Origin of the sequence: Candidatus Pelagibacter sp. RS39, assembly GCF_002101315.1 — a bacterium.
Taxonomy (GTDB): domain Bacteria; phylum Pseudomonadota; class Alphaproteobacteria; order Pelagibacterales; family Pelagibacteraceae; genus Pelagibacter.
The window spans coordinates 514,512-629,854 of record NZ_CP020777.1 but is presented as its reverse complement, the minus strand read 5'-3'; the positions used below and the strand labels follow the sequence as shown (position 1 = coordinate 629,854).

Sequence of the window (115,343 nt, the reverse complement as noted above, 5' to 3'; positions counted from 1 at the left end):
ATTAAATTGTGGTATTTTATTAATTTCTCATGACTTACATACGGTAATGAGTGCTACAGATCATGTTGTTTGTTTGAATGGTCATGTATGTTGTTCAGGATCACCAATGGATGTAGCGAAAAATAATGAATACAAAGCTTTGTTTGGTGAACAGGCTTCACAAATTTTATCAAGATATGAACATAGACATGATCATGTTCATACAAGTGAAGGTGAAATAAAGAAAAATTAAATGCTAGATGATTTTTTTATAAGAGCTTTAATAGCAGGTATTGGAGTTGCCATAGTTACTGGACCTCTTGGATGTTTTGTTGTTTGGAGAAGATTATCCTATTTTGGAGATACTTTAGCTCACTCTGCATTACTTGGAGTAACACTGGCTTACTCAATGGAATTCAATATAGCATTTTCAGTATTTATTATTTCGTCCTTAATAGCTTTAACTTTAATACAACTTCAAAAAAGAACTAATCTTCCTGGTGATGCTTTGCTTGGTCTTTTAGCTCACTCATCACTCGCAATAGGTCTTGTGGTCATTGGTTTTTTATCTTTTATTAGATTTGATATTATGGGATTATTATTTGGAGATATATTAGCTGTTACAGTTAATGATCTATTAATAATATGGATTGGAGGAGCATTAATCCTCTTAGTTCTAAAATTAGTTTGGAAACCTTTGTTTGCATCAACGGTTAATTATGAATTGGCTGAAGCAGAAGGTTTAAATCCTGATCGTGCAAAAGCTATTTTTACTATTCTGATGGCAGCGATTATTGCTATTTCAATAAAGATGGTTGGTTTATTATTAATTACAGGAATGTTGATCATACCAGCTGCAATGGCTAGAAATATCTCTTCAAGCCCTCAGAAAATGGTAATGTATTCAATTATAGGTGGTTTGTTATCTGTGATTTTGGGATTATTTTCTTCACTAGAATTTAATACTGCATCTGGACCCTCAATTATAGCAGCATCTTTATTGCTATTTATTTTATCATTATTAAACATCAAACAATCGATTAAATTGAAAAATTAATGAGGAATCGGTAAACTAAACAATATGCACACTCTTTCAAAAAATCAGCGAATTATTTTCGATATAATTGATAAATCACCTGAACCAATGAAAGCCTATTCAATTCTTTTTAATGTTCAAAAAAAAGGAATTAAAGCTCCTTTACAAGTTTATAGAGCATTAGATAAGTTAGTTGAAATTGGAAAAATTCATAAAATTGAAAGTAGAAACGCGTTTATCGCATGTCAAAATTCGAGTTGTCAGGTGTCAAAAGCTACTGCTTTTTCTATATGTGAAAGTTGTGAAAAAGTAACAGAGATTAATAATTCTAGTCTCTCAAAATATCTATCAAATTTTAAAGATAAAGCTGGTATGAAATATAGTAAATATAATCTTGAATTTTTTGGTTTATGCAAAAAATGTATAGCCAAATAAATTTGAATTATTAATGATATTTTTTACTTTAAAGATCATACTTGCAGCGATAATAATAGCATTTGCCAGTTGGCTTTCAGGGCTAAGTCCAAAGCTTGCAGGTTTTATTATCGCCTTACCTCTTGTATCACTCATAGCTATAGCTTTTTCCTACTATGAGCATAATGATATAGAAAAAACAATTCTTTTTACTAAGAGCATACTGGTGGCGGTTCCTGTGAGTTATTTATTTTTTTTACCCTTCTTTTTTGCGAAATCATTTAATATGAATTTCTTCCTAATTTATGGCACAGGCCTAGGATTTTTAATTGTTGGTTTCTTTATTCATAAATATATAACAAATTTTCTCTAATACTGTTACATCTTAATAAATTTGTTACATTAATTTAATAATTAATAAGAAGGAGAAAATATGTTTATAAAAAAATATCTAAAGTGGATTAGTACATTCTTAGTTTTAGTAGGTATACTTCTTACAAATTTAAATATATATCCATTAAATATATATTTTCATGGATTAGGAGTTGTTGGATGGACTATAGCTGGATTTATTAGCAAAGATAAAGCAATACTAACTAATTTTGGATTACAAATACCATTGTTCTTAGTAGGGATTTATAAAATAATTATTTAAATTAAAGAATAACCTGAGGCTCTAACTGTTCGAATTAACTCTTTTTTACCCTCAATATTGATTGATTGTCTTAGTCTTCTTATATGAACGTCAATGGTTCTACTTTCTACATTTACATTATTAGGCCAAACAGTTTCTAAAATTTGATCTCGTGAATAAACTCTTTTGGGATTTGTTAAGAAAAATTCTAATAATCTAAATTCTGTAGGGCCAAGTTGAATTTCTTTATCTGATCTAAAAACTCTTTTTTCTATTCTATCTAATTTTAAATCTTCAAATATTAATACATTTGCAACAACTTTAGGATCAGATCTTCTTAGAACAGCTTTTATTCGAGCAGAAAGCTCATTAAAACTGAATGGTTTTGTAACATAATCATCTACACCACTTTCAAGGCCTTTTACCTTGTCTTCTTCCTCACCTTTGGCTGTAAGCATAATGATAGGAAGGCTCTTAAAACTACTGTCTCTTCTAATATTTTTACAGATATCTATCCCTGATAAATCTGGTAGCATCCAATCTAATAAGAGAAGATTAGGTTCAAATTTTTTTAACTCTTTTAAACCTTCATTTCCATTTAATGATGAAGAGACAACAAAACCTTCTTTTTCTAGATTATGTTGGACTAATTGAACTATTGAAGCTTCATCTTCAATAATAAAAATTTTTCCTTTCATCAAATTATTCTTGGATTACTTTACCCTTTGGTCTACTACCTTTTAAATATTCACCCTTTACTAAATAACATACTGTTTCAGCGATATTCGTTATATGATCGCCTGCTCTTTCCAAGTTTTTTGTAGCAAAAATTAAATGCGTTGAAAAATCTAAGTTTTTTTTATCTTTAGATAAAAAATCTATTACACTTTCCATTGCGATATAAGTTAAGTCATCAACTTGTTCATCTTTTTCCCAAACTTCTTTAGCTTTATCAAAGTTTTTGTTCACATAACTATCAAGAACATCAGTTAATTGTTTCATAACAAGCTCTCCAAGTCTTTTCAAATTTCCTAATAACTCATCAGGTAAATCTAGTGGTAAAGGTTTAACTTTTTTCGCATTACTCTTTGAAAGATCTCCTATTCTTTCTAAATCTTGAGAGATTTTTAATGAACTTATGGTTTCTCTTAAATCAATTGCCATAGGTGCTCTTTTAACTAGTAAATTCATTATTTGAGTATCTATTTTAGATCTAAATTTGTTAATTTCTTCATCACTTTTAATAATTTTATCAATTGAGTCCTTATCAACTTTAATCACCGCATCCATTGCATCACTTAATTGTGACTCGGTTAAGCTACCCATTTTAATTAACGAGTCTTTAAGGAATTGAAGTTCTTCTTCGTAAGACTTTACTGTATGTTCATTGCTCATAATTTATCCAAATCTACCTGTAATATAGTCTTGTGTCATTTTATTGTCAGGATTTTTAAAAATTTTCTCAGTTTTTCCAACTTCAATTAACTTTCCTAGGTGAAAAAACCCTGTTTTTTGTGAAACACGTACAGCCTGAGCCATTGAGTGTGTTACTATAACAATCGTATAAGTTTTTTTTAATTCATCAATTAATTCCTCAATTTTTGCAGTAGCAATTGGGTCTAATGCTGAACATGGTTCATCCATTAAGATCACTTCAGGATTAACAGATATAGCTCTCGCTATACAAAGTCTTTGTTGCTGCCCTCCAGATAAACTTGTGCCTGGTTCATCAAGTCTATCTTTAACTTCTTCCCATAATGCAGATTTTTTTAAACTATTTTCAACAATTTGATCTAATTCGCTTTTGGTTTCACCTTTTCCATGAATTTTAGGACCATACGAAATATTATCATATATACTTTTTGGAAAAGGATTTGGCTTTTGAAAAACCATTCCAACTCTTTCTCTCAATGAAACAACGTCTAAATCTTTATCATTAATATTCATACCATCCATTTCGATATTTCCAGTAACTTTACAAATATCAATAACATCATTCATTCTATTAATGCATCTTATGAAAGTTGATTTACCACATCCTGATGGACCAATTAATGCAGTTACCTCTTTTTCATTCAAATCTAAATTCACATCAAATAATGCTTGTTTATCACCATAATAAACATTCAAGTTTTTTGATTTTATTTTAATGTTGCTCATTTAGTTCCATCGTTTTTCAAATTTTTGTCTCAAGTAAACTGCAATAAAATTCATTACAATTAAAAAGCTTAAAAGCATCATAATAGTTGCTGAGGTTTTTTCAACAAAACCTCTTTCTGCAGACTCAGACCATAAATACACTTGAACAGGCAAAGAAGATGATGGATCAACTGGACTTGACGGTATATCAACAACAAATGCTACCATTCCAATTAATATAAGTGGTGCTGTTTCACCTAATGCTTGAGCTAATCCGATTATAGTTCCTGACAAAGTGCCAGGTAGTGCTAACGGTACTACATGATGAAAAACAGATTGAAATTTAGATGCACCAACTGCTAGAGCGCCCTCTCTTATTGAAGGTGGAACAGCTTTTAATGAAGCTCTACATGGAATAATAATTCTTGGTAAAGTCATTAGCGCTAAAGTTATTCCAGCAACTAATGGTGTTGATCTCGGTAATTGGATAGTTGCAAGCAAAATTTGTAAAGCAAGCAAACCGTAAACAATAGATGGCACTGCTGCTAAATTATTTATATTAATTTCAATAAAATCTGTAATTTTATTTTTTGGAGCGAACTCTTCCAAGTAAATCGACGCTAGAACAGCCACTGGAAAAGCTAGTAATAAACAAATTAAAATACTATAAAATGATCCAACTAAAGCTCCACCTATACCTGCTAATTCTGGATCTCTAGAGTCACCATTGTTAAAAAAATAATTGTTAAAATTTTTACTTATCTTTTTATTTTCAACAAAATAATCATAAATAACTAATTGAAAGTCAGAAATTCTTCTTCTTTCTTCGGGTAAATCTCTTGGATAATTACCTTTATGTAATTGGTCAATGTCATCAGAAGCTGTTAAATCTAATGTGATTGTTTTACCTATTAAGTTATTATCATTTAAAAAAGCTTTTTTAATCTCAATTTCAGCGTCACCACTAAATAATTTTAATAATTCATCTTCCTCATCTCTATCTTTTGCTGGATAAGCCTTTATCAAATTTTCGATCATTATATCGTAAAAATCAGCTTCAATTATTTCTTCTTGGGATGCACCGTTTTGAATTTCTAGTAATTCTTGATCAAAGAAAACTTCAGTGGTAATTACTGTTTTTTTAAAGGCTGAACTTCCTTTTGAGAAAATATTTTGAACTAGAATAACAACAAACAACAAGGCAACAAAGATAGATGTTAATCCGTAAAATCTAAATCTTTTTTCTGCTCGATGTCTTTTTTTTAATCTTTCTTCTTTAGTCATACTTCTCTCTATATTTTTTGACTGCTCTTTGAGCGATATAATTCAATATTAATGTTGCTATAAATAATGTAAGTCCTAAAGCAAAAGCAGATTGAGTTTTCGGACTATCAAATTCTTGGTCACCAACAAGTATCATTACAATTTGAGTTGTGATTGTTGTAGTAGACTCTAAAGGATTAATTGTAAGATTTGCAGCAAGGCCAGCTGCCATGACAACTATCATTGTTTCACCTATCGCTCTTGATACTGCCAATAGAACTGATCCTATTATCCCTGGAAGAGCCGCAGGTATCACGACTTGTTTAATTGTTTCTGATTTAGTGGCTCCTACAGCATATGAACCGTCTCTTAATGATTGTGGTACAGAATTAATTACGTCATCAGATAAAGATGAAACATAAGGAATAATCATTATTCCCATAATTAATCCTGCAGCTAAAGCACTTTCAGATGAAACAGTTAATCCTAAATTTTCACCAACTTGTCTAAAAAAAGGTCCAACAGTTAATGCAGCAAAGAAACCATAAACTACAGTTGGTATTCCTGCTAAAATTTCAATAATTGGTTTTGAAATTCTTCTTACTTTAATTGAAGCATATTCAGCCATGTAAATTCCTGAAAATAGACCAATAGGAACAGCTACTAACATTGCAATAAAAGCTATGAAAGATGTTCCTGCAATTAATGGAATAAAGCCAAAAGCATCTTTTAATTCTTCAAATTCAGCTGCAGTTATTGAGGAGGCATCTCTAACAAAGGCTCTTTGAGGACTCCAATTTGTACCAAATAAATAATCGAAAACATTAATGACTGAAAAAAACTTTATACTTTCAAAAAGTAGTGAAAATATTATTCCGAGAGTAGTTAAAATTGCTATTAAGGAAGATACAAACAATAAACCTTTTAATATAATTTCCACATCGTCTCTAGCTTTATTGTTATTCTTTATTTTTTTTAAAGAGTAAATAACAGAAGCTATAATTATACCAAAAATTAAAACTACTTTTGAATTTGTAAAAAGATTTATAAATTTTGCATACGCAAGAGCGCTTTCTCTCAATATACTGTCTATATCTCCAAAATATGTACCTAAATGAATAGCTTTAATTTTTTCATATATTAAATTTGCTTCATTTTTATCGCTAAAAATTGCACCTTGATTTGCAGCTGTTTCAATAATTATAGATTTAATAATTACAGGTTCAAATAATGACCAGACTAATAAAAATACTAATGCTGGTATTGAACACCATAAAACAAGATAGTAACCATAAAATTTTGGTAGAGCATTTAATTTGATATTATCTTTTATAGAAATGGTTTTAGTTTTTGATTTTCCATAGAAAAACAAAGAGACAGAAAATATAGTGATTAAAAATATTAGAACGATGTTCATTCGCCTTGAGTGATATATTTTTAATGTTACAGAAATATTACAAATTAAATCTAAGATTGAATCAAAAAAAAAGGCCAGTTATTACTGGCCTTTTTTTGGGGATAAATGAAACTTATTTTAACTTGATTGTATTCAGATCTACTGCAGCAGTTCTAGTAACTTTGTATTTATCTGAAGCTAAAGGAACAAGTCCTATTTCAGCTAAATAACCTCTGTTACTCATTGCTTTTTTTGAGGTAAATTCTTTGAGAAACTCTTTAATGCCTGGAATTACTCCAATGTGAGCTTTTTTTACATAAAAGAACAATGGTCTTGCAATTGGATAAGAATAGTCCTGGATACCTTCTAATGATGGCTGAACACCATTAATAGATGATGCTTTGATTTTATCCTTGTTGGCAACTAAGTAACTATAACCAAAAAAGCCAAATGCATCAGGATTAGATGATAGTTTTTGTACAATTAAAGTATCATTTTCGCCAGCCTCAACAGCGTATCCATCTTCTCTAATTTTAGCACATTCTTTTTTAGCTTTTTTACCTCCAGCATCATAAAGAGATTTGGCTGTTTTAGTGCATCCTTTAACCATAACTAATGAATTCCATGCATCTCTAGTACCTGATGTTGGGGGTGCAACTAATATTTCAATCTTTTTATTTGGAAGACTGGAGTCTATATCACTCCAATTTTTATATGGATTTTCAACAAGTTTTCCATCAATGTCTACTTTAGATGCTAAAGCTCTCCATAATTGTTCTTTTGTAAAATCTGCATCTGGAGCATTCACTGAGTGTGCAAATGAAATACCGTCATTGCCTATTACTATTTCAATAATTTCAGCAACTCCGTTTTTCTCACATAAAGCTTTTTCTTTAGTTTTAATTGCTCTTGATGCATTTGTTATATCAGGATGATTTGCTCCTACACCTGCGCAGAACAATTTCATTCCTCCACCAGTACCTGTACTTTCGATTACTGGTGTCTTGAATTTTCCACCTTTACCAAACTTTTCAGCTACAACTGTAGCATATGGGTAAACAGTAGAAGAACCTACAATTTTTATTTGATCTCTTGCGTGACTAGTTGTTGTAAAACTAAGTACTAAAAGAAACCCTAATAAAATTTTTACTAATCTATTCATTTTTCTCCTTTTTTAGATTCGTTATGCATCATCAATTAAATCTAAATCTTAAATATTTTATTAAAGGAAAGTTAAAGTTTTGTTACAAAGGCTAACTTTTTAGTTGAATTAAATTGAATTAAATTTCAAATCTATAGTAGTTCCTTGATTTTCCTCACTATTAATAATCATTTCGCCTCTATGTTGAGAAACAAGATGTTTAACAATGGCTAGTCCTAAGCCTGTTCCTCCAACACTTCGACTTTTGCTGGGATCAACAGTAAAAAATCTTTCGGTGATTCTATGAATAAATTCCTTAGGAATTCCTATGCCTTGATCTGATATAGAGACAATATTTAGATCACCCTCTTTTTTAGTGGCAATTTTAATTTCTTTGCCCTTCTCACTATATTTAATTGAATTATCAATAAGGTTAGTAAAAATTTCTATTAATTTATCCCGATCACCAATAATTTTAAAATTCTCAGTTTTTTGCAGATTTAAATTAATGTCATTTTTTTTAACAATGTTTTCATAAGTCTTAATCACATAGCTAAGGACATCAATTAAATCTATTTCGTGTGTAGGCCTTATATGTTCTTGAAGCTCAATCTTAGAAAGAGATAGCAAATCTCTTATTAAATTTTCCATTCTTTCAGATTGAGAGCTCATTACTGGTAATAAATTAGTAACTTCAGAATTCTTTTTTAAATCTGCATTATTTTCAAATGTCTCAAGTCCCATCTTAATAGATTGCAATGGTGTTCTAAGTTCGTGGGAAACATTTGCAACAAAGTCTGATTTTAATTGTTGAAATTTGTGAAATTCTGTTAAATCTCTCATAAAAAGCAAGCAAGATGGCTCATCAAAGAATAAATTATTATTATCTTGGTAAATTGTTACATTCATTCTAAGAACTGAAGGGTTTCGTAGTTCTATTTCAAGATCATTAGAATTTTCTCCATTGAAAGCTTTCTCAATTGAACTTAACAAGTCCGGATTTCTTAAAAATCCACTTATATTTTCATTCAACTTTGTTTGGAACCTTTTACTGGCTGAACTATTACTAAATATTATTTCCTTGGATTTGTTTAGAATTATGATTCCTTCTGGAATGTAATTTAGAAGATTATAAATAGTTTCTCTATATTTCTTACTTTCATCTTCATCTAACTTTTTATCTTCAATTTTAACTTCAGTATTAATATCCAAGACTCTTTCTTTTTTTAAAAGAAAAAATAATAAAATAGCTATTATGATTAACAAAACGAATGTTAAAAGTTCCATAAACTACTTTACTCTTCCGTATACATCCTGAAATCTTACAATATCTGTTTCTTTTAAAATTGAGCCTACTTGTGCTTCAATTATTTTGACTGGTTTTTTATATGGGTTTTCTATTCTATGGATTGCACCTAGTGGAATAAAAATTGTTTCATCAGGTTTCATAGTAAAATATTTTTTATTTAAAGTAATTTTTGGTTTACCATGAGTAACTACCCAGTGCTCAGCTCTATGATGATGTTTTTGAAGACTTAAAATACCTTTTGGTTTTACATATAGTTCTTTAATCAAAAATTCCTTACCATTAAATAGATTTACATAACTACCCCAAGGTCTATGAAATACATTCTTCTTTTTATAATAATGTCTTTTATTTCGTCCATACATCTTACAGATTTCTTTCCAAGAACCTAAATCAGACCATGGAATATCTAATTTGATCGCATTTATATCTTTAGTTTTTTCTAATATTGCATAGTCAAAAGACTTAGCTGTTGCTTTGGTGAATGCTTGTTTGTTTAAATAATACACATTACTTTTATATTTTGCTTTTGTTACAGCTTTGTTACAATTTCGGTAAATATTTGGTTGGTATTTCTTAAAGTTATCGATTATTGAATCTTTTCTCAAATAAAACATTCCAGAATTCCAATAACCTTTTTTACTAATTATTTGTTTAGCTTTAGCCGCTTTTGGTTTTTCTATAAATCTAGTTACTTTAGTATTTTTTGTTAAAAAATAGCCAAACTCACTTGAAGGGATTGTAGGCTTAATTCCAAAGATAAAGATATTATTATGAGTAAGTTTCTTTTGGTTTTTTTTTATAGCTTTATTAAATAAAGCAACCTTCTCTATCAAATGATCAGCAGCCAAGAACATTAAAGGTTGTTCGTTAGGTATATCCTTTATTAATGCCGTACTTAATATAGCTGGTGCGGTATTTCTTTTAGCTGGTTCTAAAACTATCTTGAATTTTCTTATTTTGTGTTTCTTTAGGTGTTGTTTTACTTGTTTTAAATATTTTGCATTAGTACTTATAATTGGAGCATCATATATAGATGCTTTAACTCTCTCTAAAGTTTTACCTAATAAAGTCCAGTTACCAAAGTCTATAAATTGTTTCGCTTGATGTTTTTTAGCTTTAGGCCAAAGTCTTGTGCCAGCTCCACCACATAAAATGACTGGGCGAATTTTCATTAAATTTTCGAGTAATCCTTAACTTCGTTTTTCTTACCTGGATGTGTTGGTGCTCCTAAATATGCAGGTCCTACAGTTTGTGCGTATTTCCAAAGAGTTCCTGATCCAAAATCAGATTTTCTAGCTTTCCATTTTCTTCTTCTTGAAGCTAATTGTGCTCTAGTTAATCGAACATTAATTGTTCCCTTCTTAGCATCAATATCAATAATATCTCCGTTACGTAATAGAGCGATCGGTCCACCTAATGCAGCCTCGGGTCCTACATGGCCTACACAAAATCCCCGAGTTGCTCCAGAGAATCTTCCATCAGTTATTAAAGCAACTTTTTCTCCTTTACCTTGACCATAAATTGCACCTGTTGTTGAAAGCATTTCTCTCATACCTGGTCCACCAACTGGTCCTTCATATCTAATAATAATTACATCACCATCTTTATATTTTCTGCTCTGAACTGCTTTCATTGCACTTTCTTCATTATCAAAACATCTTGCTCTTCCAGTAAATTGTAATTTTTTAAGTCCAGCAATTTTAACAATTCCTCCTTCAGGAGCTAAATTACCTTTTAAACCAACAACACCACCTGTCGGAGATAATGGATTTTTAAATGATCTCATTACTTTTTGTTTAGGATTAAATTTAATTCCCTTTAAATTTTCTTTCATTGTTTTACCTGTAACAGTCATACAATCTCCATGAATATAACCACCTTCATAAAGAGTTTTTAAAAGCATTGGTACTCCACCTGCTAACCACATATCTTTAGCAACATATTTTCCACCTGGTTTTAAGTCGGCAAGATAAGGAGTTCTTTTAAATATCTTTGCAACATCCATTAAATCAAATTTTATACCAGCTTCATTTGCTATTGCTGGTAAATGTAAACCTGCATTAGTTGATCCACCTGTTGCAGCAACAATTGTTGCAGCATTTTCTAAAGCCTTTCTTGTAACTATATCTCTTGGTTTAATTTTTTTAGCCAATAATTCCATAACCATTCGCCCACTTGCTTTTGCATACTTATCTCGTTCTTCGTACGGAGCTGGTGTTCCAGCTGAATAAGGTAGTGCTAGACCAATCGCTTCAGATACGCAGGCCATAGTGTTAGCAGTAAATTGTCCCCCACAAGCTCCTGCTGTTGGACATGCAACTAATTCTAATTTTCTTAATTCTTTTGCAGACATTTGTCCTGATGAATGTTTTCCAACCGCTTCAAAAACATCTACAACAGTCACATCTTTACCTTTGTATTTACCTGGTAGTATTGAACCACCATATATAAATACACTCGGAACGTTTAATCTAACCATCGACATCATCAAACCAGGTAAAGATTTATCACAACCTGCAATACCTACTAAAGCATCATAACAATGACCTCTTACAGTCAATTCAGCACTGTCAGCAATAACCTCTCTTGATATTAATGAGGATTTCATTCCCTCATGCCCCATAGCAATACCGTCAGTAACTGTAATTGTACAAAACTCTCTTGGTGTTCCACCTGATGCTCTTACACCCTTTTTAACAGACTGGGCTTGTCTCATTAAGGCTATATTACAAGGTGCCGCCTCATTCCATGTTGATACAACTCCTATAAAAGGTTTGGCAACATCTTTTTCTGTTTCTCCCATTGCATAATAAAAAGACCTATGAGGAGCTCTGTCGGGTCCTAAAGATGTATGTCTACTTGGTAATTTTTTCTTATTAAATTTCCGCATTATAAACTTTCAATTGTTAAAGATATTTTTTTGATATCATTTTTTAAGTTACTATAGTTAGTTTTTTCTTGTTCAACAATATTTTTTGGTGCCCTATCGACAAATCCTTTATTTGATAATCGTTGTGAAATCTTATTTAATTCATCTTGATATTTTGTTTGTCTTTTTAGTAAATTTTCTTTGATTAAACTTAAGTCAACATTTTCATCAAAATAAATCTTAAAAATGTCACCTGAAATTACAAGAGTTGCAGAGGGCCTATCTTGATCCTTTTCAAAAAAATTATTGATACGACCAAGTTTTTTTAAGATTATTTCGTTATTATCCATTAAAGATCGATTTTTTTTAGCTATCTTATTCATAGAAAGATCTACAAATGAACCTGGACTGACATTTAACTCATTTTTAAAAGATCTTATTTCTGAGATAATATTGATGATTTTCTCTACATCCTTTTGAGATTTATCTTTTTTAACTTTTCCTGATGGCCAATTTTTATACATAAGGAAATTCTTATTCGATTTATCAAGCTTATTTTTTAACCATATTTCCTCAGTGACAAATGGGATAAATGGATGAAGCATAATAAGTATTTGTTTAAATACATAAGCTGATACCTCTTTTACCTCTTTTTTTGATTTTTCATCATCTGAATATAGGATTGTCTTTGAAAGTTCGATATACCAGTCACAATATGAATGCCAAGCAAATTGATAAGCATTTTTGGCTGCCTCATCAAATCGATAGTCTTTAATATTTTTTTGAATTTTATCTTTTATTTCAATCAATTCAGAATAAATCCATTTATTGATATTTAAGCTAGTTTTAGGAACTTTATCAGTCTTATTAAAATCACAATTATTTGTGATTAAAAAATTATTTGCATTCCACAATTTATTTAAAAAGTTCCTATACCCTTTAACTCTATCTTCAGAAAGTTTTACATCAGTTCCAGGTGAAGCCATTGAAAGCAGAGTAAATCGTAATGCATCTGCACTATATTTTTCGATTAAGTCTAATGGATCAATTACATTGCCTTTAGATTTAGACATTTTTTGTCCTTTTTCATCTCTTACTAAAGCGTGAACATATATATCTTTGAAAGGTTCTTTATTAAGAAATTCCATTCCAAACATAATCATTCTTGCAACCCAGAAAAAAATTATATCAAAACCAGTTACTAAAACTGTGGTTGGATAAAACTTTTTTACGAAATCTTTTTTATCTGGCCATCCTAAAGTTGCAAACGGCCATAAACCAGAAGAAAACCAAGTATCTAATACGTCAGGATCCCTAACTAATTTTACATCTTTTTTGTAATGTTTCTTAGCTTGCTCGCTTGCTTCTTTTTCATTTAAAGCAACAAATATTTTATTGTCAGGTCCATACCATGCTGGGATTTGATGACCCCACCACAACTGTCTAGAGACACACCAAGGCTCAATATTATTCATCCATTGAAAATAAGTTTTAGACCAATTATTTGGAAAAAAATTTGTTTTTTTGGTTTTAACAATTTTTTTTGCTTTGATAGCTAATTTTTTTGCATCAACAAACCATTGCTCAGTTAAAAAAGGTTCGATAACAGAATTAGATCTATCTCCATAAGGAACTTTATTTTTTATATTTTCCTCTTTAACAAAATAATCTTTTTCTTTAAGTTCATTTAATATTTTTTTTCGGGCATCAAATCTATCCAAGCCTACATAATCCTTAGGTGCATTTTTATTTATTTTACCATCTTCAGTAAAAACATTTATTATTTCGAGTTTATTTCTCTGACCTACATCATAATCATTAAAATCATGTGCTGGGGTAATTTTTAGTGCTCCTGTACCTTGTTCTGGGTCCGCATAATTGTCTTTAATTATTTTAATTTTTCTACCTACAATAGGTATAGTGACTGTTTTGCCAACAAAACTTTTATATCTTTTATCTTTTGGATTTACTGCAATCGCTGTGTCCCCAAGCATAGTCTCAGGCCTAGTTGTAGCTATAGTAATAAATTCTGATGATTTATTTATTGGATACCTAATATAGTAAATCTTAGAGTTCATTTCTCTTTGATCTACTTCTAAATCTGAAATTGCAGTTTTTAATACTGTATCCCAATTTACTAATTTTTCTGCTTTGTAGATTAGTTTCTTTTTATGTAATTCAACAAATACCTTAATTACAGATTTAGATAAATTTTCATCCATAGTAAAAGCATTTCTGGACCAATCACATGAACAACCTAGTTTTTTTAATTGATTGATAATTATATCACCATACTGATTTTTCCAATCCCAAACCTTTTCAATAAATTTTTCTCTTCCTAATGTATTTTTATTTTGATTTTCTTTTTCAAGTTTTCTTTCAACAAGTGCCTGAGTTGCAATACCAGCATGATCTGTACCTGGTTGCCATAAAGTTTCATAATTATTCATTCTGTAATATCGAACTAGCATGTCTTGAATTGAATTATTTAAAGCATGTCCCATATGTAAACTTCCTGTTACATTTGGTGGCGGAATTACGACTGAAAATTTTTTAGAGTTTTTTTGAGGTTTAAATAGTTTATTTTTTTCCCAATACGAATAGATCTTATCTTCTACATTGGAATGTATATATTTATCGCTCATCTTGGATATAGTTAGTTTATAATTTATTAATCTAAATTAACAATAATCAAATTAAAACGTTATTTGATAGACTAATCTTAAAAATTTAATATAAAACTGATGTAGCTATCATCTAAAACATAAGGCAACGTGGCGGAATGGTTACGCAGAGGATTGCAAATCCTTGTATCCCGGTTCGATTCCGGGCGTTGCCTCCAAAAAAGATGTTGTTTTAGTTAAAAAAAAAAGTAAGTTTGCTTTTTTATATTCCTCGGTAGCTCAGTTGGTAGAGCAGTTGACTGTTAATCAATTGGTCGCAGGTTCGAGTCCTGCCCGAGGAGCCAAATTTTATCCAACTTTTGAAATATTGTTTGAAACCTGTAACGATTTATTAAATTTCAATTTTTGATCAGCATTAAGTTCAGAATATAATTTAACTAAGAAATTATAATTCACATTCATATGACCCTCTTGAGATTTTTCTAAATTAACTAAGTATTCTGAAAAATCTTCAAAGAAATAGTTTATTGGAACTTTAAGATAATTTGATAATTGTAATAATCTTATCGAACTAACTCCGTTAGTTCCTTTTTCATATTTTTGTATTTGTTGAAATGTGACGTTGATTGCTTTTGCTACTTTTGTTTGTGTTAAACCTAAAGCTAACCTTCTAAGCTTAAGCTTATTGCCTAAATGCTTATTAAAATTATCCTCCATTAAGACCCCTCTTAATTTTTATTAAAAACAGATTGAACAAGTTTTTAATCTTTCCTGCAACAATATTATTTTTTTATTTTTTTGGAAATGCCTGCTATTCCAAAAATATGTCAAGCAATTCTTAGGGTATAATTTAAGAAAAATTCCTTGAAATTACTGGTATCTATAGTATCTGGCTGAGGAAAAGTTTAGTCCTATCACTCTTAGGATTAGCAAAAAATTCCTTAGTATCCGCTTTTTCTACTATCATTCCTTCATCCATGAATATCATTTGATCAGCAACTTCTTTAGCAAAACCCATTTCATGTGTTACAACAATCATAGTCATACCTTGTTTTGCAAGATTAACCATTACATCAAGCACTTCTTTAATCATCTCAGGGTCTAAAGCTGATGTAGGTTCATCAAAAAGCATTATTTTTGGCTCCATACATAAAGCTCTTGCTATTGCAGCTCTTTGTTGTTGTCCTCCAGATAATTGGCCTGGATATTTTTGTGCTTGATCAAGAATTTGTACTCTTTCTAAATGTTTTAATGCTAGTTCTTCCGCCTCTTTCTTTGGCATTTTTTTTACCCAAATAGGAGCTAATGTACAATTATCTAATATTGACAAATGCGGAAACAAATTAAATTGTTGGAACACCATACCAACTTCAGCTCTTATTTGCTCAATATTTTTTGTATCTTCTGTTAATTCAGTTCCATCAACAATAATATTTCCCTCTTGATGTTCCTCTAGTCTATTGATGCATCTAATTAAAGTTGATTTTCCAGATCCTGATGGACCACATACCACAATTTTTTCTTTTGGTTTAACTTCTAAATTAATCTTTTTTAGAACTTGAAAGTCACCAAACCATTTGTTCATATTATTAATTTGGATAATACTATCTGACATATTTCTATCTATCTGTTTTATATTTTTGTTCTAAATTATAGCTATATTTACTCATTGCGTAACAAATAATCCAGAAAATTATTGCAGCAAAAACATAACCTTCCATAGCAAAACCTAACCATTCTGGATTAGTTTTGGCTAAATTTAACATTCCAACTATTTCTAGTAAACCTACAACAAATATTAATGGTGTATCTTTAACTAAAGCAAGGAATGTATTGGCAATTCCAGGAATTACTAGTTTAAGTGCTTGTGGAAGTATAACAAATATGTGCATTTTCCAATAACCCATGCCTAATGATTTTGCAGCTTCATATTGGCCTCTCGGTAAAGCTTGTAAACCACCACGTATAACTTCTGCCACATAAGCAGCTTCAAATAATGAAATTGCAATAATTGCTCTTACTAACTTATCAATGAAGAAATCCTCTGGTAGAAACATCGGAAACATTACTGCTGACATAAATAGTACTGTTATCAAAGGTACGCCTCGCCAAAATTCAATAAAGCCAACTGAAATATATCTAATTAGAGGAAAATTTGATCTTCTACCTAAAGCAAAAGCCATTCCTATTGGAAAACAGAAAATTAAGCAGAAAAAAGATATTATAAATGTTAAAGATAATCCTCCCCAGGCACCTGTCTCTACCCAATTTAGACCATCTAATTTACCTAACTCAATATATTCCTCAAAAAATATAAAATACTTTAAAGTTATATACAGAGCTAAGGGTACAATTAAAAAATAATAAAACTTATATTTAGCAGGTATAAAAAAACCAATAATAATAGATAAAATAGCAGCAATAATCCCATATGAAAAATCAAAAAATACGGGGCCACCAGATATAAAGAAAAAGATAAACAAAAATGCAATCAGAGGATAAATAACTACATAGTATAGTGTTAAGTATTTCTTAAATCTATCAGTAGCAAAATAACCAACTGATCCCATTAATACTAAGGCTATAAATGATAAATTTATTCTCCATTGCTCAGCATTAGGGTACATGCCATACATGAATCTTCTCATCCAAACTTTAATATACGTCCAGCATGCTCCTGAGCCAGTACAAACATCTTTAGTGTCACCAGCAAAACTAGCATCTACTACAAACCAACTAAGAATTGGTGGAATGGATTTAATAATTACAAATATTATAAGTAATGATAAAAGTGCATTAAAGTTATTAGTATTAATATGCTTATTTAAAAGATCTAATTGTTTTATCCCACTAAATTCTATCCTTATGAAATAAAGTCCAATAAAACCTAATATTAATGGTAATAAAAAACTTAAAAAACCTGGTAAGAAACTAGTTAAATTTAAACTAAAAAATGCATTAAAAAAAACATCCAATACACTAATAAAAAATAAAAAAGAGCCTAAGTATAAGAAAGTATTTAGTTTATCTTTATCAGGTTTTAAAAAATTTATTTTTGACATCATTTTTCCTGTATTGCAATTTTTTTGTTGTACCAATTCATTAAAAGTGAGATTGAAATACTTAAGGTTAAATAAGTAAACATAGTTATAGAAACTATTTCAATAGCTTTACCAGTTTGCATTAATGCAGTTCCTGCAAAAACCAAAACTAAATCTGGATAAGCAATCGCTGCTGCTAATGAAGAGTTTTTTGTTAAATTTAGATATTGATTTGTTGTTGGTGGAATTATTATTCTTAAAGCTTGAGGCATAATTACAAGTTTAAGTACCTGATTTGGAGTTAATCCTATTGATGCTGCCGCCTCTTTTTGTCCTTTACCAACACCTTGAATTCCTGCTCTTACACATTCTGCTATAAAAGTAGCTGTGTAAAGAGATAAAGATAAAGTAAGGGCTATCAATTCTGGAGGTAAACTTACTCCTCCCTCATAAATAAAAGATGTTGTTGCCAACTGTTTTAAAACAGGAACCTCAAATGAAAGACTTACTCCACCAATTAAAAAACTTAAAAGAGGTAAAATGAATATTAATCCTATTGATATCAAAAATACTGGTATTTGTTTTCCTTGGTTTGCTTGAACTCTTTTAGCATGAATACGAATAACAATTATTGCAATTATTGCTGCAACTATTGAATAAAAGAAAACACTAAAATTTTGCCAGATGAATGCTGGAACATATAATCCTTTAATAGTTAAGAAAAAAACACCAAACATTGCCTCTGCATCTTGTGGAAGTGGTAAAGCTCTTAATGCTGCAAAGTACCAAAAGAATATTTGAAGTAGCAACGGAATATTTCTGAAGAATTCAACATAAAAAGCTGCAAATTTATTTATAAGATAATTAGGTGATAATCTTGCTACACCAACTATTACACCTAAAATAGTTGCAATTATAATACCAATAACTGAAACAAGAATTGTATTTAATAATCCAACTAAATACGCTCTAAAATATGAATGTGAACCATCGTACTCTATTAAAGAAAATTGAACATCGAACGATGACTCTTGAGATAAAAATCCATAACCAAAATCAATACCTCTGTTTTCCATATTGATTTGTGCGTTATAAGTAAAAAAACCAAAGACTAAAACAACAGCAGTAACTGTAATTAATTGTGGAAGAATATCTTTAAGTTTAAAATTCACAATGGTGATAATATATGAGTTTATAAAAAAAAGGGCTAGAAAAATCTAGCCCTTTTTAAATGTTTTAAACTACAATTATCTTGCAGGTGGAACGTAAAGTATTCCGCCCTTAGTCCATAATTGGTTTGGACCTCTATCTGGCAAAATTCCAGTGTCAGCTATATTTCTCTTATAACTTTCACCGTAGTTACCAACTTGCTTGATAATTCTCAAGCTCCAGTCATTATCTAGACCAAAAGCAGCACCTAATTCACCCTCAGCTCCAACTAATCTTTTAATAGCTGGGTTATCAGAAGTTTTCATCATGTCTGCATTTGCTGAAGTAATACCATACTCTTCAGCTTCGATCATAGTGTTCAAAGACCATCTTACGATATCTTCCCAAACTGCATCACCTTGTCTAACAACTGGTCCTAAAGGTTCTTTAGAAATAGTTTCTGGTAGAACAATGTGTTCATCAGGATTCTTCATTTTTGTTCTTTGAGCAGCTAAACCAGATTTATCAGTAGTGTAAGTATCACATCTACCTGCATCGTAAGCAGCTACAACTTCATCAGCTTTTTCGAAAGCAACTGGCTCATATTTGATTCCTTTTGAATTAAAGAAATCTCTCATATTCAACTCAGTTGTTGTACCAATGTTAGTACAAGCTGAGATACCATCTTTGAATTGGCTTGTTGAAGTAATACCTGAACTTTTTCTTACCATGAAACCTTGTCCATCGTAAAAGTTCACACCTACGAAAGTAAGTCCGATATCAGCATCTCTAGAAAGAGTCCAAGTTGTGTTTCTTGATAAGATATCAATCTCACCAGAAGTTAAAGCCGTAAATCTTTCTTTAGCACTTAGTGGTGTAAACTTAACTTTGTTTGCATCACCTAATACTGCAGCAGCTACCGCTCTACATACATCAACGTCAACACCAGTCCAATTTCCTGCAGCATCAGCATTAGAAAATCCTGGAAGACCTTGAGATACTCCACATCTTACAAAACCCTTTTTTTGAGTGTTTTTAAGTGTTTTAGATTTTTTAGCAGCCATAGACTCTGTTGTAAAAGTGAACAACACAGCTACCATAGCAACTAAAGAAGTTAATTGTTTTAAGTATTTAAACATATTTCTTCCTATTGTTTATTTATTTGTTAACAAATAATTCAAAATTGCTTTTGAATATTCACAATTTAAGCATGTTCAAAAATACTCTTCAAGAGAAATTTATAAGATATTTTGACCTAATGAGATTTAAGTCAAGATAATAATTATATAAAAATATTAGCGAAAAAATGATATCTGGCGCGCCCTGAAGGATTCGAACCTACGACCCTCGGTTTAGAAAACCGATGCTCTATCCAGCTGAGCTAAGGGCGCATCAAAAATTTATCTTACATATACAATAATAAGTTAATTTTTAAAAAGGAATTTTTTTATCAAAAGTAAAATTGTTAATAACTCTACCCTACCTACAATCATAAAGAAAATAAGACAATATTTACTTAATAATTGAAGATTATAAAAATCAAATTCCTTTAAACCATAGATTGAGGAGTTGACAGTATTCATTAAAGTTAAAATTGCTAACTTGAAAGAGTTAACAAATGTTATTCCACTTAAGGTTAATAATGAAGTTAATATAAAGAAAGATAAAATAAATATTACTATTGTTAGAAAATATTTATTTATTTCATCAAGATTAAAATTAATTTTTGTGAAAATTAACTTGTTCATAAAAACATTTTTAGGTCTACTAAAAGATAAAATTTGATTTATAGAAAACTTAAATAGTGAATAGATTTTTATAAATCTTAAACCAGAACTTGTTGAAAAAAAAGATCCACCTATAATTACCAAGATCAGATATATAAAGTTTAAATTTTCTTGGCCAGAACTTAATGAAAAACCAATATTAGACATGCTACTAATTATTGCAAAAAGATTTATAAAAAAATCATAATTGAAACTAAAAAAAAGAAAAAAAATAGTAGTAACAATTATTAAATAAACAAATAAGTGTAGATCTTCATAAAAAAAATTAACATTTTTTTTTCTTAAAAAAATTAAATTGTATGAAAAGAAAAGACTAAAAAAAGAAAAAAGCATCAACAATGAAAATATGATTATTTGAGCATTTTCTTTAATTATTGTTGACAATTCATTGACAGGTAAAAAACCACCTGATGAAATTATTGTTAAAGACAAATTTAATGAGTCAAATGTTCTTATTGAAAAAATATTTAAAATTATAAATATTAATACTGTCAATGATGAATATAAAATAAAAATTTTAGTCACTTGTTTTAAAATTTCTGAACTATTAAAAGATATAAAATTTGTTAATGTTTTTTTAAAGCTGTCATCGTAAATATCGATTAGATAAATTATAGAGAACAAAAAATAAAGACCACCTATCCATTGAGTAGTTGATCTCCAGATAATTAGACTTTGATCAATAAGTTTTATATTTTCAAAAATTGTAAAACCGGTAGATGTAAATCCTGATATTGCTTCAAAATAGGAATTTGAAAAAGTTAGATTATAAATACTGAAATAAAATGGAATTGATAAAACTAAAGGTATTAATAGATAACCTAAAATAATGGTTAATATTCTTTGAAAAATATTAGATTTAATATCATATTTTCCGAATTTAAAAAAAGTTATAAATAAAGTAGATGATGCTAGTAAAGTAAAATAATAAGTATCTAAATTTAAATATAAATTAAAATAGTAAGAATAAAGAATATTAAAAAAAGAAAGTATTGAAACAATACCAAAAAAAAAACTTAAATATTTAATCTGTAATTTAAACATTCAATTAAACAGAGCTAAGTCTAAAAAGATTTTCTACGACCCCTATTGCATCTTTTTTCACAATTAAAACAATTTGATCATCCTTTTTAAAAACAAAATTAGATTTTGGGATAATTACCTTCTTGTTTCTTAAAACAGCTCCGATTCTTATTTCATCTGGTAAGTTTGAATTTTTTAATTCTTTATTAATCAATTCTGAAGACTCAATTATTTCTGCCTCAATTACTTCATATTCACCATTTGAAATTGTATAAGCATTTTCAATTGTACCTTTATGAATATGTTTTAAAATACTTGAAACTGTATTCATTCTTGGATCAATTAAATCATCAATTTTTAATGAAGACTGTAAAAGAGAATAGTTTGGTTTATTAATGAGAGCCATTGTTCTTTTATCTTCAATATCTTTTTGATCTTTAGCGAATTTTTCAACAAGAACACTCACCATCAAATTATCTTCATCATCGTTTGTAAGTGCTAGAACAGTTTCTGCCTCATCAAGATTCGCCTCTGATAAAACTTCTTCATCTAATCCATTACCATTAATGACAATTGTATTATTGAGTTCATTAGCAAGGTATTCTGATCGTAATTTATCTTTTTCTACAATTTTTACTCTCACACCCTCTAGTGTATCCTCAATGTTTTTAGCAAGATTATAACCAATATTACCTCCACCAATTATCAAAATCTTTTTAGATATTTTTTCAGTATGACCAAAGGCCTCTAAAGTTTCAGCCATTTGGGATGAATTTATTATCACATAAATCTTATCATTTTCTTTTATTTGATCAGTTTTTTTCGGAATAAAAGATTTATCCTCCCTAATAATTGCAATTATGTTTGCATCCAAATTTGGAAATTTATTTGTTAATTCATTTAACTTTAAACCTATTAATTTACAATTATCTTTAATAAGTATCTCTAAAAGTCTAATTTGTTTTTCTGCAAATGGGACGCTATCTAGAGCCCCTGGTGCTTCTAATTTCCTTTGTATTGATCTTGCAATTTCAATTTCTGGCGAAATTATTACGTCTATTGGTAAATTTTCTTTATTATAAACTCTAGTAAATTTTGGATTTAGATAATCTTGGGATCTAATTCTGGAAATTTTTTTTGGAATATTAAAAATAGAGTATGCTATTTGACAAATTAACATGTTAATTTCGTCATTTCTAGTAACTGCTATTATCATATCAGTTTCAGCTGCATTAGCTTTTTCAAGTATTGAAGGATAGGTTGCTTTACCAACTATTGCTTTAACATCAAGTGAGTCATTAATTTTTTGTATATCTTCACTTGATTGATCAATTACAGTAATAGAATGACCCTGTTCACTAAGTAATTTAGCAATAGTGAAACCTACTCTTCCAGCACCACAAATTATAATATTCATTTTAATTAAATTCTTTTATTCCAAGACCCTTAAGTTTTCTATGTAGGGCACTTCTTTCCATGCCAACAAAAGTAGCTGTTTTAGATATATTTCCATTAAACTTTTTAAGTTGAAGACTTAAATACTCTTTTTCAAACTTTTCTCTAGCCTCTTTTAAAGGCACGGATAAACTATTTTCATTAAATCTACTGATATTTGCCCCAGATTTTAGAGACTCCTTAATAATATTAGATATTTTTTCTTGAGTATTTGGTTGTAATATTGCAATTCTCTCAATTAAATTTCTTAATTCTCTTACATTTCCATGCCACTCATGATTCAAAATGTAACTATTGTTTTCATCAATTTCTAAATTTTTAATATTATAACTTTCAGAAATTTTATTTGAAAAATACTTTATAAGTAATGGTATATCTGAAATTCTCTCACTTAATGGTTTAATATTAATTTCAAATACATTTAATCTGTGGAATAAATCTTCTCTAAAATTACCTAATTCTATCTCTTGTTTAAGATCTTTACTAGATGAACAAATTAGTCTTACATCAACATTAATATCATTATTGCCATTTACTCTTTTAAATTTTTGATCTGTTAAAACTCTCAAAATTTTTGATTGTATTGCTAGTGGTATTTCTGAAACCTGATCTACCAAAAGTGTTCCTTTATTTGCTTTCTCTAATGCACCGTAAGATATAGATCCATCATTTTTTTCTTCTCCAAATAACTCTAAATCATATTTGTCATTATCTAATAAAGCACCATTAATTATCACAAAAGGTTTATTCTTTCTTTTTGAGTTTTTATGTATTTTTCGTGCAATCAGTTCCTTTCCAGAACCTGAGGGACCATTAATAAAAATTCTACTTTCGGTAATGGAAATTTTTTCAATTTGGTCTTTTATATTAATAATATTTTTACTATCACCAATTAATTCGTATGAAGAGAAAAGTTTATTCTCATATTCTTTGTTTTGTGTCTTTAAACTTAAATTTTCAACAGCTCTACTTATAAAATTTAATAACCTTGTTTTATCAAAAGGTTTTTCGACAAATTCAAATGCCCCATGTTTTAATGAGTTAACAGCCATCTCTATATTTGCATGTCCTGAAATCATAATTACAGGCACATCATTATTTTTTGATTTTATATGTGTTAGAAGTTGTATACCATCATTGTCACCTTTATCTAACTTAACATCAAGTATTGCTACATCTGGCATTTTTTTGTCAATTTCATTTAACGCTTGATTATAGTTTGCAGCTAATCGTGTTTTATAGCCTGCATCTTCAATAAGATCATTCAAGATATTTCTTATGTCTGAATTATCGTCAACAATTAATATTTCTATGCTCATTTAATTAAATATAATTTCTATTTTTGCTCCATTTGGGATCGAAACAAAATTTATTTCACCATTATGATCATTAATAATTTTATTTACTATCGAAAGACCTAATCCTGTACCATTTTTTTTTGTAGTAAAGTAAGGATTTAAAATATCTTTAATATTATTTTTAATATTTTCAAAACCTAACCCACTGTCTTTAATTATAATATAGATTTGGTTATTTCTCTCAAAAATTTCAATAGTAATAATTTTATCGAAATTACTGGTATTTTCAGCTTTTTGCTGGATACTTTCAACAGAGTTTTTAATCAAATTAAAAATTACTCTACTAATTTGCTCTTTGTCACACTTTAATAAGATTGAAGGTTTTTTATTATCTAAACTAATTGTTATCGAAGAGTCTATTTCGGACAATAATTTGATATTTTCATGAATTATTTTAATTAAATCATTTTTCTTTAAAACTGGTTTAGGCATTCTGGCAAAATCAGAAAATTCATTAACCAAATTACCTATTTGTTTAATCTGATTATTTATAATTTTCAAATTTTCCTCGAAATTATTTTTCTCATTTTTATCAACCTGATGAATATATTTCTCTTTTATTCTATCGATTGATAATTGAATTGGAGTAAGGGGATTCTTTATTTCATGGGCTAATTTTCTTGCAAGATTGCCCCAGGCTTCATATCTTTCATTAATAATCAATTTATCTTGCTGATTTTTTAATCTAACAATCATTGAATTGAAATTCTTATTTAAAATTTCCAAATCTTTATCTGTTTTTATCTCAGGAACTTTTGTGGTTAAATCACCTTCTCCTATTGCTGTAGATGCAGAAATTAGATTATTTATAGACCTAAAAAATCTTGAAGAAAATCTAATAGCAATAGTAATTGATATGAAAAGTAAAAGAGTAACTATAATTATATATATTATTGCAAAGGAAATTTTTATACCTGTGCTCCTTTCCTCAACAGTATAATAAAAATTAATTGCCTCCTGAGACTCATTCAAATATTTTGATATATCTTTATCAAGATATTTTACAATATATAAAAATCTATTCTCAAAAGCTTGAAGTCTGATTATAGCGGCTGAGATATTTTCAGGAGCATTTATTATTTTAAGAGGTCTATCATCATCTAATACGAGTTTTAGTGTTTTATCTATTGGAGGAATATATTTTGTACGATCATCTAAATTCGTAAATAATAATTTTTTATTTTGATCAATGATATGTATTTCATCAATATCTCTAATTAATCTTTGAGTTTTTAAAAACCTTATATATTCATTTTTATTGTCATTTAAAAATTTAGAACTTTTATTTGTATCAAAGGCAATTAATATAATATCAGATTCAATCTTATTTCTTACTTCCTCAACATAACTTTTGGCAAGTTCATAGGAATTGTTTACGACAGTTGTTACTTTTTTATCGAAATATTTTTCAAGTGCAAAAGAAAATAAAAAAAGTGAAAAAATTGAAATTAATATTGAAGGTATTAATGTGAAAAGTGAAAAATAAGTAATATATTTTTTATTTGATTTTAAACCATCTTTATCAATATCATTTCGAATGGATTTTTTAACCTCAAAGAAAATGAATGCGAATAATAATAAAAGTAATAAAATATTTACAAGCAATAAATATTGTAAATTATCTTGATTTAATTCAATAAAACTTCTGTCTATAAATGTTAAAAAAGTTAAAAATCCTAAAAATAGTGTGATACTAGATAGGAAAATTATGAAAATATTTTTTTTCAAAAATTCAACCATATTTAAGAATTATAGTATTTAAAGGAATGAACAACTATTTTGTAATATTAGCTGCTGGAAAAAGTAAGAGATTTCATAAAAAAATACCAAAGCAATTCTATAATTATAAAAATAAAGAAATTATTGATCACTCTATTGAAAAATCATTAAATTCTAAGCTATTTAAAAATATTTTAGTTGTAACTAACAACATTAAACATTTTAAAAAAAAAAAAATTCATAACTCAGTCAAAATAATAAAGGGTGGTAAAGAAAGATCTGACTCATCTTTGATAGCTTTAAAATATCTTAAAAAGTATAAACCTAACAACATTCTTATTCATGACGCTGCGAGACCTGATTTTACTATAAAATTGTTAAAACAACTATTAAATCATTTAAAAAAAAATATTGCTGTAATTCCATATATAAATTCTAAAGATACAATAAAATATAAAGTAAAAAATGAATTATTTAATCTTAATAGAGAAAACACTTATCTAACTCAAACACCACAGGCATTCAAATTTAAAAAATTATACGAACTTGCAATTAATGAAAAAAATAAAATTACAGATGAAGCAACTTTATTTATAAATAAAAATAGAAAAATAAAGTTTATAAAAGGAGAAAATACTAATAATAAAATTACTTTTAAAAGTGATGTAAAATTAAATAAAACTTTTTTTGGAATTGGTTTTGACATTCATAAATTAGTTAAAAACAAAAAGCTTTATTTAGGTGGTGCTAAGATACCTTTTCACTCAGGATTGAAAGGACACTCAGATGGAGATGTTATTTTACATTCAATCATAGATGCTATTTTAGGTGCAATGAGAAATAAAGATATTGGATCTTTTTTTCCTAACACAAAAAAATATAAAAATATTAGATCTCCAAAAATATTAAAACCAGTCATTGAAAGTCTTTATAAATCAAATTTTTCTATAAATAATTTAGATATAAATTTGATTTGTGAACAACCTAAGGTATCAAAATACAGAGATCATATCATTAACTCTATATCCAAACTCATGATGTTGAAAAAAGATTTAATAAATTTAAAAGGTAAAACAGTTGAAAAACTTGGTTTGATTGGAAAAGAAAAAGCTATTGCATGTGAAGTAATTATTTCAATAACAAAATATGATTAAAACTCTTAATACTTTGTTCGTTACAATGTTTGGTTTAGGAAGAATTCCAAAAATTCCAGGTACTTTTGGATCTTTAGCCACAGTAATTATTCTTTACATTTTTTTTCACATATTCAATTTACCTTCAAACTTAATATTATTATTTTTAATATTTGTTTTCATTTTATCTTTTTCAGCTGTAGCACATCATATTAAAGATAATGAAAATAAAGATCCGAAAGAAGTAATTATTGATGAATTTATTGGTCAATCGATTCCGATTTATCTTTATGAAATTTCACATGGCACAGAAAAATCACCAAATGAAGCTTTAATTTTTTACGGTATTTGTTTTGTGTTATTCAGATTTTTTGATATTGCAAAACCATTTCCTGTAAGTTTTTTTGATAAAAACTTCAAAAATAGTTTTGGTGTAATTATGGATGATGTAATTGCAGGATTTTATGTTGTTTTATCTTTAATTTGTTTTATGGTTTTAAGCAGTTATTTTGTGTAATGAAATCATTAATCAAATTATTAATTAGAAAAAAAGTTAAAATATCAGTTGCAGAATCCTGCACAGGTGGATTATTTGCCAGTGCTATCACTTCAATAAATGGTGCTTCAAAAATATTTAATTTAGGTTTGATCACCTACTCAAATCAAGCAAAAATTAAGATTTTAAAAGTCAATAAGAATATTATTAAGAAATATGGTGCCGTAAGTTCTGAATGTTGCCATTCAATGGTTAATAATTTATCTAAAATTTCAAAAGCCAATATCAATGTTTCAATTACTGGTATTGCAGGACCCAGAGGTGGCACTAAAGAAAAACCTGTAGGCTTAGTTTATATTGGGCTAAAAAAAGGAAACAAAACCCAAGTAATAAAGTGTTTATTCAAAAGTAAAAAAAGATCTTTGATACAAAAAGCTACTGTAAAAAAGGCCTTAAATCTAGTTCTTAGAGCTGCTAAATAACTTTTCTGCTCTTTTTTGAAATGCATCAGCTATTTTCTCTAATCCAAATTGAAAAGATACTGCCATTAAAGAGTTTAAAAATTTATTTTTGATTTCAAAATCAATATCAAAAGTAACTTCGGTAATTCCATTCTCTTTATCTACAAAAATCCAATTATTGGATAAATGATTCAGGGGTCCCTCTATATTCTTAACAAATATTGAGTCTTCCTTTCTATTAAAAACCACGTCGCTTTTATAAGTATCTTTAAATGGTCCTTTGCCTATTGTTAAATCTGCAATTATTTTTGTTAAATCACCTTCATTTTTATTTTCATATATTCTTGCATCGTAACAGAATGGGACAAATTCTGGATATTTTTCAATATCCAAAACTAAATCGATTAGATCTTTTTTTTTACATTCAATTAATCGCTTAACTGAAGCTTTTGGCATTAATAGTTTTTTAATCTATTTTGTTGAAGTTTTGAAAAGTCTTCATCTGCATGATATGAAGATCTTGTTAAAGGTGATGAGGAAACTAATAAAAAACCTTTTGCTTTTGCAATATCACCCAATTCTTTAAATTCCTCAGGTTTATAATATCTATCTAGTGGAAAGTGTTTTACAGATGGTTGTAAATATTGTCCGATTGTTAAAAAGTCTACATCGGCAGATTTTAAATCATCCATTACTTGTAAGATTTCATCTCTAGTCTCACCTAGACCAACCATTATTCCTGATTTAGTAAAAACCTTCTTATTCATTTTTTTCGCATTTTTTAAAAGTTCAAGAGATGCAAAGTATCTTGAGCCAGGTCTTACTTTTAGATAAAGACTGGGAACAGTTTCAATATTGTGATTAAAAACATCTGGATTAGCTTCAAGTACTTTCTTATAAGCATCACCCTTTCTTAAAAAATCAGGAGTCAAAACTTCTATAGTTGTATTAGGATTAGTTTTTCTAATTTGATTTATAACTTCATAAAAATGATTTGAGCCACCATCATCCAAATCATCTCTATCAACTGAAGTAATTACAACGTGTTTTAGATCTAATTTTTTAACTGCTTGAGATATTTTAATTGGTTCTAACTTATCTAATTTTTCTGGTTTACCAGTTTTTACATCACAAAAAGCACAAGCTCTTGTACATGTGTCACCCATTATCATAAAGGTTGCATGTCTTTTACTCCAACACTCAGTTATATTTGGACAATTTGCTTCCTGACAAACTGTTACAAGATTATTCTTATTTACAATTGATTTTGTTAAAAAAAATTCTCTACTATTATTTAATTTAGATCTAATCCAGTCAGGTTTTTTCTTAATTGGATTAATTGGATTTTTTATTTTTTCAGGATGTCTTGGTCTAATTTTTTGTCTCATCTTTTTTTATAATATAGATTTTTTCATTTTTTTTCCCAAATAAGAATCTTTCTCTAATTAAAGTTTCAATATAATCAAGATCTAGATTGTCACTTAATAATGAATTCTTAAAATCCAAGTCATTTATTTGATTTTTTAATGATAATTCCTTAATTCTTAAATCTTTTAAAATTTGTTTTTTTTCATAATAGGAAATTAATCCTCTTTCACCTGATAAAAGATTGAAGAAAAAATATATAATTAAAAAAAATGATATAAGTAGAAAATAATTTTTTTTTAATCTTTGAAGCATTAATGAATCTTATTCATTCTAGCTTTTTTTCCAAGTTCTTCTTCTATACGTAATAATTGGTTATATTTAGCAACTCTTTCTGATCTAGCTAAAGATCCTGTTTTAATTTGGTTAGAATTAGTACCCACTGCTAAGTCAGCAATAAATGTATCTTCACTATCGCCAGATCTATGCGAAATGATTGTTTTAAATCCTATAGTTTGAGCAAATCTAATTACATCTAAAGTCTCTGAAACAGTGCCGATTTGATTAAGTTTAATTAAAATTGCATTTGATGATAAATTTAAAAAACCCTTCTTAAGTCGCTCAAGATTAGTGACATAAAGATCATCACCTACAATCTGTACTTTTTGTAGAGATTTCATTAACTTGCTCCATGACATCCAATCATTCTCTGCGAAAGGATCTTCGATTGATTTAATTTTGTATTTATTAATAATTTTTTTATATTCTTGAATAGATTTTTCTACAGAAATATAGCTTTTAGAATGAATAGAGTACTTATTTTTTTCATATAATTCATTTGCAGCTACATCCAAACAGATTGAAACATCTTTACCGTTTACAAAACCTGACTTCTTAATAGCTGAAACAATTAAATCTAATGCTTGATTATTATTGTTAATCATAGGTGCAAATCCACCCTCATCTCCAACAGATGTAGATAATCCTTTATTCTCAATAATCTTACTTAAATTTTTAATCACCAAAAAACAAATTCTCATCGCATCAGAAAAATTTTTTGCACGATCTGGTCTAATCATAAATTCTTGAATTCTCAAACCATTATTAGCATGTGCTCCGCCATTAATTATATTCATAAGTGGAAAGGGTAATCTATAATTATTTTTTACTAGGAAAGTTTTATACAATGGTTGTTTGTTAATTTTTGCTGAAAGTTTTTTTGCTGCCATTGATACAGCTAATATAGAATTAGCTCCTAACTTTGTTTTTTGTCTAGTTCCATCTAAATTAATCATTATAGAGTCTATTCTCTCTTGATTGTGTACACTTTGACCTTTAAGTTTGTTTGAGATTTTAGTGTTGACTAAATTAATTGCATTCAGAACACTTTTTCCTAAGTATCTTTTATTGTTTTTATCTCTTTTTTCGAAAGCTTCATAAGTTCCTGTCGATGCACCTGAGGGGCAAATTGCAATTGCACTTTGGTTTTTCACAAAAACCTCAGCTTCTATTGTCGGATTACCTCTACTATCGAAAACTTGTCGGGCTTTTACTTTTGAAATTTTACTCACTTATTTTTATTTTTTAATCAAATTATCTATGTCAGTTAATTGTTCTAATAGGCTTTCTAATTTATTTAACGGAATCATATTTGGACCATCGGAAGGGGCATTATCAGGATCTTGATGAGTTTCAATAAAAACTCCTGCAACACCCACTGCAACTGCTGCTCTTGCTAAATGTTCTACAAACTCTCTTTGTCCACCACTTTTTTCACCAAGACCACCTGGTTGTTGAACAGAGTGAGTAGCATCAAATATAACTGGGTAACCATTTTTTGCCATTATGGGTAATGCTCTCATATCTGACACTAAAGTATTGTAACCAAAACTAGCACCTCTTTCAGTGACTAAAATGTTTTTATTTCCAGAATCTGAAATTTTTTTTGTAACATTAACCATATCCCAAGGCGCCAAGAATTGACCTTTTTTTACATTAATGACTTTATTTGTTTTAGCAGCAGCTACTAATAAATCTGTTTGACGACATAAAAATGCTGGTATTTGTAAAACATCTACATGACTTGCAACAATTGAGCATTGTTCAATATTATGGATATCAGTTAAAATCGGAACATTGAGTTCTTTCTTTATTTTATCAAAAACTGGAAGCGAAGCATCTAAGCCTGCTCCTCTTTTACCTTTAAGACTGGTTCTATTAGCTTTATCAAATGATGTTTTATAAATAAATCCAACACCAAATTTCTTAGTGATATCTTGTATTTTACCAGCCATATCCATTGCATGTTGTTCAGTTTCAAGCTGACAAGGACCCGCAATAATGCATATTTTACTGTCGTTTGAGATTTCTATTTTATTACAATTTACTTTAATACTGCTCATTTATAATTTTTCGATGCTTTGATAAATGAAGAGAATAAAGGATGAGGAGATAAAGGTCTAGATTTAAATTCAGGGTGAAATTGAACTCCTATAAACCAAGGATGATTTTGAAGCTCAATTATTTCTGGTAATTTATTATCTGGTGACATTCCTGAAAAAATTAATCCTTTATTTTCAAATTGATTTTTAAGTTTATTGTTAACTTCATATCTGTGCCTATGTCTTTCTTTAATAGAACTTGATTTATAAATTCTATTTATGGCAGAATTATTTCTTAATTTAGCTTCGTATAAGCCTAATCTCATTGTTCCACCTAAATTTTTATCTGTTCCTTTTATTATTTTTCCATCTTTATCCCATTCGTTGATTAGACCAATGACTGGATAACATTTTCTATCCAATTCAGTTGATCCTGCTTTTTTAATCTTTAATTTATTTCGTGCAAATTCAACAATAGCCATTTGCATTCCAAAGCAAATACCAAGGAAAGGTATCTTATTTTCTCTAGCAAATCTAATTGCAGAAATTTTTCCTTCAGTTCCACGCTTACCAAAACCACCTGGTATCAATAATCCAGATACATTTTTTAATTTTGTTTTGATTTCATTATTTTTTAAGTTATCAGACTCAATTCTAACTAGATTTACTTTTACGTTATTTGCAATTCCTCCATGGACCAAAGCTTCATCTAAAGATTTATAAGCATCCTTTAAATTTACATATTTTCCAATTATTGCAATGTTAACCGATTTTTTTGTATTCAATACAATTTTAGTTATTTTTTTCCATGGATTTAGGTTAGGTCTTTTTTTTGGTTTAAGTTTAAAAAATTTTAGAACTTGTTTATCCAGTTTTTGATTAAAAAAACTAATCGGTGCTTCATAAATTGTTCTCACATCTACTGTTTCAATAACATTATCAATTGGGACATTGCAAAATAATGATATTTTTTTTCTTTGGTCTAATGGTATAGATTGTTGAGATCTACAGATAATAATATCAGGTTGTATACCTATGCTTCTTAATTCTTTAACTGAATGCTGAGTTGGTTTTGTTTTGATTTCATCTGATGATTTTAAAAATGGTACAAATGTTAAGTGAATAAATAAAGTTTTTGATTTTCCATGTTCATTTGAAAATTGTCTTATAGCTTCCACAAATGGCAAACTTTCAATGTCTCCAACTGTTCCACCAATTTCACATATTACAAAATCCTCATTTGTAATATCTTTTTTTATAAATTCTTTTATTCGATTTGTAATATGGGGTATAACCTGAACTGTTTTTCCAAGATACCCTCCCTTTCTTTCTTTTTTAATAACATCACTATAAATACGACCAGTTGTTATATTGTCTGATTGTTTAGATGATATGTTTGTAAATCTCTCATAATGACCTAAATCTAAATCAGTTTCAGCTCCATCATCAGTAACAAAAACTTCACCATGTTGAAATGGGCTCATTGTTCCAGGATCTACATTTAAATATGGATCCATTTTTCTTAATCTAACCTTGTATCCCTGAGATTTTAGCAAATAGGCTAATGATGCAGATGAAAGACCTTTTCCTAATGAGGAGACCACGCCGCCAGTGACAAATATATATCGCGCCATGGAAGTATCTTATAGCTAATAAAAAAGTAAATGAAAAGTATTAATTATTATTTTCTGGGATCGTTGGTGTATCTTCTTCAACTTGATCTAAAACTGAGCTAGAAGGTGTTAAATCACCTCTAGATACGATCGTTAAAGCTAAACTGCATATGATAAATAGAGTTGCAACAACACCGGTTGCTTTTGTCATAAAATTTCCTGCTGACTTTGAAAACATCATGTTTTCCTGAGAAACTCCGATTCCAAGAGCTCCACCTTCAGATTTTTGCATTAAAACTAACAAAACTAAAACTAAAGCTAGAATGATATTTAACACTAACAATATGTTTTCCATGAGGGTTAATTATATGTTTTTTTGATTATATCAATAAATTTTTTGGGATCTTGTGAAGCTCCTCCTATTAGAAATCCATCAATATTTTTTATTAATTTTAATTCATTTATATTTTTTGGATTTACCGAACCCCCATATAAAACTTTAATATTTTTAACTTTCTTTTTAATAAAATTAATAGTTTTAAATAAGTCATCTGATTTAGGTATAACACCTGTCCCAATTGACCACACAGGTTCATAAGCAATAACAATATTTTTTCTTCTCTTAACTTTTTGCAGACCTAATGTAATTTGCTTTAATAAAATTTTGTTAGTAATTTTTTTTCTTTTTTGACCTAAAGTTTCACCGATACAAAAAATAACTTTTAAACCTGATTTAGTTGCTGCTTTAATCTTAGTATTAATTAATTTATCTGTCTCACCAGACTCACGATTTTCTGAATGACCTAGAATAACATATTTGGCTCCAACATTCTTTAACATCGTAGAATTTATAGAACCGGTTGAAGCACCATATGTAAGACTTTCATGACAATTTTGAGCTCCAACTTGAATTTTGGAATTCATGATCTTCTTAAACATTGGGTGAATTAATGTATTCGGTGGGCAATAAATTATTTTAGTATTTTTTGACTTTTTAAAAATTTTCAAAAATTTAATTACTTTAGTAAGTGAATTTAATGTACTTAATCCACCAAACATTTTCCAATTTGCGATAAAATACATATATTTATTTGTCATCTACTGAAATTTAATCTATAGGTTTGCTTTTTATAGATCAATAAATTTATATAGTAATGATAGGTAGTTTTAGAAATTTTGCCAAAACAAAGTTTGCTGGGATATTAGTTTTCATAATGATCATTCCTTTTGTTTTTTGGGGTATGGGAAGTATGTTCAGTAGTGGAAATACAAACTCAATTGTTAAAATAAATGAGTCTAACGTTTCTACGGAAGAATTTATTGATTACTTAAATAATTCTGGAATTCCTCAAAAGACAATAAGAGAAAACTTAAATAATAATATTATTGAGGAATTATTGTCTGGATTGGTTTCGACAAAAATTTTAGATCTAGAAATTAGGGAATATGATTTAATTATTTCAAAAGAAACACTACTTAAAATGATTAAAAAAAATAAAAATTTTTTAGATGATCAAGGAAATTTTCAAAGACTTAAATATGAAAAGTTTTTACTTGAAAATAATCAATCAGCACCGCAATTTGAATTACGTCTTAAAAATCGTGAATTACAAAAAAACTTGTTCAGTTTTGTAGGTGCCGGAACTGTTTCACCAAAGTTTTTAGTAAAAAAGCTTTATGAAGAGCAAAATAAAAAATTAGAAATAGATTTCATTAACTTGGATAAATTCTATAAAAAAAAAGGTGATTTTACTGATAATGATTTAAAAAAATTCCTAGAGGAAAATAAAGAGAATTTAAAAGTTGATTATCTTGATTTTGAATACTCAATAATTAATCCAAAAAATTTAATAGGTGTTGATGAATTTAATCAATCTTTTTTTGATAAAATTGATCAAATTGAGATTGATATTTCTAACGAAGTTCCATTCAACTCGATTGTTTCAAATCTAAATCTTAAATCCACAAAGGTTAAAGATTTTTTATTTTCATCTGATAAAAATGAAGTTGAAAAAAAAATTTTTGAATTAAAAGGAACTGATTTTGATATTTTTGAATTAGGTGATGATTATGTTTTATACAAAATTCAAAAAAACGAAAGTAGAGAGCCCGATATAACAAACAGTCAAACTAAAGAAGAAATTTTAGATTTAATTTTTCAGAAGAATAAATTTGATTACAATACTAATTTAATAGAAAAAATTAAGAATAATGAATTTAATGATAACGAATTTATACAAATGGGCCAACAAAATATCAAAACAGCAAAATTAAATTCAATAAGAGACAACAAAAAATTTGATATTAACGCAGTCAAAATTTTATATTCTTTACCAATTAATTCATTCACTTTAATAAATGATGAAAAAGAAAATATTTACTTGGCTAAAGTCAAAGATTACCAAGTTGAACTAACTGATAATAACAATGAAATTATAGATTATACAAATAAACAAAATTCGAATTTAAAAAATAATATGTTAAAGTCTTATGATCTATATCTTAATAGTAGATATAATGTTACTTTAAACCAAAAAACAATAGAACGAGTTAAGAATTTCTTTCAATGAACATAAATCGAAGCTTCAAAGATTTTAAGTTTCGACATAGAAGCAATAAAAATCAGATTATATATACTTCAAAAAAAATCAAAGGTGATGAAGAGATCTCGAATTTAATAGATAATTTTTTAAGTGAAAAAAATAGCTTTATATTTGAGTCAGTAGAAAAAGGTAAAATCAAAGGAAGATACACTATATTTGGAAAAAATCCTGATAAGATATGGGAATTTAAGAATAATAATTCTTATTTGATTCAAAATAAAAAAAAAGTCAAACTTAAAGATAAACCAGAAAATTTAATCGAAAAAATTATTGAGGAATTTAAATTTGAAACACCTAAAAGTTTACCAAAAATTTGTTCTTTAATTTCGGGATATTTTTCTTATGACTCTATAAGATATATCGAGAAAATTCCGAACAATTGTAAGGATGATCTTAGTATACCTGATGTAAGACTTCTAAGACCAAGAATACTTATAATTCATGATAATTTAAAAAAAGAAATTTTCTATATAAGAAATATCTATAAGGATGAAAAAATTATAGATTATCAAAAAAAATATGATGAGGTAAAATCAGATCTTTTTAGATTGCTTATTCAATCATCAATTAAAAATATAGATAATAGAACTCAATTAAAATCAAATAATATTAAAGTTAAATCAAACACTTCTAAAAATAGATTTTTGCAAATGGTCAATAAAGCAAAAGAATATATTAAATTAGGAGATATATTTCAGGTAGTTTTAAGTCAAAGATTTGAAGCTAAGCTAACAAAAAAACCAATTGATATTTATAAAAAACTTAGAGTGACTAACCCTTCACCTTTTATGTTTTTTTTCAATTTCAATGATTTTCAAATTATTGGTGCTAGCCCAGAAATACTGGTGAGACTAAGGGATAACAAAATCACTGTAAGACCAATCGCTGGAACAAGACCTAGAGGTAAAACATTGAGCGAGGATCGTTTTTATGAAAAAGATCTTCTTCAAGATAAAAAGGAGCTTTCAGAGCATTTAATGTTATTGGATTTAGGCAGAAATGATGCTGGTAAAGTTTCAAAAATTAATACTGTAAAAGTAACAGAGAGCTTTATTATTGAAAAGTATTCTCACGTAATGCACATAGTATCTAATGTTATCGGTGTATATGATAAGAAGTTTTCAAAATTTAAATCACTTCTAGCTGGTTTTCCTGCAGGAACTGTTTCTGGCGCACCAAAAATTAGAGCTATGGAAATAATTGATGAATTAGAGACAACTAAGAGAAAAGTTTACGCTGGTGGTATTGGCTATTTTTCAGCAAATGGTGAATTTGATACTTGTATAGCTTTAAGAACAGCTGTAGCTAAAAAAGATAAATTCTATGTTCAAGCTGGTGCTGGAATTGTTGCTGATAGCAAACCTTTAAAAGAGTATGAAGAAACTGTAAATAAAGCGAAAGCTTTGATTAATGCTTTAAAATGAAAAAAATAATTCTTATAGATAATTACGATAGTTTTACTTTCAATCTTTATCATTACTTATCATCATTGAAAGTGAAGGTAGATGTTATAAGAAATGATCAGATTACATCTAATCAAATATTAAAAAAAAGATATAATAAGATTGTAATCTCACCAGGTCCAGGTAATCCTAATCAATCAGGTAATTGTTTAAAGATAGTAAAATCTTTATATAAAAAAATCCCAATACTTGGAGTTTGTCTTGGGCATCAAATAATAGGACAAGTATTTGGTTCTAAAATTATTCAAGCTAAAAGACTAATGCATGGTAAAACAAGTAAAATAATCTCAAAAAAAAAGGGAATTTTAAAAAATCTTCCAAAATCATTTGAAGCAACACGCTATCACAGCTTAATTATTGATAAAAAATCACTATCAAAACACCTTGAAATCACGGCTGAGAGTAAAGATGGTTTAATTATGGGTGTTCAACATAAAAAATATAATGTTCATGGAGTGCAATTTCACCCTGAAAGTATTAAAACTAAATTAGGTATTAAAATTTTAAAAAATTTTATTAAAATTTAAAATCAATGAAACAATTCATAGATAAAATTAAGAATAAAGAAGATCTCTCTTTTGAAGAAAGTAAGGCAGCTTTTGAATTATTGATGGAGGGTAAAGCAAACGAACAGGAAATATTTGATTTTTTAACGCTCTTGTCGGCTAAAGGTGAGGTTTCAGATGAAATTGCTGGTGGTGTTTACGTGCTTAGAGACAAGTCAAAAAGAGTTAATGTAGATAATTGTGTTGATACATGCGGAACTGGTGGTGATGGAATGAATACACTTAATATTTCTACTGCCTCTGCATTATTACTCGCCAGTATGGGTGTTAAAGTAGCAAAACACGGAAATAAAGCAGTGTCATCTAAATGTGGATCTGGAGATGTTTTAGAAGCTCTAAATATTAACATTAATTTAGAACCAGAAAATATTGAGGCTCAAATTAATAAAAATAATTTTGGTTTCATGTTTGCTCCTAATTACCATAGTGCAATGAAGTATGTTGGCCCCACTCGAAAAAAAATTGGCAAAAGAACAATCTTTAATATGATTGGACCTTTAAGTAGTCCAGCCTTGGTAAAAAGACAAGTTGTTGGTGTCTTTGAAAAAAAACTATTAAAAACATTTGCTAATGCTTTAAAAAATTTAGATATTAAATTTGCATGGATCGTTAATAGTGAAGATGGTTTAGATGAAATTTCACCATATGCTAAAACAAATATTATTCAATTAAAAAACAACGTTATATCTGAAATTATCATTGATCCGAAAGAATTTAATGTAAATGCAGATAAATTTGAAAATCTAATTGGAGATGATGCAAAATTCAATGCAAATAAAATGATTGAAATATTTGAGGGTAAGGATAATGATTTTTCTAAAGCTGTATGTCTAAATGCTGCAGCAGGATTAATTGTAAATGAAACTCATGAAGATTTTAGCGAAGCTTATAACAACGCCAGAAAACATATTTTATCAAATAAAGTAATCCAACATTTAGAAAAAATTCAAAATGTCTGAAAATATACTCGAAAAGATTATTAAAAAAAAAATAGAAAAAATTGAAAATTCTAAAAAAAATTTTTCAATAGATACATTAAATGAATTAATAGAAAAAAATAAAACTTTTGTTAATTTTAAAGAAAAAATTAAAAAAAATATTAAGGAAAACAAATTTTCAATTATTGCTGAGATCAAAAAAGCTAGTCCTTCTGCAGGTGTAATCATAAATGATTATGACCCTGTTAAAATAGCTAATATATATAATGACAATAAAGCTACTTGTTTATCGGTTTTGACTGAGGAAAATTTTTTTTTAGGAGATTTAACACATATAAGTCAAATTAAACAAAATATTAATTTACCAATTCTTTGTAAGGACTTTTTTGTAGATAAATTTCAAATTTCATTAGCAAAAAGTCATGGAGCAGATGCAATATTAATTATATTAGCTGGTGTAAGTGAAAGTCTTGCGAATGAGTTATATGAAGAAGCACTTAAATTAAATATGTCTGTGATAGTTGAGGTACATACAGTTGAGGAGGCAAAACAAGCTTTAAAATTTGAAGATGCATTAATTGGCATCAATAATAGGAACTTAAAGACACTTAAAACCGATATAAATACAACTTTTGATATTCATGATGTTTTAGTTAATCATAAAGGTCCATTAATTTCTGAAAGTGGAATTAAAAATAAAGATGAACTATTAGAACTCTCTAATAAAACATCTATTAAAACTTTTCTAATTGGTGAATCACTTTTGAAAAATTTGGAAAATAATTCTATTTTCTCAGTTCTTTAGTCAAATAGTTCCCTATTTTATTGCCTTTTTTACTATTGTGAATTGAAAAGAACTTTTGTAGAACAGATTTTGTACGATATTTGTTCTTATGCTAACAAAAAAACAAAAAAACCTGCTCTTATTCATCAACAAGAAGTTGAGAAGCTCTGGTGTTTCTCCTTCTTATGAAGAAATGAAAGCTTCATTAAACCTTAAATCTAAGTCTGGAATTCATAGACTTATAAGTGCTTTAGAAGAAAGAGGTTTTATTAAAAGACTTGCTCATAAAGCAAGAGCATTAGAAGTAATTAAATTGCCAGAAACGGCCTCTGCAAATGACATTTATAACAATTTTTCACCAAGTGTTATTAAAGGTGGTTTAGATGAGGAAAATTTATCCTCAGATGATGTTGAGGTGCCAGTTTTAGGAAAAATTGCTGCTGGAACACCTGTTGAAGCTATTCAAAATGAGGTTTCAAGAATACCTTTGCCAAGTAATTTAGAGAAAAATGGAGACTATTTTGGTTTAAAAGTTCAAGGAGACTCTATGATTGAAGCTGGAATTCATGAGGGTGATACAGTAATTATTAAAAGAACAGATACAGCTGATAATGGAAAAATTGTTGTTGCTTTAATTGATGAGCATGAAGCAATGTTAAAAAGAATTAGGAAAAAAGGTAAAGTTGTTGCTTTAGAGAGTGCCAACAAAAATTATGAAACTAAAATATTTGGACCTGATAGAGTAAAAGTTCAGGGTGTATTAGTATCTTTATATAGAAACTTCTAAAAAAATAGTCTAAACCATTTTAATGAAAAAAGTAGCAACTAGATTTGCTCCCTCGCCTACTGGTGCATTACATATTGGTGGTGTTAGAACAGCTTTATTTAATTGGTTATACTCCAAGAATCAAAATGGAAAATTTCATTTAAGGGTGGAAGATACAGATAAAGAAAGATCTAAAGATGAATATAAAGATCAAATAATACAATCTCTTAAATGGATTGGTATCAACTATGATGGAGAAGAATATATTCAATCAGAAAAAGTAAGCAACCACGTTAAAGTTGCAAATGAGCTTCTTAAGAATGGTTATGCATATAAATGTTATTGTTCAAGTGAAGAAATAGAAGAACAAAAAAAAAGAGCTAGACAAAAAAAGATTCCTTATATTTATGACAGAAAATGGAGAGATAAAAAAGAATCTGATGCTCCCAAAGATATTAAACCTGTCATAAGATTTAAAAGTAAGATTGATGGAACATCGATTTTGAAAGATTTAGTTCAAGGTGATGTTGAAATTGATAATAATACAATCGAAGATTTTATTATCTTAAGAAATGACGGGACCCCTACATATAATTTATCTGCATCCGTAGACGATCACCAAATGAATATGACACATATTATTAGAGGTGACGATCATAAAATAAACACCTTTAAACAAATGCAAATTTATCAAGCCATGAAATGGGATTTACCCTCATTTGCTCACATACCATTGATACATACAATAGAGGGAAAGAAACTATCAAAGCGAGATCAGGCTTCTACATTAGATGATTATTCCAAAATAGGTATCATGCCAGATGCTCTTCGAAACTACCTTTTAAGACTAGGCTGGTCTTACAAAGATAAAGAAATATTCACAATAGAGGAAAGTATAAAATTTTTTAATTTAGAAGGTATCGGTAAATCTCCCTCTAAACTTGATATGAGTAGAATTTTATCAATGAATGAACACTATATTAAAAATATTGATGAGGATGATTTATTCAACCAATTAACTGAATATTGCAAATTATATAAAAGTGAAATTCAATCAGATAAAAAAGATAAGATTAAAAAATCTCTTACCTTCCTAAAAAATAAAGCAAAAACTTTGGAGGATATATTTAATAATGGTCAATATATTATAAAAGACAAGGTAGATTTTAATAAAGATGATCTTAAATTAATTGACGATAAAGCTAAAAAAGTAATTTCTGATTTTAAGAGTCAGTTTGAAAAAATAGACCTGCCCTCTAGAGAAATTTTAGAACCAATAGTAAACGAGATTATAAAATCGCATGGCACAAATTTTAAAGGTGTTGGACAACCACTAAGGATTGTTCTAACTGGTTCAAAGTTTGGACCTGGTATATATGATATTATTTTATCATTAGGAAAAGAAGAAGTTCAGAAACGATTAAGTGCTAAGATAGCTTGAAACTACTGTTGAAGCTTCTGAAGATGAAGAAGTTTTAGATTTGATTTCATTTAAAGTATTGCTCACGTCAAGAATTTGTTTTTTCATAAGCTCAGGGTTTTTTAAAAAATATGCTACAGATCTAAAAATTTCTTTTGAATTACATTCTTTTTGAATTAATTCTGGAATTATTTCTTTTTGGTTAATTATATTAATTATATTTGCATATTTTGTTTTTACTAAAAATTTTACAATTAAAAAATTAATAAAATTCATTTTATAAATAATAATAGATGGAACTTTTGCATTACAAATTTCAAGAGAAACAGTTCCTGATTTTGCTACAGCAAATATAGAATTTGATAGTATTTTAGATTTTATATTCTCGTCAGATATAACTTCAACATTATTGTAGTTTGTTTTTTTAATCTCATTTTTTATTAAATCTTTGTTTTGATCAGTCGCATGAAAAACAAAATTATATTCATTAAATTTTTCATTCATTAATTTAATAAAGTTTACTAAAATTGGTAAAAGAATATTGGTTTCAGATGATCGGCTTCCAGCGAATAAAGATATAATTTTTTTATTGTCATCAATTATATTTGATAAATTTGTTTTAACATTCTCTTTATTTTCAAGTAAAGGATGACCAACGAAAGTGTTCTTAATATCTTCTTTATCAAAGTATTTCTTTTCAAAATTGAATAATAATAAAACATGGTCTAAAAACTTTTTAAAATTTTTAACCCTACTTTCTCGCCATACCCATACTTGTGGTGCAACATAATGTATTGTTTTAATATTAGGATTTATACTTTTTACTTTTTCAGCAACTCTTAGGGTGAAATCTGGACTATCTACACTAAATAGAATATCAGGATTAAATTTAATTATTTTTTTTACAGTTTCATTTATTTTATTTCTGATTTTAAATAAATTTAAAATTACACTTGTAAAACCAATGTAGGTTACTTCCTTAAGATCATATATTGATTTAACACCAAGTTTGTTTAAATGAGAGCCTCCAACACTTAGATATTCTATATTTGAATGATTTTGTTGAAGCTTAGAAACAACTGTAGATGCTAATTTATCTCCAGAAGGTTCACCAGTTAATATAAAAATTTTTTTCATTTCACTGAGATAAACATTTTATTCTTATTAGCAAAGTTAATACATTTATTCTTGTCTAAAAATACATGTTGTTTACTTTTTACAACAATACCTTTTAATCCTGCCGTCTTACTTTGTTTAATTGTTTTTAATCCAATAGTAGGTAAGTCAACTCTAAGATCCTGTTTTTTTTTTGGAAACTTAACTAAAACCCCATAATTTCTAAATTTTATGCTTCTACTTTTTTCAAGCATTTTTTTAGTTCCACCTTTACCTTCTATGGAAACAACTTTTTTATTTCTAACTACAACTCCTTGACTAAAATTATATTCTCTTAAACTATTTAAAGTTTTGATTGCTTTTTTAATATCCAATTGATCCAATTTATTAGGTTTAATTTTTGAATAATTACCCTTTTTAAGAGACAGCTCTGGATTAAATTTGAGCGAATTTTCGGTTTTAATCTTATTTTGAGCAAGTATTTTGATAATTTCTTTCAAAATTGCAGCATCACCGAGCTTGGATGCTTTGATAATTCTTGGAATGTAATAAATTCCTTTAAGGTCTAATTTTAATTTTGAAAAGTTTGGTTTGTTAACTTTCCCTGCAAATAGGACTTTTTTACAGTTATTTTCCTTAAGGATATTAATTATTTTACCAAATTGACCTATAGAAATTGAATAAGATTTACTATCTTTTTTAAATTTCTTTGATTTAGATAAATCAATTATTAGATATTTTATTTTTCTTTTTTTGATTGTTTTAAGTATTTTATTTGGGAAGTCTGTATCACCAAAAATTAATCCTATCATCTTATGAAAATGGGGTACAAATAGATCTTTTTTTATCCTTAGTAATGAATTCTATTACTTCTTTAACTAATGGGTTTTCCTTAAATGAACCATTTAATTTACTTATATTTTCATTGATATTTTTGGTAGCGAAAATCTCTTTATATGCCTCACTCAATCCTAAAATATCCTTATTTTCAAATTTAGCTCTTCTTAAGCCTATTAAATTTAATCCTTGTAATGAATTTCTATTTCCTGTTGATAACCCATATGGAATAACATCATGTAACACTCCAGTCATTCCTCCAATCATTGCCATTTTACCAATTCTTGTAAACTGTTGAACAGCAGAATTTCCACCTATAACTACATTATCCTCAATAATAGCATGACCTCCTAAAGGTACATTATTTGCTATAATTACATTGTTACCTACCTGACAATCATGAGCTACATGAGATGAAATCATAAATAAACAATTGTTTCCAATTGTAGTTGTGCCTCCACCACCAATCGTGCCAGGATTTATTGTTACATACTCTCTTATTTTATTGTTATCTCCAATAGACAAGCTTGTTTCTTCACCATTATATTTTAAATCTTGGGGGTCGTTTATTGAAACAAATGGATAAATTTTATTTCCTTTTCCAATTTTAGTATTTCCAGTAATGTTCACATGAGATTGAATTTCTGTATTCTCTCCAATTTCAACATTTGGACCAATGACAGAATAAGGCCCAATCTTTACGCTTGAATGAATTTTTGCATTTTTATGTATTATGGCTGTTTTATCTATCATTTATTTTCTCTAATAAAGTTTTTTAAATCTTTTGCTGGATAGCCCATCACTTTAGAGTTATCAGGAATGTTTTTTATTACACCACTACCACCACCTATTTGTACATTATTACCAATCTTAAGATGTCCTGAAATACCTGCCTGACCTCCAATCATAACATTATTTCCTAAAGTAGAACTTCCTGCAAAACCTACTTGTCCAGCAATAATACAATTTTCACCAATTTTAACATTGTGTGCTATATGTATTTGATTATCTAAATATGTATTTTTTCCTATAATTGTATTTGAAAGAGAACCTCTATCTATTGTGGAACCACAACCTATTTCTACATTATCCTCAATTATTACAATGCCTATTTGGGGATATCTAAAATTAACATCTTTATTTGGAAAAAAACCAAACCCTTTTTTCCCAATTACACATCCATCTAAAATGTGAACGTTATTTTTAATTAATGAATTTCTAATAATTACGTTTGATCCTATTGAACAATTATCACCTATATTGACATTTTTTTCTATGATTGAATTATGACCAATTAAGCAATTTGCACCAATTTTTACATTTTCGCCAATAAGAACATTTTTTCCAAATTTTACTTTGTCTTTAAATTTTGTCTCATTTATATCTTTAACAGTTACATCATAATTATCGGTAATTGAGTCAGGATAAAAAATTTTTGTTATTTGAGCAGTATGTAATAAAACTTTGTCAGTAATAATAGGCTGACAGCTATCCGGTAAAAGTGATTGAAAATTTTCAGAAGTTAAGCAATAAGAAGCTTTGGTTTTTTTTGCTAAATCGGCATATTTTTTTGAATGAAAAAAAGTTATTTCATTTTTTTCAGATGAATTAAGATCTTTAATATCTGTGATTTTATCGTCAGAGAAATTGTAATTCTCCAATTTAATTGTCTTAAGTAAAAAATTTATATTATGAGGGCCTGTATTTTTAAAAAAAGGATTTGTCATTAATAAGTTTAATATCAAAACTTATCCTAAAAGCTTATCAAGAATTATTGCTAATTATTTCCTATCAACAATAGTCGCTGACCATTGAGCATCTGACATTTTTTTGCCATCCACAAAAGCCTCCCCCTTGTATTTCCAAACTCTTCCATGCGATCTTATAGCTTCAATATTCAATTCGAGTTTACAATCTGGTATTACAGGATTTCTAAACCTAGCCTTTTCAACACTCATTAAAAAGACTAGCTTATTTTCATATTCTTTTTTATCAATCCCATGAGCGGTTAATGCAGCTGCAGCTTGACCAAAAGCTTCTATAATTAAAACACCTGGCAAAACTGGATTTCCTGGAAAATGTCCGTCTACATAAAATGAATTTTTTTTGACATTCATTATTGCTGTTGCTGAGTGAAGATGTTTTATATTAATTAATTCATCTATAAGTAACATTGGCTCTCTGTGAGGTAATAATTCAATTATATCGGATTTTGTTAATTTATTTTTAGTCATTAACTCCTCTATTCAAATTTAATTTTTTTATGTTTATCATTAAATATCTTAAAGATTTCTTCCGTAATATCTAATTTATTATCTCCAAATATAATCTGTTCTTTTTGTAAAAGAATTTGAACTGACTCTTTTTTAAGAAATGCAGTAATAATTGGATTTAATGTTTCAAGAATTTTTTTTTGTGAGTTAATTCTAAATTTATTAAAATCTTCATTACGTTTTTTTCTAATATCATTGTATTTTTTAACTTCTTCATCATAAGACTTCAATAATTTTTCATATTCTTCTTTTTTAAGAATATTCTTTTGTGAAATTATCTTATCTTTTTTATTCTCAATTTTTTTACCCATATCGTTTAACTCAGAGGTAATTTTTTTACTTTTATTTTCTATAATCTTATTTAAAGTTTTTCCTGCTTCAGAGTTGTTAACAATATAATTGATATTTATAAATCTAATATTTTCATTAGCATTTGATATTCCTATAAAAAGAAATATGAAAAGTATTTTAGAAAAAAATAATTTCATTAAAACTGGGTTCCTAGATTAAACCGAAATGTTTCAGTTTTGTCTGAAGAAGCTTTTGACAATGCATCAGCAAAAGAAAAACTTAGAGGACCTATTGGCGTCATTAAATTAAGTGCTACACCAGCAGAGGATCTAATTGTACTTTTATCATCGATAGAACTATCATAATCTACACCCCAAACATTCGCTGCATCAAAGAAAACTCCAACATCAAGATTATCTAGGCCTTGAACTAACGTTGGAAGTGTTGCAGATAAATTTAGTGAACTTACGTGATTTCCTCCTACATAATCATTATTATCAACTGGTCCAATTTTACCTCTTTGAAAACCTCTTAATTTATAGGATGGTACAGTCAATCTCTTAGAAATTCTTACGTCATCACTTAAGCCCGTAATAGTTTTTCCATAAAAACTTACTTTCCCAACCATATCAGAAGTAGATGAAAGTTTTCTATAATTAGTTATTTCAAATGCATTAGATAATTCAGAATTATCTGATACTAAAGGCAATTCTTGTGAGAAGGTCGTCACGTAACCATCCTCTGTTCTGAATTTTTTATCTCTAAGATCCTGATTAATCGAATAGTTGAAATATAAGTCTGTGTATGATCCCTCTTGTTTTTTTAGAATATTTGAGGCATCATTTGTTGTTTCAAGATCTTCAATAAGAAAATCGATCTCTGGGCTAAGAAATATATTTTGAAATTGTTCAAATTTAGTTCCTAATGAAAAACCAATTTCTGAAGTTTTGTAACCTGAATTTGTTAAAAAATCAGAAGTAGAACTTTTTATCGAAGTAAATAAGGTATTATCGCTATAATTGAAATTAGGTTTTGCGTATATAAACTGTCCTTTAATTGAGTCTGATGTCACTTCAAAATTTGTATTAAGTTTAATCCCTTTACCTAAAAAATTATTCTCTTTAATGCCTGCTCCGATTGTTTCACCAGTGGTACCAAAGCCTGCTGTTAAAGAAATTTCTCCTGTTGGTCTTTCCTCTACATTAATATCTATCTCTTTAAATGAATTATTTGATCCATTTTTGATATCAGTTTTTACTTTTTTAAAGATGCCAAGGCTTTGAATATTATTAACAGATTTATTAAATAAAATTTCATTAAATGGATCACCCTCATCAATAATTAATTTATTTCTAATAACTTCTTCTAAGGTGTTAAAGTTTCCAGTTATATTAATCTTTTCAACATAAAACTTATCACTTTCAGAAATGTTTATATTAAAATCAATTTTGTCTCCATTAATTGTCTCATTAATAGAAGCATTTATAAACTCATACTGTCTGGATAAAGCAATATCGTTTATATCATCTAAAAGATCATTCACTTTTAAAAGAGAGTAAGTATCACCTTTTAACTTAGAAAATTTTTTTGTTATATTTTCAAATAGTTTCGCATCATAGTTAGGCGGTAAATTTAAAGAAAAATCATTAAAAAAATATTTTTTACCAGGGGTAATATTGAAAATTAAATTAAAATTGGAATCTTTATCAAACTCAACAAATGAATTTTCAATTCTTACATTAAAATAACCATTATTTTTAAAATAATTTGTAAGAAGTCTTTTATCGAGATTAATCAGCTCTTCATTTATATAGACATTTCTCGAGATAAATTTCCAGAATTTATGTTCTTGAGAAACTATTGCTTCTTTCAATCTTTTTTCTTTAAAAATTTTTTCTCCAAGAAATATGATTTTTTTTATCTTTGCTTTTTCACCTAATTCAACATCAATTTTTAAGTCTAAAGTATTTAATGTTTCATCTACATTTTTTGCACTAGAAATTTTAGCAAAATAGTAGCCATTAGTTTTTAGAATATTGTAAATCAGATTTATATCAGATGATAAAAGGTTTTGATCGAATGATTTCATCTCCGCAAGTTGTAATTTATCTTTTATAAATTCAACTAGTGATTGTTTTTTAATCCCTGTTATCTCTAATTTTTCTATAATTGGATTTTCTTCAACTTTTAAAAATAAAGTTTGGTTTTCAAAACTTAAGTTTATATCTTTAAAGAAACTAGTTTTATACAATTTTTTAATTACTTCATCTAATTTTATTTTTGTGATTTCCTCATTAACTTTTAATTCAGAAAAAATAATTATAGTTTGATCAGAAATTCTTTTATTTCCTGAAATTTCAAACTTTTTTAAAGCTTCTGCATTAGCAAGAGATAGCAGAAAGGAAAAGATTACAATTATTTTTACTAATAAATTATTCATAAATACACGCTTTATATACCTAAAGCATTTAATTTTAAATGAACATAATCCCTTAAATTATATATTTGTTTAATATTTTTGGGCTTAATCTTCTTATATTTTTGAAATTCTTTTAAATTTGAAATTTTATTAATCAATTTAGTGAGATTATGAAAATCAATTTTTCTATCTAAGAATTTATAAACTAGGTAGTCATTAATTGTTATTAAAACTGTTTCAAATAATGATGAATATTTTGGTAATTTATCAAGTATGTTAACTAACGGAAATTTATTTTTTTCTACTTTTTGAAGATTTAAATTATTGAGTATGTTAAAATCTAGAGGACTTGATTCAATATTCTTGTTTTTTTCAAAATAAATAGAATTATAAATTGGTATTGTCATGTCTGGTTCATGAATTAAAAATTTACTTAAACCATTTTTGAATTTTATTATTGTGTGAACATATGATTTTGGATGTGTAAGTATTGAGATTTTATCATAGCCAATATCAAATATATTTTTTGCTTCAATTACTTCAAAAACTTTATTCATTAAAGTTGCAGAATCAATTGTGATTTTTTTTCCCATACTCCAATTGGGATGTTTTAGTGCATCTATTAACTTAATTTTTTTAAACTGATTTTTGGGTAAATTAATGAATGGTCCACCAGAAGCGGTAATAAAAATTTTTTCAACGTCATTTTTGTTCGTATCATTTAGAAGTGAAAAAATTGAAAAATGTTCTGAGTCTACTGGGATAAATTTAGTTTTGTTTTTTTTAAGTTCCTTTTTAATAAGCGGCCACCCACAAACAATTGCTTCTTTATTTGCTATTGCAATTATCTTTGTTCTATTAATTATTTTATATGTAGGCAATAATCCACCAATTCCAGAGATAGCACTCATTACATAATCAACTTTCTTTGGTAAAATTCTTTTTAAACTTTCAAAGTTTTGAAAAATATTAATTTTCTTATTTTTACATAAAATTTTTGTTTTTTTATAACAATTTAAGTCAGTTATAATTATATTTTTTACATTAAATTTTAAGGCTTGAGCAATAAGATCTTTATAATTTGTATTAGCTGTTAATAATTCTATCTTAAAATTTTTTTTATCTTTTTTTATTATGTTAAGTAAGCATTTACCAATAGAGCTTGTTGAACCTAAAATTGCAATTTTTTTTTTCATATGGATGTAGCTAAATAACAAAATGGAAATACAAAAATCATACCATCAACTCTATCAAGTAAACCTCCATGACCTGGTAAGACTTTTCCTGTATCTTTTAATTTTGCCTTTCTCTTAAAAAATGAAATTATCAAATCTCCTATTTGACTGATCAAAGAGATTAATAAAATAAATATAAAAATAATTAACTCTTCATCGGGAAGTTTTGAGCCTCTATTTACAAAATGCCAAAAAATAAAACCTGTACATAAAGACAATATGAAACCACCAAAAACCCCTGCATATGTTTTTTTTGGACTAATCTTGGTTAATTTAGGTCCTTTAAAAATTTTTCCAAATACATAACCTCCTATATCTGTAAAAATACAGATTGTTATAATAAATAAAAAATCTTTATAATTTTCCCCAAATTCGAATGCTGAATAAAATGAAAAAAAAAGGAAAATTATCCCTAAAAATCTAAATATATTATTTTTTTTACTCATTAGAACCCACTCATAACTAGTAACTAAAAACAAAATACTTAAAAAAAATATAAAAAAAATTGAGCCTTTAATGATAAAAAATATTGATATTGGTAACAATATAAGTGAAGTTATTAATCTTTTTTCAAATTCTTTTATCATTAGATATTCCCAAAATTTCTTTTAATATTCTTAAATTTCTTAATTATTTTATAATAATCTTTTTCGTTAAAATCAGGCCATAATTTCTTTTCAAAAAAAATTTCAGAATAAGCTAATTGCCATAATAAAAAATTACTTAATCTTTTTGTGTTACCAGTTCTAATTAATATATCTGGATCCGGAATATCTTTGGTCTGTAGATATTTTTTTACATTTTTTTCATTAACTAATTCTTTATTTTTTCTTATTTCTTTAAATGCATCAATAAGCTCTAATTTTGAGCCATAATTTAAAGCTAAATTTATTTGGAGTCTTTTATTCTTGGATGTCTTTTTTTCGGATAAGTTTAAAAGACTATTTAATTTTGTTGAGAAACTCTTTTTACCAATAATTTTTAACTTAATTTTTTGTTTATTAAGATCCTCAATTTTTTCCTTAAGAAAATTTTCTAAAAGATTAAATAGGAAATTTATTTCTTTTTTTGGTCTTTTCCAATTTTCTGTTGAAAAAGCGTACAATGTAAGAAATTTAATATTATTTTTGATTGTTTCTTTAATAATTTTTTCTACTGTATTTAGACCAGCTCTATGACCAGCATTTCTTGAATTTTTATTCCTTAACCCCCATCTCCCATTACCATCCATGATAATGGCTACATGTTTCAAAGGGTTCATATTGTCATTATTTCTTTTTCTTTAGTTGAAATTTTTTCGTCAACAATTGCTATATGTTTATCGGTAATTACTTGAACACTTTTTTCAAAAGATTTTTCTTCATCTTCACCAATTTCTTTTGATTTTAAAAGTTTTTTAAGTTCCTCATTAGCATCTCTTCTAATATTTCTAATTGAGATTTTACATTTTTCTCCCATAGATTTGATTAATTTTTTAAGTTCTGTTCTTCTTTCCTCGTTTAATTCTGGTATTGGCAATCTTATTAGTTGACCATCTATTTGTGGATTTAAACCTAACTCTGATTTTTTAATTGCAGCATCAACTAAATTCACATTATTTTGGTCCCAAACTTGAATATTTATCATTCTTGGCTCAGGAGTAGTTATACTACCAACTTGATTAATTGGCATTTGTTGACCATAAACATCTACTTTAACAAGATCTAACATTGCTGCATTTGCTCTTCCAGTTCTAAGTGATGATAACTCTTTAGAGAACACCTCAATAGCTTTATCCATTTTTAAGCTATGTGATTTTTCATCAAACATCTATTCGCCTATTTTTATTCTGCTAAATTCCTTTATCTTTAAACCATTAACAGCAAGTTCTTTTAAAACATCTTGAACTTTCTTTTTCGGTTCCATTACCCAAGCCTGAGTCATAAGAGCATTTTCCTCTTTGAATTTATTCATTTTTCCTAAACTTATTTTTTTAGCAATATCCTCTGGTTTACCTGAATTTTTTAGTTCTTCTGTTATTAATTCTTGCTCTTTGTCAATAATTGCTTTGTCAATTAATGTGGACTCTAAAGCTAAAGGATTTGAAGCTGCAATGTGCATTGACAATTGTTTACCGAATGTTTTTACAGTTTCAGAATTTTCATTAGTTTCCAACGAGACAATTACAGCTAGTTTTGCTAAGTTATCCTTAACCACTGTATGTAAATATTGGTAATTAGTTGAAGAAGAATTTGAGATAGTTTTTGTTTGTCCAATTGTTATTTTTTCTCCAATTTTAGCAATCAACGCAACCAAATTATCCTCAACTGAGGAACCATTTTTCATTTTAGCTTTCTTAAGACTTTCAAGATTAGAATCATTTTGGTTATTCAATTCACTTAGCTCTTTCACAAAATCTATAAAGTCATCATTTTTTGCTACAAAATCTGTTTCACAATTTACTTCGATTATTGAAGTCTTTTTTTCATCACCACTAATTGCAACAACACCCTCTTTTGCTTCTCTTGACATTTTTTTTGATGCTTTTGAAATTCCTTTTACTCTTAAAATTTCTACTGCCTTATCTAGGTCGCCATTAGCCTCTTTAATTGCTAAGTTGCAGTCTTTAAAACCAGCTCCTGTAGCAACTCTTAATTTTTTTACTTTTTCAACGTCACTCATATTAATTTATCGTTTCTTTCTTTTTTTCACTAAATTTTTCTTCTAATTTTTCTCTATCTTTTTCTTGAACAGTCTTAGATGATTTAGTTTCTTTTTTATCACTCTCTTTTTTCTCAACTACAGGAATGGTAGTTTTTGCAGAAACAATTGTCTCTTTAATTAAATTACAATATAGATCTATTGCTCTTCTAGCATCATCATTTCCTGGGATTGGATAATCAATACCATCAGGATTTGAATTACTGTCTAAAATTGCAACAATCGGTATACCCAGTTTAACTGACTCCTGAATAGCAAGAGACTCATAATTTGTATCAATAATAAATACTAAATCAGGGACCTTTTTCATTTCTGCTATACCACCCAATGATCTTTGTAGTTTGTCTTTTTTAACACTCATTTTAAGAAGTTCTTTTTTTGTAAAACCTCTATTTTCAGACACTAAATTTAATTCTAATTGTTTTAGTTTTTTTATTGAATTTGATATAGTTCCCCAATTAGTTAGCATTCCTCCTAACCATCTATAATTTACAAAATATTGATCAGTTTCTTTAGCAACTTCTGCTATAGCCTCTGATGCTTGTTTTTTTGTTGAGACAAATAATATTTTTCCATTATTAGATATAACTTCATGAACTTTTTCTAGTGCAACTTTTGTAAGTTCTAAGGTTTGAGTTAAATCTATTATATGGATGGAATCTCTTTTGCCAAAAATATATTTTTTCATTTTTGGGTTCCATCTAAGTGTTTTGTGTCCTAAATGAACACCTGCTTCTAATAATTGTTGGATTGTAAGGTTAGGTATTTTCATATTTTTTCCCGGTTAAGCCACCACAGTAATTTCCAATTAAGGACCGGAGGTATAAAACCAAAAACTGTGTGCGATTTTGTTAATTTTCATGACTATTTACAAAGATTTTTTTTATTTAACAAGCTTAAAATTATCGAATAATTGCAGAAATCTCTTTATTTCTAATTATATTTAACATTTTTCTGTCAATATTTCTCTTATTCTTAAGCGTAAAATCTAATTCATTATTTTGGTCTCGTAATTTAATTTTAACAATTGTATTTCCATCTTTTTGGATAATTTTTGAGATTTCGTTTAATTCATTTATTGATTTTAAGTTGAAAAATACCTCTTCAATTGGTTTATTAATCAACTCTGAAAGTGAGGCTATTTTCTGAACATTAATTCTCTTAAAACGATTTTCTTCATCTGAAACAGATTTTGCCAAAGTTAATATTATTGATGATCCTTCTTTCAATATTTCGCGATTTTTTTCTAAAACTTCAGAAAAAATGAATAATTCAAAAACGCTAGTTAGATCAGTTAATTTTAAAACTGCATAAGGATTCCCTTTGGCAGTTTTTCTTTCTTGTATTTTTAATAAAGTTGCGGCAATATTTGAGTTAATTATTTCATTACCATTATTAAAATTTAGGTAGTCTTTTATATCATAATCTGCAAATATTTCTTTAAATTGATTTAGAGGATGATCAGATATAAAAAAGCCAACTGACTCAAATTCTTTAGACAATCTTTCCTCAAATTTCCAGTCATCAATCTTTGTTATAACTTCACTATCTGGGGTATTATTTTCACCAAATAAATCAATCTGATTGGCAGATTTATTTTCATAAATATTTTTTGATTTTGTTATAAAGTTTGGTATTGAATTAAATAACGATTGTCTATTTAAGTTTATATTATCAAAAGCTCCTGCTTTTACTAAACCTTCTAATTGTAACTTGTTGATATCTTTTGGATTTACTCTGTTTAAAAAATTATCAATAGAACTAAATTTTCCATTTTTGATTCTTTCCTCAACAATATTTGAAACCGCTTCATATCCCACAGCTTTAATAGCTCCTAATGCATAATAGAATTTTTCTCCATCTGTTCTAAAATCTGCATAACACTCATTTATGTCTGGTCTTACTATTTTTATTTTTAATCTTTTTAATTCCTCGTAAAATTCACTTAATTTATTTTGATTAGAAATATCCATTGTCATTGATGCAGCAATAAACTCTTGCGGATAATAAGTTTTTAAATAAGCTGTTTGATAGGAAATAATTGCGTATGCAGCTGCATGACTTTTGTTAAATCCATATTCTGCAAATGGCTCAATTTTTAAAAAGATTCCCGCCGCAACATCTTTGCTAATACCATTGTTTACAGCACCAGAAATAAAACTTTGTTTTTGTTTTTCTAATTCAGCTCTTTTCTTTTTACCCATCGCTCTTCTTAAAATATCTGCTTGACCAGCAGTGAAACCAGATAGTTTTTGTGCAATTTGCATTACTTGTTCTTGGTAAATTATTACCCCATAGGTAGGTCGTAAAATATCTTCAAGCAAAGGATGTAAATAATCTGGTGTCTTTTTTCCATGTTTGCAATCATTATAAATTGGTATATTACTCATTGGACCTGGTCTATAAAGTGCTACTAAAGCAATAATATCTTCTATATGATTTGGTTTCATTTGCATCAATGCTTCACGCATTCCAGCACTTTCAATTTGAAATAAACCAACAGTTTTGCCAGATGACAATAGATCAAAAACTTTTTGATCTTCAAAATTTATGTTTTCAATATTAAATTTTTTATCTTTTTTTCTTATTAGTTTTTGAGTGTTATTTATAACTGTTAAAGTTTTTAATCCCAAAAAATCAAACTTAATTAATCCTGCATTTTCAGCTGAGTACATGTCAAATTGTGTTGAAGGTAGCAATAAGTCAGAAGTTGCATCCTTATATAATGGAACTATTTCAGTTAATTTTTTATCAGCTATCACAACACCAGCAGCATGAGTTGCAACATTTCTATTTAATCCTTCTAATTTTAACGAAAGATCTGTAAGTTTTTTTACTCTACTATCTTCATTTATCAATTTTTGAAGTCTTGGTTCTCCAGCAATACATTCTGTGAGATTTTGTGGCCTTGATGGATCAAATGGGATCATCTTTGATATACTATCAACAAAACCATAAGCCAGTCCTAAAACACGTCCAACATCTCTTATAACCATTCGAGCTTTTAATTTCCCAAATGTGATTATATGAGCAACACTATTTTCATATTTTTTTGTTAAATATTCAAAAACTAAATCTCTTTTTTCTTCACAGAAGTCTATATCGAAATCAGGCATTGAAATTCTGTCTGGATTTAAAAATCTCTCAAAAATCAAGTTAAATTTTATTGGGTCAACATCAGTTATTGAAAGACACCAAGCGACTAAGGAACCAGCACCAGATCCTCTACCAGGTCCAACTGGAATATCATTTTCTTTTGCCCATTTTATATAGTCAGATACAATTAAAAAATAACTTGCATAATTCATTTTAATTATAATTTCTAACTCATGATCTAATCTATCTTTATATTTCAAATAATTCTTGTCAGATACAAAATCTTTATTGTCTAAATTAAATATCTTTATAAATTTTTTATTAAGACCGTCTAATGAATCTTTTTTTAAGATTTCATCTGCGCTAATACCTTTGTCAGAACTTATATTAGGTAAAATAGGTTTAGAAGATAAAGGTCTAAAATTACATCGAAACGGAAAATGATAATTATTTTCTAATGCCTCTGGCAAATCAGCAAATAAATCAACCATTTCTGCACTACTTTTGAGGTAATGATGGTTACTAAATCTAACTCTATTTTTTTCGTTAACATAGGTCTTATTTTTTATACAAATCAATGCATCATGTGCTTCATGCATGTCTTTATTGATGTAAAATACCTCATTAGTTGCGATTAAAGGAATATCTAATTTTTTTGAGTTTATTAAATTAAATTTTTCAAATTCTTTTTCATTTTGATCACCATGACGTTGAATTTCAATGTAAAATCTATCTCCATAATTAGCTTTTAGTTTTGAAAAAATTTCACCAATTTCTGAAAATTTACCTTTATTAAACAACTGTCCAAATAAACCGTTAATTGTTCCGGAGAATATTGCTACACCTTCAGTGTTATTTAATAATTCATTTATATCTAAATGAGGATCAGAAAGGTCATCATTTTTTAGAAAAGACAATGATGACAACTGTATTATTGTTTTATATCCATCCTCATTTAAAGCAAATAGAGGTAATAGACCTATTGTATCATTTAATTTAAAATTGATTTGCGTTCCAATTATTGGTTGAGACCCAGATTTAGATAGTTTTTCAGCAAACTCTAATGCTCCACATAGATTAGATGTATCACATAACCCTAGAGCTTTTAGTTTTTTATCTTTAGAAATATCTTTTAAATCATCTATCTTAATAGCTCCTTCACAAATAGAAAACTGAGTATGTATTTTTAGATGATTAAAATTTTCAGAATTAAACTCTTGCATTAATGGTTTTTATACTACCATTAACTATTTCCAACATGCAATCTGACTTTTTAGCAAAAAATCTATTATGAGTTGCAAAGATTATCAGTCGGTTTGAATTTATTTGTTTTTTTAAAAGATCAAAAACACTTTTTGCTGTTTTTAGATCTAAACTTCCTGTTGGTTCATCGGCTAGGATAACTTGGGGATCATTAATCAAAGCTCTAGCTATTGATACTCTTTGTTTTTCACCACCAGAAAGTTCTGAAGGATAATGATAAATTCGATTTGATAAACCTACTTTTCTCAATAATTGTTTTGATTTTAAAATAGAAATTTTTTTATTTTTTTCTATTGCTAGATTAGCTAAATATACATTTTCTAAAGCCGTGAAATCTGGGAGTAAATTGTCTTGTTGGTAAATAATTCCAATTTTATTAGCTCTTAAAATGTCATTATAGTTAGAATTTCCAAAATCAATTTGTTTATTTCCATATTTCATTATACCACCAGATGGTCTATCGATTAATGATAACAAGTTTAATAGTGTTGATTTTCCAGAACCAGAAGGTCCCATTAAAGAATAAATTTTTCCAAGTTTAAAATTATATGTCAATTTTTTTAAAACTCTTAGATTTTTTTGGTGAGTAAAAGACTTTGAAATATTTGAGAGTTTAATAAAATTATTCATATTTTAATGATTTAATAGGATCAAGTTTGGCTGCTTTTAAAGCAGGGAAAATTGAAACAATAATTGTAATTATTATTGAGCTCAGAGATATAAATAAAATTGATGGTGGGTTTATCTCCGAAGGCATAGTGCTTAAAAAATAAATTTCCTCTGGAAACAAACTTATATTAAATAATGTACTTAAAAATTGTCTTAAATTTTCAACGTATATTGAAAAAGTTACTCCAAGAATAATTCCAAAAATTGTAGCTGAAGTTCCTATTATTACTCCAACTAGAAAGAATATCTTAACAATTGACTTGTTAAGGACACCAATAGATTTTAAAATCGCAATATCTTTAGTTTTGTTTTTAACTAATATTGTCAAACCAGAAATTATATTAAAAGCAGCTACTATAATAATTAAAGACAATATTATAAACATTACATTTCTTTCAACTTTAAGAGCTGAAAAAAGAGCACTATTCATATCTGACCAGGAATATACAAATTCATTTTTAAAAATTTTCTGTACGATTTCTTTTTGATCTTCAATTTTTTGAGGATTTTTAAGATAAATTTCTAAATTTCTGTCATCTTTATCTAGATTAAAGAATTCTTCTAGTGTTGATAAGTTAATAAAGGCTATATTGTTATCGAAATCTACAAGTCCACTTTCAAAAATCGATATAACTGTAAAAGTTTTTTGTTTAGGTATATTGCCTATTATTGTTTCAATTCCACTTGAGGACATTATTGTAATATCATCACCTATATCAAGATTTAGAGTAAAACTAAGCTCTTTTCCAATTGAAATAAAATTTTTACTTAAATTGTTTCTATTGCCTAAAAAATTTTTATTTTTCGCTAATTCTAGTTTAGAGAAATCGTCATTTTCATAACCTCTTAGTAATATTCCTTTTGAGGTCTCACTCTTAATCATTATAGCCTCACCTGAATTGCTTAAAATCAATTCATTAGAAATAAGTTTTAAATTTTTTTGTTTTAATTTTTCAATTTCAATAATATTTTCATATGGTTTAACAGTAATGTGTGCATTAAAACCAACAATCTTGTTAATCAATTCTGTCCGAAAACCATTCATAACAGACATAACAATGATTAAAACAGCAACACCAAGACTAATACCAATGAATGAAAAGATTGAAATAACATTTAGAAAACCATCTTTTTTTCTGGCTTTCAAAAATCTAAATGTAATTTCTTTTTCTAAAGTAGAAATCAATTTTTTTCTTTTTGTTCTTTAATTTTTTTTATTATTTCAGCTATCTTTAATTTTTGAGTTTCTTTTCCAGCCTCTTTAAACTCTATTAAATCACCATCAGTTTGTTTACCGATTATTATTTGAAATGGAGTACCTATTAAATTCATCTTTTTTATTTTGGACGAAAAATTTTCGTCAGTATCATCAATTATTGCATCTATGTATTTTTTTTCTAATTCAGAATTAATCTTATTTGCTTTTTCTAAAGCAGAATTATCATTTTTGTTTATCATCGGTATTATCCCTACATCATATGGAGCAACAGAAATTGGCCATTTCATGATTTCATTTTTTTCATCATATTTTGCCTCAATTATAGCTCCTACTAACCTTGAAACTCCTATTCCATAAGAACCCATTTTTACAAAATCTTTTTTACCACCAGGAAGATCAACTGCTGCTCCCATTGGTTTTGAGTACTTATCACCAAAATAAAATATATGACCAACTTCAATACCTTTTGTTTTTAATCTATTAGTTTCTGAAACTTTTTTCTCAAACTCATCTTTATTAAATTTTTCATCTGTTACTGAATAAAATTCTTCGTATTTTTTTCTCAAATCATCTAAAGATTTTTTTTCTAATTTTGTACCGTCACTATTCAAATCAAAAATTCTTTTATCTGTAAAAATTTTACTTTCACCAGTTTCAGCTAAAATAATAAACTCATGAGAAAGATTTCCTCCTATAGGACCAGTATCAGCAGCCATTGGTATAGCTGTTAGATCCAATCTTTTAAAAGTTTTTAAATAAGATAAGAAAAATTTATTATAAGAGAACAAAGCTTCCTCATCAGAGATATCAAATGAGTAAGCATCTTTCATATAAAACTCTCTACATCTCATTATTCCAAAACGGGGTCTAATTTCATCTCTAAATTTCCATTGAATATGGTATAAAAGTTGCGGAAGAGATTTATAAGATTTAACTGATGTTCTAAATATATCTGTTACAAGTTCTTCATTGGTTGGGCCGTAAAGCATTTCACGATTTTGACGATCTTTTATTCTTAGCATTTCTTCACCATAGTCCTCGTAGCGCCCACTCTCTTTCCATATTTCACTTGATTGTATGGTTGGCATCAAAATTTCTTGAGCTCCAATTTTGTTTTGTTCCTCTCTAACAATTTGTTCAATCTTTTTCATTACTTTGAAACCTAATGGTAACCAAGAGTAAATTCCTGCTGATGATTGTTTAATCATTCCCACACGTAACATTAATTGATGTGATTTTATTTTTGCTTCTGAAGGATTGTTTTTTAAAATTGGAATAAATGATTGTGAAATATACATTCTAAGTGATTATATTTCTTAAATTTAAATATTCAAATTTCATAAGTAAGTAAATAATTATAAACAAAACTGTTGTAATTCCAGTACAATAAACAAATTTCTTTAACATTTTTGGATTTTCTGGGGAGCCAGGATCCTCACCCTCAATTTTAATCACTTTATTTCTTTCTACATCTATTGGTAGAATTGCAAAAAACACTATCCACCAAATAATTATATAGATAATTGCTAATCCTGTAGGGCTCATTAAATCTTCACTAAGTTAATATTAGCAAAAGGTTTTTTTCCAGTTTTTTCTTTTGTAAATTTACGACAAGCAATTTTTAGTGCATCTATTAAATTGTGCTCTTGCTGTTTGTTACCAAGTTTAAATGTTCTTGATGTTTTTTCAATTTCATCTTCTAGTCCATATAAAAACTCCTCTTTTTCATAAACAGGCAATCCCCTGAAAGTGATTATGGGACTATTGTGGATATTTCCTTTTGGAGTAATTAAAATTGTTATTTCTAAATATCCATTACTACTCAAATTTCTCCTGTCTTTTATTGACTGAGAATCTTCTTCAACACTAACATTTCCATCTAAATATAATCTACCACTCGGTGCTTTATCATAAACTTCTGGTTTATCTCCAGGTGATAATTTTACAATATCTCCATTTTCAACTTGAACAGGATGAGGAACCTGCATTTCTTTTGCAAAATTGATATGTTCTATCATATGTCTGTGCTCTCCATGAACTGGAATAACACATTGTGGTTTAACCCATTGATACATATCTTTAAGATCTTCTCGATTTGGATGGCCTGATACATGAATAAATTCAGTTTCTTCAGAGATCACCTCGATACCATCTTTCACTAATTGATTATGGAGCTTATAAAGTTTTTTTTCATTACCTGGAATAATTTTTGATGAAAAAATAACAGCGTCATCTTTTTCAATAAATACATCTGGATGAATATAATTTGCTATTCGCATCATTGCTCCCATTGGTTCACCTTGACTACCTGTGCATAAATAGAGAATTTTCTCTCTAGAGAAATTTTTTGCATCCCTAGGATCAATAGGTTCAATTGTATTTTTTAAATATCCACATTGTCTTGCAGCCTTATAAATTCTATGCATTGATCTTCCTACTAAAGATATCTGTCTCCCAGATTTTTCAGCACAGTAAAAAGCTGTTTCCATTCTTGCAACATTTGACGCAAAAGAAGTAATGATAACTCTTTTTTTTAATCGGTTAACTATATTTAACAAATTTTTTCTTACATCTAACTCTGATCCTGATCTTCCAGCACTAAAAACATTTGTTGAGTCACAAATCATTGCTAAGACACCCTCATCACCTATCTCTTTTAATCTTTTAGAATTAATTTCGTCTCCAATTAATGGATTTGGATCAACTTTCCAGTCTCCAGTATGTAGAATTACTCCTGCTGGAGTTTTAATTCTCAAACCATTTGGCTCTAGTATTGAATGTGTTAAAGTGATGTATTCAATCTCAAACTTTTCTAATGAAATATTTCCATTTAATTCAACAATTTGTAGATCTTTAGTAATATCAATATGTTTTTCTTTAAATTTTTCCTTTATCAAAACAGCTGTGAACGGTGTTGCGTATATCTTGCATTGTAGTTTTGGCCATAAATGAGCAATTGCTCCAATGTGATCTTCATGGGCATGGGTAAGAACTATACCTAATAAATTATCCTTCTTTTCAACAATAAAACCTGGATCTGGATAAATTAAATCTATTCCAGGAAGAGTATCATCTGCAAAAGTAACACCAATATCAACCATAATCCATTTGTGGTCACCTGGTAAACCATAACCAAACAGATTCATGTTCATCCCAATTTCACCAGATCCACCTAGTGGACAAAATAATAATTCTTCTTTCATCTATTTAATAATTTAGAAATTTTTATAAGACCCTTAACAGTGATATCTTTGTTTTCAATAACTTTTGTTTTAATTGAATTTTTAAATAAATCAGAAAAGCCACCTGTAATAACAACTTTATAAGATTTCCCAGTTTCTTTCTTAATCAAATTAATAATATTGTCAATTAAGCCTGCATAGCCCCAAAAAAAACCTGATCTAACAGCTGAATTTGTATCAATTCCAATTACTTTTTTTATTTTTTTAAGATTAATTTTTGGTATCAGAGAAGCTTTATCAATTAAAGTATTTAATGAAATACTTATACCAGGAGCAATAACACCTCCTCGGTAAGTATTATTTGCTAATACATCGAACGTTGTAGCTGTGCCAAAATCTAAAATAATAAAATTTTTCTTAGGGCTCATTAAACTTATTGCATTTGCAAGTCTATCAGAGCCAACTTGTTTAAAGTTTGCTTTTATATTTAAAATAGATCTTAAATTGAGATCTTTTATTTCATAACACTTAACTTTAGTTTTTTTTGATATAAATCTTTTAATAAAATTAAAAGTTTTTGGGACAACGCTACAAAATAATATCTTTTCAATATTCTTAAAATCTTTTGTTAAAATTTTAAATTTTCTATTTAAAATTGAGTTTGTAATTGATTTTGAGGGTAAACTTATTTTTTTTAAGATCTTATCTTTCGAATTCACTAAAAATAATTTAGTTACTGAATTTCCAATATCTCCTAAAATTAGCATATCTATATTTATACTCTTTTTTTAATGAATCTCTTTAAATTGTTTTCAAAAATCTTCTTTAGTTTTAATTCAAATTTTTTTTTTGATATATCTTTGTTTAAAAGCTCTCTTAGATGAGTGGTTGGATAATTCCTTATAAAGGGACTTTTTATTAAATTTACACCAATACCAACAATTAAATAAGTATGATTAAATTTATTTACTTTTTCTTGTAAAATCCCACTTATCTTTTTTTTTCGGATTAAAAGATCATTAGGTTTTTTGAAATAAATCTTTTTTTTATAATATTCTGAAATACATTTTTTAACTATTAAACAATTAATTTTAGTTAATTTGTTTAAAGATATCTTAAAGTTTTTCAAATTATAAAAAAAACTAACGAATAAATTTCCTTTGTAGGAGACCCATTTTTTTCCATATTGTCCTCTACCATTGGTTTGCAAATCAGATGAGATCATACCAAAATCATAATTATGATTTTTGATTATTCTTATAGCAGTGTTATTGGTACTTTTTACTTTATTAAATCTAAATATTTTAAACTTCATTAAATTATATTGATTTTTGAAACTGCATCAATTAATTCACTTGGGAAAACAAAATACATCAAAATTAGCACTGTAGAAACTGTTAAGGATAACTTCAACCAAAGGCTATGATCTTTGTCATAACTATCTTTCTCTTCATCAAAATACATTATCTTGATAATTCTTAAATAGTAAAACGCTGCAACCACTGTTGATAATAGTCCAACAATGGCTAAAAAATACATTGACTGTTCAATAACAGATTTAAAGATATAAAATTTTGCAAAGAAGCCAGCAAGTGGTGGAATTCCAGCTAAAGAAAATAAAATTATTAATAATGAAATTGAAAGTAGTGGATGATTTTTTGATAATCCTGATAAATCATCTATTTGCTCATAATATACATTATTTCTCTTCATCATTAACAGGCATGAAAAAAAGCCTAAGTTCATAATAATATAAATAGTCATATAAATTACCGAACTTTGTATCCCATCATTTGAGCCTGTTGCCAAACCAGCTAAAGCGTATCCAATATGACTTATCGAGCTATAAGCTATTAGACGCTTAAGATTTTTTTGACCGATCGCAGCTATCGCACCAAAAAGCATAGATGCGATTGATAAAAAAACTAAAATCATTTGCCACTGATCAATAAGATTTAAAAAAGGAACATACAAAAATCTTATAAACACAGTTAATGCTGCAATTTTAGGAACCATTGTAAAAAATAATGTTACAGATGTTGGTGAACCTTCATATACATCTGGCGCCCACATATGAAAAGGCACAGCAGAAATTTTGAACGCTAAACCCACCAAAACAAACACTATTCCAAAAGTAAGGGCATATTCATTCGTGTTGAATTGAGTTGCAATAACATTAAAGTTTGTCGAACCTGTAAAACCATAAATTAAAGAACAACCGTACAATAACAAACCTGAAGATAGTGCACTTAAGACAAAATATTTTAGTCCTGCCTCAGATGATTTTAATTGATCTCGATTGAATGTTGCCAAAACGTATAAAGCTAATGATTGTAGCTCTAAACCCATGTAGAAAACAATTAAATCATTAGAACTGATCATAATCATCATTCCCAATACAGAACTTAAGATTAAAATTGGATATTCAATTTTAAAAATTTTAAAAGTTTTTAAATAATTTGATGAAATTAACAAAACTACAAATGCAGATATTAATGTAATAATTTTCATAAATGATGACAAATAATCCACAACAATACTTTCACTGAAAAGAATTGTTCTGCTTATACCAATTGTTTCATTAAACGTAATTACCGCAGCAATAAGTAAAACTAATAATGAAATATTATGAATTATTTTTGAACTATTTTTTTTGAAAACTCCTAAAATTAATAAAAACATTATTGATAATGAAATAAAAATTTCTGGAAATATTAATTCAATATTATTTATCATTTACTTGCTACACTATAGTTATATGTATTGATTAAATCACTTATTGAAACTTCAATAGTGTTTATTAATGGCTCTGGATAAAAACCAAAGTATAAAGTTGGAATAGCTAAACAAGTAAGAGTGAATGCCTCTGATTTATTTAAATCAATCATCTTTTTTAATTCAGAGTTAATTAACTTTCCAAAGATAACTCTTTTATATAACCACAGCATATATGCTGCTCCGATAATAACTCCTAAACTAGCTAATACTGCTACTAAAAAATTATCTTTGAATGCAGCCATAAGAATTAAAAACTCACCAACAAAACCACTTGTACCAGGTAATCCTAATGCAGCTAAAGTAAATACCATAAATAAAACTGCATATTTAGGTATGATAGTTACAATGCCTCCATAAGTATTAATTAATCTTGAATGCATTCGATCATAGACAACACCAACACATAAAAATAATGCAGCAGATACTAAACCATGGCTAATCATTTGAATAATACTTCCTTCAATTCCCTGTTGTTGAATTGTAAAAATTCCTAAAGTAACAAATCCCATATGAGCTACTGAAGAATATGCAATTAATTTTTTCATATCCTCTTGCATTAAAGCAATTAATGAAGTGAAAATAATTGCTATAACACTTAACGCATAAATTAAAGGAGTAAACATCTCTGAGGCAAATGGGAAAAGTCCTAAAGAAAATCTTATAAATCCATATCCAGCCATTTTAAGTAGAATTGCTGCCAGTAAAACTGATCCTGCCGTTGGGGCTTCAACGTGTGCATCTGGAAGCCAGGTATGAACTGGCCACATCGGAGTTTTTACAGCAAATGAGCTAAAAAAAGCTAGCCACAATAAATTTTGATATTTTGTGTCTATACCTAGTTCATAAAGTTGAACAACATCTGTAGTGCCAGTGATCCAGTAAATTGAAATTATCGCCACTAACATTAGAACTGAACCTAAAAGAGTGAATAAAAAAAACTTAAAAGCAGAATAAACTCTTCTAGCCCCACCCCATATTCCAATAATTAAAAACATTGGAATTAATCCAGCCTCAAAAAATAAGTAAAAAACTACAAGATCTAGAGAACAAAAAACTCCTATCATGAAAGTTTCCATGACAAGAATAGCTATTAAAAATTCATTTAATCTTTTTGTAACAGAGTTATTAACTGAAATTATACATAGAGGTGTAATAAATGTTGTAAGGATTATAAAAAGTATTGATATTCCATCAACTCCTACTTTATAATTAATTATACCTTCAATCCAAACTCTATCTTCAACAAATTGAAATGCCGATGTTGTTTGATCAAATAAAAACCACAAATAAATAGATAAAAAAAAGTTAACTAGGGATGTAAATAATGCAACATATTTTACAGTAATTTTATTTTCATTTTTACTTCTTGTGAAAAATAAAAAGAGTGCTCCAATTGAAGGTAAAAGTATTAATGAAGAAAGAATAGGAAAGTTCATTATTTAACAATTAAGAAGGTTAAGAAAGCAGAAAAACCAAGAAGCATTACAAATGCATATTGATAAATATAACCACTTTGAAATTTATTGGCTTTGATAGAAAATTTTTTAATTAACCCTGAGATTCCATCAGGTCCAAAACCATCGATAACTTTAATATCAAAAAATTTCCACAGAAATAACCCAAATCTTTTCGAAGATTTAACAAACAAAATTTCGTAAATTTCATCGAAATACCATTTGTTAAACAAAAATTCATATAATGGTTTATTTATATTTACTAGTTGAGTTGGAAAATTTTTATTTTTTACAAATAAATAATAAGTGAATGGTATTGATAAAGTTACAAGCGTTGGAGTTAAAATTAAAAACCATAATGGTGGATGATCAGTGCTTAAAGGTTCTAAGAAGAAAATTGACTCATTCCAAAAATTATTAATTCCTTCATAACCTACAAATAAATCTTTAAAAATAAATCCAGCAAAAATTGCTCCGATAGATAATATTATCAAAGGTATTAACATAATTAGTGGTGACTCATGTGTCTCCTCAATTTTAATTTCCTTGTTGTTATATTGTCCGTGAAAAGTTTTAAACATCAGTCTCCAAGAATAAATTGAGGTTAAAAAAGCTGTAAATATTCCTATTCCAGCTGCATAGTAGCCAGTAGTTGTGCCACTTAAATATGCAAATTCTATGATCGCATCCTTAGAATAAAAACCTGATAACAAAGGAAAGCCTGTTAACGCTAAAGTTCCTATTACCATCAAAGAATAAGTGTAAGGTAATTTTCTCCATACTCCTCCCATATTATTTATATTCTGTTCATCTTTAAAAGCATGAATAACAGATCCTGAACCTAAAAATAATAATGCTTTAAAAAATGCATGGGTGAACAAATGAAACATTGCAACATTATATGCGCCTACTCCAGCTGCAAAAAACATATAACCTAATTGGCTACATGTGGAATAAGCAATGATTTTTTTTATATCTGTTTGAACTAAAGCTACACTGGCTGCAAAAAAGGCAGTGCTCATACCGATTATAGTAACTATGTTTAAAGCCAACTCTGAATATTCATATATAGGAGAACACCTTACGACTAAAAAAACTCCAGCAGTAACCATAGTGGCTGCATGGATCAAAGCTGAAACAGGTGTTGGACCTTCCATTGCATCTGGTAACCAAGTATGTAAAAAAATTTGAGCCGATTTACCCATAGCGCCAATGAACAATAGTATACAAATTAAATCTATTGCATTAATTTGGATCCCTAAAAAATTTAATTTTTCATCTACGACTGTTGGGATTTGATCAAAAACCTCTATGTAATTAACTGTACCAAACAAATAAAAAATTAAAAATATACCAAGAGCAAAGCCAAAATCTCCTACTCTGTTTACAACAAATGCTTTGATTGCTGCTGCATTCGCAGTTTCCTTTTTAAACCAAAAACCAATTAAAAAATACGAGCAAAGACCAACCCCCTCCCAACCAAAAAATAATTGAATAAAATTATCTGCTGTTACCAACATTAACATAGCAAATGTAAATAGCGATAAGTATGCCATAAATCTTGGTTTATGAGGGTCATGAGACATGTATCCAATTGAGTAAATATGAACCAATGCGGAAATAAAAGTTACGACCACTAGCATTACTGATGATAGTGCATCAATCTTCATTGACCAGTTTACCTCTAATGATCCAGAATTAATCCATGTAGCAATTTTGATATTTTCCTCGTATTGGTTAAAAATTACTTCATAAAATACAATTGCTGAAAGGACAGCTGATATAGATACTAATAAACTTGTAACTATCTCTGAATTTCTGTCCCCTATGAATTTACCGAAAAATCCTGATATTATTGAAGCAATTAATGGTAATGCTAAAATTGAAATTTCCATTTTATCCCTTTAATTTATCTATTTCTTCAACCCGTATAGTCCCTGCATTTCGGTAATAAACTACAATTATCGCTAGACCAATTGCTGCTTCAGCAGCAGCAACAGTTAAAATAAATAGTGTGAAAACTTGACCAGTCAAATCATTAAGATAAATAGAAAACGATACTAAGTTAATGTTTACAGCTAACAATATCAGTTCAATACTCATCAAAATCACAATAATATTTTTTCTATTTAAAAAGATGCCAATTACACCAATACTGAAAATAACTGCTCCTAAAGTAAGATAATGTCCTAAACCTATTTCAGTCATCAATCTTAACTCCTTTATTTGATGGAATCTCTAAAACTTCAATACCTTCAGATCTCTCTCTAGAAATTTGTTTCAAATAACTTTGTGTTTTAACACCCTCTCTTTGTCTAAAAGTAAGAACGATTGCACCAATCATCGCAATTAATAAAATCATTCCGCTTATTTGAAAAACATGAATATAATCTGTATACAGAATTTGGCCTAAAGAGTGTGTATTACTTATTTCATTAGAAATTTTTGTAGTATTTGGATTTAACAATTCAGGTTTATATTTCCAACCACCTACAACAATAATTAATTCAAAAAAAATAATTGTGCTTATAATTAAGCCGATTGGAATATGGCCAGAAGTTGCTTCAGAATAGAACCATTGATTTTTTTGTTGAGCAACATTTAACATCATTACAACAAATAAGAATAAAACGGCTACAGCACCAACATATACTATTAACATTATCATTCCTAAAAACTCTGCTCCAATCATTATAAAAAGACATGAAATGCTAATAAAATCTAATATTAAAAAAAAAACCGAGTGTACGGTATTTTTTGAAACAGTGACCATGATAGCTGAAATGACTGCAATAATTGAAAATACGTAAAAAAATATCGCATGAGCCATCATAAATTTATCTATAAGGATTATCTGATTTAATATTTGCCGCTAAAACATTTTCCCATCTATCCCCATTGTCTAACAATTTTTCTTTAGTATAATAAAGTTCCTCTCTTGTTTCCGTCGAAAACTCAAAATTTGGACCTTGCACTATTGCATCTACGGGGCACGACTCCTCACAAAGACCACAATAAATACACTTCATCATATCTATATCGTAACGGGTAGTTTTTCTACTTCCATCAGATCTTTCAGCTGACTCTATTGTAATCGCTTGTGCTGGACATACAGCTTCACATAGCTTGCATGCAATGCATCGTTCTTCACCATTTGGATATCTTCTAAGTGCATGCTCTCCTCTAAATCTTGGACTAATTTTTCCTTTCTCAAAAGGATAATTAATTGTTTTTTTCGTTTTAAACATTTCTCTTAAGGCGATTAATAACCCAGTTATAAAATCAACCATAAATATTGTTTTAAAAAATCTTGTTATTTTCATTTAGATTGTAGGTAAAAGGTTAAAATAAAATAAATAACTCGCAGTTAAAACAACATAAGTTAGAGACAAGGGAAGAAATATTTTCCAACCCAATCTCATTAATTGATCATATCTATATCTTGGCACAACTGCTTTAACTAATGCAAATAAAACAAATAAAAGTAATATCTTTAAAATTAACCAAATAGCTCCTGGAATCAAATTAAACGGATATAAATCAATAGGTGAAAGCCAGCCTCCTAAGAATAAAATCGATCCTAAAGCACACATTAATAAAATATTTGCGTATTCACCTAACCAGAACATTGCGTACATCATACCAGAATATTCAGTTTGATACCCAGCAACTAATTCTGCTTCTGCCTCAGGTAAATCAAAAGGTGGTCGATTTGTTTCTGCTAAAGCGGATATAAAAAATATTACAAACATTGGAAATAACGGAATTACGAACCAGATGTTTTGTTGTGCTAAAACGATATCACTTAAATTCAATGATCCTACACACAAAAGAACATTGATAATGATTATACCAATTGAGACCTCATAAGAAACCATTTGTGCAGCAGATCTTATTGAACCTAAAAAAGGATATTTGGAATTGGATGCCCAGCCTCCCATGATAATTCCATAAACTCCAAGAGATGAGACAGCAAAAATATAAAGTATCCCAACATTTATATTGGCTAAAACCTGATCTTCTCCAAAAGGTATGACTGCCCATGCTATTAAGGCTAAAGTCATTGTAATAATAGGAGCTAAAATAAAAATAATCTTATTAGAACTTGCTGGGATTATGATTTCTTTAAAAATATATTTTAATGCATCAGCTAATGATTGTAATAAACCAAAAGGACCAACAACATTAGGGCCCTGTCTTTTTTGAACAAAAGCCCAAACTCTTCTATCTAACCAAACAATCATTGCAACTGAAACTAAAACTGGGACAAGAAGAAAAAGGATTTTGTAGACTTCTTCAAAAACTAAATTTACATATTCCATTATTTAACCTTCGGTGCCAGTTCGTTTAACTTCTGATTTAGAATTATTACAATTCAACATTGTTTTTGATGATCGTGCAATTACATTTGAAAAATAATAGTCCTTGTATGTTATTTTAAGGATTTCGTCCTCAAAATCACTTAAGTCTACTTTGCTGTTAGAGGGGCTTTCTTGTTTTTCTTTTTTTAAATTTATATAATTAAACATACTACTCTCTAATTCATCTCTATCATTAAAAAGTTTTCTATTATTCATAAATTCAGCAAGATTATTTATAATTTCCCAATCTTCTTTAGCATCTCCTGGTGGATATGATGCCTTATAAGCTTTTTGTACTTTGCCTTCTAAATTGGTGTAATGACCTGATTGCTCTGTGTAAGCTGCTCCTGGTAATATAATATCTGCAAGTTCCGCACCATTATCACCATGGCTTCCTACATATATTATAAACTCATTTTTTTTATTAAATTTTAAATTATCTTGACCCATTAAAAAAACTAAATCAAATTTATGTTCATTCAGACTGTTTATTAATTCATTTTTTTTATCAATTATATCAAGATCTAAACTTCCAATTGTAGCTGCATCGGAGGGTAAAAAGTTTAGAGGACTCCAGTCATCTGTAAATTTATTGTTACTCAACAGAAAATTTTTAATGGAATTAAATAAAAATTTAGCTGACTTAGATTTTAGAAACGACTCTCCAAATATAACCATTGGTTTTTGAGCTTCAATAACTTCTTTTGAAAGTTCATTTTTATTCTCAAAAATATCTTTGATTGTTTGAGTTTTTCCATCAAGGCTATTGTAAGGATAGGTTAGGTCACCTATATCATTTAAAGAAACAATTTTAACTTTATTTTTAAGATAAGCCTTTCGAATTCTTGCATTTAGCATTGTAGCTTCAAATCTTGGATTAGTTCCAATTAACAGAATTAAATCTGAATCCTCAATACCATTAATTGTTGAATTGAATAAATAGTTTTCTCTTTTAGAACTATCAATAAACATATTAGATGATCTACACTCATAATTTTTTGTATCTACAGTTCTCTCTAAGAATTCCTTAAATATGTAGCTAGCCTCCATATTTATCAGATCACCCACAAATCCAGCTATTTTATCTTTATTAGTATTTTGTATTTTTGATTTTATAATTTTAAAAACTTCATCCCATGAAGCTTTTTCAAATTTATTGTTATATTTTATATATGGCGTATCTAATCTTTGACTTAATAGACCGTCGCAAGCATATCTTGTTTTGTCTGATATCCATTCCTCATTTATATCTTCATTGATAACTGGTAGTACTCTTTTTACCTCCCAATCATATGTGTCTACTCTAATATTTGATCCAACAGCATCCATCACATCAATTGTCTCTGTTTTTTTTAACTCCCAGGGTCTTGCTTCAAATACATAAGGTTTAGACGTAAGGGCTCCTACAGGGCAAAGATCTATTACATTTCCTGATAATTCTGACTGTATTGATTTTTCTAAGTATGTTGTGATTTGCATATCTTCACCTCTGCCTATTGCACCTAGTTCAGGCACACCAGCAATTTCTGTTGCAAATCTAATGCATCTAGTACAATGAATACATCTGGTCATTTGGGTCTTAATAAGTGGACCCATGTTTTTATCAGGAACTGCTCTTTTATTCTCTTTAAATCTAGATTTATCAATTCCATAAAACATTGACTGATCTTGAAGGTCACATTCACCACCTTGGTCACAAACAGGACAATCCAAAGGATGATTTGCTAATAAAAATTCCATTACGCCCTTTCTAGATTTTTCTATTTTGGGAGTATTTGTTTTTATAACCATACCTTCAGCAGCAGGCATTGCACAAGAAGCTATAGGTTTTGGAGATTTTTCCATCTCAACAAGACACATTCTGCAATTTCCAGCAATTGATAATTTTTCATGGTAGCAAAATCTTGGAATTTCAACTCCAGCTTTTTCACAAGCTTGTAGAACAGTCAAACCCTCCTCTACTTCAACTTCTATATCATTTACTTTTAATTTAAGCATTCTTATCTAATAAGTGCTGATCCACCAAGTAAGGAATATTTTGAGTTTCTTTCACTATTGGATCAAAATTATTTCTTTTTTTAATTTCATCTTTAAAATGTCTCAATAAACCTTGAACAGGCCAAGAAGACCCCTCACCAAAGGCACATATGGTGTGACCTTCAATTTGTTTAGTTACATCACTTAGCATTTCAATTTCATCTTTTGAGGCCTCTCCTCTCGCCATTCTCTCAAGCATTCTCCACATCCATCCTGATCCTTCTCTACATGGTGTACATTGACCACAGCTTTCATGCTTATAAAATCTGGCAATTCTTGCCATACATTTGATTATGTCTTGATCTTTATTTATCACGACCACTCCTGCTGTGCCTAACCCACTTTTTTCAGCAACTAATGAATCAAAATCCATAGTGAGTGTCTCACACTTTTCTTTAGGAATAAGTGGCATTGAGGACCCTCCAGGTATGACAGCTTGTAAATTATCCCAACCACCTATGACACCTCCTGCATGAACTTCTATTAATTCTTTCAAAGATATGTTCATTTCCTCTTCAACATTACATGGATTATTTACATTTCCAGAAATACAAAATATTTTAGTTCCAGTATTTTTTTCTCTACCCAAAGAAGCAAACCATTTACCACCTCTTCTTAGAATTGTTGGAACAACAGCTATGGTCTCAACATTGTTAATTATTGTTGGACATCCATACAAACCAATTAATGCCGGGAAAGGTGGCTTTAATCTTGGTTGACCTTTATTACCCTCAATACTCTCAAGTAATGCTGTCTCCTCTCCACAAATATAAGCTCCTGCACCATAATGTATATAAATATCTAAATCCCATCCCGTCCCGGCTGCATTTTTTCCAATTAATTTTTTTTCATAAGCTTCGTCAATTGCAGCTTGAAGCTTTTGTCCATCAACAAAATACTCACCTCTTATATAAATATAACAAACATGTGCTTGAATTGCATATGAAGCTATTAAACAACCCTCAATGAGTTTATGTGGTTCAAACCTTAAGATGTCTCTATCTTTACACGTACCTGGCTCTGATTCATCACCATTAATAACAAGGTAGTGAGGTCTAGATCCAACTTCTTTAGGTGCAAATGACCATTTTAGACCTGTAGGAAAACCTGCTCCTCCTCTTCCTCTTAATTGAGAGTCTTTGATTTCATTTATGATCCAATCTCTACCTTTTTCAGTAATTTCTTTTGTATTTACCCAATCACCTCTTTTTTGGGCTGAAGTTAAATCTGAACCCAAATCGTTATATAAATTTTTAAAAATTCTATCTTGATCCTTAAGCATTTTTTAATTCCATTAATGTTTTTCTTCCATTTTCTGGTTCATTGTTTATGCGTCCTCTGTATGAACCTGGTTTAGGTTTTTCATCTCTTAAAATTTTATCAAAAATTTCTAAAGTTTTTTCTTTATCTAAATCTTCATAATAATCATCATTTATTTGCATCATTGGAGCAGTGACACATGCACCTAAACACTCAACTTCCATCCATGAACAATTTTTATCTGGTAATAATTCAGACTCATTTTCGGATATTTTTTCTTTACAAGCCTCAACTAATTTACCAGCTCCCCTTATCATACAAGGTGTTGTAGTACAAACTTGAATGAAATATTTTCCAACTGGTGATAAGTTAAACATACTATAAAAAGTCGCTACCTCATAAACTTTTATGTAAGGCATATCTAAAAGTTTGGCTATATATTTCATTGCAACTAAAGGTATCCAATTATTATTTTGCTTTTGGGCTATATATAACAATGCCATAACTGCACTTTGTTGTTTTCCCTTAGGATATTTTGAAATAACCTTATTTGCTGCTTCTAGAGAGGATGAGTTAAATTCAAAGTTCTCTGGTTGATCTTTTGCTGGTCTCTTTAAACTCATCTATCGACCTCACCAAAAACTATATCTAAAGAGCCGAGCACTGCAGGAACATCAGCCAACATGTGTCCTTTAATTAAATAATCCATTGATTGTAAATGTGAAAATCCAGGTGCACGAATTTTACACTTATAAGGTTTACTTGATCCATCTGATATTAAATAAACTCCAAATTCTCCTTTAGGTGCCTCAACTGCTGTATAAATTTCATCTTTAGGTACACGATATCCTTCAGTAAATAATTTAAAGTGATGTATTAAAGCTTCCATTGATTGTTTGATATCTTTTTTTGATGGTGGTGTTATTTTTCCATCAAAAGTTTTTATAGGACCTTTTTCCATTTTTGATAAACATTGTTTAATTATTTTGACGCTCTCTTTCATTTCTTCAATTCTGCATAAATATCTATCGTAACAATCTCCGTTTTTTCCTACAGGAATTTTAAATTCAAGTTGATCATAACAATCGTATGGTTGTGATTTTCTTAAATCCCATGGAACACCTGAGCCTCTAATCATAACACCGCTAAAGGAATAATTGAGAGCGTCTTCTTTTGAAACAATGCCAATATCTACGTTTCTTTGTTTAAATATTCTATTATCTGTCAATAAGTTTTCTAAATCATTAATTATTTTTGGGAAAGTTTCACAGAACTTTGCAATATCTGTTTCTAAACCTGCTGGTAAATCTTGATGTACACCACCTGCTCTAAAATAATTAGCATGTAATCTTGATCCGGATGCTCTTTCATAAAAAGTCATTAGAGTCTCTCTTTCTTCAAAACCCCATAAAGATGGTGTTAAAGCCCCAACATCTAATGCTTGTGTTGTAACATTTAAAATATGACTTAATATTCTACCAATTTCACAAAACATTACTCTTATAAATTGGGCTCTTATAGGAACATCAATGTTTAAAATTTTTTCAACAGCTAATGCGAAAGCATGTTCTTGGTTCATCGGAGCAACATAATCCAGACGATCAAAATATGGGACTGCCTGCATATAAGTTTTATTTTCTATTAATTTTTCAGTACCACGGTGTAGTAAGCCAATATGTGGATCTGCTTTTTCAACAACTTCGCCATCTAATTCTAAAATAAGTCTAAGAACTCCATGAGCTGCTGGATGTTGAGGTCCAAAATTTAAATTTAGATTTTTAATTTTTTTTGTCATTACTATCTGCTAATTCTTTGATGTATTTTGTGCCCTCCCAAGGACTTTCATAATCAAAGTTTCTATAATTTTGTTCTAGTTTTACTGGTTCGTTAACTACTTTTTTTTGATCTTCGCTGTACCTAACTTCAGTATGACCAGTTAAAGGAAAATCTTTTCTCAATGGATGACCCTCAAAACCATAGTCTGTCAAAATTCTTCTTAAATCAGGATGATCTTTGAAACTCACTCCATACATATCAAAAACCTCTCTTTCCATCCAATTAGCTGATGGAAAAATTGAGGTTAATGATGAAATAACTTCATTTTCACTTATGTCGTAGCTTAAGATCATTCTTTGATTAAACTCATGACTAAGAAATAAATATACAATTTTAAATCTTTTAGACCTTTCAGGATAATCAACTACCGTAATATCTATAAGTTGTCTAAATTTTGTATCTTTATTAGTTTTAACAAATAGAACTACATCAATTAAATCTTCACTATCTATCTCAAGATAAATTTGATTATGTTTTATTTTAGAACTATTTATTTTGGTGCCAAGCTCTGAATTAATTTTTTTTTCTAGATCAACTAAGTTATTCATATTATCTACTTATAGATCCTTTATTTCTTATTTTTTTTTGTAATTGCATAATTCCATACAATAAAGCTTCTGCAGAAGGAGGACATCCGGGAACATAAATATCAACTGGAACTATACGATCACATCCCCTTACTACCGAATAAGAGTAGTGATAATAACCTCCACCATTGGCGCAGCTACCCATTGATATAACATATCTTGGTTCAGGCATTTGATCGTAAACTTTTCTTAGAGCTGGTGCCATTTTGTTAGTTAAAGTACCAGCAACAATCATTACATCAGATTGTCTTGGTGATCCACGAGGTGCAGCACCAAATCTTTCTAAATCATATCTAGGCATTGCAGTTTGCATCATTTCAACTGCACAACAAGCAAGACCAAAAGTCATCCAGTGCAATGATCCTGACCTTGACCAATTTATTAGATTATCCAATGAAGTAGTAATAAATCCATTCTTACTAAAATCTTCAGCAAGTTGTTTAAACTCTTCCGGAACCTGATCTATCTTATTATTCATTTAAAAAAAATTTTATTCCCAGTCTAAAGCACCCTTTTTCCATTCATAAATAAATCCAATCGTAAGTATGAATAAGAAAATCATCATTGAGGAAAAACCTAAAATTCCTATATTTCCTAAAGAAATTGCCCACGGAAATAAAAATGCTATTTCAAGATCAAAAATTATAAAAAGTATTGCAACCAAATAAAAACGAACATCAAATTCCATTCTTGAGTCTTGAAATGGTTCAAATCCACACTCATAAGCTGATAATTTTTCTGGATCTGGATTTTTTGGAGATAGAATAAAATTAATTGCTATAAATGCACAGCTTAATCCTAATGCAATAATTAGGAACAATATTATAGGCAAATAATCCTTTAAAAATTCCGCAGTCATGGAGGAATATATATCATTTTTTAAAGCTAGATGAAGTGGTGTTAGGTCACATTATTCAAAATATACAGTAAATTTGATAATGATTATCAGTGGTAAACATGCAAAGTGGCGGGAGTGAAGGGACTCGAACCCTCGACCTATCGCGTGACAGGCGATCGCTCTAACCAACTGAGCTACACCCCCACTTATGATTCTTTTGGTGGGCAGTAAAGGACTCGAACCTTTGACCCCCTCGGTGTAAACGAGATGCTCTACCAACTGAGCTAACCGCCCATAACCAAAATAGGATGATTTATATCTTTTGAAAAAATAACGTCAAGTTCTATTACTATAGAAAAAATGGCCTAAAAATAATTTTTATTAAATATCTTTTATAAGTTAACAAAGATAATCAAGTGCTTTAAGTATTCCACCTTTTTTGTAAGGTATCTTTGACTTCATTAATCCCATTTCTACACCAGCTAAAGTTCCAGCTAACATCAATTCGTTAAAATCTCCTAAGTGTCCAATTCTAAAAATTTTACCTGCAACCTTTGCTAAGCCTGTTCCTAAAGACATGTTATAATGATCTAAAATTATTTTTCTCAAAGAGTCTGCGTCATGTCCATCTGGGACCATCACAGCCGTTAATGAGTCTGAATATTCTTCAGGATTTTTACAAAGAATTTCCAAACCCCAAGCTTTTACTGCAACTCTAGTAGCTTCTGCAAATCTTTTGTGTCTTATAAAAACATTTTCCAACCCTTCCTCAGTCAACATATTTATTGCTTCATCTAATCCATACAATAAATTTGTTGCTGGTGTATATGGGAAATACCCTTTTTTATTATTTTCTAACATTGGTTTCCAGTCCCAATATGATTTTGGTAAATCAGAACTTTCATAAGCCTTAAGTGCTTTTGAACTTATCGCATTAAAGGAAAGTCCTGGAGGTAATAATAATCCTTTTTGAGACCCACCAACTGTAACATCAACTTTCCATTCTTCATGTCTATAATCTATTGAACCAAGTGAAGAAATTGTATCAACAAATAATAAAGCAGGATGTTGAGCATTATCCATTGCTTTTCTTATTTTTCCAATTCTACTTGTTACTCCTGTAGATGTTTCGTTGTGAACTGCACAAACAGCTTTAATTTTTTTTTCTTTATCTTCTTTTAATTTTTGTTCAACAATATTTGGGTCAACTCCTGTTCTCCAGTCACCTTTTACAAAATCAATTTCTAATTTGAATTTTTCTGCAATATCATACCAGAGAGTGGAAAAATGTCCTGTTTCGAACATTAAAATTTTATCACCAGCACTTAAAGTATTTACTATGGCTGCTTCCCAGGCACCTGTACCCGAAGCAGGAAATATTATTACAGGCTCAGAAGTTTTAAAAATTAATTTTATTCTATCTAAAACTCTCAAACCAAGCTCTGCAAAATCGGGGCCTCTATGATCTATTGTTGGATAATCCATTGCTCTTAACACTCTATCAGGAACGTTAGTTGGACCTGGTATCTGCAAAAAATGTCGACCAGGTCTTATATTGTTTGAAATTGCCATTCTGCTGTATATGCTAAAGAAATTACATAATCAAACTTATAATGTATGACAAATAGTAGTAATTTAATCGAGACTTTAGAAGTTTATGTTTTAAATAACCCTGATGAAGTTAATCCTCATTGGGTAAGCCATTTTATAGTCCCAACTGCAAATGAATTATTGATAAAAATTAAAACTAAAGATGGTAATTCTGGTTTTGGTCTTGCTACAAGTTATACAGATATCAAACCAATTATCAAACCTTTCTCCAATGGATTACAAGATTTTATAATCGGGGAAGATCCTTTTTGTCCAGAAAGAATATATGAAAAAATTTTTAAATTAACAGATACACGCCAAGGTAATGTAAAAGGTTGGAGCAGAGAAGCTTTAATCAGAATTTCCGCAGCTTTGGATATTGCTTGTTGGGATTTGATAGGTAAAGCCTCTAAAATTCCATTATATAAGTTGTTTGGAGGTTTCAGAAATAAAATTCCAGTATATGTAACATGTGCCTATTACAGAGATGGTAAAGATGAAAAAGAACTTAGAAAAGAATTACAAAAATTAATTAAAATTGGTCATCAAAGCTTTAAAGTAAAAGTTGGTGGATTAAGTATTAAAGAAGACACAAAAAGATTAGAGATAATTCGACAAGAAATTGGTGACGATAAAGATCTAATGATAGACGTTAATAGAGCATGGGACCTAAAAACAGCTATTGAAGGCGTAAAAGAATTTGAAAGATTTAATCCAACTTGGATAGAAGAACCAGTAAGATGGGAAGATGACAGAAGAAATTTAAAACTTTTATCACAACAAACAAAAATTCCATTATCTGGAGGAGAAAGTGAAATTACGATTTATGGTTGCAGATCCATGGTCGAGGAAAATGCTATACAAATTTTACAATTCGATTGCACTATGTTTGGTGGTTTTACAAATGGAAAAAAATTGTCTGCTTTATGTGAATTAAATCATTTAGATATAGCTCCACATCATGATTGTTATATACATGCTCCTTTGGTTGCATCATCACCATCGGGAAGAATAGTTGAGTCATTTGATGATGAAAGAGATCCTCTTCAAGCTCAATTATTTGAAAATCCCCATAAAATGAGTAATGGTTGGATACATCTAAATGAAAATCCTGGATTAGGATTAGAAATTTCAGAAACCGCGTTAAAAAAGTTCGGTAAACTAGTTTACAAAAATAAATAAACCTTTAATTAAGTTTTATGCGGTTTAGTTCAGATCAGATACAAAAAATAGAAAAAGAAATTAGTAATAAAGTTGACGGAAAGACTTTATTTGATGAATTTTCTCGAGGTCGATACAGTACAGATGCATCAGTTTATCAAATCAAACCTCTTGGTGTAGTTCTTCCAAAAGATACAAATGATGTTTTAAACTTAATGGAATATTCTCAAAAAAATTCTATTCCTCTTCTAGCTAGAGGCGGTGGAAGTTCTCAATGTGGTCAAACTGTAGGTGAAAGTGTAGTTCTCGATTACTCAAAACATCAAAACAAAATATTAGAACTCAATGTAGAGGAAAAATATGTATGGGTTCAGCCAGGTGTTGTATTGGATCATTTAAATTCATTTCTTAGACCGCATGGTCTATGGTTTCCTGTAGATGTATCTACAAGTAGCAGGGCAACAATTGGGGGTATGTCTGCAAATAATTCATGTGGATCAAGATCTTTGTATTATGGAAATATGGTTCACAATGTACTAGCTATAGAAGCAATTTTAGATGATGGTTCAATCCATACTTTCGATCAAATTAATAAAAACTATCTAGCAACGACTAATAATCAAGACCGTTTTTATAAGATTATTGATAAGTTTTTACATTTAAGACAAAAAGTTAGTAAGGACATCGATGAAAATTGGCCAACTACTCAAAGAAGAGTTGGTGGATATAACATTGATTTAATAGATCCAAATGGATTCAATTCGTCAAATCTATTAGTCGGTTCTGAAGGAACATTATCACTTTTTAATAAAATAAAATTAAAGTTATCTGAAATACCTAGAAACAAAATTTTAGGTGTTTGTTATTTTGATAACTTTCATCAAGCTATGGAGTTAACAAAAGAAATTGTTAAATTAAAACCAACATGTGTTGAATTAATGGATCAAAATTTATTAAATCTAGCAAAAGAAATCCCAATGTATGCTGGTGGTATTAAGAAATACATAAAAGGTAACCCAGAGGCAGTTTTGATGGTTGAATTTATTGATACAGATCAAAATATTTATGAGAAAAAAATAAAAGACCTTGAATATTTAGTTCTTAATCAAAATAAGAAAAATCAATTTTCTTTTTTTACAGACTTATCAGAGCAAAAAGAAGTTTTTGAGATCAGAAAAGCTGGATTAAATATCTTGATGTCAATGAAGGGTGATAAAAAGCCAGTTGCATTTATAGAGGATTGTGCAGTTTCTTTAGACCACTTAGCAGAATACACTTCGAGATTAAATGAAATATTCAAAAAGTATAACACCAGTGGAATGTTTTATGCTCATGCATCAGTTGGTACACTTCACGTAAGACCAGTTTTGAACATGAAGTCTGATCAGGACATTAAAAATATGAGATCTATTTCTGAAGAGGCTTTTGAAATGGTTAAAGATTACAAAGGTTCTCATTCCGGTGAACATGGAGATGGGATAGTTAGATCAGAGTTTCATGAGATGATGTTTGGAAAGAATATTACAAACGCATTCGAAGAAATTAAGGATACTTTTGATAACAAAAATTTATTAAATCCAGGTAAAATTGTAAGACCCTTTAAATCAAACGATAGATCATTGATGAGATATAAATCAGATTATCAAACAGAAAATATAAGTACTCATTATGACTGGTCTAACTGGGGTCAATTTTCAGATGCTATTGAAATGTGTAATAACAATGGTGCATGCAGAAAATTAGATTCAGGAGTGATGTGCCCTTCATACAGAGTAACGAAAGAAGAAAAAGATTTAGTTAGAGGAAGAGCAAACACATTAAGACTTGCACTTTCTAATCAATTACCAGAAGGGTCTTTTGCATCTAAAGAAATGTATGAAACAATGGAGCTTTGTGTGAGCTGTAAAGCTTGTCAAAGAGAATGTCCAATGTCAGTGGATATGGCTAAGATGAAAAGCGAATTTCTCTCTCATTATTACAAAAAATTTAGTATGAGAATTAAAGATAAGATTATCTCTGATATGCCTAGACTGATCTGGTTATATAAAATTGTAAATCCAATAATTAATAAAATTAAAAATTTTCCACTAATTTCGAACATTATTGAAAAATTTGGTTTTGCAACCAAAAGAAGTCTACCTATAGTCCAAAATCAAAAAGTCTTGAAAGATATATATAACAGTCAAGAAATTTCAGAAAATAAAGTTATTTTATTTGCAGATACCTTTAATATAAATTTTGAGAATGAAAATTTGGTCTATACAATTAAAGTATTAAATAAATTTGGGTATCAAGCGGTAATCCCGAGTTTTGGTAGTGATAAACTTGATAGACCACTTTGTTGTGGAAGAACTTATATATCGTACGGTCAACTAGATAGGGCTGCAGAAGAATTAAATAGATTTAATGATTATATTATAAAGAATAACTACTTTGAACTACCTGTGGTAGGTATAGAACCATCTTGTTTGCTTACTTTTAGTGATGAGTATCAATCGCTCAAAGGTATAAAAAATAAAGATAAAATAAAAAACAAATTTTATTTACTAGAGGAGTTTATTTTAGAACAAATTAAAAAAGATAAAAATGTTAAATCAAATAGTTTTAATCAAAATGTTTTAATCCATGGACATTGTCATCAAAAGTCTCAGGATAGAATGAAAGGTCTTAAAAATCTTTTATCTGAATTAAATATTAATAATAAGATGATAGATTCTAGCTGCTGTGGAATGGCGGGTTCATTTGGATATGACAGTAAAACTTATGAAACTTCAAAAAAAATGGCTAATCTATCTTTAATTCCTGCAATTAATAATAGTGATGAAAATGATTTTATTGTTGCAAATGGTACAAGCTGCAGACATCAAATTTCTGATTTATCAGAAAAAAAAGGTAAGCATGTTTCAGAGTTATTATTTAAAATTTTTGAGACTGTAAATTAAAGAATTATTTTTTTGTTATAAAACTCATCTATATCCTCATCTTTATAACCAAAAGTTTTCATTATTTCTCTTGTATGCTCACCTAAATCTGGTGCACCTTTAGATTTTTCAGTTTTGCTTTTAGAAAATTTAATTGGCATTCCAATAGCTTTGCTTGCTCCAGCTTTTTTGTTATTTACCTCAATAATCATCTCTCTTTCAATAGTTTGAGGGTCTTTAAACATGTCAGTAATTGAATTTATAGGACCACATGGCAAACCATTCTCATCAAATATTTTTAACCATTCTTGAGAAGGTTTTTTTATAAATTCTTTATTGAGTATTTCTACAAGTTCATTCAAATTTTCTTTTCTACTTGAGTTAGTTGAAAACTTTTCATCCTCGTTAAGATCTTGACGATTGATTGCCTTTAATAACATAAGCCATGTATTCTGATTTGATGCACCAATAGTTATCCATTTATCTTTTGTTTTAAACGCTTGATAAGGCGCAGTTAATGGATGAGCTGATCCAAGAGGACCTGGTGATACACCAGTTGCACCAGCAATCGCAGATTGCCAATAGGTATGAACTATTCCTGCTTCATACAAAGATGTATCAACTTTTTGACCTTCACCAGTTTTATCTCTATGAATTAAAGCAGCTAAAATACCATTTGCAGCAAGTAAACCTGCGGTGATATCTGTAAGTGGTGCTCCTACTTTCATTGGTGGTTTATTTTTATCTTCACCGGTAATACTCATTAAACCACTCATACCTTGTGCTACTAAATCAAATCCTCCCTTATTAGCATAAGGACCTGTTCTCCCATATCCGGAAATTTCACATAAAATAATTTTAGGATTAATCTTTGACATTGTATCATAACCAATACCTAGTTTTTCTAACGTCCCTTTTCTAAAATTTTCTAAAACTACATCAGAATTTTTTATCATTGTCTTAAAAATTTCAATTCCTTCTTTATCTTTCAAATTTAAAGCAATACCTTTTTTATTTCTATTCATCATTAAGTAAGCTGCTGATACTCCATTAACATCTGGAGGAAGGAAATTTCTAGTATCGTCACCTCCTGGAGTTTTTTCTATTTTAATAACTTCAGCCCCTAGATCAGCTAATAGTAATCCGCAGGTAGGACCAGCCATTATTTGAGCCATCTCTAATACTCGAATGCCTTTTAATGATGCCATTTATTATTTATTTATTTTTAAATTTTGGCTTAGTTTTATTCAGGAATGATTGATATCCAATTTTAAAATCCTCAGTATCATAGCATTTGTAACCAAGATTATTTATTTTTTCTGTTACTTTACCTTTTTTTAAAATGTTTCTTGCAAACTCTTTGTGCCATCTAGCTACTTTAGGAGCACCTTCACATATAAGTTCAGCTGATTTATATGCTTCTTTCTTAACGTCTTCATCATTAACTACCCTATTTACTAATCTTTTTTCTAAAGCCTCTTGAGAATCAAACACTCTTCCCTCAAATAAAATTTCCATAGCTGTTGAATAAGTTGTTGCTTTTAAAAGAACTTCAAGTTCTTTTGCAGCCATGGTTAAACCAAGTCTTTTTATTGGTATACCAAATCTTGAGCTTTTTCCGCAAATTCTTATATCACAACAAGCAGCTATTTCTAAACCACCTCCCACGCAAATTCCCTCAATCATAGCAATTGTAGGTACCGGACAATTAAAAATTGATCCCAAAGTTCCATGTAAAAACTTTCCATATGATTTTGCTAATTTTGATGACGATCTTTCTTTTTTAAATTCTCCAATGTCATTTCCAGGTGAAAAAGATTTTCCACCTTCACCTCTTATGATAACGCATCTAAGATTTTTTTCTTTTGAAATTTTCTTAAAAATTTTCCCAAGTTCTATCCACATTGGTTTAGTCATTGCATTTAATTTTTCTGGTCTATTAATGACAACTTCAGACAAATGACTATTTATCTTATTTAGCTTAACTAAATTGTTCATCTAGCTCCTATAAAAATATTCTACTAGTGTCATTGGTATTGCTGGAACATAAGTTACTAAAAGTAATAAAACTAACAACACGCATATAAATGATATGTTTGATCTTGTTACATCCCAAATATCTGCTTTTGCAACTGAGCAAGCTGTTACTAATACACTTGCTACCGGAGGTGTTTGCTGTCCTATAGCTAAATTTAAAGTTACAATTATTCCAAAATGAACAGGATCAATACCAACTGCATTAACTAATGGCATTACTATTGGTACAGTTAAAATTATTGCTGCAACTGAGTGTAAAAAGAAACCTATAATTAATAAAAATATATTTAATATTCCTAAAACTGCATATTTATTATTAGTAAAGTCAATAATTGATTCAGCAACTTTTTGTGGAATTTGTTCAATTGTTAAAAACTCTCCCAATAAAACGGATGCTGCAACTAATAACATCACAGATGCTGTCTGTATTGCTCCCTCGCAAGCTGACTCATATAGTCTTTTAAAATCGATTTCTTTGTAAATAAAACCTATTACTAAAGATGCTACAACCGCTAAGCCAGCTCCTTCAGTTGCTGTGACTACACCTCCAAAAATTCCTCCAAGAATAATTATTGGTAATAGAAAAGCCAAAGCTGCATCTTTTGCAGTTTTTTTTACATTCGGTATATTAAATGTCTCCTCTACAGGAAAATTTTTCTTTCTTGCTGTTACATAAGCAGCTAACATTAAAAAGAATCCACCAATTACTCCAGGAATAATTCCAGCAACAAATAATTGAACAACTGAACTTTGAGACATAACTGCATAAACAATCATTGGTATTGATGGTGGAATAATGATTGCTAAAGATGCTGAAGATGAAGTCACTGCAGCAGCAAATGCTCCTGGATATCCTTTCTTTTTCATTGCAGGAATTAAAATAGAACCAAGTGCAGCGACATCAGCAACTGCTGATCCAGAGATTTCAGCAAAAAACATTGAGGTTGCGATATTAATCATACTCAACCCACCTTTAATAAACCCAACAAGAGCTGAGGCAAAGGCTATTAATCTTCGTGAAATACCAGCGCTATTCATAATTGATCCAGCTAAAATAAATAGTGGAATTGCAATTAATGGAAACTTCATTGATCCATCAAACATTACGATTGCGGTATCAATTAGAAAACTTGTGCCAGTTTTCATAACCATTGCAATAATAGTTGTTACTGCTAGGCCAATCGCAATGGGTACATTTATAGACAACAAGAGTAACAAGACCATAAACATTGTTAGAATTATCATTAAATATCTCCTGTTTGCTCGTCACCCGTATTTTGTAGAACTAAATTTCTATAATCTTCTGGAATTCTTAAGGTTTCAGATAAAATAAAAAGACATGATGCAATCGGAATAACAGATTGCACAAATGGTTGGGGAACCCATTCCAATGTTACTAATGTTTCACCTGTAATTAAAGTTAAAACTAAATATCCATAATATGCTAGCAATATTAAAAAGCCATAAACAACAAGTTTAGAAACTACAAAGAAAATCTTTCTAAGAGTTAATGGAAAAGCTTTAAATATACTTGGAACACTTATATGTGATCCTTTTAACGCAGCATATGCTGAACCGTAATATGTTATCCATGCAAGCTGGACTGCAGCAACTTCATCATACCAAACTAAAGCGCTTCCTGCAAAACGAAAGGTAACTCCAAGTAAAACTGTTACTGCTAATGCTACCATCATTATAAACAGTATTAGTTTTAGTATTTTTTCGTACGAATTTATAAAATTTTGTAATTTCATATAATACTCAGGCCCTCTGAATGAGGGCCTGATTAGAATAATAAACTATATTATTTTGCTAAAGATGATACTTTTTTAACTAAAGCACCACCAGTAGGAACTTCTGATCCAAACTGATCGTAAATCCCTTTACTAGCTGCAATAAAAGCACCTTTGTCCGCTTCATTAACTTGGACACCAGCATCTTTAATTACTTTTAATAAAGATTTTTCAAGTTTAGCAGCTTCTTTGTAGACAAATTTTTGAGTGTCTTTAGCAGCCTTTTCTAAAATATCTTGAACATCCGCAGGAAGTTTATTCCAGTGATCCTTATGAACAGTTACATAAGCAGGAGTATAAACGTGACCTGTGATTGATAAATATTTTTGAACTTCTTGAAATTTAGCACTAGCTATTTGAGCATATGGGTTTTCTTGTCCATCCATAGTACCTGTTTTCAAAGCAGTGAATACTTCAGAAAAAGACATTGGAGTTGGGTTTGCACCATATGATTGGAACATTTTAACTCTCCATTTTGATTTAGGAGTTCTTAACTTAATTCCTTTTAAATCATTTGGAGTATTAATTGGTCTAGTATTATTTGTTATATGTCTAAAACCATTTTCCCAAACAGCAATAACTTTGTAACCTGTTTTATCTTCAAGATTTTTAAACATTCCTGGTAAAACATTTTTTTCAACTTTAGCCATGTGTTTTCTGTCTTTAATAATAAAAGGCATATCAAAAACACCAAACTCGTCATGGATAGAAGCCATTACTGATGATGGTAACCACATATTAACTGTACCTAATTTTAGTTTTTGCATACCTTGCTTATCTTTTCCAAGTTGCGAAGAACCAAAGACAGTTACTTTACCTTTGCTGCCTAATCTTTTATTAGCAAGTTTAGCAAAATGATCCACTGAAGCAGAAAATAATGAACCCGGTTTTCCTACGTGTCCAAATTTTACTTCAACTGAATTAGCTGCAAAACTTAAGAATAAAGATGATAATAAAACTATAATTATTTTACTTAATTTATTCATATTTATTTCCCTTAGTTGTTATTTTATATAAATAAGTTACCTAAAATATGAATATAGATCTAGTCAATAAATTAGCTTAGTACGAAAAAAAATTCTGGGCCCAAAATTAGATAATATCTGGAATTATTGAATGCTAGCTTGAGATTTGTCGTCTTTTTTAGAAATATCAACCTCAACCCATTCTGTCTTTTTAAGTTCTTTCGTTAAAGCAATTTTTAGAACTTCATCTGCAAACTCAACTGGTGTGATCTTGATCTCATCGATTATCTTTTTAGGCATATCTACAAGGTCTTTCTCATTTTCTTTTGGAATTAAAACTTCTTTTATACCCGCTCTATGAGCTGCTAATAGCTTTTCTTTTAGTCCACCTATCGGTAAAACTTGACCTGTCAAAGTTACCTCACCAGTCATAGCTACATCTCTTTTTACTGGAATGTTGGTAATTGATGAAACTATCGATGTAACCATTCCTATTCCAGCAGACGGTCCGTCTTTTGGAGTCGCTCCCTCAGGAACATGAATATGAAAATCTTTTTTCTCAAATAATGGAGGAATTATTCCATATTCTAAACATTTTGATCTAACAAATGATTTTGCGGCTTTAACTGACTCTTGCATGACATCACCAAGCTTACCAGTAATTTGCATACGGCCTTTACCTGGCATTGTTACTGTCTCTATTTTTAAAATCTCACCACCGTACTCAGTCCAGGCTAATCCTGTTACTATACCCACTCTATTTTCAGACTCTAACTCACCTGATTTAAACTTAGGAACTCCTAAAAAGTCTGGTAGATTTTTTGTATTAATATTGACTTCTTTTTCCTCTCCAGCAACAACTTTTTTAACTACTTTTCTTGCTAACTTAGAAATTTCTCTCTCAAGATTTCTTACTCCAGACTCCTTTGTGTAACTTCTAATTACCTCTTTTATAATATTATCACCCAAATTCATTTCTTTTTCCTTCACCCCATTGTCTTTTATTTGTTTTGGAAGAAGATATTTGTTTGCAATATTTATTTTTTCATCTTCTGTGTAGCCTGCTAATCTAATAACTTCCATTCTATCTAATAATGGAGGTAAAATATTTAATGTATTAGCTGTAGTCACAAACATTACATCAGATAAATCATAATCAACTTCTAGATAGTGATCATTAAAAGTCGTATTTTGTTCTGGGTCTAAAGCCTCTAATAAAGCTGAGGAAGGATCTCCTCTATAATCATTTCCAACTTTATCAATTTCATCCAAAAGTATTAATGGATTTTTAGTTCCAGCTTTTTTCATCATTTGAATAATCTTACCTGGTAAAGAACCAATATAAGTTCTTCTGTGACCTCTAATTTCAGCTTCATCTCTCATTCCACCAACTGACATTCTTACAAATTCTCTATTTGTTGCTTTAGCAATTGACTTTCCTAAAGATGTTTTTCCAACGCCAGGCGGTCCTACTAAGCATAAAATAGGGCCTTTAATTTTATCCATTCTTTTTTGGACTGCTAAAAATTCGATAATTCTCTCTTTAACTTTTTCTAAACCAAAATGATCTTTATCTAAAACTTCAAGTGCTTTTTTTAGATCTATAACAACATCACTTTTTTTATGCCAAGGAAGATCTATCATCCAGTCTAGATAATTTCTTACAACGGTAGCTTCTGCTGACATCGGGCTCATGTTTTTTAATTTTTTTAATTCTTGAAGACATTTTTTTTCAACATCTTTTGGCATTTTAGATTTAAGAATAGCTTTATTTAAACTTGTGTTCTCATCTTTGCCATCTTCAATTTCTCCTAACTCTTTTTGGATAGCTTTCAATTGTTCATTTAAGTAATACTCCCTTTGAGTTTTTTCCATTTGAGTTTTAACTCTTCCTCTAATTCTTTTTTCTACTCCAATAATGCTTGTCTCATTTTCCATTATTTTTATGATTGCATTTAATCTTTTCTTAACATCTATAGTCTCAAAGATTTGTTGTTTCTCTGAAATTGTTGCTGTGATGTGTGAAGCAATGTTATCCGCAATCTGAGATGGGTCTTTTAATTGTTTAATTGTATTAATAGTCTCACTAGAAACTTTTTTATTTATAGAAGTTAACTTTTCCATTCTTCTGATTGCTGTTACAGCTAATGGGTACAAATCTTCATCTCCATCTATCACATCATTATGAGGTGTAAAATCACAAGTAATAAATTTTTCATTATCTTTAAAATCAATAATTTTTACTCTTCGAATACCTTCAACCAAAACCTTAACTGTTCCATCTGGAAGTTTCAAAAGTTGTAAGATGCTACCTTCGCATCCATACATAAAGATATCTGTTTTCTTAGGATCATCGATTTCAGAATTTTTTTGAGTTACTAAAATTATTTTTTTCTCTTTTTTCATCACCTCATTTAGAGCAGAGATTGATTTATCTCTTCCAACAAAAAGTGGAATTACCATGCTAGGAAAAACCACAATATCTCTAAGTGGCAATAACGGTGAAGAAGTTTTTACGTCCATAAAATCAATATGGATATTAAAATTATTTTTGCAATACCTTTTTACAAGTTATTAGGGTTATTAAGCCGCTGTTGTCTTAGTAGTTTTGGATTTGCCATCCTTTTTGGAATGAACAATAATAGGCTGCGACAGTCCTTTAGCTGCTGATGAATCAACAATTACCTCCTCAATATTTTCTTGACTCGGTAAATCATACATTGTTTTAAGAAGTATATTTTCTAAAATAGATCTTAAACCTCTTGCTCCTGTTTTTTTGCTAATTGCCTTAATTGCAATTTCTTTAAGTGCAGATTCTTTAAATATTAATTTTGCACCATCTAGTTTAAATAACTCCTGATATTGTTTTGTTAACGAATTTTTTGGTTCTTGCAGTATTTTAATTAAAGATTTTTCATCTAAATCTTCTAGAGTGGCAATCATAGGTAATCTACCAATAAACTCTGGTATTAATCCATATTTAAGCAAATCCTCGGGCTCTAAGTTCTTCATCCACTCGCCAGTTTTTTTATCTTGTATATTCTTAACATCTGCTCCAAAACCGATAGATGTTCCTTTATCTCTCTGAGAAATAATTTTATCAAGTCCCGCAAATGCTCCACCACAAATAAATAAAATATTTGTAGTATCAACTTGTAAGAATTCTTGTTGGGGGTGTTTTCTACCACCTTGAGGAGGTACACTTGCAATTGTCCCTTCCATTATCTTTAACAAAGCTTGTTGAACACCTTCACCAGAAACATCTCTTGTAATAGATGGATTTTCCGATTTTCTACTAATTTTATCGACCTCATCAATGTACACAATTCCCCTTTGGGCTTTTTCAACATTATAATCTGCTGCTTGTAACAATTTTAAAATAATATTTTCTACATCCTCTCCTACGTAACCTGCTTCAGTTAAAGTTGTTGCATCTGCCATTGTAAATGGAACATCTAAAATTCTAGCCAGCGTTTGTGCTAATAATGTTTTTCCACATCCAGTTGGACCAACCAGAAGTATATTAGATTTTGCAAGCTCTACATTTTTACTTGTCTTATTTTCATAATTTAATCTTTTATAATGATTATGAACAGCTACTGATAAAACTTTTTTTGCATGAGACTGACCAATAACATAGTCATCTAAAACAGTACAAATTTCTTTTGGAGATGGTAATCCATCTTGATGTTTTACAAATGTGTCTTTGTTTTCCTCTTTTATGATGTCCATGCAAAGCTCTACACATTCATCACAGATGAATACAGTTGGGCCTGCAATTAGTTTTCTGACTTCATGTTGACTTTTGCCACAGAAAGAGCAGTAAAGAATATTTTTATTATTTGTATTCATAAAATTTTAAACGAATCAATATCAATACTTTATTATAGATGACTCCCAATAATCAAGTTTTGGATTATATAATCTATATGTGGTGTTCTAAGATCTTTTTTCTACTACAGAGTCTATTAAGCCAAAAGATTTGGCTGTATCCGCAGTCATAAAATTATCTCTTTCTAAAGCAGTTTTAATTTCATCCACAGATTTGCCAGTATGTTTAGAATATATTTCATTCAATCTTTTTTTTAAAGAAAGCACTTCATTAGCATGAATTTCAATATCGGTAGCTTGTCCTTGAAATCCCGCAGATGGTTGATGAACCATAATTCTTGAATTTGGAAGTGAAAATCTTTTCCCTTTTGTTCCTGCAGATAATAAGAAAGATCCCATTGAGGCTGCTTGTCCAATGCATAAAGTTGAAATATCTGGTTTTACATATTGCATGGTGTCGTAAATACCTAAACCTGCAGTAACAAGTCCGCCTGGACTATTAATATATAAAAAAATTTCTTTTTTTGGATCCTCTGCTTCTAAAAATAATAATTGAGCTGTAATTAATGAAGCAACATTGTCATTTATTTGACCAGTTAAAAAAATAATTCTTTCTTTTAATAGCCTCGAATAAATATCATAAGCTCTTTCACCTTTGCTTGATTGCTCAACAACCATTGGAATTAAGCTACTCATGTGTTCTAACAGTTTATTATTCATAAAGTTGATTCGTATTACTTATACAACTTGAGATTACTTTTTGCTAACTTTTTTTGTTTTTTTGGCAGGAGACTTAGTTTTTGGCGAGGTTTTTTTTACCTCTTTTTTTTTAGTCTCAACTTTTTTCTTTGAGGCTTGTTCTGTTCCTTCATCTTGATTTTGAGATTGTTTTAATATTTTTTCGGCTTCTTCTTTTGAAACCTCTTTTTTATTTGACTTAGCTTTCTGTTTCACAAGATTTAAAATTTTTTCTTCATAGACTGTTCCTCTTAAGCTAGCAAGAGCTGATTGATTCTTTTGATAAAAATCCATTACCATTTTTTCTTGACCAGGCATCATTCTTATTTGTTTTTGAACTTCAGCCTGTAATTCTTGTTCTGATACTTTTATCTGATTTTGCTCACCAAATTCATTTAATATTAAACCAACTTTAATTCTTTTTTTTGCTATCTCTTCAAAATTATCTTTACTTTTTTTTTTATCTTCATCAGTCATTCCTTGAGAGAGCACTTTTACTTCTTCATCAACTAAATTTTGAGGAATTTCATCTACTTTAAATTTCTCTAATTCTTTAAGAATTTGGTTTTTAGATAATCTGTCTAGTGAGTTCTTATATTCATCGTTAATTTGTTTTGAAATAAGAGTTTTTAAATCTTTTAAATCTTTAGCCCCTAGATTTTTTGCAAATTGATCATCAATTTTTACTTCCTCTGAAATTTTGACTGATAAAATTTTACAATTAAATTTTGCTTTTTTTTTTACTAACTCTTTTTCAGGAAAATTTTCGGGTAGAGTAGCTTCAACAATTTTTTGATCATCTTTTTTAACGCCTACCAATTGTTTATCAAAACCTTTTAAAAATAAATCTTTACCTAAAGTTAATTGAGTATTTTTTCCTTCCCCTCCTTTAAATGATTTTTCATCAACTGTAGCTGTGTAATCAAAAGATACTAAATCACCTTCTTTTGCTTTTGTTTCAGGTGGAGCATCTTTGAAGTTAGGTGTATTTTTAGCTATCTCTTTAATTCTTTTGTCGGTTTCGCTCTCATCGATTTTAACCGTGTATTCATCAAATTTAATATTTTCTATAGATTTTAATTCAACTTTAGGAAACTCTGTAACAGAAATAATATATTCAAGATCCTTATCCTCACCATAAGTTTTAAGATCCAGCTTTGGTTGTCCTGCAGGTTTTATTTTGTTTTCCTCTAAAGCTTTTGTGGTTGAGTCTTTTAAAACTTTGTCTAATACTTCGCTAAACACTGCTTTACCAAACTGTCTTTTTAAAACTTCTACTGGAACTTTTCCTGGTCTAAAACCTTTTAGATTTACAGTGCCTTTAATTTCCTCATATTTTTCATCCATATAAGAATTCATAGTCTTTTTATCGATGAAAACTTTTATATCTTTATTAAGACCTTTTTTGTTTTCTACTGTAACTTTCATAATATATTAATGGTAGGGCGAAAAGGACTCGAACCTTCACAGATTGCTCTATCGGTTCCTAAGACCGACGCGTCTACCAATTCCGCCATCGCCCCACAAATTCAAGTGGTTTTATATATGATTGAAACTATTTGTCCAACGACAATTATTGTAAATTTAATAATTTTTACTCTATAATATTATTATGATTGTTTCTCCATGTATAAGTATCTGCAAAACCGATCCAAAAACAGGCTATTGTTATGGGTGTGGAAGAAACAATGAAGAAAAAAAAATTTGGAAACTTGAAGATACAACTACCGAATGGAAAAAAGAAAATCTTGAAACTATTAAAAAAAGATTGACTGGTTGGCAACTAGAAAGTTTTAAAGAGTCCTATACTTATAAAATTAAAAATGGTATCTCTCTCTTTAAAAGAAATTTATTAAATGAGTAAAACTTCAATCGCAATTATAGTTTACGTACTTGGTATAATTCTTGGGGCTATATTTCTGGATTTATGGAGTGCTGATACCAATATTATCAAAGGACTACTTGGACTTGGATGGACAGCTTTACTTTTAATTGCTTTATTTTTTACTGAAAAAGATGAGAGAAATTAGATTTTTATTTTCTCTTTTATTAACAATAATACCTTTCCAAAGCCTCAAATCAGAAATGATCATTATGAGCAAATGTGACGATAAACAGGATGAATTTTTAAAGAATGAATACATCTTAAATCTAGACGAATTAATTATGACTCGAAATTATGTATACAAGGAAAAAACATATCAAAAATATCGACTAACTGATTTAAGTATTAAAAAATCAAATTCATATGTACGAAATATTTATGAAGAAGATGGTAAAATACTTACTCATAAACATGGTTATCCTCAATTTTACACTCAAATTCTTTTTGAAAAAGACAAACAAGAAATCTTCATGAAAACCGTTCTTAATGATGAAGAGGGAATATCAAAAATTTCTACTTGTAAAAAAATTGAAAAATTTAAAAAAGAAAGTTAACTTTTTTTATTCTTCTTAGAAGAATTTTTTTTTCTATTTCCAAATCTATTATTAGTAATATTGCTTCTATGTTTAGCGTAAGCTTGTTTTTGTGCTTGTTTCATTGCTCGCTTTGATGACATAACATTAAAAATCTATTTCTATACTACCAATTTTATTAAAATTTTTATCTGCAATAACTATTTCGCCCGATGAAGGAGCATAATCTAAAGCTTCAGATATTACTACATAATGTGTGACAAAAATTAAATTTTTATCACCTTTAAATTTATCAACGTAATTTTTCAAATCTAACATTTGTTTGTCTCTATTTTTCGCAAACTTTGCGCTGAAAAAGGAATTTAAGAAATCCTTTGTTTCAAAATTTGTAAAAGCTAATTTAGCAGTATCTTTGCAGCGACACCATTCACTTGAAAAAACTTTGAAAATAGGAATATCATTTTTTAAAAAAAAATTTCCAATTTCTTTAGCTTGTTCTCTTCCTTCCTCACTCAAATTTCTTTGTGTACCACAATTATTAATATCAAAATTTTCAGGATCTCCACCACCTGGTGCATATGCATGTCTAATAAATATAAGTTTATCACCTTTTTTTAATTCTAAATATAATTCTTGATTTAAATCTGCTTTAATCGACGAAGGTAAAGTTATAAAAATAATAAAAAAAAATTTTATAAGTTTCATAAATGACTATTAAATTAAAAAAAATAAATAATACAATTATTAAATGTAAAAAATGTCCAAGACTTATTGGTTTTATCAAAAAAATTTCAATACAAAAAAGAAAACAAAACAAGAATCAGAAATACTGGGGAAAGCCAGTCCCAGGCTTTGGGGATAACAAAGCAAAATTGATGATCTTAGGTCTTGCGCCTGCTGCTCATGGTGGAACAAGAACGGGAAGAGCATTCACAGGAGATAAATCAGGAAATTTTTTATTTAAGAGTTTATTTTTAACAGGAATTTCAAATCAAGATTTTTCAGAAAAAGCGAATGATAATTTAAAATTGAATAATACTTACATAACTAATATTCTTAAATGTGTTCCTCCAGGAGATAAACCAGAAACTAAAGAATTAAATCGCTGTTCAAATTATTTTGAAAACGAAATTGAAAATTTGAAAAATCTTAAAGTGATCGTTACTTTAGGAAAAGTTGCATTTGATAATTGTTTAAAAATTTATAAAAAAAAGTTTAAGCTTGACAAAAAATTTGAATTTAAACACGGAAATAAATATCTATTACCAGATAATAAAGTTTTGATTGCCTGTTACCACCCAAGTCCAAGAAATGTAAATACAAAATTAGTAACGACTACTATGATTAACCAATTGCTTATTAAAGCAAAGAAAATAGCTAAGTTTTAATAGTGTCACAAAAATAAGGTTTAAATTTTGAGTAAATTTCATCAGGTATTTTTACTGGTTTACCTAAATCATTAATAAAAACTAAATGAACTTGTGCCTCAACTATAATGTCATCACCTTTGGTAATTATTTGATTCATAAAAAAAGATGTTTTAGTAATAGATTTAACAAAAGATCTTATTGTTAGTTGATCCTCGAGATTTGCAGGTTTTTTATATTCAATATTGCAAGCTTTAACTATGATTAATGAACCGAAATCTTTTTTCACTTTTTGGTTACTGTACCCAATTGAATGAAGAGCTTCTGTTCTTGCTCTTTCTAAAAACTTTAAATAATTAGCATAATATACGACACCACCAGCATCTGTATCCTCATAATAAACCTTTAAAGTGTGAAAAAAATTCTCATGCATACGAAATTATAGCAAAAAATAAATTAATTTGCTGAAAAATATATATTTTGAAAATATGCGATAGATTTCATTTTTGAATTATCTGTATCTGACATAATAGCAAGTCCATCAAGCTCATTAACATCAAGATCGTGCAATCTTTTAAAATCCTCTTTTACATTAGCTTTGACTGTTACCCATTCATTTAAGTTATTTTTTGTACTAGCTAAAACATTATCTATCGATTTCTTTGTATATGGGCTTGGGAAATTTGACCCAACCTCATTATTACTTGAGAAAACATAATTAATAGCTCTATTTGATAATGGTGTGGCGCCAGTTTTTTTAATCACAAAAACCCTTGCAGCATAATCGTGCCCTTTTTTTGTGTTTTCTTTAATTCCTGACAGATCCTTCTCAATTTTCCACGTAATATTTATAAATGGGGTCTTATTGAGGTTTATCTTGACCTCTTTTCCTAGGCCAGAGGCAGCATTATCAGCAACCGATTTCAAATAATTCCCATTATCATTTGATCCAACGGTATAAAGTGTTTTATTGTCAGCCCCTCTTACCTTTCTTACTTGAAGACTTGCGAGCTCTGTCTCAGTAAAATCAAAGACTTGTAATTCATCTGCTGAGGACAAGTTAATGGATAAAATGGCGATGATTAAAATATTTAAAAAAATTTTCATAAAAAATTAAAAAAAATTCTTAATACATTATTTAGACAAAATTTAAACATTCAAAACTCAATATTTAGTTCTATATAAATAATATGAAGACAATATCCGCTTTTATACTCATAATTTACTGGTCTATAATGATTTTTGCACCAGTTTTGTCTAAAGATATCAAGTTTAGTAGAGCTAAAATGAATAATATCAAAATAGTTGAGCAAAAACCCGGAAGTTAATAAGTAGAACGACCACCACTAATATCAAAGACAGCTGCTGTTGAAAAAGTATTCTCTTCAGAAGAAAGCCAACAAATTAATGAGGTAAACTCTTCAACTTCTAAAAATCTTCCTCTTGGCACTTTTGATAGCATTCTTTGAACATGTTCTTTGGTCATTTGATCCAAAATTCTAGTTTTTGCTCCTGCTGGAGTCACTGCATTTACAGCAATATTCTTATCTGCAAGCTCTTTACCTAATGATTTAGTTAAACCTATTGCTCCTGCCTTTCCAACACTATAAGCACTGGCATTGGCATTTCCATCTTTTCCAGCTACTGAGGCTACGTTTACGATTCTTCCGTAGTTGTTTTTAATCATATTTGGCACTATCGACCTGCAACAATTAAAAGTTCCCATCAGATTAATTTCTACAACTTTTTTCCACATTTCTATGTCATATTCCCAAAGAGTGGCTGTGGGACCAGTTATGCCTGCATTATTTATTAAAATATCAATATTGGAGTTTTTTACGATTTCTTTCACATTTTTTTCAACTTCTTCATAATTAGATACATCCACCACATTTGAACTTAAATTTGAATTATTTATTTTTTTTATGGCTGACTCTATAGCTTTGGGATCATTATCCCATATTATCACCTTTGCACCAGATTTTAAAAAACGTTTGGCGATATCAAAACCAAATCCCTGAGCACCTCCTGTAACAATTGCAGTTCTGTTTTTAAAATCAAAGGTAATTTTGTCCATAATTTATTCTTTGGCTAATAAATAATAAGTAAGAGCAGCCACAAAGGCACCTATAATCCAAGAAAATGATTGAAGAAACATCAAATTAGTATTCCAAATAGTTGAAGCTGAAAAAATAAAACCCAAAATTACAGAGTAAATTGCTTTTATATGCCATCCTCCACTATAATAATAAATCCCATTACTCTCTAAAGAATAAATATCTTTATTATTTAACTTGCCCTTTTGAATAAAATAAAAATCAGAAATCATTACTCCAAAAAGGGGTCCAAAAAAAGCTCCAAATGTATCAATAAAAGATAATGCACCAACTTGACTTAGAAAAGTTAACCAAAATATTCCGACTATAAAACCTATTATTGTTATTATAAATCCTGCACTTTTTACAGATAAAGAAAAAGGCAAAAAATTGATCAAGGTGTACTGAGATGGAATAAAATTTACTATTAAATTTGTTGAGACAGAGGCAATAATTATAAAAATTAAAGCTAAAATTATCAGTAACAAATTATCTAATTTTCCAAGAATGTCTGTTGGATTTGTAAGTATTCTAGTTAAATTTTCTGAATCTTGTTTTAAAAATGCATCCATGCCTGAAACAATAAACAAAGCGAAAAAAGAAAAGATTATTAAATTTAATATCAGACTTAGATTCCCTTTTTTAAGCTGGCTTTCATTTTTTACATATCTTGAAAAATCACCAAAACTCAAAATTACAACTGAGAAATAAGCAAACACTGTACTGGTCACAGTTATTAACGGACCTAAATTATTCTTATCAATAAAATTTTCTGTATTTAATACATTTAAAAAAGCTTGAGAGGTAAATTTAACATCACTAAGTAAAACTGATAAAAAAAATAATAACATTCCTAAATAAACTGCAATAGCTGAAGTAGTAATAATTTTTTTATTCAAATTCATTCCAGAGCTAAATAAAAAACCCTGAAAAATAATTGCTATAACAATTGCTATCCAGTCAATTAAATTCATACCCAGTAAAAATGTTAGGAAAATTTGTTGATCAAGTATATCAGGCTCAATTGAAAAAATTGCAATTCGAATTAAATAACTAAAAGCTTTTGATAAAAAATATGTTTGAATACCAAATAAAAAAACTCCAACTAAAAATCTTATCAAGCCAAAATATTTAGCTCCTGTAACACCTAAAGATGACCTTAATAGAACAATAAAAGGTAGTCCGTGTTTTTGAGATGGTTTTCCTATCCAATTAGAAAAAAGATAGACTAATATTGATCCCAATACTGTTCCAAAAAATACAACAAAAGTATTGAGATTATAAATTAAATAAAGAGATGTAATTAATGAGAAGCCTATAACACTCTGAATGTTTACACCCCAAAAGCAAAACAAAAGTTTCCAGTCCCAGTTTTTATCATTTGGATTTACCGTAACCAAATCCCAATTAGTAAGATTTTTTTTAAAATTTTGAGGACTCACTTAAACAATATAAAACTTAAAGTTTCTACTGTCCATATAAGAGAGTTGGTAACCAAAGAGCAATTTGAGGAAATATAATAATTAATATTAAACCAATGACTTGTAAGACCATAAATTGCATCATTCCATAATAAATATCTTTAAGATCCCATTCCGGAACAACGCCTTTTAAAAAATATGCAGATAAAGCTACTGGTGGAGAAAGCCAGGCGGTTTGGAGGTTTACTGCAACTAATATTGCAAACCAAGTTAGATTAAATCCTAATGCTTCTACTAAAGGCAAAATAATTGGAACTATTATCATTACTATAGGAACCCATTCTAATGGCCAGCCTAATAAAAAAATCATGACCATTATCATTGCAAGAATTAAGTACTTGTTCATTTCTAATCCTAATAAGAATTCAGTAAGCAAAGTTGGTGTTCCTAGTCTTGCAAAAACCGCACCAAAAAAATTTGATGCAGCAACTAAAACCATGATTAAAGCTGTTATCTCTAAAGTTTTTACTAAAGCTTCTTGTAGCTTAGAAAGGGATAATTTCTTATAAGCTAAAGATAGTAGCAATGCTCCCATTGCACCACATCCTGCTGCTTCCGTTGGAGTTGCAAATCCAAACAATATACTTCCTAAAGCTGCAAAAACTAAAGCTGCAGGAGGAACCAAGCCAAGAAAAAATTCAATCCAAACTTCTTTCATGCTGGCAGCTCTCATATCATCAGGTAATACTGGTCCTAACTTAGGATTAATCATACATCTTATTGTTGTGTAAGCTGCATATAAACTTGCAAGAAGTATTCCAGGCAAAATTGCAGCAGCAAATAAATCTATTACTGGGATTTCCATTATAGGGCCCATAACAACAAGCATAATACTTGGGGGAATCAAAATACCCAGAGTACCACCCGCAGTGATCGTACCTGCTGCTAACTTAACATCATAACCTGATCTATTCATTGACTTTGCAGCCATGATTCCAAGAATAGTTACTGATGCACCTACAATACCTGTGGCTGCTGCAAAAATTACTGAAACAAACAAAACTGCGTAATATAGTGATCCTTTGACCTTTGCTAGCATTAATTGAAAAGCTGAAAATAATCTTTCCATTAATCCAGCTTGTTCCATCATTATTCCCATAAACACAAAGAGCGGTACGGCGGCAAGGGTTTGTTCGGTCATTACCATAGAAAATTGAAGCGTCATTAAATAAAAAACCAATTTTCCAAATCCAAGATATCCAAAAACAAATCCTAGAAATATTAAGGTGAATGAAATTGGAAACCCTACGAAGATTGCAAAAAGCATTACACCGACGAGAATAAAACCTAAAATTGCTGGATCAATTAACTCAGCTATCATTGCTTATTTTCCTCTCCTGGCCATTCACCTTTTTTAGCTGCCCAATAACTTTTTAGTAATTCTGAGAAACCTTGAATAAGTAAAAAAATAATTCCGATTAACAAACAAGTTTTTATCGGCCACATAAAAGGCATCCATGTTGTATCCATTCCTCTTTCACCTCTTCTGATAGACTCTTCTACAAATCCGATCGTCATATAAAGAAAAACCAAAAGACCCGGGAAATAAAATAATAAGTATAACCAAAAATCGATTATACCTTGAGTTTTTGTTTTAAAATTTCTATATAAAAAGTCTGCTCTGATATGTACACCTCGAGAAAGTGCGTAGCCAGCTCCTAGCATAAACAATGCCCCATAAAGGAAACGACTTATATCGTAAGCCCATATTGTTGGTGCTAAGAATAATTTTCTTGCAAGAACTTCGTAAGTCATTGCAAAAATTAGTGGCATCAATATCCAGCAAACAATATTACCAATCCACTTACTAAATTTATCAATGTTAACAATTGATTTAGCCATCCATGATGGCATGTCAGTTGGCATTTTACCAGAACCACCCCGCCTTTCGGCAATCATTTCATCTGAAATATCGAGTTTACCTGGTTCTTCTGCCATAAAATTCTAGTTAAAAAAATTAGAGCGGACTGTAAAAGTCCGCTCTAAAAAATCAAGATTAATTACTGATTACTTTAATGTTGCAGCGTGAGCCATTCCTAGCTTCGCATTAGACATTTGAGCACCACTCCAGAAAGGAACAGCAACATCAGCAAAGTTTTTCATTGAAGTATAAACTTCATTGAAGAATTTATTCTTCTCAGCGTTTTTATTCAATGTAGCTTTTGCAGCTGCCATATACTCTGTAAAGTAGTCTGATGGAGTGTCTTCTAATTTTACTCCATGCTTAGTAGTTAGTTCTTGTAATGCTTTTCCATTTTCATAGATTCTGTAACTTAAAGATTTAGCTAATGAAGCATTAGCTGCAACTTCAAGAGACTTTTTCTCATGAGCACTCATCGCATTATAAGTTTTTCCAGTAATATAAAAGTCAGCATTTACTACTACTTGGTGTAGACCTTGTAGGTAATAGTGCTTTAATACTTTTTGGAAACCAAATGTTAAATCTGGTTTAGGACAACACCATTCTGCGGCATCAATAGTTCCTGCTTCAAGAGCTGGTAGAATATCTCCACCACCCATTGCAACAGATGCTATACCAATGTCTTTATAAGTTTGTCCTGGAATTCCCGGAGGAGTTCTGAATTTATATTTTCTAAAGTCAGCCATATCTTTAATTGGTTTTGGAAACCAACCTAAAGCTTCTGGACCAACTGGTTGAAGCATAAATCCTTTGATATCTCTTCCCATTTCTTTCCAAAGCTGGTCGTATAATTCTTTACCACCACCATATTGAAACCATGATAGAAACGCTAAGTTGTCAATACCAACTCCACCACCAGCTACTGGCGAACCAAATAACATTGCAGCAGGGTGATCACCTGACCAATAGTGAGTCCATGCGAATCCACAATCAATCAAACCTTTGTCAACAGCATCAAGAGTTTCTTTAACTCCCACAACTGCACCTGCTGGTAAAATTTCAAATTTTAACGAGCCAGATGTTAGTTCTGTTACTGTGTCAGTAAAGTCCTTTAACATCTTAACTTCATCAGCTTTAGTGTTAAGAACTGTCTGACATTTTAGTGTTTTTGCAGCATTAGCACTAGAAACAAATCCAAGTACTAAAATTGTTGCAAACAACATTGAAATGATTTTTTTCATTATTATTCCTCTTGTTAATTAAATTTAACTTGTCGCATACAATCAGAAAAACAAACCTCATACAAGTGACAATTGATAAATATGAGTGTAAAAGCTTTAAATAACTTAAACTAAAAAACGATTCAACTACTAATGGAAAAATTCGATTATATTATTGTTGGTGCAGGATCTGCTGGTTGCGTTCTTGCTAATAGACTTTCTGCAAATCCATCAAATAAAGTTTTGTTAATTGAAGCTGGTGGTAAAGATAATTACCCATGGATACATATTCCAGTTGGATATTTTAAAACTATGCATAATCCAAAAGTTGATTGGTGTTTTAAAACTGAACCTGATGAAACAATGAATAATAGATCGATTAGATATCCTAGAGGAAAAACTTTAGGTGGAAGCTCCTCGATTAATGGGCTTTTGTGGATTAGAGGTCAAAAAGAAGATTATGATGTATGGCGACAACTCGGTAATACTGGTTGGAGCTGGGAAAATGTTTTACCCTATTTTCTTAAATCAGAAAATAATGAATTAGGAAAAAGTGAATTTCATAATGATAGTGGTCCAATTACTGTAGCAAATAAAAAAATTAATTTGAAATTACTTGATGAATTTCAAAATGCAGCTGAAGAATACGGAATACCTAAAACAAATGATTTCAATACTGGTAATAATTTTGGTGTAGGTTTTTTTCAATTCACCACAAACTTTAATAAAGTAGGATTAAAACTTAGATGTAGTGCTGCAAAAGGATATTTAAATCCTGTAAAAAAAAGATCTAATTTAAAAATTATCACCAATGCACATGTTCAAAAAATAAATTTTGAAGGTAAAAAAGCTATAGGTGTTAATTATTTTACTGGAGAAAAAATTAATACCGTAAATGCAAATAAAGAGGTAATTTTATCTGCAGGATCAATTGGATCTCCTCATATTTTACAAGTATCTGGAATTGGTGAAGTTAATAAACTTAAAAACTTAGGAATAGAGATTGTTCATGAATCAAATGGAGTTGGTAAAAATTTACAAGATCACCTAATGTTTAGGCCAGTTTATAAAGTCAAAAATTTAAAATCTCTAAATAGAAAAGTTGAAAGTTTATTTGGAAGATTTTTAATGGGACTTGAATATTTGCTTAATCAAAGTGGCCCTGTCACAATGGGAGCTAGTCAAGTTTGTGGGTTTGTTAAAAGTGATCCCTCAAGAGCTACTCCTAATTTACAATTCCATGTATCTCCTGTCAGTACAGATATATTAGGTGTAACTCCAATGCATGATTTTGAAGGAATTACTCCAACTGTTGCTAATGTTAGACCTACAAGTAGAGGTGAAATTAATATAGTGAGCAGTGATAGTAGAATTTACCCCAAAATTAAGATGAACTATTTATCTACTGATGATGATAGAAAAGTTGCAGCTCAAGGATTAAAAATTGTAAGAAAAATAATGCTAGAAACCGAAACATTCAGACAATATGAGCCAGAAGAATATAGACCTGGAGTTCATATAACCGACGATGAAGAATTAGTTAAAGCTGGTTCAGATTTTACTCAAACAATTTTTCATCCTGTTGGCACTTGTAAAATGGGACAGGATAATATGGCAGTTGTTGATGAAAAACTTAGAGTCAAAGGTATTCAAAACTTAAGAGTAATAGATGCTTCAATTATGCCAAACATCACTTCAGGTAATACGAATGCACCAACAATAATGATTGCAGAAAAAGGTGCTGATATGATACTTAGAAGTTAATGTTTGCTGATTTTATTTCTCCAGAACAAATTACAATTTTAACACAAATTATCTTGATCGATCTTGTTTTAGCAGGTGATAATGCGATCATAATTGGAATGGTTGCATCAAAATTTCCTTTAGAGCAAAGAAAAAAAATCATTTTTTGGGGAATAGGTGGAGCGGTTGTCTTACGAATAATTTTAACTTTATTAACCGCTTATTTATTACAAATTACAGGTTTAAGATTAATTGGTGGTCTTCTTCTTCTCTACATTGTCTATAAACTATATGTTGATGTCATAAAAGGTTCGGATCATGAAAATGATATTAAAATTGATAATTCAAGTTTCTTAAAAGCTATTTGGACAATCTTATTGGCAGATTTTACTATGAGTTTAGATAATGTTTTAGGAGTTGCTGGAGCAGCTGGAGACCATTATTATTTATTAATTTTTGGTCTTGTTTTATCAATTATACTAATGGCAACTGCAGCAACATTAATATCAAACTGGATAAAAAAATATAAATGGATTGCATGGGCAGGATTATTAGCAATATTAATCGTTGCTATTGAATTGATTTATACTGATATTAAAATATTATTTTTATAATGTACTTAAAAAACTATAATTTAAAAAATAAAACTGCAGTCGTGACAGGAGCCGGAAAAGGGCTTGGTAGAGCTTGTGCCATAGCGCTTGCTGAAGGTGGTGCAAATTTAATCATTATAAGTAGGACAAAAAAAGACTTGGATGAAGTCTCAAAAAAAATAAAAAAGACAAAGTCAAAATGTAAATCTTATGTTTGTGACATCACAAATTATAATCAAATCAAAGAAATAATAAATAAACAATCTAAAATAGATATACTGATTAACAATGCGGGCAATAATATTCCTGAACATTTTACAAAAGTTAAGACTAAAAATATGGAGTATTTGGTAAAGATAAACACGATGGCAACTTTCAATCTTGCACAATTGTGTGCTTTAAAAATGATTAAAACTAAAAATAGAAAAAAAATTGGAGGAGCGATTGTAAATATGTCCTCTCAAATGGGTCACGTTGGTGGTCCTATTAGGAGTGTATATAATATGACTAAATTTGGTTTAGAGGGTCTGACAAAAGGAATGTCGATTGATTTAGCCAAATATAACATAAGAGTAAATACTGTTTGCCCAACTTTTGTTGTAACTCCAATGACAAGTAAATTTTTGAAAAGTAAAAAGTTTAAAAAAGAGGTTTTGGGAAATATTCCTTTAGGAAAATTTGCTGAACTTTCAGATGTAGCAAGTGCAGCTGTATTTCTTGCTTCTGATGCAGCATCAATGATTACTGGAACTTCTTTATTAGTTGATGGCGGATGGACAGCAAAATAATATCAAGATTATTTTTTTTTATAATTTTTTTTATATCTACACATATAAATGCTATCGAGTTTAAAGGAAAATTTTTACAAGGTCATTATATTATAGGAATAACAGATCCTTCATCTCAAATAATTATTGATAAAAAAAAAGTAAAAGTTTCTAAGGATGGTTATTTTGTTTTTGGTATCGATAGAGATAGAAAATTTGATTTAACTATTACTAAAATTACAAATGGAAAAAAAGAAAAGATTATAAAAAAAGTTCTTAAAAGAAAATACAATATTCAAAAAATTGATGGCTTAGAGGAAAGTAAAGTGACACCACCTGAGTCGGTTTATAAAAGAATAAAAGAAGAAAATAATAGAATTGGTAAAGCTAGAGCAATAAATTCTGATTTACCATTTTTTAAAAATCAATTCATTATGCCTGTTAAAGGAATTATCAGTGGTGTTTATGGAAGCCAGAGAATTTTAAATGGTAAACCAAAATGGCCTCACTATGGAATTGATATAGCAGCGAAAAAAGGAACAATGATTCAATCATCAGCGTCTGGGGTTGTAACAATGGCTGAGGATGATCTTTATTATACTGGTGGGACAATTATTATGGATCACGGACATGGGATTTCCACAATTTACTCTCATTTAGAAAATGTAATGGTATCAGTTGGTGATCAAATCAATCAAGGAGATATAATAGGAACAGTGGGTTCTACAGGTAGATCCACAGGTCCACACTTAGATTTTAGAGTAAATTGGTTTCAAACTAGACTTGATCCAATGTCATTATTGAATTAACAAATTTTATTTAAATGATGACTAAACTTAAAAATTTATTATCAAAAAGTAAATTAGGTAAATATATTCTTATTGGAGGATTCACTTTTTTTTTAATAAAGGGTGTGGTTTGGTTGATAGTTTTTTTTATAGCTGGTTTTAGTTTGATAAACTTTGGATCATAAAATATAGTTTACATATAAAATTAAAAGATTAATTTAAATATATATGAGCACATTAATAGAAAGAACTTCAAATAAATTAGTAAAAGCATTTCTTAAGAATAAGATTATCGCACCATTGCCTAGAAAATTTACAAAAAAGCTAACTGAGGCGAATAAATTTAGAATAATTTGCGAAAGTAAAGTTAAAAAACCTATTATTGGTTACAAGGCTGGGGGAACTGGAATTCCAGTGATGAAAAAATTAAAAGAGAAAGAACCATTTTATGCATCCGTTTATAAAGATAACTTTTTGAAAAGCGGTAAAAGTGTAAAGATTAGTAAAACTACTTTTGGAATTGAGTTAGAGGTTTGCTATTTAATTAAAAGATCTTTTTTTAATTCTAAAGTAGTGGTTACAATGAAAAATATCTCTAAATTTATTTCTCATATGGCTCCTTGTATTGAAATTGTAGGTTACAGGCAGAGAAAAAAAGGAATAACCTCATTTGGAGATTTATGTAGCGATTTTGGAGCAAATGTAAAATTTTTGATAGGTCAAAAGAAAAAATACAAAAAAATAAATATTGGAAATTTAAAAACAAATATAAATAATAAAAAAACAAAACAAAATATTAACGGAAACACTAATGCTGTTTTTGTTAACCCATTGAATTCATTAAGGTTTGTTTTGAATAAAATAAGAAAAGACAAAATAAATCTTAATAAAAATTTTTATGTCTTTACAGGATCCACTGTAGGAGTTGTTCCAATTGGTAAAGGACTATACACTGGTAGAATTGAAAAATTAGGATCTGTCAAAGCAATAATCAGATAAAAGTGAAAACATTAATTCTTTTAGCTTTAGTAGTCGTTGTTGTATGGGTGCTGTTCAGACCTTTTTCTAAGAGAGAAATTGACAGATACAACAATAAAGATTGGCCAAATATGTATTTATAGTATTTAATTTTCAAGCTTTTGATATACCTAATTAATGATTAGAAAATTTTTTATATTTTATTTAATTTTACTATTAATACTAATTTTTACATCTCTATATGGCTCTCTATTAAAACATCATTACAGTGGAGGAAAAAAACATCCAAATTTACAGAAATTTGCTGTAAATCTTGCTCAAATCCCTAACACAGCAGAGGATATAATTAATAATATTTTAAAAGGTAAAAACCTTGATCCAAATAAACCTGGTATTTTAATAAAACATAAAGATAAAATTAGGTTTAAACAGTTTATTCCAAATAAAAGAAATGCTCTTTTGGTTTTGCCTCGATATGATCATAGCTTGAATAGATCTGTTATTGATCTAGTTGATTTAAATAACTTTGAAATAATTCACACTTATAGTCATGATATTAATGCTATGCATAATCAAATCACTAATATAGACGAATTTGAGGAAGTATTCAAAGATGACGTTCCAATTAGATTTGAATATCGACACCCTTTATTACTAGAAGATGGTTCAATAGTAAGTGATAGCGATTATTCAGTTGAATTTAAAATTGGTTTTTGTTCTAATTTAATTTGGATTAATGATGATGAAAAATTTCATCATAGTAAAATGTTAGATCATAATGGGGATATTTGGGTAGCAGGACAAATGTATCCACAATCTAAATATGTCCTGGAGTATAAAGCGTATGATTTTTGGGATGATTCAATTATAAAAATTGATTTAAACGGAAAAATTTTATTCAATAAAAGTGTCACTGAATTAATGATAGAAAATAATTTAATACGTGATGGAAATATATTTGAAAATGGAGAAGATTTCCGATTTGATCCAATACATCTAAATGATATTGAGCCAGCTTTAGAAGATAGCAAATATTGGAAAAAAGGAGATGTTTTTTTGAGTTTAAGACATCAATCCTCAATTATCCATTATAGACCCTCAGATAATAAGGTTATAAATTATATCAAAGGACCATTTTCACAACAGCATGATGTTGATATAATTTCTGATAAAGAAATATCTATTTTCAATAATAATAATTCTATAGTAAAGAATGAATATTCTGAAATTTTAATTTATAATTTTGAAACAAAAAAATTTAATAAATTATTTAATGAAGTTTTAATGGAGGAGAATTTTAAAACATTTACCGCTGGTCTTTCACATATTTTTGAAGATGGAGCACTTATGGTTGAAGAACAAAATCATGGAAGAATTTTACTAATTAATAATAAAGGTGAAAAAGAGTGGGAATTTATCAATAAAGATAAAAATGGAGATATAGGGTTTATTAGTTGGAGTAGGGTTATTGAAAATGATTCAATGATTAAAAAAATAAAATCAATTATTAAGGAAAAAAAATGTTAAGAATTATTTTATTAGTTCTTTATTTTACTTTAATTTCAAATCCTTCTTATGCCTACTTAGGACCTGGTGTTGGAGGAGGCGTTATTGCAGCTACGATAGGAATTATTATAGCTATTTTCGTTGCGTTATTTGGTATAATTTGGTTTCCATTAAAAAGATTAATTGAAAAAATTAGATCAAATCAAGATAAACAAAAAAACAATAATAGTAAATCTGACTAATCAATTTTCACTAATAATAAATATAATTATTATTTATGAATTATCAAAATTTATAAAATTCAAAAATTTCATCCAAATAAATTTGGAAATTTATAAGAAATTATACAATCTTTTTAAATTTAATAATGTCTCTGATTTTAGAAAAGAATTACTTTTATTTAAATATGCAAAATTAATATTTTTAAATTCAATGAAAGTTTTTCTTATTATTCTTGCTGTAATTATTTTAATATTAGCAATAAACTTAATAAATAACTCATATTTAAATTTCATTTTATCAATAAGTGGTATTATTCAGTCAATATTTTTTTTTATTTTTTATTATTTCTTGAGAAAAAAAATTAATGAAAAATTATAATTTTATTCAAAGATTTTTGCATGACTTTGTACTAAGCAAGAAGCTAATAAATAAATCGTTATTTGAACTTGAAAAAATTTTTTATCTAAAAAAATATGATTTAAAACATCAATCTCATATCTTTATAACAGGATTACCTAGATCTGGGACAACTAGCTTGCTAAATTTTATTTACTCATCTGGTGAATATGCATCATTAACATATGAAAATGTACCTTTTGTACTCTCGCCTAATTTATCAAAATTATACAATAAATCATCTGTTCCATTAAAAGAAAGACTTCATAAAGATGACATATATTTTGATAATAGTAGTCCTGAGGCATTTGATGAAATATTTTTTAATAATGATGAGTTATTTATTAAAGATGAACTATCAAATTATATTAATTTAATAATTCAATCTAAAAAAAAAAATAAATATTTAAGTAAAAATAATCTAAATTTTAAAAGAATTGATTTAATTCTATCAATATTACCAAATAGTTTTTTTTTAATACCTATAAGAGAACCATTACAACATTCATTTTCATTAATGAATCAACATTTTAACTTTTGTAAATTACAAAAAAATAATGATTTTATAAGAAGATATATGAATTATTTAGGACATAATGAGTTTGGGCTTGAGCACAAATCCTGGAATAAACCTATTCTTTATAATGAATTTCAAAACATTAATTATTGGTTGGAACAATGGTTTATATTTTATGATGATATTTACAAAAAATATAAACTTAATAATAAATGTTTATTTATTAAATATGAGAAACTTTCTGATGATTTTTATATTGAAAATTTATTAAAGAAATTAAATCTTATCAAAGAAAATAATATAAATTTAGGTTTTTTTAAAAATAAAAATAAAGAAATTAATAATTTAGAATATGACAAAGAGCTTTATGAAAAAGCAAAACTAACTTATGAAAAATTTTAAAAACAATCAGAAAATTATGTTAATAGGTATATGGCAACTAAACTCCTATTTAAATTTCAGATTTAGCTCTAAGCCTTTCATACATCAGTCGAGCTTTTATACCTAAATTCAAAAAAGGTTGTGGTGGTAACCATGTCGGTTTGCTTCTTGCCTCAATAGTTTCAATTTCTTTTGTGTTTTCATTACTAGCCTTAATTGCAATTTGTTCACCAAACAATGTCCCTACTCCAATACCTGAACCATTATAACAACCTGCAACAAATATATTTTCTTGAATTTTTTCAAAGATTTGAGAACTATTTCTGGTTCTTGAGACAATTCCTGACCAAGTTGACTGAATTATATCATCTGGTAATTGTGGAAATCTTTTTTTAATACCAATCTTTTGTTTTATAGATCTTTTTTCCAAATTAGATTTAGACATCTGGTAAGGATTGTAAACCTCTGCAGTATTTCTTATTAAAATTCTTCTATCTTTAGTCATTCTAATCGTTGCACCCATTGGTCTAACAGGTAAAACACCCCACTCTTTCGGTTCTCCAATTGATGTAAATTCTTTTTCAGTTAAAGGTCTTGTCATACTTGCAGTTAAAGTAATTGGAAAATTATAATTTGACTTAATACCTAAGGACTTAAGAAATCCGTTAGTTGCAAAGATTATTCTTTTTGATTTTATCGAGCCATTTCTAAAATTACAATTTATTAAACCACCAATCTTTTTCCAATTTAATAACAATGAATTTTCATAAAGTATTACATTCTCAGGCAATGTATCAACCATTGCTCTTACTAACTTGCCTGGATGTAATAAAATTCCTCCTTTTGTATAAAGAGCAACATTATAGAAGTTAGTGCCTAATCTCTTTGTAAGAACGTTTTTAAATATTAAATTATGTTCAAAACCTAACTTAGACAAAGTGTCTGAGAAATTTTCTAAGATTTTTTTATCTTTAATATTTGATGATGCAAAATACTTTCCACACTCATTCCAATCACAGTCTACTTGATACTCTTTGATAAACTTTTTAACTGCCTCTATTCCTATTTTGTAGATATCAGCTTTTTTTTTGTAATTGTCTAATTCTTTATTAGAAGTAAAACCATCATTAAGTGTCGTATCGACTAAGTATCCTGAATTTCTCGAACTTGCACCCTCTCCTGCTAATTGAGCATCAACTAATAATATTTTTTGATTAGGGTAAAGTTGACCTAATTTTCTTGCAGCTGACAATCCTGTATAACCTGCACCTACGACTAACCATTCACAACTCAAATCAGAAGAAATTGTTTGGATATTTGTTCTTGGATTTAAATCATTAACCCAACTACAACAATTATCATTAACTACTTCCATAAAAAAAGATTACGATAATTGTTTGTTAATTAAAAGATTTTAAGAAATCAAAGAGGGTTGTTTCTTCATGTCTTCTTTTTTAATACCAGCTACTCTTACTGGCTTTTTCATAGCATCTCTTCTGAATGGTTCGCCAAGTTCCTGATTTAGAATTACCTCAATAAATGTAGTAATACCTTTTTTTTGATCCTCACAAGATTGTTTAATTGCAGCAGTTGTCTCTTCCATTGTTTTAACAGTTATTCCCTTTAAGCCACATGCATCAGCTACTTTTGCATAACTTAATTCGGGATCTAATTCTGTTCCGACAAAATTATTATCAAACCAAAGAGTTGTGTTTCTTTTTTCTGCACCCCATTGGTAATTTCTAAAAATTACCATTGTAATCGCTGGCCATTCTTCACGTGCACAAGAACTCATTTCATTCATACTAATTCCAAATGCTCCATCTCCTGCAAAACCAATTACAGGTGTGTCAGGACATCCAATTTTTGCTCCTAAGATCGATGGAAAACCATAACCACAGGGACCAAACAAACCAGGTGCTAAATATTTTCTTGGTTTTTCAAAAGTTGGGTAAGCATTTCCAATCGCACAATTATTACCGATATCACTTGAGATAATTACGTCCTCTGGCATTCCCGCTTGAATTGCTCTCCAAGCTTGTCTTGGTGACATTCTATCTTTGTCTCTCTCTCTTGCCTCTTTATTCCAAACTGTTCCTTCGTCATCATCCTCATGATCTAAACTTGATAATTTTTGTAACCATGCAGACTTTGTTTGATGAATTAAGTCTTTTCTTTTTTGTCTATCTGTATCACCTGCATTAGATGATAATTTATTAAATATTTGTTGAGCAACTAATTTAGCATCTCCACTTATTCCAACTGTAACTTTTTTTGTTAGACCAATTCTGTCTGGATTAATATCAACTTGAATGATACTCGCTTTCTTTGGCCAATAATCAATTCCATAACCTGGGAGTGTAGAAAAAGGATTTAATCTAGTTCCTAAAGCCAAAACAACATCTGCTTTAGATATCAGTTCCATTGCAGCTTTTGATCCATTGTATCCTAAGGGTCCTACGGCTAAAGGATGACTTCCTGGAAAACTATCATTATGTTGATAACCAGAGCAAACTGGAGAGTCTAACTTTTCTGCAAGTTTTTTTGTTTCATCAATTGCACCACCGATTACAACACCTGCACCAGATAAAATTACAGGAAACTTTGCATTGGATAAAAGTTTTGCGGCCTTATCTATTGCCTCTGCTCCACCACCTTGTCTTTCTAATCTCACGATTGGTGGTAATTCAATGTCGATAACTTGTGTCCAATAATCCCTTGGAACATTAATTTGCGCTGGCGCCGAACCTCTTATTGCTTTTTCGATTACTCTATTTAAAACTTCTGCCATTCTTGATGGATCTCTAACCTCTTCTTGATAACAAACCATGTCTTTAAATAAATTCATTTGTTCTACTTCTTGGAAACCCCCTTGACCCATAGTTTTATTTGCTGCTTGTGGTGTTACTAATAGTAAGGGTGTATGATTCCAATATGCAGTTTTGATCGGTGTTACTAATCCAGTTATACCTGGTCCATTTTGAGCAATGACCATAGACATTTTACCAGTAGATCTTGTATAGCCATCTGCAATTAATCCACCGTTTGTCTCATGAGCAACATCCCAAAACGTTATTCCTGCATCAGGAAATATATCTGAGATTGGCATGAATGCTGAGCCAATAATTCCAAAAGCATGTTCGATGCCGTGCATTTGTAAAACTTTTACAAAAGCTTCTTCTGTTGTCATTTTAGTCATTAATAGAACCTTTCTAAACTAGTATATGTAATATTTTTTTTATAAAACTATTTGTTAATTGACGCGATTAATATATAAGATTTCTAAAAATTCAAACAAACAAATCGACACGATAAAATGGCTACTGACATCATAATTCACGACAAAAAAGATAATGTGGGGGTAGTAGTAATAGAAAAAATAACCCCAAAACAAGACTGTAAGTGTTGGATTATGGAGGACGATAGTTCAACAGACATTCAATCAATGGATGAAATTCCTTTGGGTCACAAAATTGCAATGATTGACTTAAAAGAGGGTGATACGATCTTAAAATATGGTCATGATATTGGCAAAGTAGTAAAATCGATTAGAAAAGGTGAGCATGTTCATGTTCATAACGTAAAAACAAAAAAGTGGTAAATTAATGGGAATTCCGAAAAGTTTTTTAGGTTACAAAAGAGAGAATGGAAGAGCGGGAACTAGAAATCACGTAATTATTTTACCAGTTGATGATATTTCGAACGCGTGTGCAGAGGCAGTTGCAAACAATATAAAAGGAACTATAGCATTACCACATTCATATGGACGATTGCAGTTTGGAGCAGATTTAGAGCTACATTTTAGAACAATGATTGGAACTGGAAGCAATCCAAATGTTGCTGCTGTAATTGTAATTGGTATTGAGCCAAAATGGACAAAAAGAATTGTTGATGGAATAGCAAAAACTGGAAAGCCAGTGGAAGGTTTTCATATTGAACGAACAGGTGATATTGGAACTGTTATGAAAGCATCTAAAAAGGCACAAGAATTTGTAATGTGGGCATCAGAAAAACAAAGAGAGGAATGTCCAATAAGTGATTTATGGATTTCAGTAAAATGTGGAGAGTCAGATACTACATCAGGTCTTGCATCGAATCCTACAGTCGGAAACTTAATGGATAAACTTGAGCCACTTGGTGTTCATTTATGTTTTGGTGAAACCTCAGAGCTAACTGGGGCTGAAAAAGTTTGTGCAA

Annotated in this window: 116 protein-coding genes and 6 tRNA genes (2 of these 122 cut by a window edge); 34 read left to right on the top strand and 88 right to left on the bottom strand. The window is 29.0% G+C overall.

The window, feature by feature from the left end; all coding sequences use genetic code 11:
• The 5 genes in view from B5L73_RS03340 to B5L73_RS03320 are tightly spaced (at most 60 nt apart) and all read left to right on the top strand, a layout consistent with a single transcriptional unit that may run on beyond the window.
• Window positions 1–232: the end of an ATP-binding cassette domain-containing protein gene (locus B5L73_RS03340; RefSeq protein ID WP_085147808.1), read on the top strand. Its footprint begins 515 nt before the window's first position; only the last 232 of its 747 coding nucleotides appear in the window; its start codon lies off the left edge, out of view; it ends in the stop codon at window positions 230–232.
• On the top strand, window positions 233–1,036 hold the full coding sequence (locus B5L73_RS03335; RefSeq protein ID WP_085147806.1) for a metal ABC transporter permease: 804 nt from the start codon (window positions 233–235) through the stop codon (window positions 1,034–1,036).
• A 24-nt stretch (window positions 1,037–1,060) separates the two neighbouring features.
• On the top strand, window positions 1,061–1,450 hold the full coding sequence (locus tag B5L73_RS03330; protein WP_085147804.1) for a Fur family transcriptional regulator: 390 nt from the start codon (window positions 1,061–1,063) through the stop codon (window positions 1,448–1,450).
• Between the two features lie 13 nt (window positions 1,451–1,463).
• Window positions 1,464–1,802 carry a hypothetical protein gene (locus B5L73_RS03325; protein ID WP_232309637.1) on the top strand — a complete coding sequence of 113 codons (339 nt, stop codon included), beginning with the start codon at window positions 1,464–1,466 and terminating at the stop codon, window positions 1,800–1,802.
• A 60-nt stretch (window positions 1,803–1,862) separates the two neighbouring features.
• Window positions 1,863–2,084 (top strand): DUF6552 family protein, encoded by a 222-nt coding sequence (locus B5L73_RS03320; RefSeq protein WP_085147802.1) that lies wholly within the window; start codon window positions 1,863–1,865, stop codon window positions 2,082–2,084.
• Here the strand turns inward: B5L73_RS03320 and phoB are convergent.
• From phoB to B5L73_RS03270, 10 genes are all read right to left on the bottom strand, one after another.
• A complete protein-coding gene (gene phoB / locus B5L73_RS03315) occupies window positions 2,081–2,761 on the bottom strand; it encodes a phosphate regulon transcriptional regulator PhoB (RefSeq protein WP_085147800.1) in 681 nt (226 codons plus the stop codon). The genes B5L73_RS03320 and phoB overlap by 4 nt on opposite strands.
• A 4-nt stretch (window positions 2,762–2,765) precedes the next feature.
• Window positions 2,766–3,458 carry a phosphate signaling complex protein PhoU gene (gene phoU / locus B5L73_RS03310; protein WP_085147798.1) on the bottom strand — a complete coding sequence of 231 codons (693 nt, stop codon included), beginning with the start codon at window positions 3,456–3,458 and terminating at the stop codon, window positions 2,766–2,768.
• A gap of 3 nt (window positions 3,459–3,461) precedes the next feature.
• Window positions 3,462–4,223 (bottom strand): phosphate ABC transporter ATP-binding protein PstB, encoded by a 762-nt coding sequence (gene pstB / locus B5L73_RS03305; protein WP_085147796.1) that lies wholly within the window; start codon window positions 4,221–4,223, stop codon window positions 3,462–3,464.
• Entirely contained in the window at window positions 4,224–5,486 is a 1,263-nt protein-coding gene (gene pstA, locus B5L73_RS03300; RefSeq protein WP_085147794.1) for a phosphate ABC transporter permease PstA, read from the bottom strand.
• A complete protein-coding gene (pstC, locus tag B5L73_RS03295) occupies window positions 5,479–6,882 on the bottom strand; it encodes a phosphate ABC transporter permease subunit PstC (protein ID WP_085147792.1) in 1,404 nt (467 codons plus the stop codon). Before pstC ends, pstA begins: the two co-directional genes overlap by 8 nt.
• Window positions 6,883–6,994: 112 nt before the next feature.
• Window positions 6,995–8,023: a substrate-binding domain-containing protein gene (locus tag B5L73_RS03290; RefSeq protein ID WP_085147790.1), complete on the bottom strand. Its 1,029-nt coding sequence runs from the start codon at window positions 8,021–8,023 to the stop codon at window positions 6,995–6,997.
• Window positions 8,024–8,131: 108 nt separating this feature from the next.
• Window positions 8,132–9,289, bottom strand: coding sequence for a sensor histidine kinase (locus B5L73_RS03285; protein ID WP_085147788.1), 1,158 nt, complete (start codon window positions 9,287–9,289; stop codon window positions 8,132–8,134).
• A 3-nt stretch (window positions 9,290–9,292) separates the two neighbouring features.
• A complete protein-coding gene (locus B5L73_RS03280) occupies window positions 9,293–10,483 on the bottom strand; it encodes a sugar phosphate nucleotidyltransferase (RefSeq protein WP_085147786.1) in 1,191 nt (396 codons plus the stop codon).
• Window positions 10,483–12,201 (bottom strand): dihydroxy-acid dehydratase, encoded by a 1,719-nt coding sequence (gene ilvD, locus B5L73_RS03275; RefSeq protein WP_085147784.1) that lies wholly within the window; start codon window positions 12,199–12,201, stop codon window positions 10,483–10,485. The genes B5L73_RS03280 and ilvD overlap by 1 nt, the downstream gene beginning before the upstream one ends.
• Window positions 12,201–14,825: a valine--tRNA ligase gene (locus B5L73_RS03270; protein WP_085147782.1), complete on the bottom strand. Its 2,625-nt coding sequence runs from the start codon at window positions 14,823–14,825 to the stop codon at window positions 12,201–12,203. Before B5L73_RS03270 ends, ilvD begins: the two co-directional genes overlap by 1 nt.
• 123 nt (window positions 14,826–14,948) lie before the next feature.
• Between B5L73_RS03270 and B5L73_RS03265 the strand changes: the two genes are divergently transcribed.
• Window positions 14,949–15,022, top strand: a tRNA-Cys gene (locus B5L73_RS03265).
• A gap of 50 nt (window positions 15,023–15,072) precedes the next feature.
• Window positions 15,073–15,148: transfer RNA gene (locus tag B5L73_RS03260), tRNA-Asn, on the top strand.
• A 4-nt stretch (window positions 15,149–15,152) separates the two neighbouring features.
• Here the strand turns inward: B5L73_RS03260 and B5L73_RS03255 are convergent.
• The 10 genes from B5L73_RS03255 to B5L73_RS03210 form a co-directional block, all read right to left on the bottom strand.
• The gene (locus B5L73_RS03255) at window positions 15,153–15,521 is read right to left on the bottom strand and encodes a helix-turn-helix domain-containing protein (RefSeq protein WP_085147780.1); all 369 of its coding nucleotides are present in this window, start codon (window positions 15,519–15,521) and stop codon (window positions 15,153–15,155) included.
• A gap of 163 nt (window positions 15,522–15,684) precedes the next feature.
• Window positions 15,685–16,419: an amino acid ABC transporter ATP-binding protein gene (locus tag B5L73_RS03250; RefSeq protein WP_085147776.1), complete on the bottom strand. Its 735-nt coding sequence runs from the start codon at window positions 16,417–16,419 to the stop codon at window positions 15,685–15,687.
• Between the two features lie 4 nt (window positions 16,420–16,423).
• On the bottom strand, window positions 16,424–17,866 hold the full coding sequence (locus B5L73_RS03245; protein WP_085147774.1) for an amino acid ABC transporter permease: 1,443 nt from the start codon (window positions 17,864–17,866) through the stop codon (window positions 16,424–16,426).
• On the bottom strand, window positions 17,866–19,017 hold the full coding sequence (locus tag B5L73_RS03240; protein ID WP_085147772.1) for an amino acid ABC transporter permease: 1,152 nt from the start codon (window positions 19,015–19,017) through the stop codon (window positions 17,866–17,868). The genes B5L73_RS03245 and B5L73_RS03240 overlap by 1 nt, the downstream gene beginning before the upstream one ends.
• Before the next feature lie 75 nt (window positions 19,018–19,092).
• A complete protein-coding gene (locus B5L73_RS03235) occupies window positions 19,093–20,133 on the bottom strand; it encodes an amino acid ABC transporter substrate-binding protein (RefSeq protein ID WP_085147770.1) in 1,041 nt (346 codons plus the stop codon).
• Between the two features lie 175 nt (window positions 20,134–20,308).
• Window positions 20,309–20,385, bottom strand: a tRNA-Arg gene (locus tag B5L73_RS03230).
• 33 nt (window positions 20,386–20,418) lie between these two features.
• Window positions 20,419–21,825 carry a potassium transporter Trk gene (locus B5L73_RS03225; protein WP_085147768.1) on the bottom strand — a complete coding sequence of 469 codons (1,407 nt, stop codon included), beginning with the start codon at window positions 21,823–21,825 and terminating at the stop codon, window positions 20,419–20,421.
• Window positions 21,826–21,829: 4 nt separating this feature from the next.
• A complete protein-coding gene (gene trkA / locus B5L73_RS03220; protein WP_085147766.1) occupies window positions 21,830–23,221 on the bottom strand; it encodes a Trk system potassium transporter TrkA in 1,392 nt (463 codons plus the stop codon).
• Between the two features lies 1 nt (window position 23,222).
• The gene (locus B5L73_RS03215; protein WP_085147764.1) at window positions 23,223–24,578 is read right to left on the bottom strand and encodes a sigma-54-dependent transcriptional regulator; all 1,356 of its coding nucleotides are present in this window, start codon (window positions 24,576–24,578) and stop codon (window positions 23,223–23,225) included.
• Window positions 24,579–26,357: a sensor histidine kinase NtrY-like gene (locus B5L73_RS03210; protein ID WP_085147762.1), complete on the bottom strand. Its 1,779-nt coding sequence runs from the start codon at window positions 26,355–26,357 to the stop codon at window positions 24,579–24,581. It abuts the gene before it with no gap.
• A 26-nt stretch (window positions 26,358–26,383) separates the two neighbouring features.
• Between B5L73_RS03210 and ispF the strand changes: the two genes are divergently transcribed.
• From ispF to B5L73_RS03195, 3 genes are read left to right on the top strand one after another with little or no spacing between them, the layout of a single operon-like run.
• Window positions 26,384–27,490: a 2-C-methyl-D-erythritol 2,4-cyclodiphosphate synthase gene (gene ispF, locus B5L73_RS03205; protein WP_085147760.1), complete on the top strand. Its 1,107-nt coding sequence runs from the start codon at window positions 26,384–26,386 to the stop codon at window positions 27,488–27,490.
• Entirely contained in the window at window positions 27,483–27,986 is a 504-nt protein-coding gene (locus B5L73_RS03200; RefSeq protein ID WP_085147758.1) for a phosphatidylglycerophosphatase A family protein, read from the top strand. Before ispF ends, B5L73_RS03200 begins: the two co-directional genes overlap by 8 nt.
• Complete coding sequence (locus B5L73_RS03195; RefSeq protein ID WP_232309636.1) at window positions 27,986–28,447, top strand: CinA family protein; 462 nt, start codon at window positions 27,986–27,988, stop codon at window positions 28,445–28,447. Before B5L73_RS03200 ends, B5L73_RS03195 begins: the two co-directional genes overlap by 1 nt.
• On the opposite strand, the gene B5L73_RS03190 is transcribed toward B5L73_RS03195, so the two are convergent.
• Genes B5L73_RS03190 through tpiA form a run of 8 tightly spaced genes read right to left on the bottom strand, consistent with a single transcriptional unit; the run spans window position 28,424 to window position 34,883 of the window.
• The gene (locus tag B5L73_RS03190) at window positions 28,424–28,882 is read right to left on the bottom strand and encodes a type II toxin-antitoxin system RatA family toxin (protein WP_085147754.1); all 459 of its coding nucleotides are present in this window, start codon (window positions 28,880–28,882) and stop codon (window positions 28,424–28,426) included. The two genes, B5L73_RS03195 and B5L73_RS03190, sit on opposite strands and share 24 nt — an antisense overlap.
• Window positions 28,882–29,814, bottom strand: a complete 933-nt coding sequence (gene lipA, locus B5L73_RS03185) for a lipoyl synthase (protein ID WP_085147752.1) — start codon at window positions 29,812–29,814, stop codon at window positions 28,882–28,884. The genes B5L73_RS03190 and lipA overlap by 1 nt, the downstream gene beginning before the upstream one ends.
• The gene (locus B5L73_RS03180; protein ID WP_085147750.1) at window positions 29,798–30,106 is read right to left on the bottom strand and encodes an FtsB family cell division protein; all 309 of its coding nucleotides are present in this window, start codon (window positions 30,104–30,106) and stop codon (window positions 29,798–29,800) included. Before B5L73_RS03180 ends, lipA begins: the two co-directional genes overlap by 17 nt.
• A complete protein-coding gene (gene eno / locus B5L73_RS03175) occupies window positions 30,106–31,362 on the bottom strand; it encodes a phosphopyruvate hydratase (protein ID WP_085147748.1) in 1,257 nt (418 codons plus the stop codon). Before eno ends, B5L73_RS03180 begins: the two co-directional genes overlap by 1 nt.
• Before the next feature lie 6 nt (window positions 31,363–31,368).
• The gene (kdsA, locus tag B5L73_RS03170; RefSeq protein ID WP_085147746.1) at window positions 31,369–32,193 is read right to left on the bottom strand and encodes a 3-deoxy-8-phosphooctulonate synthase; all 825 of its coding nucleotides are present in this window, start codon (window positions 32,191–32,193) and stop codon (window positions 31,369–31,371) included.
• Window positions 32,190–33,806, bottom strand: coding sequence for a CTP synthase (locus B5L73_RS03165; protein WP_085147744.1), 1,617 nt, complete (start codon window positions 33,804–33,806; stop codon window positions 32,190–32,192). Before B5L73_RS03165 ends, kdsA begins: the two co-directional genes overlap by 4 nt.
• Window positions 33,807–33,846: 40 nt before the next feature.
• Window positions 33,847–34,140 carry a preprotein translocase subunit SecG gene (gene secG / locus B5L73_RS03160; protein WP_085147742.1) on the bottom strand — a complete coding sequence of 98 codons (294 nt, stop codon included), beginning with the start codon at window positions 34,138–34,140 and terminating at the stop codon, window positions 33,847–33,849.
• A gap of 5 nt (window positions 34,141–34,145) precedes the next feature.
• Window positions 34,146–34,883: a triose-phosphate isomerase gene (gene tpiA / locus B5L73_RS03155; protein WP_085147739.1), complete on the bottom strand. Its 738-nt coding sequence runs from the start codon at window positions 34,881–34,883 to the stop codon at window positions 34,146–34,148.
• Window positions 34,884–34,939: 56 nt separating this feature from the next.
• On the opposite strand from tpiA, the gene B5L73_RS03150 reads away from it, so the two are divergent.
• The 7 genes from B5L73_RS03150 to gltX all read left to right on the top strand — a co-directional run bounded on the left by B5L73_RS03150 (window position 34,940) and on the right by gltX (window position 42,346).
• Entirely contained in the window at window positions 34,940–36,355 is a 1,416-nt protein-coding gene (locus B5L73_RS03150; RefSeq protein ID WP_085147736.1) for a SurA N-terminal domain-containing protein, read from the top strand.
• Window positions 36,352–37,812 carry an anthranilate synthase component I gene (gene trpE / locus B5L73_RS03145; RefSeq protein ID WP_085147734.1) on the top strand — a complete coding sequence of 487 codons (1,461 nt, stop codon included), beginning with the start codon at window positions 36,352–36,354 and terminating at the stop codon, window positions 37,810–37,812. The genes B5L73_RS03150 and trpE overlap by 4 nt, the downstream gene beginning before the upstream one ends.
• Window positions 37,809–38,378 (top strand): anthranilate synthase component II, encoded by a 570-nt coding sequence (locus tag B5L73_RS03140; protein WP_085147732.1) that lies wholly within the window; start codon window positions 37,809–37,811, stop codon window positions 38,376–38,378. The genes trpE and B5L73_RS03140 overlap by 4 nt, the downstream gene beginning before the upstream one ends.
• A gap of 5 nt (window positions 38,379–38,383) precedes the next feature.
• Window positions 38,384–39,376, top strand: a complete 993-nt coding sequence (gene trpD / locus B5L73_RS03135) for an anthranilate phosphoribosyltransferase (protein ID WP_085147731.1) — start codon at window positions 38,384–38,386, stop codon at window positions 39,374–39,376.
• The gene (locus tag B5L73_RS03130) at window positions 39,369–40,160 is read left to right on the top strand and encodes an indole-3-glycerol-phosphate synthase (protein WP_085147729.1); all 792 of its coding nucleotides are present in this window, start codon (window positions 39,369–39,371) and stop codon (window positions 40,158–40,160) included. Before trpD ends, B5L73_RS03130 begins: the two co-directional genes overlap by 8 nt.
• Before the next feature lie 88 nt (window positions 40,161–40,248).
• On the top strand, window positions 40,249–40,926 hold the full coding sequence (gene lexA, locus B5L73_RS03125; RefSeq protein WP_085147727.1) for a transcriptional repressor LexA: 678 nt from the start codon (window positions 40,249–40,251) through the stop codon (window positions 40,924–40,926).
• 22 nt (window positions 40,927–40,948) lie between these two features.
• Window positions 40,949–42,346 (top strand): glutamate--tRNA ligase, encoded by a 1,398-nt coding sequence (gene gltX / locus B5L73_RS03120; protein ID WP_085147725.1) that lies wholly within the window; start codon window positions 40,949–40,951, stop codon window positions 42,344–42,346.
• Here gltX and lpxB read toward each other — a convergent pair.
• The 38 genes from lpxB to B5L73_RS02930 form a co-directional block, all read right to left on the bottom strand.
• Window positions 42,326–43,462: a lipid-A-disaccharide synthase gene (gene lpxB / locus B5L73_RS03115; protein ID WP_085147723.1), complete on the bottom strand. Its 1,137-nt coding sequence runs from the start codon at window positions 43,460–43,462 to the stop codon at window positions 42,326–42,328. The two genes, gltX and lpxB, sit on opposite strands and share 21 nt — an antisense overlap.
• Window positions 43,459–44,253: an LpxI family protein gene (locus B5L73_RS03110; protein WP_085147721.1), complete on the bottom strand. Its 795-nt coding sequence runs from the start codon at window positions 44,251–44,253 to the stop codon at window positions 43,459–43,461. The genes lpxB and B5L73_RS03110 overlap by 4 nt, the downstream gene beginning before the upstream one ends.
• Before the next feature lies 1 nt (window position 44,254).
• Complete coding sequence (gene lpxA / locus B5L73_RS03105; protein WP_085147720.1) at window positions 44,255–45,031, bottom strand: acyl-ACP--UDP-N-acetylglucosamine O-acyltransferase; 777 nt, start codon at window positions 45,029–45,031, stop codon at window positions 44,255–44,257.
• Window positions 45,028–46,005, bottom strand: a complete 978-nt coding sequence (gene lpxD, locus B5L73_RS03100) for a UDP-3-O-(3-hydroxymyristoyl)glucosamine N-acyltransferase (protein WP_085147718.1) — start codon at window positions 46,003–46,005, stop codon at window positions 45,028–45,030. Before lpxD ends, lpxA begins: the two co-directional genes overlap by 4 nt.
• A gap of 54 nt (window positions 46,006–46,059) precedes the next feature.
• Window positions 46,060–46,512 (bottom strand): 3-hydroxyacyl-ACP dehydratase FabZ, encoded by a 453-nt coding sequence (fabZ, locus tag B5L73_RS03095; protein ID WP_085147716.1) that lies wholly within the window; start codon window positions 46,510–46,512, stop codon window positions 46,060–46,062.
• 8 nt (window positions 46,513–46,520) lie between these two features.
• Window positions 46,521–47,039 (bottom strand): OmpH family outer membrane protein, encoded by a 519-nt coding sequence (locus tag B5L73_RS03090; protein ID WP_085147714.1) that lies wholly within the window; start codon window positions 47,037–47,039, stop codon window positions 46,521–46,523.
• Window positions 47,039–49,282 carry an outer membrane protein assembly factor BamA gene (bamA, locus tag B5L73_RS03085; RefSeq protein ID WP_085147712.1) on the bottom strand — a complete coding sequence of 748 codons (2,244 nt, stop codon included), beginning with the start codon at window positions 49,280–49,282 and terminating at the stop codon, window positions 47,039–47,041. The genes B5L73_RS03090 and bamA overlap by 1 nt, the downstream gene beginning before the upstream one ends.
• Before the next feature lie 11 nt (window positions 49,283–49,293).
• Window positions 49,294–50,457 (bottom strand): 1-deoxy-D-xylulose 5-phosphate reductoisomerase, encoded by a 1,164-nt coding sequence (locus B5L73_RS03080; protein ID WP_085147710.1) that lies wholly within the window; start codon window positions 50,455–50,457, stop codon window positions 49,294–49,296.
• Window positions 50,454–51,083, bottom strand: coding sequence for a phosphatidate cytidylyltransferase (locus tag B5L73_RS03075; RefSeq protein ID WP_085147708.1), 630 nt, complete (start codon window positions 51,081–51,083; stop codon window positions 50,454–50,456). Before B5L73_RS03075 ends, B5L73_RS03080 begins: the two co-directional genes overlap by 4 nt.
• A complete protein-coding gene (uppS, locus tag B5L73_RS03070; RefSeq protein ID WP_085147706.1) occupies window positions 51,083–51,757 on the bottom strand; it encodes a polyprenyl diphosphate synthase in 675 nt (224 codons plus the stop codon). Before uppS ends, B5L73_RS03075 begins: the two co-directional genes overlap by 1 nt.
• Complete coding sequence (gene frr, locus B5L73_RS03065; protein ID WP_085147704.1) at window positions 51,754–52,305, bottom strand: ribosome recycling factor; 552 nt, start codon at window positions 52,303–52,305, stop codon at window positions 51,754–51,756. Before frr ends, uppS begins: the two co-directional genes overlap by 4 nt.
• Window positions 52,306–53,157, bottom strand: a complete 852-nt coding sequence (tsf, locus tag B5L73_RS03060; protein WP_085147702.1) for a translation elongation factor Ts — start codon at window positions 53,155–53,157, stop codon at window positions 52,306–52,308. It lies immediately after the preceding gene.
• A 1-nt stretch (window position 53,158) separates the two neighbouring features.
• Window positions 53,159–53,968, bottom strand: a complete 810-nt coding sequence (gene rpsB, locus B5L73_RS03055; RefSeq protein WP_085147700.1) for a 30S ribosomal protein S2 — start codon at window positions 53,966–53,968, stop codon at window positions 53,159–53,161.
• A gap of 130 nt (window positions 53,969–54,098) precedes the next feature.
• Window positions 54,099–57,515, bottom strand: coding sequence for a DNA polymerase III subunit alpha (gene dnaE, locus B5L73_RS03050; RefSeq protein ID WP_085147698.1), 3,417 nt, complete (start codon window positions 57,513–57,515; stop codon window positions 54,099–54,101).
• On the bottom strand, window positions 57,502–58,185 hold the full coding sequence (locus B5L73_RS03045; RefSeq protein WP_085147696.1) for an ABC transporter ATP-binding protein: 684 nt from the start codon (window positions 58,183–58,185) through the stop codon (window positions 57,502–57,504). The genes dnaE and B5L73_RS03045 overlap by 14 nt, the downstream gene beginning before the upstream one ends.
• Window positions 58,178–59,410, bottom strand: a complete 1,233-nt coding sequence (locus B5L73_RS03040) for a lipoprotein-releasing ABC transporter permease subunit (protein ID WP_085147694.1) — start codon at window positions 59,408–59,410, stop codon at window positions 58,178–58,180. Before B5L73_RS03040 ends, B5L73_RS03045 begins: the two co-directional genes overlap by 8 nt.
• Complete coding sequence (proS, locus tag B5L73_RS03035; protein ID WP_085147692.1) at window positions 59,407–60,741, bottom strand: proline--tRNA ligase; 1,335 nt, start codon at window positions 60,739–60,741, stop codon at window positions 59,407–59,409. The genes B5L73_RS03040 and proS overlap by 4 nt, the downstream gene beginning before the upstream one ends.
• 1 nt (window position 60,742) lies before the next feature.
• Window positions 60,743–60,988 carry a DUF1467 family protein gene (locus B5L73_RS03030; RefSeq protein WP_085147690.1) on the bottom strand — a complete coding sequence of 82 codons (246 nt, stop codon included), beginning with the start codon at window positions 60,986–60,988 and terminating at the stop codon, window positions 60,743–60,745.
• Window positions 60,988–62,646, bottom strand: a complete 1,659-nt coding sequence (locus B5L73_RS03025; RefSeq protein ID WP_085147685.1) for a ribonuclease J — start codon at window positions 62,644–62,646, stop codon at window positions 60,988–60,990. The genes B5L73_RS03030 and B5L73_RS03025 overlap by 1 nt, the downstream gene beginning before the upstream one ends.
• The gene (locus B5L73_RS03020; protein WP_085147683.1) at window positions 62,643–63,392 is read right to left on the bottom strand and encodes a type III pantothenate kinase; all 750 of its coding nucleotides are present in this window, start codon (window positions 63,390–63,392) and stop codon (window positions 62,643–62,645) included. The genes B5L73_RS03025 and B5L73_RS03020 overlap by 4 nt, the downstream gene beginning before the upstream one ends.
• An 8-nt stretch (window positions 63,393–63,400) precedes the next feature.
• Window positions 63,401–63,940, bottom strand: coding sequence for a biotin--[acetyl-CoA-carboxylase] ligase (locus B5L73_RS03015; protein ID WP_085147681.1), 540 nt, complete (start codon window positions 63,938–63,940; stop codon window positions 63,401–63,403).
• On the bottom strand, window positions 63,940–65,361 hold the full coding sequence (gene nuoN, locus B5L73_RS03010; protein WP_445082225.1) for an NADH-quinone oxidoreductase subunit NuoN: 1,422 nt from the start codon (window positions 65,359–65,361) through the stop codon (window positions 63,940–63,942). Before nuoN ends, B5L73_RS03015 begins: the two co-directional genes overlap by 1 nt.
• Window positions 65,358–66,839 carry an NADH-quinone oxidoreductase subunit M gene (locus tag B5L73_RS03005; RefSeq protein WP_085147679.1) on the bottom strand — a complete coding sequence of 494 codons (1,482 nt, stop codon included), beginning with the start codon at window positions 66,837–66,839 and terminating at the stop codon, window positions 65,358–65,360. The genes nuoN and B5L73_RS03005 overlap by 4 nt, the downstream gene beginning before the upstream one ends.
• Window positions 66,839–68,752, bottom strand: coding sequence for an NADH-quinone oxidoreductase subunit L (gene nuoL, locus B5L73_RS03000; RefSeq protein ID WP_085147677.1), 1,914 nt, complete (start codon window positions 68,750–68,752; stop codon window positions 66,839–66,841). The genes B5L73_RS03005 and nuoL overlap by 1 nt, the downstream gene beginning before the upstream one ends.
• Before the next feature lies 1 nt (window position 68,753).
• Complete coding sequence (gene nuoK, locus B5L73_RS02995) at window positions 68,754–69,065, bottom strand: NADH-quinone oxidoreductase subunit NuoK (RefSeq protein ID WP_085147675.1); 312 nt, start codon at window positions 69,063–69,065, stop codon at window positions 68,754–68,756.
• A complete protein-coding gene (locus tag B5L73_RS02990) occupies window positions 69,058–69,690 on the bottom strand; it encodes an NADH-quinone oxidoreductase subunit J (protein WP_085147670.1) in 633 nt (210 codons plus the stop codon). Before B5L73_RS02990 ends, nuoK begins: the two co-directional genes overlap by 8 nt.
• Before the next feature lie 4 nt (window positions 69,691–69,694).
• The gene (nuoI, locus tag B5L73_RS02985; protein WP_085147668.1) at window positions 69,695–70,180 is read right to left on the bottom strand and encodes an NADH-quinone oxidoreductase subunit NuoI; all 486 of its coding nucleotides are present in this window, start codon (window positions 70,178–70,180) and stop codon (window positions 69,695–69,697) included.
• Window positions 70,181–71,179 (bottom strand): NADH-quinone oxidoreductase subunit NuoH, encoded by a 999-nt coding sequence (nuoH, locus tag B5L73_RS02980; RefSeq protein ID WP_085147665.1) that lies wholly within the window; start codon window positions 71,177–71,179, stop codon window positions 70,181–70,183. It lies immediately after the preceding gene.
• A 3-nt stretch (window positions 71,180–71,182) separates the two neighbouring features.
• On the bottom strand, window positions 71,183–73,216 hold the full coding sequence (gene nuoG, locus B5L73_RS02975) for an NADH-quinone oxidoreductase subunit NuoG (protein ID WP_085147663.1): 2,034 nt from the start codon (window positions 73,214–73,216) through the stop codon (window positions 71,183–71,185).
• Window positions 73,209–74,537 carry an NADH-quinone oxidoreductase subunit NuoF gene (nuoF, locus tag B5L73_RS02970; RefSeq protein ID WP_085147662.1) on the bottom strand — a complete coding sequence of 443 codons (1,329 nt, stop codon included), beginning with the start codon at window positions 74,535–74,537 and terminating at the stop codon, window positions 73,209–73,211. Before nuoF ends, nuoG begins: the two co-directional genes overlap by 8 nt.
• A complete protein-coding gene (gene nuoE / locus B5L73_RS02965) occupies window positions 74,530–75,138 on the bottom strand; it encodes an NADH-quinone oxidoreductase subunit NuoE (protein WP_085147660.1) in 609 nt (202 codons plus the stop codon). Before nuoE ends, nuoF begins: the two co-directional genes overlap by 8 nt.
• Window positions 75,135–76,310, bottom strand: a complete 1,176-nt coding sequence (locus tag B5L73_RS02960) for an NADH-quinone oxidoreductase subunit D (RefSeq protein WP_085147658.1) — start codon at window positions 76,308–76,310, stop codon at window positions 75,135–75,137. The genes nuoE and B5L73_RS02960 overlap by 4 nt, the downstream gene beginning before the upstream one ends.
• A complete protein-coding gene (locus B5L73_RS02955; protein WP_085147656.1) occupies window positions 76,294–76,899 on the bottom strand; it encodes an NADH-quinone oxidoreductase subunit C in 606 nt (201 codons plus the stop codon). The genes B5L73_RS02960 and B5L73_RS02955 overlap by 17 nt, the downstream gene beginning before the upstream one ends.
• 1 nt (window position 76,900) lies before the next feature.
• Window positions 76,901–77,416, bottom strand: coding sequence for a NuoB/complex I 20 kDa subunit family protein (locus B5L73_RS02950; protein WP_085147654.1), 516 nt, complete (start codon window positions 77,414–77,416; stop codon window positions 76,901–76,903).
• A 12-nt stretch (window positions 77,417–77,428) separates the two neighbouring features.
• Complete coding sequence (locus B5L73_RS02945) at window positions 77,429–77,797, bottom strand: NADH-quinone oxidoreductase subunit A (protein WP_085147650.1); 369 nt, start codon at window positions 77,795–77,797, stop codon at window positions 77,429–77,431.
• Window positions 77,798–77,903: 106 nt separating this feature from the next.
• Window positions 77,904–77,980, bottom strand: a tRNA-Asp gene (locus tag B5L73_RS02940).
• Between the two features lie 14 nt (window positions 77,981–77,994).
• Window positions 77,995–78,070: transfer RNA gene (locus tag B5L73_RS02935), tRNA-Val, on the bottom strand.
• A 105-nt stretch (window positions 78,071–78,175) separates the two neighbouring features.
• The gene (locus B5L73_RS02930) at window positions 78,176–79,348 is read right to left on the bottom strand and encodes a pyridoxal-phosphate-dependent aminotransferase family protein (protein ID WP_198150130.1); all 1,173 of its coding nucleotides are present in this window, start codon (window positions 79,346–79,348) and stop codon (window positions 78,176–78,178) included.
• 45 nt (window positions 79,349–79,393) lie between these two features.
• On the opposite strand from B5L73_RS02930, the gene B5L73_RS02925 reads away from it, so the two are divergent.
• Both B5L73_RS02925 and B5L73_RS02920 read left to right on the top strand, forming a co-directional pair.
• Window positions 79,394–80,548, top strand: a complete 1,155-nt coding sequence (locus tag B5L73_RS02925) for a mandelate racemase/muconate lactonizing enzyme family protein (RefSeq protein WP_085147648.1) — start codon at window positions 79,394–79,396, stop codon at window positions 80,546–80,548.
• A gap of 17 nt (window positions 80,549–80,565) precedes the next feature.
• On the top strand, window positions 80,566–83,469 hold the full coding sequence (locus tag B5L73_RS02920) for an FAD-binding and (Fe-S)-binding domain-containing protein (RefSeq protein WP_085147646.1): 2,904 nt from the start codon (window positions 80,566–80,568) through the stop codon (window positions 83,467–83,469).
• Here B5L73_RS02920 and B5L73_RS02915 read toward each other — a convergent pair.
• The 10 genes from B5L73_RS02915 to B5L73_RS02870 all read right to left on the bottom strand — a co-directional run bounded on the left by B5L73_RS02915 (window position 83,466) and on the right by B5L73_RS02870 (window position 94,335).
• Window positions 83,466–84,656, bottom strand: coding sequence for a CaiB/BaiF CoA transferase family protein (locus B5L73_RS02915; protein ID WP_085147644.1), 1,191 nt, complete (start codon window positions 84,654–84,656; stop codon window positions 83,466–83,468). The genes B5L73_RS02920 and B5L73_RS02915 overlap by 4 nt on opposite strands.
• A gap of 7 nt (window positions 84,657–84,663) precedes the next feature.
• Complete coding sequence (locus B5L73_RS02910; protein WP_085147642.1) at window positions 84,664–85,446, bottom strand: enoyl-CoA hydratase/isomerase family protein; 783 nt, start codon at window positions 85,444–85,446, stop codon at window positions 84,664–84,666.
• Window positions 85,447–86,730: a TRAP transporter large permease gene (locus B5L73_RS02905; protein WP_085147640.1), complete on the bottom strand. Its 1,284-nt coding sequence runs from the start codon at window positions 86,728–86,730 to the stop codon at window positions 85,447–85,449.
• On the bottom strand, window positions 86,730–87,239 hold the full coding sequence (locus tag B5L73_RS02900) for a TRAP transporter small permease (protein WP_085147637.1): 510 nt from the start codon (window positions 87,237–87,239) through the stop codon (window positions 86,730–86,732). Before B5L73_RS02900 ends, B5L73_RS02905 begins: the two co-directional genes overlap by 1 nt.
• A gap of 50 nt (window positions 87,240–87,289) precedes the next feature.
• A complete protein-coding gene (locus B5L73_RS02895; protein ID WP_085147635.1) occupies window positions 87,290–88,264 on the bottom strand; it encodes a TRAP transporter substrate-binding protein in 975 nt (324 codons plus the stop codon).
• A gap of 123 nt (window positions 88,265–88,387) precedes the next feature.
• Window positions 88,388–90,766: an endopeptidase La gene (gene lon / locus B5L73_RS02890; RefSeq protein WP_085147633.1), complete on the bottom strand. Its 2,379-nt coding sequence runs from the start codon at window positions 90,764–90,766 to the stop codon at window positions 88,388–88,390.
• Window positions 90,767–90,826: 60 nt separating this feature from the next.
• Window positions 90,827–92,095 carry an ATP-dependent Clp protease ATP-binding subunit ClpX gene (clpX, locus tag B5L73_RS02885; protein WP_085147631.1) on the bottom strand — a complete coding sequence of 423 codons (1,269 nt, stop codon included), beginning with the start codon at window positions 92,093–92,095 and terminating at the stop codon, window positions 90,827–90,829.
• Between the two features lie 87 nt (window positions 92,096–92,182).
• Window positions 92,183–92,794, bottom strand: a complete 612-nt coding sequence (clpP, locus tag B5L73_RS02880; protein WP_085147630.1) for an ATP-dependent Clp endopeptidase proteolytic subunit ClpP — start codon at window positions 92,792–92,794, stop codon at window positions 92,183–92,185.
• A 33-nt stretch (window positions 92,795–92,827) separates the two neighbouring features.
• Window positions 92,828–94,240, bottom strand: a complete 1,413-nt coding sequence (tig, locus tag B5L73_RS02875) for a trigger factor (RefSeq protein WP_085147628.1) — start codon at window positions 94,238–94,240, stop codon at window positions 92,828–92,830.
• 10 nt (window positions 94,241–94,250) lie between these two features.
• Window positions 94,251–94,335: transfer RNA gene (locus B5L73_RS02870), tRNA-Leu, on the bottom strand.
• Window positions 94,336–94,424: 89 nt separating this feature from the next.
• On the opposite strand from B5L73_RS02870, the gene B5L73_RS02865 reads away from it, so the two are divergent.
• From B5L73_RS02865 to B5L73_RS02860, 3 genes are read left to right on the top strand one after another with little or no spacing between them, the layout of a single operon-like run.
• Complete coding sequence (locus B5L73_RS02865; RefSeq protein WP_085147626.1) at window positions 94,425–94,676, top strand: DUF1289 domain-containing protein; 252 nt, start codon at window positions 94,425–94,427, stop codon at window positions 94,674–94,676.
• Window positions 94,669–94,842, top strand: coding sequence for a hypothetical protein (locus tag B5L73_RS06480; RefSeq protein WP_198150129.1), 174 nt, complete (start codon window positions 94,669–94,671; stop codon window positions 94,840–94,842). Before B5L73_RS02865 ends, B5L73_RS06480 begins: the two co-directional genes overlap by 8 nt.
• A complete protein-coding gene (locus B5L73_RS02860) occupies window positions 94,829–95,251 on the top strand; it encodes a hypothetical protein (RefSeq protein WP_232309685.1) in 423 nt (140 codons plus the stop codon). Before B5L73_RS06480 ends, B5L73_RS02860 begins: the two co-directional genes overlap by 14 nt.
• Here B5L73_RS02860 and B5L73_RS06525 read toward each other — a convergent pair.
• Both B5L73_RS06525 and B5L73_RS02855 read right to left on the bottom strand, forming a co-directional pair.
• On the bottom strand, window positions 95,248–95,373 hold the full coding sequence (locus B5L73_RS06525) for a hypothetical protein (RefSeq protein WP_257788360.1): 126 nt from the start codon (window positions 95,371–95,373) through the stop codon (window positions 95,248–95,250). The two genes, B5L73_RS02860 and B5L73_RS06525, sit on opposite strands and share 4 nt — an antisense overlap.
• 4 nt (window positions 95,374–95,377) lie before the next feature.
• Complete coding sequence (locus B5L73_RS02855; RefSeq protein ID WP_085147624.1) at window positions 95,378–95,935, bottom strand: histidine phosphatase family protein; 558 nt, start codon at window positions 95,933–95,935, stop codon at window positions 95,378–95,380.
• Between the two features lie 2 nt (window positions 95,936–95,937).
• On the opposite strand from B5L73_RS02855, the gene B5L73_RS02850 reads away from it, so the two are divergent.
• Complete coding sequence (locus B5L73_RS02850; RefSeq protein WP_085147622.1) at window positions 95,938–96,618, top strand: uracil-DNA glycosylase; 681 nt, start codon at window positions 95,938–95,940, stop codon at window positions 96,616–96,618.
• Here B5L73_RS02850 and B5L73_RS02845 read toward each other — a convergent pair.
• The 7 genes from B5L73_RS02845 to B5L73_RS02815 all read right to left on the bottom strand — a co-directional run bounded on the left by B5L73_RS02845 (window position 96,608) and on the right by B5L73_RS02815 (window position 103,276).
• Complete coding sequence (locus tag B5L73_RS02845) at window positions 96,608–97,030, bottom strand: YbgC/FadM family acyl-CoA thioesterase (protein WP_085147620.1); 423 nt, start codon at window positions 97,028–97,030, stop codon at window positions 96,608–96,610. The genes B5L73_RS02850 and B5L73_RS02845 overlap by 11 nt on opposite strands.
• A 23-nt stretch (window positions 97,031–97,053) precedes the next feature.
• Window positions 97,054–97,704, bottom strand: a complete 651-nt coding sequence (locus B5L73_RS02840) for a DUF3047 domain-containing protein (protein WP_085147618.1) — start codon at window positions 97,702–97,704, stop codon at window positions 97,054–97,056.
• A gap of 217 nt (window positions 97,705–97,921) precedes the next feature.
• Complete coding sequence (locus tag B5L73_RS02835) at window positions 97,922–98,674, bottom strand: SDR family NAD(P)-dependent oxidoreductase (RefSeq protein ID WP_085147616.1); 753 nt, start codon at window positions 98,672–98,674, stop codon at window positions 97,922–97,924.
• Window positions 98,675–98,677: 3 nt separating this feature from the next.
• A complete protein-coding gene (locus tag B5L73_RS02830; protein ID WP_085147614.1) occupies window positions 98,678–100,135 on the bottom strand; it encodes a cytosine permease in 1,458 nt (485 codons plus the stop codon).
• A gap of 25 nt (window positions 100,136–100,160) precedes the next feature.
• Window positions 100,161–101,495 carry a TRAP transporter large permease gene (locus tag B5L73_RS02825; RefSeq protein ID WP_085147612.1) on the bottom strand — a complete coding sequence of 445 codons (1,335 nt, stop codon included), beginning with the start codon at window positions 101,493–101,495 and terminating at the stop codon, window positions 100,161–100,163.
• Window positions 101,492–102,112: a TRAP transporter small permease subunit gene (locus tag B5L73_RS02820; protein WP_085147610.1), complete on the bottom strand. Its 621-nt coding sequence runs from the start codon at window positions 102,110–102,112 to the stop codon at window positions 101,492–101,494. Before B5L73_RS02820 ends, B5L73_RS02825 begins: the two co-directional genes overlap by 4 nt.
• 69 nt (window positions 102,113–102,181) lie before the next feature.
• Entirely contained in the window at window positions 102,182–103,276 is a 1,095-nt protein-coding gene (locus tag B5L73_RS02815) for a TRAP transporter substrate-binding protein (RefSeq protein ID WP_085147608.1), read from the bottom strand.
• A gap of 132 nt (window positions 103,277–103,408) precedes the next feature.
• On the opposite strand from B5L73_RS02815, the gene B5L73_RS02810 reads away from it, so the two are divergent.
• The 8 genes from B5L73_RS02810 (at window position 103,409) to B5L73_RS02780 (ending at window position 109,872) form a co-directional block, all read left to right on the top strand.
• Entirely contained in the window at window positions 103,409–105,019 is a 1,611-nt protein-coding gene (locus B5L73_RS02810) for a GMC family oxidoreductase (RefSeq protein WP_085147606.1), read from the top strand.
• Entirely contained in the window at window positions 105,019–105,612 is a 594-nt protein-coding gene (locus B5L73_RS02805) for a TerC family protein (protein WP_085147604.1), read from the top strand. The genes B5L73_RS02810 and B5L73_RS02805 overlap by 1 nt, the downstream gene beginning before the upstream one ends.
• Entirely contained in the window at window positions 105,612–106,379 is a 768-nt protein-coding gene (locus tag B5L73_RS02800; RefSeq protein ID WP_085147602.1) for an SDR family NAD(P)-dependent oxidoreductase, read from the top strand. Before B5L73_RS02805 ends, B5L73_RS02800 begins: the two co-directional genes overlap by 1 nt.
• The gene (locus tag B5L73_RS02795; RefSeq protein WP_085147600.1) at window positions 106,364–107,167 is read left to right on the top strand and encodes a M23 family metallopeptidase; all 804 of its coding nucleotides are present in this window, start codon (window positions 106,364–106,366) and stop codon (window positions 107,165–107,167) included. The genes B5L73_RS02800 and B5L73_RS02795 overlap by 16 nt, the downstream gene beginning before the upstream one ends.
• Before the next feature lie 14 nt (window positions 107,168–107,181).
• The gene (locus B5L73_RS06425) at window positions 107,182–107,331 is read left to right on the top strand and encodes a hypothetical protein (protein ID WP_198150128.1); all 150 of its coding nucleotides are present in this window, start codon (window positions 107,182–107,184) and stop codon (window positions 107,329–107,331) included.
• A gap of 43 nt (window positions 107,332–107,374) precedes the next feature.
• Complete coding sequence (locus tag B5L73_RS02790) at window positions 107,375–108,145, top strand: fumarylacetoacetate hydrolase (RefSeq protein ID WP_085147599.1); 771 nt, start codon at window positions 107,375–107,377, stop codon at window positions 108,143–108,145.
• 156 nt (window positions 108,146–108,301) lie between these two features.
• Window positions 108,302–109,651, top strand: coding sequence for an arylsulfotransferase family protein (locus tag B5L73_RS02785; protein WP_085147597.1), 1,350 nt, complete (start codon window positions 108,302–108,304; stop codon window positions 109,649–109,651).
• Window positions 109,645–109,872 (top strand): hypothetical protein, encoded by a 228-nt coding sequence (locus B5L73_RS02780; protein ID WP_085147595.1) that lies wholly within the window; start codon window positions 109,645–109,647, stop codon window positions 109,870–109,872. The genes B5L73_RS02785 and B5L73_RS02780 overlap by 7 nt, the downstream gene beginning before the upstream one ends.
• A 90-nt stretch (window positions 109,873–109,962) precedes the next feature.
• Here the strand turns inward: B5L73_RS02780 and B5L73_RS06420 are convergent, their stop codons facing one another.
• Window positions 109,963–110,145, bottom strand: a complete 183-nt coding sequence (locus tag B5L73_RS06420; protein ID WP_157101073.1) for a hypothetical protein — start codon at window positions 110,143–110,145, stop codon at window positions 109,963–109,965.
• Between the two features lie 71 nt (window positions 110,146–110,216).
• Between B5L73_RS06420 and B5L73_RS02770 the strand changes: the two genes are divergently transcribed.
• The gene (locus B5L73_RS02770) at window positions 110,217–111,167 is read left to right on the top strand and encodes a sulfotransferase (protein WP_085147591.1); all 951 of its coding nucleotides are present in this window, start codon (window positions 110,217–110,219) and stop codon (window positions 111,165–111,167) included.
• 49 nt (window positions 111,168–111,216) lie between these two features.
• Here the strand turns inward: B5L73_RS02770 and B5L73_RS02765 are convergent, their stop codons facing one another.
• Together B5L73_RS02765 and xsc are read right to left on the bottom strand one after the other, a co-directional pair.
• On the bottom strand, window positions 111,217–112,521 hold the full coding sequence (locus B5L73_RS02765; protein ID WP_085147589.1) for an NAD(P)/FAD-dependent oxidoreductase: 1,305 nt from the start codon (window positions 112,519–112,521) through the stop codon (window positions 111,217–111,219).
• 39 nt (window positions 112,522–112,560) lie between these two features.
• Window positions 112,561–114,345 (bottom strand): sulfoacetaldehyde acetyltransferase, encoded by a 1,785-nt coding sequence (xsc, locus tag B5L73_RS02760; RefSeq protein WP_085147587.1) that lies wholly within the window; start codon window positions 114,343–114,345, stop codon window positions 112,561–112,563.
• 117 nt (window positions 114,346–114,462) lie between these two features.
• Here xsc and B5L73_RS02755 point away from each other — a divergent pair, with 117 nt between their 5' ends.
• Window positions 114,463–114,747 (top strand): UxaA family hydrolase, encoded by a 285-nt coding sequence (locus B5L73_RS02755; RefSeq protein ID WP_085147585.1) that lies wholly within the window; start codon window positions 114,463–114,465, stop codon window positions 114,745–114,747.
• Window positions 114,748–114,751: 4 nt separating this feature from the next.
• On the top strand, window positions 114,752–115,343 hold the 5' portion of the coding sequence (locus B5L73_RS02750) for a UxaA family hydrolase (RefSeq protein ID WP_085147581.1). Its footprint extends 575 nt past the window's final position; the window shows 592 of its 1,167 coding nt (coding positions 1–592); its start codon is at window positions 114,752–114,754; the stop codon falls past the right edge of the window.

Excerpts from the sequence above, each read along its gene's own strand:
- B5L73_RS02990 (WP_085147670.1), bottom strand. The coding sequence starts at position 69,690 with ATGATGGCTCATGCGATATTTTTTTACGTATTTTCAATTATTGCAGTC.
- B5L73_RS03210 (WP_085147762.1), bottom strand. The coding sequence starts at position 26,357 with ATGGTTGAATTTTTGAAAAAAAATATTTTCATAATTTTCCTATCTAGT.
- B5L73_RS03255 (WP_085147780.1), bottom strand. The coding sequence starts at position 15,521 with ATGGAGGATAATTTTAATAAGCATTTAGGCAATAAGCTTAAGCTTAGA.
- B5L73_RS02805 (WP_085147604.1), top strand. The coding sequence starts at position 105,019 with ATGTTTGCTGATTTTATTTCTCCAGAACAAATTACAATTTTAACACAA.
- B5L73_RS03335 (WP_085147806.1), top strand. The coding sequence starts at position 233 with ATGCTAGATGATTTTTTTATAAGAGCTTTAATAGCAGGTATTGGAGTT.
- tpiA (WP_085147739.1), bottom strand. The coding sequence starts at position 34,883 with ATGACAAATAAATATATGTATTTTATCGCAAATTGGAAAATGTTTGGT.
- B5L73_RS06425 (WP_198150128.1), top strand. The coding sequence starts at position 107,182 with ATGATGACTAAACTTAAAAATTTATTATCAAAAAGTAAATTAGGTAAA.
- nuoN (WP_445082225.1), bottom strand. The coding sequence starts at position 65,361 with ATGATAAATAATATTGAATTAATATTTCCAGAAATTTTTATTTCATTA.
- B5L73_RS03215 (WP_085147764.1), bottom strand. The coding sequence starts at position 24,578 with ATGAGCATAGAAATATTAATTGTTGACGATAATTCAGACATAAGAAAT.
- uppS (WP_085147706.1), bottom strand. The coding sequence starts at position 51,757 with ATGAACCCTTTGAAACATGTAGCCATTATCATGGATGGTAATGGGAGA.
- B5L73_RS03195 (WP_232309636.1), top strand. The coding sequence starts at position 27,986 with ATGAAATCATTAATCAAATTATTAATTAGAAAAAAAGTTAAAATATCA.
- B5L73_RS02920 (WP_085147646.1), top strand. The coding sequence starts at position 80,566 with ATGCGGTTTAGTTCAGATCAGATACAAAAAATAGAAAAAGAAATTAGT.
- lexA (WP_085147727.1), top strand. The coding sequence starts at position 40,249 with ATGCTAACAAAAAAACAAAAAAACCTGCTCTTATTCATCAACAAGAAG.
- B5L73_RS02755 (WP_085147585.1), top strand. The coding sequence starts at position 114,463 with ATGGCTACTGACATCATAATTCACGACAAAAAAGATAATGTGGGGGTA.
- B5L73_RS03080 (WP_085147710.1), bottom strand. The coding sequence starts at position 50,457 with ATGAAAAAAAAAATTGCAATTTTAGGTTCAACAAGCTCTATTGGTAAA.
- nuoI (WP_085147668.1), bottom strand. The coding sequence starts at position 70,180 with ATGAAAATAACAAGATTTTTTAAAACAATATTTATGGTTGATTTTATA.
- nuoL (WP_085147677.1), bottom strand. The coding sequence starts at position 68,752 with ATGGAAATTTCAATTTTAGCATTACCATTAATTGCTTCAATAATATCA.
- B5L73_RS03190 (WP_085147754.1), bottom strand. The coding sequence starts at position 28,882 with ATGCCAAAAGCTTCAGTTAAGCGATTAATTGAATGTAAAAAAAAAGAT.
- B5L73_RS03110 (WP_085147721.1), bottom strand. The coding sequence starts at position 44,253 with ATGATAGGATTAATTTTTGGTGATACAGACTTCCCAAATAAAATACTT.
- B5L73_RS02825 (WP_085147612.1), bottom strand. The coding sequence starts at position 101,495 with ATGATAGCTGAGTTAATTGATCCAGCAATTTTAGGTTTTATTCTCGTC.
- B5L73_RS02835 (WP_085147616.1), bottom strand. The coding sequence starts at position 98,674 with ATGGACAAAATTACCTTTGATTTTAAAAACAGAACTGCAATTGTTACA.
- nuoG (WP_085147663.1), bottom strand. The coding sequence starts at position 73,216 with ATGCTTAAATTAAAAGTAAATGATATAGAAGTTGAAGTAGAGGAGGGT.
- B5L73_RS03150 (WP_085147736.1), top strand. The coding sequence starts at position 34,940 with ATGATAGGTAGTTTTAGAAATTTTGCCAAAACAAAGTTTGCTGGGATA.
- B5L73_RS02790 (WP_085147599.1), top strand. The coding sequence starts at position 107,375 with ATGAGCACATTAATAGAAAGAACTTCAAATAAATTAGTAAAAGCATTT.
- B5L73_RS02780 (WP_085147595.1), top strand. The coding sequence starts at position 109,645 with ATGTTAAGAATTATTTTATTAGTTCTTTATTTTACTTTAATTTCAAAT.
- B5L73_RS03270 (WP_085147782.1), bottom strand. The coding sequence starts at position 14,825 with ATGAGCGATAAATATATACATTCCAATGTAGAAGATAAGATCTATTCG.
- B5L73_RS06480 (WP_198150129.1), top strand. The coding sequence starts at position 94,669 with ATGAGTAAAACTTCAATCGCAATTATAGTTTACGTACTTGGTATAATT.
- B5L73_RS02850 (WP_085147622.1), top strand. The coding sequence starts at position 95,938 with ATGACTATTAAATTAAAAAAAATAAATAATACAATTATTAAATGTAAA.
- lpxD (WP_085147718.1), bottom strand. The coding sequence starts at position 46,005 with ATGACAAATCCTTTTTTTAAAAATACAGGCCCTCATAATATAAATTTT.
- B5L73_RS02785 (WP_085147597.1), top strand. The coding sequence starts at position 108,302 with ATGATTAGAAAATTTTTTATATTTTATTTAATTTTACTATTAATACTA.
- B5L73_RS03330 (WP_085147804.1), top strand. The coding sequence starts at position 1,061 with ATGCACACTCTTTCAAAAAATCAGCGAATTATTTTCGATATAATTGAT.
- ilvD (WP_085147784.1), bottom strand. The coding sequence starts at position 12,201 with ATGCGGAAATTTAATAAGAAAAAATTACCAAGTAGACATACATCTTTA.
- B5L73_RS02820 (WP_085147610.1), bottom strand. The coding sequence starts at position 102,112 with ATGGCAGAAGAACCAGGTAAACTCGATATTTCAGATGAAATGATTGCC.
- B5L73_RS03015 (WP_085147681.1), bottom strand. The coding sequence starts at position 63,940 with ATGAAGTTTAAAATATTTAGATTTAATAAAGTAAAAAGTACCAATAAC.
- B5L73_RS03285 (WP_085147788.1), bottom strand. The coding sequence starts at position 9,289 with ATGGAACTTTTAACATTCGTTTTGTTAATCATAATAGCTATTTTATTA.
- B5L73_RS03075 (WP_085147708.1), bottom strand. The coding sequence starts at position 51,083 with ATGATAAAAGAATTTGAAAAAAGATTAATAACTTCACTTATATTGTTA.
- lpxB (WP_085147723.1), bottom strand. The coding sequence starts at position 43,462 with ATGAAAAAAATTTTTATATTAACTGGTGAACCTTCTGGAGATAAATTA.
- ispF (WP_085147760.1), top strand. The coding sequence starts at position 26,384 with ATGAACAACTATTTTGTAATATTAGCTGCTGGAAAAAGTAAGAGATTT.
- B5L73_RS03090 (WP_085147714.1), bottom strand. The coding sequence starts at position 47,039 with ATGAAATTATTTTTTTCTAAAATACTTTTCATATTTCTTTTTATAGGA.
- B5L73_RS02915 (WP_085147644.1), bottom strand. The coding sequence starts at position 84,656 with ATGGCATCATTAAAAGGCATTCGAGTATTAGAGATGGCTCAAATAATG.
- B5L73_RS02815 (WP_085147608.1), bottom strand. The coding sequence starts at position 103,276 with ATGAAAAAAATCATTTCAATGTTGTTTGCAACAATTTTAGTACTTGGA.
- pstC (WP_085147792.1), bottom strand. The coding sequence starts at position 6,882 with ATGAACATCGTTCTAATATTTTTAATCACTATATTTTCTGTCTCTTTG.
- xsc (WP_085147587.1), bottom strand. The coding sequence starts at position 114,345 with ATGACTAAAATGACAACAGAAGAAGCTTTTGTAAAAGTTTTACAAATG.
- pstA (WP_085147794.1), bottom strand. The coding sequence starts at position 5,486 with ATGACTAAAGAAGAAAGATTAAAAAAAAGACATCGAGCAGAAAAAAGA.
- frr (WP_085147704.1), bottom strand. The coding sequence starts at position 52,305 with ATGTTTGATGAAAAATCACATAGCTTAAAAATGGATAAAGCTATTGAG.
- B5L73_RS03130 (WP_085147729.1), top strand. The coding sequence starts at position 39,369 with ATGTCTGAAAATATACTCGAAAAGATTATTAAAAAAAAAATAGAAAAA.
- B5L73_RS02845 (WP_085147620.1), bottom strand. The coding sequence starts at position 97,030 with ATGCATGAGAATTTTTTTCACACTTTAAAGGTTTATTATGAGGATACA.
- B5L73_RS03030 (WP_085147690.1), bottom strand. The coding sequence starts at position 60,988 with ATGAGCCCTACAGGATTAGCAATTATCTATATAATTATTTGGTGGATA.
- B5L73_RS06420 (WP_157101073.1), bottom strand. The coding sequence starts at position 110,145 with ATGAAATTTAAATATGAGTTATTTATTAAGTTTATTGCTAATATTAAA.
- rpsB (WP_085147700.1), bottom strand. The coding sequence starts at position 53,968 with ATGAAAATACCTAACCTTACAATCCAACAATTATTAGAAGCAGGTGTT.
- trpD (WP_085147731.1), top strand. The coding sequence starts at position 38,384 with ATGAAACAATTCATAGATAAAATTAAGAATAAAGAAGATCTCTCTTTT.
- B5L73_RS03320 (WP_085147802.1), top strand. The coding sequence starts at position 1,863 with ATGTTTATAAAAAAATATCTAAAGTGGATTAGTACATTCTTAGTTTTA.
- B5L73_RS03225 (WP_085147768.1), bottom strand. The coding sequence starts at position 21,825 with ATGTTTAAATTACAGATTAAATATTTAAGTTTTTTTTTTGGTATTGTT.
- B5L73_RS06525 (WP_257788360.1), bottom strand. The coding sequence starts at position 95,373 with ATGTCATCAAAGCGAGCAATGAAACAAGCACAAAAACAAGCTTACGCT.
- phoU (WP_085147798.1), bottom strand. The coding sequence starts at position 3,458 with ATGAGCAATGAACATACAGTAAAGTCTTACGAAGAAGAACTTCAATTC.
- B5L73_RS02930 (WP_198150130.1), bottom strand. The coding sequence starts at position 79,348 with ATGGCAATTTCAAACAATATAAGACCTGGTCGACATTTTTTGCAGATA.
- bamA (WP_085147712.1), bottom strand. The coding sequence starts at position 49,282 with ATGAATAATTTATTAGTAAAAATAATTGTAATCTTTTCCTTTCTGCTA.
- nuoH (WP_085147665.1), bottom strand. The coding sequence starts at position 71,179 with ATGGAATATGTAAATTTAGTTTTTGAAGAAGTCTACAAAATCCTTTTT.
- B5L73_RS03280 (WP_085147786.1), bottom strand. The coding sequence starts at position 10,483 with ATGAAAATTCGCCCAGTCATTTTATGTGGTGGAGCTGGCACAAGACTT.
- B5L73_RS02955 (WP_085147656.1), bottom strand. The coding sequence starts at position 76,899 with ATGAATAACTTAGTTGATCTAGAAAAAAAAATTAATTCAGAGCTTGGC.
- B5L73_RS03245 (WP_085147774.1), bottom strand. The coding sequence starts at position 17,866 with ATGTCAAAAATAAATTTTTTAAAACCTGATAAAGATAAACTAAATACT.
- B5L73_RS02795 (WP_085147600.1), top strand. The coding sequence starts at position 106,364 with ATGGACAGCAAAATAATATCAAGATTATTTTTTTTTATAATTTTTTTT.
- pstB (WP_085147796.1), bottom strand. The coding sequence starts at position 4,223 with ATGAGCAACATTAAAATAAAATCAAAAAACTTGAATGTTTATTATGGT.
- B5L73_RS02950 (WP_085147654.1), bottom strand. The coding sequence starts at position 77,416 with ATGAATAATAAGATAGATCAGGTTCCGGAAGAGTTTAAACAACTTGCT.
- dnaE (WP_085147698.1), bottom strand. The coding sequence starts at position 57,515 with ATGCAAGAGTTTAATTCTGAAAATTTTAATCATCTAAAAATACATACT.
- B5L73_RS02865 (WP_085147626.1), top strand. The coding sequence starts at position 94,425 with ATGATTGTTTCTCCATGTATAAGTATCTGCAAAACCGATCCAAAAACA.
- phoB (WP_085147800.1), bottom strand. The coding sequence starts at position 2,761 with ATGAAAGGAAAAATTTTTATTATTGAAGATGAAGCTTCAATAGTTCAA.
- B5L73_RS03235 (WP_085147770.1), bottom strand. The coding sequence starts at position 20,133 with ATGTTTAAATACTTAAAACAATTAACTTCTTTAGTTGCTATGGTAGCT.
- clpP (WP_085147630.1), bottom strand. The coding sequence starts at position 92,794 with ATGAATAATAAACTGTTAGAACACATGAGTAGCTTAATTCCAATGGTT.
- B5L73_RS03165 (WP_085147744.1), bottom strand. The coding sequence starts at position 33,806 with ATGGCGCGATATATATTTGTCACTGGCGGCGTGGTCTCCTCATTAGGA.
- B5L73_RS03290 (WP_085147790.1), bottom strand. The coding sequence starts at position 8,023 with ATGAATAGATTAGTAAAAATTTTATTAGGGTTTCTTTTAGTACTTAGT.
- gltX (WP_085147725.1), top strand. The coding sequence starts at position 40,949 with ATGAAAAAAGTAGCAACTAGATTTGCTCCCTCGCCTACTGGTGCATTA.
- B5L73_RS03020 (WP_085147683.1), bottom strand. The coding sequence starts at position 63,392 with ATGCTAATTTTAGGAGATATTGGAAATTCAGTAACTAAATTATTTTTA.
- lipA (WP_085147752.1), bottom strand. The coding sequence starts at position 29,814 with ATGAGACAAAAAATTAGACCAAGACATCCTGAAAAAATAAAAAATCCA.
- secG (WP_085147742.1), bottom strand. The coding sequence starts at position 34,140 with ATGGAAAACATATTGTTAGTGTTAAATATCATTCTAGCTTTAGTTTTA.
- B5L73_RS03025 (WP_085147685.1), bottom strand. The coding sequence starts at position 62,646 with ATGAAAGAAGAATTATTATTTTGTCCACTAGGTGGATCTGGTGAAATT.
- B5L73_RS02945 (WP_085147650.1), bottom strand. The coding sequence starts at position 77,797 with ATGACTGCGGAATTTTTAAAGGATTATTTGCCTATAATATTGTTCCTA.
- B5L73_RS02900 (WP_085147637.1), bottom strand. The coding sequence starts at position 87,239 with ATGAAATTACAAAATTTTATAAATTCGTACGAAAAAATACTAAAACTA.
- B5L73_RS02810 (WP_085147606.1), top strand. The coding sequence starts at position 103,409 with ATGGAAAAATTCGATTATATTATTGTTGGTGCAGGATCTGCTGGTTGC.
- tsf (WP_085147702.1), bottom strand. The coding sequence starts at position 53,157 with ATGAGTGACGTTGAAAAAGTAAAAAAATTAAGAGTTGCTACAGGAGCT.
- B5L73_RS02800 (WP_085147602.1), top strand. The coding sequence starts at position 105,612 with ATGTACTTAAAAAACTATAATTTAAAAAATAAAACTGCAGTCGTGACA.
- B5L73_RS03200 (WP_085147758.1), top strand. The coding sequence starts at position 27,483 with ATGATTAAAACTCTTAATACTTTGTTCGTTACAATGTTTGGTTTAGGA.
- B5L73_RS03140 (WP_085147732.1), top strand. The coding sequence starts at position 37,809 with ATGAAAAAAATAATTCTTATAGATAATTACGATAGTTTTACTTTCAAT.
- trkA (WP_085147766.1), bottom strand. The coding sequence starts at position 23,221 with ATGAATATTATAATTTGTGGTGCTGGAAGAGTAGGTTTCACTATTGCT.
- kdsA (WP_085147746.1), bottom strand. The coding sequence starts at position 32,193 with ATGAGCAGTATTAAAGTAAATTGTAATAAAATAGAAATCTCAAACGAC.
- B5L73_RS02765 (WP_085147589.1), bottom strand. The coding sequence starts at position 112,521 with ATGGAAGTAGTTAATGATAATTGTTGTAGTTGGGTTAATGATTTAAAT.
- B5L73_RS03180 (WP_085147750.1), bottom strand. The coding sequence starts at position 30,106 with ATGCTTCAAAGATTAAAAAAAAATTATTTTCTACTTATATCATTTTTT.
- tig (WP_085147628.1), bottom strand. The coding sequence starts at position 94,240 with ATGAAAGTTACAGTAGAAAACAAAAAAGGTCTTAATAAAGATATAAAA.
- lon (WP_085147633.1), bottom strand. The coding sequence starts at position 90,766 with ATGGACGTAAAAACTTCTTCACCGTTATTGCCACTTAGAGATATTGTG.
- nuoE (WP_085147660.1), bottom strand. The coding sequence starts at position 75,138 with ATGAGTTTAAAGAGACCAGCAAAAGATCAACCAGAGAACTTTGAATTT.
- B5L73_RS03250 (WP_085147776.1), bottom strand. The coding sequence starts at position 16,419 with ATGTCAGATAGTATTATCCAAATTAATAATATGAACAAATGGTTTGGT.
- nuoF (WP_085147662.1), bottom strand. The coding sequence starts at position 74,537 with ATGCTTAAGGATCAAGATAGAATTTTTAAAAATTTATATAACGATTTG.
- trpE (WP_085147734.1), top strand. The coding sequence starts at position 36,352 with ATGAACATAAATCGAAGCTTCAAAGATTTTAAGTTTCGACATAGAAGC.
- B5L73_RS02960 (WP_085147658.1), bottom strand. The coding sequence starts at position 76,310 with ATGACAAAAAAAATTAAAAATCTAAATTTAAATTTTGGACCTCAACAT.
- B5L73_RS02925 (WP_085147648.1), top strand. The coding sequence starts at position 79,394 with ATGACAAATAGTAGTAATTTAATCGAGACTTTAGAAGTTTATGTTTTA.
- B5L73_RS02860 (WP_232309685.1), top strand. The coding sequence starts at position 94,829 with ATGAGAGAAATTAGATTTTTATTTTCTCTTTTATTAACAATAATACCT.
- B5L73_RS02770 (WP_085147591.1), top strand. The coding sequence starts at position 110,217 with ATGAAAAATTATAATTTTATTCAAAGATTTTTGCATGACTTTGTACTA.
- clpX (WP_085147631.1), bottom strand. The coding sequence starts at position 92,095 with ATGAATACAAATAATAAAAATATTCTTTACTGCTCTTTCTGTGGCAAA.
- B5L73_RS03005 (WP_085147679.1), bottom strand. The coding sequence starts at position 66,839 with ATGAACTTTCCTATTCTTTCTTCATTAATACTTTTACCTTCAATTGGA.
- B5L73_RS02910 (WP_085147642.1), bottom strand. The coding sequence starts at position 85,446 with ATGAACAATTTAGTTAAGCTAAATAAGATAAATAGTCATTTGTCTGAA.
- B5L73_RS03045 (WP_085147696.1), bottom strand. The coding sequence starts at position 58,185 with ATGAATAATTTTATTAAACTCTCAAATATTTCAAAGTCTTTTACTCAC.
- fabZ (WP_085147716.1), bottom strand. The coding sequence starts at position 46,512 with ATGACTAAAAATAAATTAACAAAATCCGATATAATTGAATTATTACCT.
- nuoK (WP_085147675.1), bottom strand. The coding sequence starts at position 69,065 with ATGACTGAAATAGGTTTAGGACATTATCTTACTTTAGGAGCAGTTATT.
- proS (WP_085147692.1), bottom strand. The coding sequence starts at position 60,741 with ATGTATATTTCACAATCATTTATTCCAATTTTAAAAAACAATCCTTCA.
- B5L73_RS02840 (WP_085147618.1), bottom strand. The coding sequence starts at position 97,704 with ATGAAAATTTTTTTAAATATTTTAATCATCGCCATTTTATCCATTAAC.
- B5L73_RS02905 (WP_085147640.1), bottom strand. The coding sequence starts at position 86,730 with ATGATAATTCTAACAATGTTTATGGTCTTGTTACTCTTGTTGTCTATA.
- lpxA (WP_085147720.1), bottom strand. The coding sequence starts at position 45,031 with ATGATAGATAAAACAGCCATAATACATAAAAATGCAAAAATTCATTCA.
- B5L73_RS02855 (WP_085147624.1), bottom strand. The coding sequence starts at position 95,935 with ATGAAACTTATAAAATTTTTTTTTATTATTTTTATAACTTTACCTTCG.
- B5L73_RS03325 (WP_232309637.1), top strand. The coding sequence starts at position 1,464 with ATGATATTTTTTACTTTAAAGATCATACTTGCAGCGATAATAATAGCA.
- B5L73_RS02895 (WP_085147635.1), bottom strand. The coding sequence starts at position 88,264 with ATGAATAAATTAAGTAAAATAATTATAGTTTTATTATCATCTTTATTC.